This is a genomic window from Enterococcus sp. DIV0187 (assembly GCF_051713785.1).
Lineage (GTDB): Bacteria > Bacillota > Bacilli > Lactobacillales > Enterococcaceae > Enterococcus_A > Enterococcus_A avium.
In genome coordinates, this window is sequence record NZ_JBIOQO010000001.1 from 1,970,686 (window position 1) to 2,086,028 (window position 115,343).

General features: G+C 40.1%; 117 protein-coding genes and 2 tRNA genes (2 of these 119 only partly in view). 20 read left to right on the forward strand and 99 right to left on the reverse strand.

Going from position 1 to position 115,343, the window contains the following annotated elements:
- The 8 genes in view from hisIE to hisG are tightly spaced (at most 11 nt apart) and all read right to left on the reverse strand, a layout consistent with a single transcriptional unit that may run on beyond the window.
- Positions 1-388, reverse strand: the 5' portion of a protein-coding gene (gene hisIE, locus IGI52_RS09640) for a bifunctional phosphoribosyl-AMP cyclohydrolase/phosphoribosyl-ATP diphosphatase HisIE (protein WP_438781173.1). 245 nt of this gene lie to the left of the window's left edge; 388 of the gene's 633 nt are visible here — the first part of the coding sequence; its start codon is at positions 386-388; its stop codon lies beyond the left edge, outside the window.
- 10 nt (positions 389-398) lie between these two features.
- Positions 399-1,157, reverse strand: coding sequence for an imidazole glycerol phosphate synthase subunit HisF (hisF, locus tag IGI52_RS09645; protein ID WP_438781174.1), 759 nt, complete (start codon positions 1,155-1,157; stop codon positions 399-401).
- The gene (gene hisA / locus IGI52_RS09650; RefSeq protein ID WP_048718209.1) at positions 1,154-1,876 is read right to left on the reverse strand and encodes a 1-(5-phosphoribosyl)-5-[(5-phosphoribosylamino)methylideneamino]imidazole-4-carboxamide isomerase; all 723 of its coding nucleotides are present in this window, start codon (positions 1,874-1,876) and stop codon (positions 1,154-1,156) included. Before hisA ends, hisF begins: the two co-directional genes overlap by 4 nt.
- Positions 1,873-2,499 carry an imidazole glycerol phosphate synthase subunit HisH gene (hisH, locus tag IGI52_RS09655; protein ID WP_172702072.1) on the reverse strand — a complete coding sequence of 209 codons (627 nt, stop codon included), beginning with the start codon at positions 2,497-2,499 and terminating at the stop codon, positions 1,873-1,875. The genes hisA and hisH overlap by 4 nt, the downstream gene beginning before the upstream one ends.
- A gap of 11 nt (positions 2,500-2,510) precedes the next feature.
- Positions 2,511-3,104 (reverse strand): imidazoleglycerol-phosphate dehydratase HisB, encoded by a 594-nt coding sequence (gene hisB / locus IGI52_RS09660; protein ID WP_172702071.1) that lies wholly within the window; start codon positions 3,102-3,104, stop codon positions 2,511-2,513.
- Positions 3,101-4,159 carry a histidinol-phosphate transaminase gene (hisC, locus tag IGI52_RS09665; RefSeq protein ID WP_127979555.1) on the reverse strand — a complete coding sequence of 353 codons (1,059 nt, stop codon included), beginning with the start codon at positions 4,157-4,159 and terminating at the stop codon, positions 3,101-3,103. The genes hisB and hisC overlap by 4 nt, the downstream gene beginning before the upstream one ends.
- Positions 4,156-5,436 (reverse strand): histidinol dehydrogenase, encoded by a 1,281-nt coding sequence (hisD, locus tag IGI52_RS09670; protein WP_438781175.1) that lies wholly within the window; start codon positions 5,434-5,436, stop codon positions 4,156-4,158. Before hisD ends, hisC begins: the two co-directional genes overlap by 4 nt.
- Entirely contained in the window at positions 5,433-6,992 is a 1,560-nt protein-coding gene (hisG, locus tag IGI52_RS09675; protein ID WP_438781176.1) for an ATP phosphoribosyltransferase, read from the reverse strand. Before hisG ends, hisD begins: the two co-directional genes overlap by 4 nt.
- Before the next feature lie 894 nt (positions 6,993-7,886).
- Between hisG and IGI52_RS09680 the strand changes: the two genes are divergently transcribed.
- Complete coding sequence (locus tag IGI52_RS09680; protein ID WP_438781177.1) at positions 7,887-8,312, forward strand: hypothetical protein; 426 nt, start codon at positions 7,887-7,889, stop codon at positions 8,310-8,312.
- Positions 8,313-8,700: 388 nt separating this feature from the next.
- Here the strand turns inward: IGI52_RS09680 and recO are convergent, their stop codons facing one another.
- From recO to IGI52_RS09725, 9 genes are all read right to left on the reverse strand, one after another.
- Positions 8,701-9,480 (reverse strand): DNA repair protein RecO, encoded by a 780-nt coding sequence (gene recO / locus IGI52_RS09685; RefSeq protein WP_438781178.1) that lies wholly within the window; start codon positions 9,478-9,480, stop codon positions 8,701-8,703.
- 115 nt (positions 9,481-9,595) lie between these two features.
- The gene (era, locus tag IGI52_RS09690; protein ID WP_181236300.1) at positions 9,596-10,495 is read right to left on the reverse strand and encodes a GTPase Era; all 900 of its coding nucleotides are present in this window, start codon (positions 10,493-10,495) and stop codon (positions 9,596-9,598) included.
- 29 nt (positions 10,496-10,524) lie between these two features.
- The gene (locus IGI52_RS09695; RefSeq protein WP_016181321.1) at positions 10,525-10,929 is read right to left on the reverse strand and encodes a diacylglycerol kinase family protein; all 405 of its coding nucleotides are present in this window, start codon (positions 10,927-10,929) and stop codon (positions 10,525-10,527) included.
- Positions 10,907-11,380 (reverse strand): rRNA maturation RNase YbeY, encoded by a 474-nt coding sequence (ybeY, locus tag IGI52_RS09700; RefSeq protein ID WP_048718173.1) that lies wholly within the window; start codon positions 11,378-11,380, stop codon positions 10,907-10,909. Before ybeY ends, IGI52_RS09695 begins: the two co-directional genes overlap by 23 nt.
- Positions 11,380-13,584, reverse strand: coding sequence for an HD family phosphohydrolase (locus IGI52_RS09705; protein ID WP_102866024.1), 2,205 nt, complete (start codon positions 13,582-13,584; stop codon positions 11,380-11,382). Before IGI52_RS09705 ends, ybeY begins: the two co-directional genes overlap by 1 nt.
- Before the next feature lie 15 nt (positions 13,585-13,599).
- Positions 13,600-14,520, reverse strand: coding sequence for a PhoH family protein (locus IGI52_RS09710; protein ID WP_048718175.1), 921 nt, complete (start codon positions 14,518-14,520; stop codon positions 13,600-13,602).
- A 616-nt stretch (positions 14,521-15,136) separates the two neighbouring features.
- Positions 15,137-15,583 (reverse strand): GatB/YqeY domain-containing protein, encoded by a 447-nt coding sequence (locus IGI52_RS09715; protein WP_048721501.1) that lies wholly within the window; start codon positions 15,581-15,583, stop codon positions 15,137-15,139.
- A gap of 21 nt (positions 15,584-15,604) precedes the next feature.
- Positions 15,605-15,781, reverse strand: a complete 177-nt coding sequence (rpsU, locus tag IGI52_RS09720; protein ID WP_002356740.1) for a 30S ribosomal protein S21 — start codon at positions 15,779-15,781, stop codon at positions 15,605-15,607.
- 138 nt (positions 15,782-15,919) lie between these two features.
- Complete coding sequence (locus IGI52_RS09725; protein ID WP_016181316.1) at positions 15,920-16,357, reverse strand: Fur family transcriptional regulator; 438 nt, start codon at positions 16,355-16,357, stop codon at positions 15,920-15,922.
- A gap of 85 nt (positions 16,358-16,442) precedes the next feature.
- Here IGI52_RS09725 and IGI52_RS09730 point away from each other — a divergent pair, with 85 nt between their 5' ends.
- Complete coding sequence (locus IGI52_RS09730) at positions 16,443-17,297, forward strand: pyruvate, water dikinase regulatory protein (RefSeq protein ID WP_016181315.1); 855 nt, start codon at positions 16,443-16,445, stop codon at positions 17,295-17,297.
- Positions 17,298-17,299: 2 nt separating this feature from the next.
- Here IGI52_RS09730 and IGI52_RS09735 read toward each other — a convergent pair whose 3' ends face one another.
- From IGI52_RS09735 to IGI52_RS09780, 10 genes are all read right to left on the reverse strand, one after another.
- A complete protein-coding gene (locus tag IGI52_RS09735; protein WP_396002649.1) occupies positions 17,300-18,229 on the reverse strand; it encodes a homoserine O-succinyltransferase in 930 nt (309 codons plus the stop codon).
- Between the two features lie 3 nt (positions 18,230-18,232).
- Positions 18,233-19,504, reverse strand: coding sequence for an O-acetylhomoserine aminocarboxypropyltransferase/cysteine synthase family protein (locus IGI52_RS09740; RefSeq protein ID WP_181236298.1), 1,272 nt, complete (start codon positions 19,502-19,504; stop codon positions 18,233-18,235).
- A 326-nt stretch (positions 19,505-19,830) separates the two neighbouring features.
- Positions 19,831-20,694: a homoserine kinase gene (gene thrB / locus IGI52_RS09745; protein ID WP_311857690.1), complete on the reverse strand. Its 864-nt coding sequence runs from the start codon at positions 20,692-20,694 to the stop codon at positions 19,831-19,833.
- A complete protein-coding gene (thrC, locus tag IGI52_RS09750) occupies positions 20,691-21,749 on the reverse strand; it encodes a threonine synthase (protein ID WP_438781179.1) in 1,059 nt (352 codons plus the stop codon). Before thrC ends, thrB begins: the two co-directional genes overlap by 4 nt.
- A gap of 2 nt (positions 21,750-21,751) precedes the next feature.
- A complete protein-coding gene (locus IGI52_RS09755; protein WP_016181310.1) occupies positions 21,752-23,041 on the reverse strand; it encodes a homoserine dehydrogenase in 1,290 nt (429 codons plus the stop codon).
- Between the two features lie 127 nt (positions 23,042-23,168).
- A complete protein-coding gene (locus IGI52_RS09760; RefSeq protein WP_102871676.1) occupies positions 23,169-23,456 on the reverse strand; it encodes an ArsR/SmtB family transcription factor in 288 nt (95 codons plus the stop codon).
- A gap of 18 nt (positions 23,457-23,474) precedes the next feature.
- Positions 23,475-25,199 (reverse strand): phospho-sugar mutase, encoded by a 1,725-nt coding sequence (locus tag IGI52_RS09765; protein WP_102871677.1) that lies wholly within the window; start codon positions 25,197-25,199, stop codon positions 23,475-23,477.
- Between the two features lie 178 nt (positions 25,200-25,377).
- Positions 25,378-27,765: a DEAD/DEAH box helicase family protein gene (locus tag IGI52_RS09770; RefSeq protein WP_438781180.1), complete on the reverse strand. Its 2,388-nt coding sequence runs from the start codon at positions 27,763-27,765 to the stop codon at positions 25,378-25,380.
- Between the two features lie 166 nt (positions 27,766-27,931).
- Positions 27,932-28,846, reverse strand: a complete 915-nt coding sequence (gene trxB, locus IGI52_RS09775) for a thioredoxin-disulfide reductase (RefSeq protein WP_438781181.1) — start codon at positions 28,844-28,846, stop codon at positions 27,932-27,934.
- A 290-nt stretch (positions 28,847-29,136) separates the two neighbouring features.
- Positions 29,137-29,355 (reverse strand): YneF family protein, encoded by a 219-nt coding sequence (locus IGI52_RS09780; protein ID WP_010740033.1) that lies wholly within the window; start codon positions 29,353-29,355, stop codon positions 29,137-29,139.
- Positions 29,356-29,667: 312 nt separating this feature from the next.
- Between IGI52_RS09780 and proB the strand changes: the two genes are divergently transcribed.
- Together proB and IGI52_RS09790 are read left to right on the forward strand one after the other, a co-directional pair.
- Positions 29,668-30,477, forward strand: coding sequence for a glutamate 5-kinase (gene proB, locus IGI52_RS09785; RefSeq protein WP_016181305.1), 810 nt, complete (start codon positions 29,668-29,670; stop codon positions 30,475-30,477).
- Complete coding sequence (locus tag IGI52_RS09790; RefSeq protein WP_438781182.1) at positions 30,470-31,717, forward strand: glutamate-5-semialdehyde dehydrogenase; 1,248 nt, start codon at positions 30,470-30,472, stop codon at positions 31,715-31,717. Before proB ends, IGI52_RS09790 begins: the two co-directional genes overlap by 8 nt.
- Positions 31,718-32,002: 285 nt before the next feature.
- Here the strand turns inward: IGI52_RS09790 and IGI52_RS09795 are convergent, their stop codons facing one another.
- The 4 genes from IGI52_RS09795 to tyrS form a co-directional block, all read right to left on the reverse strand.
- The gene (locus IGI52_RS09795) at positions 32,003-33,220 is read right to left on the reverse strand and encodes an IS110 family transposase (protein ID WP_102865985.1); all 1,218 of its coding nucleotides are present in this window, start codon (positions 33,218-33,220) and stop codon (positions 32,003-32,005) included.
- A 257-nt stretch (positions 33,221-33,477) separates the two neighbouring features.
- Positions 33,478-34,368 (reverse strand): deoxyribonuclease IV, encoded by an 891-nt coding sequence (locus IGI52_RS09800; RefSeq protein ID WP_048720764.1) that lies wholly within the window; start codon positions 34,366-34,368, stop codon positions 33,478-33,480.
- 21 nt (positions 34,369-34,389) lie between these two features.
- A complete protein-coding gene (locus tag IGI52_RS09805) occupies positions 34,390-35,295 on the reverse strand; it encodes an AEC family transporter (protein WP_438781183.1) in 906 nt (301 codons plus the stop codon).
- A gap of 93 nt (positions 35,296-35,388) precedes the next feature.
- A complete protein-coding gene (gene tyrS / locus IGI52_RS09810) occupies positions 35,389-36,651 on the reverse strand; it encodes a tyrosine--tRNA ligase (protein ID WP_048720760.1) in 1,263 nt (420 codons plus the stop codon).
- A 331-nt stretch (positions 36,652-36,982) separates the two neighbouring features.
- Here tyrS and IGI52_RS09815 point away from each other — a divergent pair, with 331 nt between their 5' ends.
- From IGI52_RS09815 to IGI52_RS09830, 4 genes are all read left to right on the forward strand, one after another.
- A complete protein-coding gene (locus tag IGI52_RS09815; RefSeq protein ID WP_438781184.1) occupies positions 36,983-39,355 on the forward strand; it encodes a transglycosylase domain-containing protein in 2,373 nt (790 codons plus the stop codon).
- Positions 39,356-39,476: 121 nt separating this feature from the next.
- Positions 39,477-39,698, forward strand: a complete 222-nt coding sequence (locus IGI52_RS09820) for a DUF2829 domain-containing protein (protein WP_016181299.1) — start codon at positions 39,477-39,479, stop codon at positions 39,696-39,698.
- Entirely contained in the window at positions 39,695-40,447 is a 753-nt protein-coding gene (locus IGI52_RS09825; protein ID WP_438781185.1) for a 3-oxoacyl-ACP reductase, read from the forward strand. The genes IGI52_RS09820 and IGI52_RS09825 overlap by 4 nt, the downstream gene beginning before the upstream one ends.
- Before the next feature lie 119 nt (positions 40,448-40,566).
- Positions 40,567-41,073, forward strand: a complete 507-nt coding sequence (locus IGI52_RS09830; RefSeq protein WP_438781187.1) for a QueT transporter family protein — start codon at positions 40,567-40,569, stop codon at positions 41,071-41,073.
- Between the two features lie 31 nt (positions 41,074-41,104).
- On the opposite strand, the gene treC is transcribed toward IGI52_RS09830, so the two are convergent.
- A complete protein-coding gene (gene treC / locus IGI52_RS09835) occupies positions 41,105-42,727 on the reverse strand; it encodes an alpha,alpha-phosphotrehalase (RefSeq protein WP_438781188.1) in 1,623 nt (540 codons plus the stop codon).
- Positions 42,728-42,743: 16 nt separating this feature from the next.
- Positions 42,744-44,690: a PTS system trehalose-specific EIIBC component gene (gene treP / locus IGI52_RS09840; protein WP_034876808.1), complete on the reverse strand. Its 1,947-nt coding sequence runs from the start codon at positions 44,688-44,690 to the stop codon at positions 42,744-42,746.
- A gap of 372 nt (positions 44,691-45,062) precedes the next feature.
- On the opposite strand from treP, the gene treR reads away from it, so the two are divergent.
- Entirely contained in the window at positions 45,063-45,785 is a 723-nt protein-coding gene (treR, locus tag IGI52_RS09845; protein ID WP_016181294.1) for a trehalose operon repressor, read from the forward strand.
- Between the two features lie 49 nt (positions 45,786-45,834).
- On the opposite strand, the gene ccpA is transcribed toward treR, so the two are convergent.
- Complete coding sequence (gene ccpA, locus IGI52_RS09850; protein WP_016181293.1) at positions 45,835-46,839, reverse strand: catabolite control protein A; 1,005 nt, start codon at positions 46,837-46,839, stop codon at positions 45,835-45,837.
- Between the two features lie 195 nt (positions 46,840-47,034).
- Here ccpA and IGI52_RS09855 point away from each other — a divergent pair, with 195 nt between their 5' ends.
- Positions 47,035-48,135, forward strand: coding sequence for a M24 family metallopeptidase (locus IGI52_RS09855; RefSeq protein WP_438781189.1), 1,101 nt, complete (start codon positions 47,035-47,037; stop codon positions 48,133-48,135).
- A 50-nt stretch (positions 48,136-48,185) separates the two neighbouring features.
- On the opposite strand, the gene IGI52_RS09860 is transcribed toward IGI52_RS09855, so the two are convergent.
- The 31 genes from IGI52_RS09860 to IGI52_RS10010 all read right to left on the reverse strand — a co-directional run bounded on the left by IGI52_RS09860 (position 48,186) and on the right by IGI52_RS10010 (position 76,519).
- Positions 48,186-48,668 carry a helix-turn-helix domain-containing protein gene (locus IGI52_RS09860; RefSeq protein WP_016181291.1) on the reverse strand — a complete coding sequence of 161 codons (483 nt, stop codon included), beginning with the start codon at positions 48,666-48,668 and terminating at the stop codon, positions 48,186-48,188.
- A 506-nt stretch (positions 48,669-49,174) separates the two neighbouring features.
- Positions 49,175-49,741 (reverse strand): YtxH domain-containing protein, encoded by a 567-nt coding sequence (locus IGI52_RS09865; RefSeq protein WP_016181290.1) that lies wholly within the window; start codon positions 49,739-49,741, stop codon positions 49,175-49,177.
- Between the two features lie 4 nt (positions 49,742-49,745).
- Entirely contained in the window at positions 49,746-50,183 is a 438-nt protein-coding gene (locus IGI52_RS09870) for a DUF948 domain-containing protein (protein WP_438781190.1), read from the reverse strand.
- Positions 50,184-50,301: 118 nt separating this feature from the next.
- Positions 50,302-50,862 (reverse strand): TetR/AcrR family transcriptional regulator, encoded by a 561-nt coding sequence (locus IGI52_RS09875; RefSeq protein ID WP_176674766.1) that lies wholly within the window; start codon positions 50,860-50,862, stop codon positions 50,302-50,304.
- 167 nt (positions 50,863-51,029) lie between these two features.
- Positions 51,030-51,923 carry a UTP--glucose-1-phosphate uridylyltransferase GalU gene (gene galU / locus IGI52_RS09880; RefSeq protein ID WP_207487164.1) on the reverse strand — a complete coding sequence of 298 codons (894 nt, stop codon included), beginning with the start codon at positions 51,921-51,923 and terminating at the stop codon, positions 51,030-51,032.
- 19 nt (positions 51,924-51,942) lie between these two features.
- Positions 51,943-52,962, reverse strand: coding sequence for an NAD(P)H-dependent glycerol-3-phosphate dehydrogenase (locus IGI52_RS09885; RefSeq protein WP_048720626.1), 1,020 nt, complete (start codon positions 52,960-52,962; stop codon positions 51,943-51,945).
- 162 nt (positions 52,963-53,124) lie between these two features.
- Entirely contained in the window at positions 53,125-53,955 is an 831-nt protein-coding gene (gene lgt, locus IGI52_RS09890; protein ID WP_438781192.1) for a prolipoprotein diacylglyceryl transferase, read from the reverse strand.
- Position 53,956: 1 nt separating this feature from the next.
- Positions 53,957-54,892 (reverse strand): HPr(Ser) kinase/phosphatase, encoded by a 936-nt coding sequence (hprK, locus tag IGI52_RS09895; RefSeq protein WP_016181284.1) that lies wholly within the window; start codon positions 54,890-54,892, stop codon positions 53,957-53,959.
- 243 nt (positions 54,893-55,135) lie between these two features.
- On the reverse strand, positions 55,136-55,498 hold the full coding sequence (locus IGI52_RS09900) for a phage holin family protein (protein WP_016181283.1): 363 nt from the start codon (positions 55,496-55,498) through the stop codon (positions 55,136-55,138).
- Complete coding sequence (locus IGI52_RS09905; protein ID WP_016181282.1) at positions 55,498-55,818, reverse strand: PspC domain-containing protein; 321 nt, start codon at positions 55,816-55,818, stop codon at positions 55,498-55,500. Before IGI52_RS09905 ends, IGI52_RS09900 begins: the two co-directional genes overlap by 1 nt.
- Positions 55,819-55,843: 25 nt before the next feature.
- On the reverse strand, positions 55,844-57,394 hold the full coding sequence (gene liaX / locus IGI52_RS09910) for a daptomycin-sensing surface protein LiaX (RefSeq protein ID WP_438781193.1): 1,551 nt from the start codon (positions 57,392-57,394) through the stop codon (positions 55,844-55,846).
- 181 nt (positions 57,395-57,575) lie between these two features.
- The gene (phoU, locus tag IGI52_RS09915; protein ID WP_016181280.1) at positions 57,576-58,253 is read right to left on the reverse strand and encodes a phosphate signaling complex protein PhoU; all 678 of its coding nucleotides are present in this window, start codon (positions 58,251-58,253) and stop codon (positions 57,576-57,578) included.
- A gap of 19 nt (positions 58,254-58,272) precedes the next feature.
- On the reverse strand, positions 58,273-59,028 hold the full coding sequence (pstB, locus tag IGI52_RS09920; protein WP_016181279.1) for a phosphate ABC transporter ATP-binding protein PstB: 756 nt from the start codon (positions 59,026-59,028) through the stop codon (positions 58,273-58,275).
- Between the two features lie 315 nt (positions 59,029-59,343).
- The gene (pstB, locus tag IGI52_RS09925; protein ID WP_016181278.1) at positions 59,344-60,144 is read right to left on the reverse strand and encodes a phosphate ABC transporter ATP-binding protein PstB; all 801 of its coding nucleotides are present in this window, start codon (positions 60,142-60,144) and stop codon (positions 59,344-59,346) included.
- A gap of 72 nt (positions 60,145-60,216) precedes the next feature.
- The gene (gene pstA / locus IGI52_RS09930; RefSeq protein WP_016181277.1) at positions 60,217-61,104 is read right to left on the reverse strand and encodes a phosphate ABC transporter permease PstA; all 888 of its coding nucleotides are present in this window, start codon (positions 61,102-61,104) and stop codon (positions 60,217-60,219) included.
- The gene (gene pstC, locus IGI52_RS09935; protein WP_016181276.1) at positions 61,097-62,029 is read right to left on the reverse strand and encodes a phosphate ABC transporter permease subunit PstC; all 933 of its coding nucleotides are present in this window, start codon (positions 62,027-62,029) and stop codon (positions 61,097-61,099) included. Before pstC ends, pstA begins: the two co-directional genes overlap by 8 nt.
- 249 nt (positions 62,030-62,278) lie before the next feature.
- On the reverse strand, positions 62,279-62,533 hold the full coding sequence (locus IGI52_RS09940; protein WP_438781194.1) for a helix-hairpin-helix domain-containing protein: 255 nt from the start codon (positions 62,531-62,533) through the stop codon (positions 62,279-62,281).
- A gap of 6 nt (positions 62,534-62,539) precedes the next feature.
- On the reverse strand, positions 62,540-62,932 hold the full coding sequence (locus tag IGI52_RS09945) for a VOC family protein (RefSeq protein WP_438781196.1): 393 nt from the start codon (positions 62,930-62,932) through the stop codon (positions 62,540-62,542).
- 68 nt (positions 62,933-63,000) lie between these two features.
- Positions 63,001-63,777 carry a helix-turn-helix domain-containing protein gene (locus IGI52_RS09950; RefSeq protein ID WP_438781198.1) on the reverse strand — a complete coding sequence of 259 codons (777 nt, stop codon included), beginning with the start codon at positions 63,775-63,777 and terminating at the stop codon, positions 63,001-63,003.
- 70 nt (positions 63,778-63,847) lie between these two features.
- Positions 63,848-64,696, reverse strand: a complete 849-nt coding sequence (locus IGI52_RS09955; RefSeq protein WP_016181272.1) for a phosphate ABC transporter substrate-binding protein PstS — start codon at positions 64,694-64,696, stop codon at positions 63,848-63,850.
- 359 nt (positions 64,697-65,055) lie between these two features.
- Positions 65,056-66,504, reverse strand: a complete 1,449-nt coding sequence (cls, locus tag IGI52_RS09960; protein WP_438781200.1) for a cardiolipin synthase — start codon at positions 66,502-66,504, stop codon at positions 65,056-65,058.
- Positions 66,505-66,564: 60 nt separating this feature from the next.
- Positions 66,565-67,002, reverse strand: coding sequence for a GNAT family N-acetyltransferase (locus IGI52_RS09965; protein WP_016181270.1), 438 nt, complete (start codon positions 67,000-67,002; stop codon positions 66,565-66,567).
- A gap of 47 nt (positions 67,003-67,049) precedes the next feature.
- Positions 67,050-67,370, reverse strand: a complete 321-nt coding sequence (locus tag IGI52_RS09970; RefSeq protein ID WP_016181269.1) for a DMT family transporter — start codon at positions 67,368-67,370, stop codon at positions 67,050-67,052.
- A gap of 318 nt (positions 67,371-67,688) precedes the next feature.
- Positions 67,689-68,573, reverse strand: coding sequence for a permease-like cell division protein FtsX (gene ftsX / locus IGI52_RS09975; RefSeq protein ID WP_048718705.1), 885 nt, complete (start codon positions 68,571-68,573; stop codon positions 67,689-67,691).
- On the reverse strand, positions 68,566-69,255 hold the full coding sequence (gene ftsE / locus IGI52_RS09980; RefSeq protein WP_016181267.1) for a cell division ATP-binding protein FtsE: 690 nt from the start codon (positions 69,253-69,255) through the stop codon (positions 68,566-68,568). The genes ftsX and ftsE overlap by 8 nt, the downstream gene beginning before the upstream one ends.
- 97 nt (positions 69,256-69,352) lie before the next feature.
- Positions 69,353-70,463, reverse strand: a protein-coding gene (gene prfB, locus IGI52_RS09985; RefSeq protein WP_176746215.1) for a peptide chain release factor 2 whose coding sequence is annotated in 2 segments (ribosomal slippage) — positions 69,353-70,390 and positions 70,392-70,463 — 1,110 coding nt in all. Because the reading frame shifts where the segments join, the coding sequence is not laid out codon by codon here.
- A gap of 185 nt (positions 70,464-70,648) precedes the next feature.
- The gene (gene secA / locus IGI52_RS09990; protein WP_048718702.1) at positions 70,649-73,180 is read right to left on the reverse strand and encodes a preprotein translocase subunit SecA; all 2,532 of its coding nucleotides are present in this window, start codon (positions 73,178-73,180) and stop codon (positions 70,649-70,651) included.
- A 267-nt stretch (positions 73,181-73,447) separates the two neighbouring features.
- Positions 73,448-73,993, reverse strand: coding sequence for a ribosome hibernation-promoting factor, HPF/YfiA family (gene hpf, locus IGI52_RS09995; protein ID WP_034876815.1), 546 nt, complete (start codon positions 73,991-73,993; stop codon positions 73,448-73,450).
- A 138-nt stretch (positions 73,994-74,131) separates the two neighbouring features.
- Entirely contained in the window at positions 74,132-74,593 is a 462-nt protein-coding gene (locus tag IGI52_RS10000) for a ComF family protein (RefSeq protein ID WP_227150956.1), read from the reverse strand.
- A gap of 193 nt (positions 74,594-74,786) precedes the next feature.
- A complete protein-coding gene (locus tag IGI52_RS10005) occupies positions 74,787-76,091 on the reverse strand; it encodes a DEAD/DEAH box helicase family protein (RefSeq protein ID WP_438781202.1) in 1,305 nt (434 codons plus the stop codon).
- A 140-nt stretch (positions 76,092-76,231) separates the two neighbouring features.
- Positions 76,232-76,519, reverse strand: a complete 288-nt coding sequence (locus tag IGI52_RS10010) for a DUF7662 domain-containing protein (protein WP_102871691.1) — start codon at positions 76,517-76,519, stop codon at positions 76,232-76,234.
- A gap of 106 nt (positions 76,520-76,625) precedes the next feature.
- Between IGI52_RS10010 and IGI52_RS10015 the strand changes: the two genes are divergently transcribed.
- Positions 76,626-77,267 carry a YigZ family protein gene (locus IGI52_RS10015; protein WP_049220748.1) on the forward strand — a complete coding sequence of 214 codons (642 nt, stop codon included), beginning with the start codon at positions 76,626-76,628 and terminating at the stop codon, positions 77,265-77,267.
- Positions 77,268-77,276: 9 nt separating this feature from the next.
- Here the strand turns inward: IGI52_RS10015 and IGI52_RS10020 are convergent, their stop codons facing one another.
- A complete protein-coding gene (locus IGI52_RS10020) occupies positions 77,277-77,981 on the reverse strand; it encodes a GntR family transcriptional regulator (protein WP_034876820.1) in 705 nt (234 codons plus the stop codon).
- 355 nt (positions 77,982-78,336) lie between these two features.
- Complete coding sequence (locus tag IGI52_RS10025) at positions 78,337-82,578, reverse strand: acyl-CoA dehydratase activase-related protein (protein ID WP_438781204.1); 4,242 nt, start codon at positions 82,576-82,578, stop codon at positions 78,337-78,339.
- A 177-nt stretch (positions 82,579-82,755) separates the two neighbouring features.
- Here IGI52_RS10025 and IGI52_RS10030 point away from each other — a divergent pair, with 177 nt between their 5' ends.
- Positions 82,756-83,364: a TetR/AcrR family transcriptional regulator gene (locus IGI52_RS10030; protein ID WP_016181255.1), complete on the forward strand. Its 609-nt coding sequence runs from the start codon at positions 82,756-82,758 to the stop codon at positions 83,362-83,364.
- A gap of 90 nt (positions 83,365-83,454) precedes the next feature.
- Here the strand turns inward: IGI52_RS10030 and IGI52_RS10035 are convergent, their stop codons facing one another.
- Positions 83,455-83,625: a hypothetical protein gene (locus IGI52_RS10035; protein ID WP_016181254.1), complete on the reverse strand. Its 171-nt coding sequence runs from the start codon at positions 83,623-83,625 to the stop codon at positions 83,455-83,457.
- Between the two features lie 239 nt (positions 83,626-83,864).
- Between IGI52_RS10035 and IGI52_RS10040 the strand changes: the two genes are divergently transcribed.
- Positions 83,865-84,740 carry a helix-turn-helix domain-containing protein gene (locus IGI52_RS10040; protein ID WP_438781206.1) on the forward strand — a complete coding sequence of 292 codons (876 nt, stop codon included), beginning with the start codon at positions 83,865-83,867 and terminating at the stop codon, positions 84,738-84,740.
- A gap of 93 nt (positions 84,741-84,833) precedes the next feature.
- Here IGI52_RS10040 and IGI52_RS10045 read toward each other — a convergent pair.
- The 13 genes from IGI52_RS10045 to IGI52_RS10105 form a co-directional block, all read right to left on the reverse strand.
- Positions 84,834-84,905: transfer RNA gene (locus IGI52_RS10045), tRNA-Gln, on the reverse strand.
- Between the two features lies 1 nt (position 84,906).
- A tRNA-Tyr gene (locus tag IGI52_RS10050) sits at positions 84,907-84,990 on the reverse strand.
- Between the two features lie 82 nt (positions 84,991-85,072).
- Positions 85,073-85,303: a DUF2969 domain-containing protein gene (locus IGI52_RS10055; protein ID WP_127979583.1), complete on the reverse strand. Its 231-nt coding sequence runs from the start codon at positions 85,301-85,303 to the stop codon at positions 85,073-85,075.
- Positions 85,304-85,378: 75 nt separating this feature from the next.
- A complete protein-coding gene (locus tag IGI52_RS10060) occupies positions 85,379-86,023 on the reverse strand; it encodes a CBS and ACT domain-containing protein (RefSeq protein ID WP_016181251.1) in 645 nt (214 codons plus the stop codon).
- A gap of 3 nt (positions 86,024-86,026) precedes the next feature.
- Positions 86,027-86,728, reverse strand: a complete 702-nt coding sequence (locus IGI52_RS10065; protein ID WP_016181250.1) for an ABC transporter ATP-binding protein — start codon at positions 86,726-86,728, stop codon at positions 86,027-86,029.
- Positions 86,728-87,504: an ABC transporter ATP-binding protein gene (locus tag IGI52_RS10070; RefSeq protein ID WP_438781208.1), complete on the reverse strand. Its 777-nt coding sequence runs from the start codon at positions 87,502-87,504 to the stop codon at positions 86,728-86,730. Before IGI52_RS10070 ends, IGI52_RS10065 begins: the two co-directional genes overlap by 1 nt.
- On the reverse strand, positions 87,485-88,459 hold the full coding sequence (locus tag IGI52_RS10075; RefSeq protein WP_016181248.1) for a branched-chain amino acid ABC transporter permease: 975 nt from the start codon (positions 88,457-88,459) through the stop codon (positions 87,485-87,487). Before IGI52_RS10075 ends, IGI52_RS10070 begins: the two co-directional genes overlap by 20 nt.
- 9 nt (positions 88,460-88,468) lie before the next feature.
- Positions 88,469-89,347 carry a branched-chain amino acid ABC transporter permease gene (locus IGI52_RS10080; protein ID WP_438781209.1) on the reverse strand — a complete coding sequence of 293 codons (879 nt, stop codon included), beginning with the start codon at positions 89,345-89,347 and terminating at the stop codon, positions 88,469-88,471.
- A 111-nt stretch (positions 89,348-89,458) separates the two neighbouring features.
- Positions 89,459-90,622 (reverse strand): ABC transporter substrate-binding protein, encoded by a 1,164-nt coding sequence (locus IGI52_RS10085; protein ID WP_016181246.1) that lies wholly within the window; start codon positions 90,620-90,622, stop codon positions 89,459-89,461.
- Between the two features lie 436 nt (positions 90,623-91,058).
- Complete coding sequence (gene yidD, locus IGI52_RS10090; RefSeq protein ID WP_016181245.1) at positions 91,059-91,349, reverse strand: membrane protein insertion efficiency factor YidD; 291 nt, start codon at positions 91,347-91,349, stop codon at positions 91,059-91,061.
- A 228-nt stretch (positions 91,350-91,577) separates the two neighbouring features.
- A complete protein-coding gene (locus IGI52_RS10095; RefSeq protein WP_016181244.1) occupies positions 91,578-91,754 on the reverse strand; it encodes a DNA-directed RNA polymerase subunit beta in 177 nt (58 codons plus the stop codon).
- Between the two features lie 79 nt (positions 91,755-91,833).
- Positions 91,834-93,135 (reverse strand): UDP-N-acetylglucosamine 1-carboxyvinyltransferase, encoded by a 1,302-nt coding sequence (murA, locus tag IGI52_RS10100; protein ID WP_016181243.1) that lies wholly within the window; start codon positions 93,133-93,135, stop codon positions 91,834-91,836.
- A gap of 50 nt (positions 93,136-93,185) precedes the next feature.
- On the reverse strand, positions 93,186-93,419 hold the full coding sequence (locus tag IGI52_RS10105) for a DUF1146 family protein (protein ID WP_016181242.1): 234 nt from the start codon (positions 93,417-93,419) through the stop codon (positions 93,186-93,188).
- 742 nt (positions 93,420-94,161) lie between these two features.
- Here IGI52_RS10105 and IGI52_RS10110 point away from each other — a divergent pair.
- The 4 genes from IGI52_RS10110 (at position 94,162) to IGI52_RS10125 (ending at position 95,725) form a co-directional block, all read left to right on the forward strand.
- Positions 94,162-94,365 carry a hypothetical protein gene (locus IGI52_RS10110; RefSeq protein ID WP_016181241.1) on the forward strand — a complete coding sequence of 68 codons (204 nt, stop codon included), beginning with the start codon at positions 94,162-94,164 and terminating at the stop codon, positions 94,363-94,365.
- Positions 94,366-94,387: 22 nt separating this feature from the next.
- A complete protein-coding gene (locus IGI52_RS10115) occupies positions 94,388-94,600 on the forward strand; it encodes a DUF2922 domain-containing protein (RefSeq protein WP_016181240.1) in 213 nt (70 codons plus the stop codon).
- A gap of 75 nt (positions 94,601-94,675) precedes the next feature.
- Positions 94,676-95,062, forward strand: coding sequence for a hypothetical protein (locus tag IGI52_RS10120; protein ID WP_016181239.1), 387 nt, complete (start codon positions 94,676-94,678; stop codon positions 95,060-95,062).
- 51 nt (positions 95,063-95,113) lie between these two features.
- A complete protein-coding gene (locus IGI52_RS10125) occupies positions 95,114-95,725 on the forward strand; it encodes a hypothetical protein (RefSeq protein WP_016181238.1) in 612 nt (203 codons plus the stop codon).
- Between the two features lie 215 nt (positions 95,726-95,940).
- On the opposite strand, the gene IGI52_RS10130 is transcribed toward IGI52_RS10125, so the two are convergent.
- The 18 genes from IGI52_RS10130 to IGI52_RS10215 all read right to left on the reverse strand — a co-directional run bounded on the left by IGI52_RS10130 (position 95,941) and on the right by IGI52_RS10215 (position 112,558).
- Positions 95,941-96,375, reverse strand: a complete 435-nt coding sequence (locus tag IGI52_RS10130; protein WP_010746747.1) for a F0F1 ATP synthase subunit epsilon — start codon at positions 96,373-96,375, stop codon at positions 95,941-95,943.
- A 13-nt stretch (positions 96,376-96,388) separates the two neighbouring features.
- Positions 96,389-97,789 (reverse strand): F0F1 ATP synthase subunit beta, encoded by a 1,401-nt coding sequence (gene atpD / locus IGI52_RS10135; RefSeq protein WP_016181237.1) that lies wholly within the window; start codon positions 97,787-97,789, stop codon positions 96,389-96,391.
- 22 nt (positions 97,790-97,811) lie between these two features.
- Positions 97,812-98,717 (reverse strand): F0F1 ATP synthase subunit gamma, encoded by a 906-nt coding sequence (locus IGI52_RS10140; protein WP_034876827.1) that lies wholly within the window; start codon positions 98,715-98,717, stop codon positions 97,812-97,814.
- A 15-nt stretch (positions 98,718-98,732) separates the two neighbouring features.
- The gene (gene atpA / locus IGI52_RS10145) at positions 98,733-100,259 is read right to left on the reverse strand and encodes a F0F1 ATP synthase subunit alpha (protein ID WP_016181235.1); all 1,527 of its coding nucleotides are present in this window, start codon (positions 100,257-100,259) and stop codon (positions 98,733-98,735) included.
- A gap of 19 nt (positions 100,260-100,278) precedes the next feature.
- On the reverse strand, positions 100,279-100,824 hold the full coding sequence (gene atpH / locus IGI52_RS10150) for an ATP synthase F1 subunit delta (RefSeq protein WP_016181234.1): 546 nt from the start codon (positions 100,822-100,824) through the stop codon (positions 100,279-100,281).
- Entirely contained in the window at positions 100,814-101,335 is a 522-nt protein-coding gene (atpF, locus tag IGI52_RS10155) for a F0F1 ATP synthase subunit B (protein ID WP_016181233.1), read from the reverse strand. Before atpF ends, atpH begins: the two co-directional genes overlap by 11 nt.
- Positions 101,336-101,430: 95 nt before the next feature.
- A complete protein-coding gene (gene atpE, locus IGI52_RS10160) occupies positions 101,431-101,646 on the reverse strand; it encodes an ATP synthase F0 subunit C (protein WP_010746753.1) in 216 nt (71 codons plus the stop codon).
- Positions 101,647-101,683: 37 nt separating this feature from the next.
- A complete protein-coding gene (atpB, locus tag IGI52_RS10165) occupies positions 101,684-102,397 on the reverse strand; it encodes a F0F1 ATP synthase subunit A (protein WP_016181232.1) in 714 nt (237 codons plus the stop codon).
- A 288-nt stretch (positions 102,398-102,685) separates the two neighbouring features.
- On the reverse strand, positions 102,686-103,150 hold the full coding sequence (smpB, locus tag IGI52_RS10170; RefSeq protein ID WP_010746755.1) for an SsrA-binding protein SmpB: 465 nt from the start codon (positions 103,148-103,150) through the stop codon (positions 102,686-102,688).
- 1 nt (position 103,151) lies between these two features.
- On the reverse strand, positions 103,152-105,536 hold the full coding sequence (rnr, locus tag IGI52_RS10175; protein ID WP_016181231.1) for a ribonuclease R: 2,385 nt from the start codon (positions 105,534-105,536) through the stop codon (positions 103,152-103,154).
- Positions 105,517-106,281: an alpha/beta hydrolase gene (locus tag IGI52_RS10180; protein WP_016181230.1), complete on the reverse strand. Its 765-nt coding sequence runs from the start codon at positions 106,279-106,281 to the stop codon at positions 105,517-105,519. The genes rnr and IGI52_RS10180 overlap by 20 nt, the downstream gene beginning before the upstream one ends.
- 213 nt (positions 106,282-106,494) lie before the next feature.
- A complete protein-coding gene (secG, locus tag IGI52_RS10185) occupies positions 106,495-106,731 on the reverse strand; it encodes a preprotein translocase subunit SecG (protein ID WP_010746758.1) in 237 nt (78 codons plus the stop codon).
- 81 nt (positions 106,732-106,812) lie between these two features.
- Positions 106,813-107,088: a GNAT family N-acetyltransferase gene (locus IGI52_RS10190; RefSeq protein ID WP_016181229.1), complete on the reverse strand. Its 276-nt coding sequence runs from the start codon at positions 107,086-107,088 to the stop codon at positions 106,813-106,815.
- A 576-nt stretch (positions 107,089-107,664) separates the two neighbouring features.
- Positions 107,665-107,931: a (4Fe-4S)-binding protein gene (locus IGI52_RS10195; RefSeq protein WP_016181228.1), complete on the reverse strand. Its 267-nt coding sequence runs from the start codon at positions 107,929-107,931 to the stop codon at positions 107,665-107,667.
- Between the two features lie 62 nt (positions 107,932-107,993).
- Positions 107,994-108,329, reverse strand: a complete 336-nt coding sequence (locus IGI52_RS10200) for a hypothetical protein (RefSeq protein WP_016181227.1) — start codon at positions 108,327-108,329, stop codon at positions 107,994-107,996.
- Entirely contained in the window at positions 108,316-108,822 is a 507-nt protein-coding gene (locus tag IGI52_RS10205; protein ID WP_070503217.1) for a gamma carbonic anhydrase family protein, read from the reverse strand. Before IGI52_RS10205 ends, IGI52_RS10200 begins: the two co-directional genes overlap by 14 nt.
- Positions 108,823-109,070: 248 nt before the next feature.
- Entirely contained in the window at positions 109,071-110,831 is a 1,761-nt protein-coding gene (locus tag IGI52_RS10210; protein WP_438781211.1) for an ABC transporter ATP-binding protein, read from the reverse strand.
- Positions 110,828-112,558, reverse strand: a complete 1,731-nt coding sequence (locus tag IGI52_RS10215) for an ABC transporter ATP-binding protein (protein WP_016181224.1) — start codon at positions 112,556-112,558, stop codon at positions 110,828-110,830. Before IGI52_RS10215 ends, IGI52_RS10210 begins: the two co-directional genes overlap by 4 nt.
- 359 nt (positions 112,559-112,917) lie before the next feature.
- On the opposite strand from IGI52_RS10215, the gene IGI52_RS10220 reads away from it, so the two are divergent.
- The 3 genes from IGI52_RS10220 to IGI52_RS10230 all read left to right on the forward strand — a co-directional run.
- Positions 112,918-113,130 carry a DNA-directed RNA polymerase subunit epsilon gene (locus IGI52_RS10220; protein ID WP_016181223.1) on the forward strand — a complete coding sequence of 71 codons (213 nt, stop codon included), beginning with the start codon at positions 112,918-112,920 and terminating at the stop codon, positions 113,128-113,130.
- Between the two features lies 1 nt (position 113,131).
- The gene (rnjA, locus tag IGI52_RS10225) at positions 113,132-114,808 is read left to right on the forward strand and encodes a ribonuclease J1 (RefSeq protein ID WP_016181222.1); all 1,677 of its coding nucleotides are present in this window, start codon (positions 113,132-113,134) and stop codon (positions 114,806-114,808) included.
- A gap of 244 nt (positions 114,809-115,052) precedes the next feature.
- Positions 115,053-115,343, forward strand: partial view of a TetR/AcrR family transcriptional regulator gene (locus IGI52_RS10230; RefSeq protein ID WP_016181221.1) — the 5' portion only. 213 nt of this gene lie beyond the right edge of the window; only the first 291 of its 504 coding nucleotides appear in the window; the start codon lies at positions 115,053-115,055; its stop codon lies beyond the right edge, outside the window.

Consider the following 115,343-nt stretch of genomic DNA (forward strand, 5'->3'; position numbering starts at 1 on the left):
AACTGCCTTCCTGTGGTATCTCTTTACGTCCTTTAATCAATTCGTACAACGTATATATCGTTGCCTGCGTATCTTCACCGTATAATACTTCATTGAAGCAGCTTTCTGCACCAGTGTGACAAGCCGGACCATCTTTTTTGACCTTCGCAACCAGCGCATCCTGATCGCAATCCAGCTTCAATGAAACCAAATGCTGATAATTGCCGCTGGTCTCGCCTTTACGCCATAATTCTTTACGACTGCGAGAATAAAAGGTCATAAGCTGATCCTTTAATGTTAATTCATAGCTTTCTTGATTCATATACGCCAAAGTCAATACCTCATTGGTTTCAGCATCTTGCACGATTACAGGGATTAACCCTTTTTCGTCAAATTTTAGTTCAGTCATCATATGCCCCCTAAACGATCCGGACAGGAATATCTTCCGCCATCAATTGTTTTTTCAAATCTGGAATTTTTACTTCGCCATAATGGAAAATCGATGCAGCAAGCCCCGCCTCAATTTTTGGCAACTGAAATAACTCAATAAAATCTTCACTTTTTCCGGCACCACCAGAAGCCACGATTGGTAATGCTGTGATTTCACTAACGGCTTGCAACAACTCCAAATCAAATCCCTGCTTCACACCATCGGTATCCATACTGTTGATGACTAATTCCCCCGCGCCTAACTGCTCACCCTGACGAATCCAGTCTAAGGCCTCTAATCCCGTATCTTCACGACCGCCCTTAGCAAAAACGTGCCATTGATCGCCAACGCGTCGAATATCCACAGATAAGACGACGCACTGACTGCCGTAGCGTTTTGCACCTTCTTCAATCAGCTGCGGACGACGAATCGCGCCTGAATTAACGCTGACCTTATCCGCGCCGCAATTCAAGACCCGTTCAAAGTCAGATACCTCATTAATTCCACCGCCAACAGTTAGAGGGATAAAAACTTCTGAAGCGACACCTTTTAAAATATCAGTGAACAAGCCGCGTTCCTCTGCTGAAGCTGTAATATCATAAAAAACCAGCTCATCTGCTCCTTGTTCATTGTAAAAACGAGCTAAAGTCACGGGATCATTGACATCCTGCAAACCAGCAAAATTCACACCTTTAACCACACGCCCATCTCGAACATCTAAACATGGTACGATTCTCTTTGCGATCATTGGTCATCCTCCTCACCGACTGCTAAAACATCCTCTAGCTTTAAGCTACCATTGTATAGTGATTTTCCTACAATCGCACTGGAAATTCCCAACTGCTTCAAGCCTTCAATATCCTTTAGTGATGCGACACCGCCAGAAGCCACAATTTCAATATTCAACTGATTGAGCTTTTCATATAATGGCAGATTGATTCCCTCACCAGTACCATCACGAGAGATTTCAGTAAAGATAATCGTTTCAGCGCCCCATTCAACAAGTTGCTGACAAAATTCAAACGCATCTGTCTCCGTTTTTTCCAGCCAGCCTTCGACTGCGACCTTCTCATCTTTCGCATCGACACCGATCGCGATTTTACTTCCGTACTTTTTCAGCATCGCTTGAGTAAACTCAGGATCTTTTTGAGCGATCGTCCCAAGAATCACACGGTCGACACCTGCGGACAAACAATGCTCAATAGTTTCCTCGTCACGGATTCCTCCACCAACTTCTACAAATAAATTTGTGTTTTCAACGATTTTTTTAGCGATCCCAAAATAGTGCAGCTTTCCGGCCTTAGCGCCGTCCAAATCAACAAGATGCAGATACTTAGCACCCGCTTTTTCAAAAGATTGAGCAAAAGCCACTGGATCATCGCCAAATACCTCTTTTTGCTGATAATCACCTTGATATAAGCGCACAACTTTCTCATCTAAAAGATCAATTGCTGGGAAAATTTTCATACCGGTACCTCCGTAAATGCTTTTAGAATATTCAAGCCGACTTCTCCACTTTTTTCTGGGTGGAATTGTGTACCGAAGACATTTTTATTTTGTACGATCCCTGGGATAGAGAGTCCGTATTCGCTGTCGGCGACCAGATGCTCTTGACAATCCGTTGCAAAGTAGCTATGAACATAATAGACAAAATCATTAGGACCCAATGATTTAACCAACGGACACTCTGTATTTCGTATATCTAGCTTGTTCCAACCAATCTGTGGAACCTTTAGATCGATATCCACTTGATCAAATGCTTCACGCATTGAGACAATTCGCCCTGGAATCAAGCCTAAACCAGGATGCTCTCCAAACTCTTCACTTTTATCAAATAAGAGCTGCATCCCTAAGCAAATCCCAAGAAATGGCTTGCCGGAAGCTGCCAGCTCCTGAATCGGCTCAACTAAAGACAATTCTTCTAGTTTTTTTCGTGCATCGCCAAATGCTCCAACCCCCGGTAAAATGATTCGATCGGCCGCTTTCAATTCATTTAACGAACGTGTAATCTGACATTCTACTCCCAAATACTCCAATGAGCGCGACAAACTAAAGAGATTGCCGACACCATAATCAATAATTGCTAGCATAGGCTTCCCCCTTAATTGATCGTTCCTTTTGTTGATGGAATCTCATCTGGTGCTAATTGATTGATTGCTACCGCTTCACCTAACGCTCTTCCAAAACCTTTGAAACAGGCTTCCACGATGTGGTGGCTATTCTTACCAGCAATTTGGTGCAGATGAATCGTCGCACCTAGTTCTCGGGCAAAAGCGATAAAGAATTCCTCAACTAACTCAGTATCAAATTGCGAACCGATTTTTTCGCTGGGAATATCCAGCTCGACCACAGCCATCCCACGTCCGCTGATATCAATCGCTGACATCACTAAAGCTTCATCCATCGGTAATAGCATACTGCCATAACGTTTGATGCCTCGACGTTCGTCAAGACTTTCAGAAAAAGCTCGACCTATCGCGATCGCCACATCCTCAGTCGTGTGGTGAGCATCAACCTCAATATCACCATCACATACCAGTTCCAGATCAAAGCGTCCATGGCGAACAAATAATTCCAACATATGATCTAAAAAGCCCACACCTGTTTTGATCGTTTGTTGTCCTGTACCATCAACCGTCAGAGCCAGTTGAATCTTTGTTTCAGATGTATTACGTGTCACTTCTGCTTTTCTCATGCTTCCACCTCTTCTAGTATTGTTGATAATACTTTAACTAGCTGCTCCATTTGCTCCTGGGTTCCCACAGTGATCCGTAAATAATCCTTTGTACGCGGCTGATTAAACCAGCGCACTAAAATTTTCTTTTCTCGCAAAGCCTCGAATAATTTTTCTCCAGTAATTTGCGGATGTTTTGCAAACAAGAAGTTTCCCTGACTATCTGTTTGTTCAAAACCAAGCTTTGTCAGCGCCTGCTTGCTCCATTCTCGAACCTGAATTGTTTCTTGAATTTTTTGATCTACGTATTCCTGCTCCTGTAAAACTGCGCCGCCAGCTGCTTGAGTTAAGCTATTGATATTGTAAGGATTTAAACTGAAACGTAAGCGATTCATATCTGCTATCAAATCCGTATTCCCAACACCAAAGCCTAAACGTGCTCCCGCCAATTGACGGGATTTTGAGAAGGTTCCTACCACAAATAAATTCTGATATTTTTCAATCAAAGTCACCATTGAAGCTCCGCTAAAATCAATATACGCCTCATCCACAACAACTAAGCGATCTGGATGACGCTCTAAAAAGGCGCAGATTTCTGCTTGTGACAAATAGATGCCTGTTGGCGCATTGGGATTGGCAAAAATCACTGTGCCGGCCAACGCATCGTATTCCTTGAGCTCTAGCGTGAAATCATTATTCAACGGAACAACGGTTGAATCAACTTTATAAAGAGCGCTATATACCTGATAAAAACCATAGGTCACATCTGGAAAAGCGATGCCTTCTTCAGTGAAGCCTTGAAAAATATACGAGAGCACCTCATCACTACCATTACCAAGGAAAAGCTGCTCCTGCTTCACACCTAGATGCTGTGCTAACGGTTTTGCTACAGCTTCGACGGTAATATCTGAGTAACGGTTTAAGCTTTGCGACACCTCAGCAACTGCTGATTCCACGCTGGGGGCCGGCGGATAAGGACTTTCATTTGTGTTTAATTTAATGAATTCTCCCTCGTTTACTTGTTCTCCTGGTGTATATGGAGTGAGATCCTGATATTTTTGATTTAAAAATGTCATGCCTCTTCACCTCTTCTCACTTTCATGGATCGCGCATGGCCGATTAAATCTTCAGTCTCCGCGAATAGTTCAACTGCAGAGGCTGCTTCTTTCATAGCCTCTTCGGTATAATACAGGTAGCTGCTCTTCTTTATAAAATCATCCACCGATAATGGCGAATAAAACCGAGCTGTTCCTTCTGTAGGCAAGGTATGGTTCGGTCCCGCAAAGTAATCCCCTAAAACCTCTGGAGTGTGATGACCTAAAAAGACGCTTCCGGCATTTTCAACCCTTCCTAACAAAGCAAACGGCTCTGATACAGATAGTTCCAAATGCTCCGGCGCGATTTGGTTAGCGATAGCGATCGCTTCTTCCAAATCTTTTACTAAAATAATTTTCCCTGTATTCTCGATAGCTGCTCCAGCGATTTCTTTACGCGGCAATACCGCTAATTGCTGCTCTAATTCTGATTGAACTTTTTCAATCAGTGTCTCTTCTGTCGTTACCAGAATTGCTTGTGCTAGTGTATCATGCTCCGCCTGCGCTAAAAGATCGGCTGCAATCCAGCGAGGATTTGCGCTATGATCAGCAACGATCAACACGTCACTCGGTCCGGCGATCATATCAATATCAACTTCGCCATAAACCATGCGCTTGGCCGTGGCAACATAAATATTTCCCGGTCCCACAATCTTATCTACCTTCGGAATCGTCTCTGTGCCATACGCAAGTGCCGCTACACCATGTGCTCCACCTACTTTGTAAATTTCATCTACTCCAGCAATAGAAGCAGCCGCTAAGATAGCTGCTGGAACATTTCCTTCACTATCTGTTGGGGTCATCATGACAATTTTCTTCACACCAGCGATCTTAGCCGGTAGGACATCCATCAAGACGGTACTGGGATAAGCCGCCGTTCCACCAGGTACATAGACTCCGACACGTGCTAAAGGAATGATCCGCTGCCCCATCACAACACCATTTGGTTCTGTTGAAACAAATCCTTGTCGTACTTGTTTTTGATGGAAGGATAGAATATTTTCTTTCGCCTGCTCCATCACCTTTAATAATTCTGGCGATACTCCCTTTAAGGCTGCTTCGATCTCGCTTTCACTGACTGCTAATGTATCCAAAGTGACATGATCGATTTCTTTGATTAATTGATAAAGGGCTTGATCTCCATCTTGTTGTACGCGTTCTATAATTTTTTTGACCACCTCAGATACATCCGCAGTCTCAGAATACTTTCGTGCTAAGATATCGGCTAATTGATCCGTTTGAGTTGAATACACTCTCATAGTTGCTTCCTCACCTTCTCGATCACTTTTTGGATTCGTTCTTGCTTAAAGCGCCATGTCGCGTTGTTAATGATCAACCGAGCAGAAGATGGCGCAATGTCTTGAATCACCTTCAAATCATTTTCTTTTAAGGTCGTGCCTGTTTCGACAATATCGACAATCACGTCGGATAACCCTAATAATGGAGCTAATTCGATCGAACCGTGTAAATGAATCAATTCTACAGACCGCCCAATCCCTTCATAATACTCACGAGTGATGGTCGGATATTTTGTTGATACACGTAACGGACGTGAAAAATCTTCTTCGAAATCATTATGCGCAGCAACCGCTAATCGGCAGACACCCATATGTAAATCCAAAAATTCAATAACGTCTGCTTTGTTTTCTAATAGAATATCTTTTCCTACCACGCCGATGTCCGCTGCTCCGTGCTCCACATAGATTGCTACGTCACTGGGCTTCACTAAAAAGAAGCGTAATTTATTAACCTCATCACAAAAAATTAGTTTGCGATTGTCTTCAAAGACACCTTCAGCTGCCACTCCGGCCTTGGTGAACAGATCATACACCGCATCTCCCATTCGCCCCTTAGGCAGAGCTACATTCAAGTACTCTGAACTTTGATTATCCGATGGTAGTTTTTGCCCGACATGATTCAGCTTTAATCCAAAGCCAATCGCACCTTGACGCTTTCCTTGACGACTCATTAAACGGTCGTAACGTCCGCCATATAAAATTGTTTCCCGCGCTTCTTTAATGAAGCCTTGGAACAACAATCCACTATAATAATCCGCATCATTCATGATCGAAAAATCTAATCGCAGACGAATTTTCTCTGATAAGTCTTCTTTCTGCAATGCTTTGTATAATTGTTTCAATTCTTCTAATCCAGCCTGCGCTTCAGGATAAGACGCCAACAAAACTTTGGCACGCTGATATTTTGTTTCAAAATCTCCTGATAAACGAACTAATTTGGCTAAGTTGTCCGCTTCTTCTTTTGATAATCCTGCTTTGGTTGTCAATTCATCCATGCCATGAGAACTTTTATCTCGCAGGCAATCCAAGACCTTTTGGCGATCCTCAATTGAAAAACGATCACAAATCCCATTGATGATTCCCATATGTGAAAGATCTAGTGTTCCTTCACCAACTTGTGCCAAACTTTTCCAAGCAAGCTTTAACATTTCCAGCTGATCATCCCAAGTAATTTCATCAATGATTTCTAGACCGATCTGATAAATTTTCTGGTACTCGCCTGCCTGACGATCATGGCGATAGACATCTTCTACATAATAAACCTTTCGTGCTTCGCCATCTGGTGTATTTTTAGCAATTGACAACGTCACATCCGGCTTCAATGCCATTGTCCGACCATCGTTTCCAGTAAAAGTAATGATGGAGGAATTTCGCAAAAAATTGTAATTTTGCTGATAGTCACCATATTCTTCAAAGTTGTTTAAGTGATAAGGATGAAAATGATGCTGAGTATATAACTTTCTTAATTTCAATTCGATCTGCTCTTCGGGTCTTAATACTTCCCATAATTCTTCCACACTTATCACTCCTAAGTCATTTTTATGTATTTAATTTTCTTTACAGAAAATTAAGTCTGATTTTCCTACCGTATACCATTCAGCTAAACAGTTCGAGCTTTATTTTGCCCTACTTTGTTGTATTCAGGTCGGATGCCGCACACTGCGAAAAGCTGAACTGGCATCCTAAGTCATTTTTTTGTATTTAATTTTCTTTGCAGAAAATTAAGTCTGATTTTCCTACCATGTACCATTCAGCTAGACAGCTTGAGCTTTATTTCGCCCTACTTTGTTGTATTCAGGTCGGATGCCGCACACTGCGAAAAGCTGAACTGGCATCCTAAGTCATTTTTTTGTATTTAATTTTCTTTGCAGAAAATTAAGTCTGATTTTCCTACCGTATACCATTCAGCTAAACAGTTCGAGCTTTGTTTTGCCCTACTTTGTTGTATTCAGGTCGGATGCCGCACACTGCGAAAAGCTGAACTGGCATCCTAAGTCATTTTTTTGTATTTAATTTTCTTTACAGAAAATTAAGTCTGATTTTCCTACCGTATACCATTCAGCTAAACAGTTCGAGTTTTATTTTGCCCTACTTTGTTGTATTCAGACCAGATGCCACACTCTGCGAAAAGCTGAACTGGCATCCTAAGTCAATTTATGTAAACATTTTTTCAAGTTCATAAAAAATGAAGTTGATTTTCATTTCGCATACCAGCTCGACACGTATTCTTAGTTTATCTGATATATCCTTAGTGTTTTCTAACAATATTAATCGTTTTGCCATAAATTAGCAATGGTAATCTGTGAATGAGCGAACATTTTGCAGAATAAGAAATTAAACAATTGATTTTTCAGCAAATTTTTCTGATATACTTTTCTTAACAAGAAAATTCGAAGGCGAGGGAAAAGAAAATGGTGGAGAAGCTTAAAAGAAATTATCGGAAATTCGATGCGTTATTGCGAAGAAAGCCTGGATATTCAGTGTTGTTTACAGTCACTATCCTAATTATTACCCAAATGATTATCAATCTGCTCAGGCATGCCCCATTATTTTCTAATTCTTTCTATGCGCTATACATTTTAGAAGTATATTTCATTGGTTATCTTGCTTCTGTGATTACTAGCAGAAAAAGGTTCCAATTCTTGGTTTGTTTTATTTTGGTCTTCCTATCTTTCTTGATTGCGAGCATAATTGAGAAAAGTATCGTTGATTACACAACGATCATCCTGTTTGGTTTGTTCTCTCTTCTTGGTGGATTAGGCTCATTCCTGATAGCTATTGATACGACCAAACAAAAAAAAGATTTAGAGGTTTCTGATGGTTCAAAGAAATCCTAAAACAAAAAAATTTAACTCTCTATTGTTTGATCTCTGCATATTCGTAGGTGCTCTTCTAGCTCTATGGACATATGATCTGTATAAGTATGGCTGGTCTATTGAGCCTCTGTTTAAGATTATCATCGTTACCTTATTCTTATTCTTGATAGCATCCTATTTGCTTGAGGCTAAAACAGCCTTCAATCCTAAGCTGAAACTTCTATTGTATTTCCTTTACTTTATGATCGTCGGCACCTTTGCTTCAGCTGTGATCTCTCAGAATCAATTAAATGGACAAATGATCTTTATTTATTTTTCTCTATCTCTTTTTAGCAGTCTTATCTGGCAATTCATTTGTCAAAAATTAAAAACAAAAAAATAATCTGCAGCGCCTAATAGGTTCTGCAGATTATTTTTCGTCGCTCGGTTTTAATACATCTTGCCATTCGCCCATTTGATCAATAAACTTTTTACTCTTCAAATGTAGGCCAATATATTCTTCGTATAATTGATCCAGTGTTTGGCGGATCGCTTTTTTTGTCTCCGGCTTTAGATTGATCGTATTGATATTTTCATAGGTTACACTGTTAAACAAGCGGATAAAATAGATTGCTCGTGGGTCAGCATGATAACGATGCTGATCTAAATGCCAGTGATCTTGGCAAAGAATCCCATTGTACTTCGAGGAGAAATCGAAGGCGCCGGTTTTCTTTCCGCACACTCCACAAGCCTGCCAATTAAGCGAAACTCCGAAGCGCTGCATGATTTGAACTTCAAAAATATTCATGATCGTCTCACCATCTGCACCTTCATCCATTCGCTGCAATGCTTCTCGAGTGAACCCGTACAAAGCCGGATCATACACATGATCTTCAATCGCTGCATCCGTTAAACCTAAGATATAGGAACCATAAGCATTCAAAAAAATATCCTCTTGAAGCTTTCGCATAGGATGGATATCTTTGGCACTATTTAAGAAAGAAAGGCCATCCGTTTTCAAATTCCCGATAAATACCGCTTCAGTAAAAGGCTGAACCGCTGTTTGCAAGGGGTTGTTCGCACGATGAATTCCCTTTGCAAAAAACATGACCTTCCCAGCCGATTCCGTGAAGATCTTGATTAGCTTGTCTTTTTCTTTATAATCCCGACTAAATAAAATGATGCCTTTGGTTTCACCAACCTGCGCCATCCATACGCACCTCTCTTCGATAACATCTAACTCAGTTTAACAAAAGTCTATCTAAACATCCTGCGAAAAGCAGAGCTAACAAAAGCTCCACGAAGAAATCGTGAAGCTTTGTTTATTAATAGTCGTCTTTACGGTAACCGTAGTCTTGGAGATAAGTTTGTTTATCGCGCCAATCCTTTTGGACTTTAACCCAAAGCTCTAAGTATACCTTGTCAGCTAAAAGCGTCTCAATATCCTTGCGGGCTTGTGTACCGATATTTTTCAGCATCTTCCCGCCTTTTCCGATAATGATACCCTTTTGGCTTGTCCGTTCGACAATGATCGTCGCTTGGATATGAACCTTGTCATTCTCATCCCGTTTCATTGATTCCGTCACGACAGCCACTGAATGCGGAACTTCATCACGCGTTAAGCTCAATACTTTTTCACGAATCAGTTCAGAAACGATAAAATATTCTGGGTGATCGGTAATTTGATCGTCTGGGAAATATTGTGGACCTTCATCCATTTGATCGACTAAAACATCTAGCAAATGCTCGACATTGTTGCCTTCTGTCGCCGAAATAGGGATGATTTCTTTAAATTCCATGATTGTCCGATAGTCATCAATGATCGCCAATAACTCGTCTGGATGGATCGTATCAATTTTATTGATGACCAAGTAAACAGGCACTTCTTGTTTGCTTAATCGTTCCAAAATGAAGTCATCACCGCGTCCACGTTTTTGATCTGCACTAACCATGAAAATGATGGCATCCACTTCACGCAAAGCGCTATAGGCCATCTCTACCATGTAATCGCCTAAGCGATGCTTCGGTTTATGAATACCTGGCGTATCGATAAAAACTATTTGTGCTTCCGGTGTTGTATAAACACCTTGAATTTTATTTCTAGTGGTTTGTGCCTTATCGCTCATAATCGCGATTTTTTGACCTACGATGCGATTTAGTAATGTTGATTTACCAACATTTGGTCGACCAACAATCGCCACAAACCCTGATTTATGTTCTGACATGTAAAAGTTCCTTTCTGAACCTTAAATACTCAATTTCCCGAAAGAAAAAGCTCAATAATTTTTGGTAAAAAGATAATCACACCAACGATTATGGCAAACACTGACGTCACTAAAACAGCTCCGGCAGCCATATCTTTGATTTTCTTGCCGATTGGATGAAAATGGCAATCGGTTACCATGTCTACCACATTCTCAAAAACCGTGTTGATAATCTCCACAATCCAAACGAGAAAGACGGCTAAAAAAATCCAAAGCCATTCTAACACAGAGACTCCTAATAAAAATGCTACCAGAATCGCCATCAGGCCAAAAACCACGTGAGCACGCATATTGCGTTCCTCTTGAAAGACTGTCTTGATCCCTTGAATCGCAAATTCTAACGAGGTGATAAAATGTTTGTTTTTCTCTGTTTTATCTTTTAAGTCCATAGGCATCTAATATCTCTTTCTGCAGACCAAACATCTCTTTTTCGTCCTCAGGAGTCATATGGTCGTACCCATTGATATGCAAAAAACCATGTACAGCTAGAAATCCCAGTTCGCGATCAAAGCTATGCCCATACTCCTCTGCCTGTTCTGCGGCACGTTCCGTAGAAATCATGATGTCGCCTAAATTCCGCGGCATTGGATCTTCCTCGTCCATGATGATCGGAATCTCATCTTCACCTTCTTCTTCCAGCGCAAAGCTGATGACGTCAGTCGGTGCGTCCTTGCCGCGATAATCACGATTGATGACTTGGATCGCTGCATTATCCATAAAAGTAACAGACATTTCCGTATCCTTCGGCAATTTTAAATAATCTGCCGCAAACTGTAATACGCCATCGATTTCTTGAATTTTTTCTTCAGAGACCTGCTCTGTTTCGTCAATAAACGTAATATCCATTACTCTTCCCCTTTTTTCTCTTGCTCTTCTTTCATTTTCTCCGCCTCTGATTGCATTCTCGGATATTTGATGCGTGAATGGAAGGTTGAGCTTAAACCGCTAATCAATGATTTTTCAACGATGCGAATCTCTTTCAACGTCAATCCAGAATCGTCTAGCTGACCATCATTGATTCGTTCCTCAATCAGATTATGCACAAACTCCGTAATCTTATCAATCGAAGGATGATCCATCGCTCTGACCGCCGCCTCACAGCTATCCGCGATGTTTACAACCCCAGCTTCGCGAGTCTGTGGCCTAGGTCCTGGATAACGGAAGTCTGCTTCTGTTACTTCAGGGTTGCGCTCCTTGGCTTTAAAATAGAAGAATTTCATCAAGGTTGTTCCATGATGCTGATTACAAATATCAATCACCATTTGCGGCATCTTATATTCCTTCAGAATTTTCGCCCCTTCAATCACATGACCGAAAATAATTTGTTTGCTATCTTCCGGCAGCAGGAAATTATGCGGATTCTCTGCCCCAGTCGGTAAATTTTCTACAAAGAAATTTGCATGACGAATTTTACCAATATCGTGATAGTAGCAGGCTACTCGCGTCAACAACGACCGACCGCCGATTTCTGCCACAGCATTAGCGCTCAGGTTTGCCACCATCATTGAGTGATGATAGGTTCCGGGAGCCTTCTCCAGCAGTTCTTTTAACAACGGATGGTTCGGATTACTTAATTCATTTAAGGTAATTACACCGCTATCTGTCACTAAGATTTCGATATACGGTTGAAGTCCCATTCCCATAATAAAGGATAAGATGCTGGCAGCAAAAGCACCTAGCAGCAGTCCCCAAGTTTGCGAATCAGTAAAGGACATTCCTTGATAGATACTTAAAATGATCGACCAGGCAACTGGAAAGGCCACGATCCAAAGCATTGCTTGCTTCACTTGATCAGATAAGCGTCTTTGTTTTACCATAACAGCTAATGTACCTGAGAAAAGGTACGTCATTAAAATGACAGGCAACATATTCGTACCGATGGCATTGTAGTAAATAAACAGTGCAAAAACGGTCTGAAAAACTGCGGACAAAGCCCCTGCTCGTCGATTAACAAAGACCGTCAGGATCAGTGGAATGAAGGCTGCTGGGAAGAACAACGCTAGATTATTCGAAGTGCCTCCTTGAAAAGATTGCAGTATCTTCATGATAAAAACGCCAATCGTCATCGTCGCGCTATAGAATAAAATGAAGCGGACACGTTGAAACTCAACTTCAAACTGACGGCTATAAAACCATAACAAAACACCTTGTAATATTGCGGATAAAACCATTGCAATCAATGGGAAAATCGATGTACTGGAGCTAGTCAAGCCTAATAGTTTCAACTTATTAATCGCATTTGCATCAATTTGACTGCCTTCACGAACAATGACTTCACCTTGGTAAATCATTACAGGTTGAACTGAATCACTGGCTTGCTCTTTCAATTCATCCGTCCGCTTTTGATTTAAGGAATCATTGATAACAATCCCTGCTTCTAATAAGTAACGCATTGCTTGATTAGATTCTTCTGACAATCCTAAACTTTGGATCTTATCAATGGCCTGCTGTTTGTATTCAGCAAGATCGCTTTGACGAATGCGTTTTGTCATTTGTTCATCTAACAGTTTCAGACTTTCTGTTCCAACCTTCGTCAAATCAGCAGCACTTAGTTGGACAACGACTTGATAAAATTCTTCTGGCAGCTGTTGATAGAAAGTAACTGTATCCTGATCTAAACCTTCAAAATTCTTTTTTACCGCTGCTACACGCTCATCCACTGTCGGTTGGGGAACTTTTTCTCCATCTTTAGCTTGTGAAACCTTCGTCTGATAATTTTTATCTAATTCAGTATTCGCCTTTTGAATCAATGAGATTAATTGATTGATACGATCATGCTGTGTTTGCGCCAAGTCAGCTTGATATGTATATTCTGGCGTGACTGCTTCAGCGGCCAATTGACGCTTTTGGTCCGTTTCAGCTTTATTTTCAATGGTTTTATTGGCTCGAATACTTTCTGTAGCCACTTGACCTTCTTTATAATCTACACTTTTTTGAATGACGCTCGTAAGCATCGTTAATACTAATATAGTCGAAAAAGCGCCTAAAATGATTGGTATAAAATTTGAACCTAACTTTTTCAGCAAGTTATTGATGGGTCGATTTAACATCCAATTCCCTCCTGACTACTTTTCTTGGTGTCGTAGGTTCTCTTGTTCATAAGCTTCGATAATTTCTGCAACTACAGGATGCCTTACAACATCGCCAGCTTCAAAGTTCACAAAGCGGATTTTTTTGATTCCCTTCAAGGTTCTTTCGGCATGAATCAAACCGCTGACCTGCCCTTTCGGCAGATCCACCTGAGAAGTGTCGCCATTGACGATCATTTTAGAATTAAACCCAAGGCGCGTTAAAAACATCTTCATTTGCGAAATCGTCGTGTTCTGAGCTTCATCTAAAATGACAAAGGCATCATCTAACGTCCGACCACGCATATAAGCAAGCGGGGCGATCTCAATCACTCCGCGTTCCAATAAGCGGTTCGTATGTTCCATACCAAAAATTTGATGCAAGGCATCATACATCGGACGTAAGTAAGGGTCAACCTTTTCCTTCAAATCACCTGGCAAAAATCCTAGACTTTCGCCGGCTTCTACTGCCGGGCGGGTCAAAATAATTCGTTGTACTTCCCCTTTTTTCAGTGCAGCAATTGCCATAACGATTGCTAAATAAGTTTTACCAGTCCCTGCTGGTCCCACACCAAAAACAACATCCGATTTACGTATTGCTGCTATATAACGGCTCTGTCCAATATTTTTAGGACGAATGGGTTTCCCATTACGGTCCTTCAATAATTCCTCTTCGTACATCATAACGAACTCATCCAGATGATTCTCACGTCCTAAACGCAATGCGGTCATGACATCTGGTGTCGCGACTTTAATCCCGCGATCAATCAAAATCTGCAAGGTGCGAATGATATCTCCTACTAATTTTGCCTCTTCCTTTGGTCCAATGATCTGAATCATTTCGCCGCGAGTATTGATGGTCGTCTCTGTATTTTCTTCTAAAAATTTAACATGTTTATCGTGGGTACCTAAAAGCATACTGATGTCATCTTTTCCATCAAGCTTTATTTCTAACGACTCAAAATCGTTGCTATTCAACAAGCGCTCATCCCTTCATAAATCATTCCTTCTTATAATACCACACTCTAAATAAAAGAAAAATTGTCTAAGCTTTCGCTTAAATATTAGCTATACCTGAGTTTGATTAAGATGAAATCACGAGTCTATTTTATAGATTATCTTGTGCATACAATACTACTTTGCCTATCTTATTATTTAATCTCACAAATTTTAACAGCAGCTCGGACTAGAGCATAACTCATAGCTAACTGTCTATCTATGAAGTCATTTTTCCAAAAACCGGGAAAAATGAGCTTGTTTTCGTACGCATATCATCACGCTAAACAGCTTGATCAATATACTTCTGTAAATTTGTAACTACAACTCCGGCCCCTACTTTTATAAACTGCGAAAAGCGTGACTGACAGCTAGCTCAGTTAATGGAAGTTTATTTTTGCCACGCATACGATTCAACTATACCTCACGTAATATTAATTAGCCGAGACCATATCATTCATCTCGTACTTTAACAAACTGCGAAAAGTTGAACTCGCAAAAAAAGCCGAGAGAAAAATCTCTCGGCTTTCATTATTGCTTATTTATTCAGAAGCTCCTTGACGATTGCGTTGACTTGATTGCCATCGGCTTTGCCTTTGACTTTCGGCATCACTGCACCCATTACTTTCCCAAATTCCTTTGGTGAAGTCGCTCCTGTTGTTGCAATTGCTTCTGTAACAATCGCACGGATCTCATCTTCAGAAAGTTGAGCCGGCAAATATTTTTCAACAATTACGATTTCCTTTTTGACCTTATCAGCCAAATCGGTGCGATCAGCTTTTTCAAACTCCGTTAGAGAATCTCGACGCTGTTTCATCTCGCGAGATAAGACAGTCAATTCTTCTTCGTCATTTAAGTCCTGACCTTTTTTAATCTGTTCATTTTGAATCGAAGCTTTAAGCATCCGGATCACTTGCAAAGTCTCTTTATCTTTTGCTCGCATCGCTTGCTTCATGTCTTCATTCAAGGTAGTAAGTAGTGACAATAGAATCACTCCGTTGACAGACTAGAATTTCTTACGTTTTCTAGCTGCTTCTGATTTTTTCTTACGTTTCACGCTTGGCTTTTCATAAAATTCACGTTTGCGAGATTCTTGCAGAGTCCCTGCTTTTGAAACGGAACGTTTGAAGCGACGAAGAGCATCGTCAAGAGATTCATTTTTACGAACCACTGTTTTTGACATATAAATTCCCTCCCTCCGGGCTTGAAATGTAACCGTTTTTGTTATTGAAATATGCTTTCAATAAACAAGACCGTCCATAAGTCATTATATCCAATGGGCTATTTTGAGTCAAGGTACTGAAGAATTTTAATTCTTAATTTATCCATTAACTTTTTGACATTTTGCACAGCGTCCAAAGAGCTCAAAGCGATGACCTTCGATTTCGCAGCCATCTAGCTGTTCTTTAAAGAAGTTCATGGGACACATATGAATCTCCTTCGTTTCTCCGCAAACTGTACAAATAAAATGGTGATGGTGTTCAAAATTTTCACTGCAGCTAAAGCGGAATTTCATCTCTCCCTGCAATTCGGTATCTTCAATCAATCCAATCTCACAAAATTCTCTTAGGTTGCGATACACAGTATCATAGCTCAATCCTGGAAATTGACCATTCATATGATTGTAAACCTCACGGGCGGAAACATAGCGGTTGGATTTGATCAGGTAGTCTAAGAGAGTTTCACGTTTTTTAGTATACTTGAAGCCATTTTCTTTGACCTTCGTCAGAGCTTTTTCTAATAACGTCGTTTGTGTCATGTTATCCCTCATTTCAAAGTGTAATGATTCCGAATAAAGTGTATGGTATAATAAATTATTACTGATTGCAAGGGAGATTTTCTTTATGGATAGCGAAAAACAAAACGAGTTAGTCACTATTTTCATCATCTCCGATTCTGCGGGAGAAACTGCATCGAAACTAGCACAAGCTTCAATGGCGCAGTATCCTACCGTAGAATTCTGTCTCTTCCGCCGGACCTTTGTACACACGGAAGAATTATTGATGAAAGCTTTAAACGATGCTAAAGCCGAAAACGGCATGATCATCTATACATTGATTGATCCAAAATTATCTAAAATTGCTAAAGAATTCTGTGACAACGAAGACGTCTTTACGATGGACTTGTTGAATCCGGTTGTGAGCGAAATTGGACGACGCGCTCATTTAGAGCCTACTGGCGAACGTGGTGCACTTCATCACTTGAACGAAAATTATTTCAAACGAATTAAGGCCATGGAGTTTGCGGTTAAATATGACGACGGAAAAGATCCCCGCGGCTTCTTAGAGGCTGATGTTGTGTTACTTGGCGTTTCAAGAACTTCAAAAACACCGCTAAGTCTTTATTTGGCTAATAAAAATTTAAAAGTTGCTAACCTACCGTTAATTCCACAAGCACATATTCCTAAACAGCTATTTGAGATCGATCCGAAAAAAATCGTTGGACTGACCAACGATCCTGAAGTATTGATTGGTATCCGTAAAGAACGGATGCGAGCTTACGGATTGAATCCTGAAACGGCCTATTCCGATCGCGAAAAGATTCAAGCAGAGCTGAAATTCGCCAATGAGCTTTATCACAAGTTAGGCTGCGAGATTATTAACGTTGCCACACTTTCGATCGAGGAAACGGCAGCGATGATCATGAGCGCTTTGGATTTAGAAGACCATAGCTATTACTTTATGGAAGAAGAAAACTGAGATCAAATCGATCTCAGTTTTCTTTCTTTTTGTAATTCACGAATCTCTTCTAAGCGATAAGGTGTTATTTGATAAACATCATTCAACCAATTGTGATAAAACAAATGTGCCTGAGCACGCCAATAATTGTAAATTTTCCCCTCTTCATAATAATTCGCTGGCTTCGCCGTATTGATTCCCCGTTCATGATCACGCAAATATTCTTTTTCTAAAGTATCTGTCGCATATTCAAAGTGTCCCATCAAAAAGACATCGTGCTCATCTTCTGAGATTAAGATCGCGGACCGTTCTTCCTCATCCTTAGCAATCACTTTGATTTTTGCTTGACGCACTTGCTCTTCATTGATTCCCGTATATCGTGACTGTGGCATCCAAAAACGATCATCAAAGCCTCTAAACAATCGGAATTGATGCTCTATATCTTGTTTATAGATACCAAATAATTTTTTTTCAAAAGGAACCTTATCAACTCCAAAATGATAATACAGGCCTGCTTGTGCTCCCCAGCAAATGTGAACAACAGAAGTAACTGACGTTTGGCTCCACTCCATGATTTCTACTAACTCCGGCCAATAATCGACTTCCTCAAAGGCCAACTGCTCCACTGGTGCTCCAGTAATGATCAAGCCGTCATAACAAGTCTCTTTTACCTGTGAAAAATCCAAATAAAACTTATCTAAATGATTCTTACTTGTATGCTTATGCTCATGGCTAGCTACTTTTAAGAAATCTACATCAATCTGCAAAGGACTTTGGCTAATCAAACGCAGCAGATGAATTTCTGTGTCGATTTTATTCGGCATCAAATTTAAAATCAATAGTTTTAGCGGTCGAATATCCTGTTGCTCCGCACGTGAATTATCAATCGCAAAAATATCTTCAGATTCTAAAACAGACTTTGCCGGAAAATCAGTCTCTAAGCGAATCGGCATGAGTTATCCCTCCAATTTATCAAAGGCCTGTTGCAAATCAGCAAGGAGATCGTTCACATTTTCAATTCCGCAAGATAAACGAACTAGCCCTGGTGAAATTCCTGCCTGCTGCAGCTCTTCATCAGTCAGTTGGCGGTGCGTCGAGGTTGCAGGATGCAACGCACACGTACGAATATCCGCCACGTGAACTTCTAATGAAACAAGTTCCAATGCGTCTAACCACTTGGCCGCCTGTTCTTTTCCTTCTGCGAATTCAACAGAAATGACACCGCAAAGGCCATTTGGCACATATTTTTGCGCTAAATTGTAGTTTTCATCACTTTCTAAGCCAGGATAATACACGTGTTTGATCGCTTTTTGCTCAGTTAAGTATTTCGCTATTGTCACTGCATTTTCAAAATGGCGATCCATCCGAACCGGTAATGTCTCCATCCCCAAATTAAGCAAGAATGAATTTTGCGGGGAAGGTGTAGCCCCTAAATCTCGCATTAATTGCACACGTGCTTTGGTGATATACGCCGCTTGGCCAAATTTCTCTGTATAAACGATGCCATGATACGTTTCGTCAGGCTCTGACAGCTGAGGAAATTTGCCATTATTCCAATTAAATTTCCCGCCATCAACGATGACACCACCTGTCTGCACTGCATGACCATCTAAATACTTGGTCGTACTATGAATCACGATATCTGCGCCAAACTCGAATGGCCGACAAAAGTATGGAGTCGCAAACGTATTATCGATAAGAAAAGGAATATCCAACTCTTTTGCTACAGATGCAAATTTTTCCTGATCTAACACTTTCACCGCGGGATTAGCGATTGTTTCGCCAAAAATAGCTTTCGTATTTGGTTTCGCCGCGTTCAACAATTCCTCTTTTGAGGCATCTTGATCAACAAATGTCACTTCAATTCCCATTTTTCTAAGGGTATGAGCAAACAGATTGTAGGTCCCGCCATAAATATAGCTAGAAGAAATCATGTGATCTCCAGCCTCTAAAATATTCAGCACTGCATAAAAGGTGGCTGCTTGCCCGGATGATGTACACAATGCTCCTACACCGCCTTCTAGTGCCGCGATTTTCTCTTCTACTGCACCAGTCGTTGGATTTGCCAGACGTGTATAAAAATACCCCGCTGCTTCCAAATCAAATAGTTTTCCAATCTCATCCGTCGAGTCATAAGCATAGGTCGTACTTTGAACGATCGGTAATACTCGTGGTTCTCCATTTTCCGGCTGATACCCCGCATGTAAACATTTTGTTTCAAATTCCATGATTGTTCCTCCTACTATCATTTTTTTTAACACGATTGTTGCTCATAATTTTTCTCATACCTGTCATTTTCAATTGTTTTCGTAATATAAAAACACTCCCATCTTTTCATAGTTGAAAGGACGGGAGTGCCGTGGTACCACCTTAATTTATCAGTCTCTCACAAGACTGATCTTTAGTCGCATTGCTGCGAACTGCTGTAACGGGCATTCCCGTGTCTCACTGACAATTGCTCCGAGGCCATCTTCTAACAAATCGCTGCTGCTTCTTCTCAATTACCGAAGCTCTCTGTCAAGTCCGATTCGTTGTACTCTTCTCTTCTACGCAATTAAAATATTTGGACGCCCTCTTTTTCAACAGAAAGCACATCAATCAACGCTTCATGATCGAAGGCTTTCAAGGCCGTGACTAATTTTTCAGTATTTTCAGGCGGGGTCAATACTAAAACAGTTGGACCTGCGCCACTTAAAAAGCTGCCATAACCGCCATAAGCTTTGCAAAATTCTCGAATTTTTTTCAAATGCGGAACAAGGTGCTGGCGATGACTTTCGTGTAAGATATCTTTTTCCATCATTTTCCCAGCTAGCGGCAAATTACCATTCAAAACTGCCGCAATCATTACGTTGCCAATCGAGCTGGCTTTGACCGCATCCTGATAGGATAACTCTTTTGGTAAAACCGAACGACTTTCTGAAGTCAGCAACTCATGATCAGGAATAAAAGCAATCACATCGCAATCAGGAAACGTGTGCTTCACAAAATTCACTTCATTGTTATTATAGCTCGCTACCACAAAATCTCCACAGATTGCTGGGGCCACGTTATCAGGATGGCCTTCGATCTTGGTTGCGTAGGTCACTTTCTGCTGTGGCGTCATTCCTAGATTTCCTAAACGATTGGCCAATTCAATTCCCGCTACGACAACAGAAGAGCTGCTGCCTAATCCACGAGCGATTGGAATGTCTGAAGTCATCGTGAGTTCATGCGGTTTCAAATTAGGTGCCAAATCTAATGCCGTTTGAATCAATAGATTTTTTTCATCCGAAGGGATGCTGCTGCCCAACTGATGCTTGATCTGCCATCTTTTAGTTTCCGGACCGATATCGATCGTCAAATATTGAGACAACGCGATCCCACACGAATCAAAGCCGGGCCCTAAATTGGCGCTGGTTGCTGGGACGCGGATTTTCATAGAGCAGCCACTCCTTCACGTAAGTGTCGGCGCATATCCTCCAAATCACTCATCTTATTGATTTTGATGTCTGTTTCGTTGATCGCTGTATCAGGATCTTTTAACCCATTTCCAGTAAAGACCGTTACGACGGTTTCACCTGGCTTGATCCGACCATTTTCCACATGCTGAATTACACCAGCCAATGATGCTGCTGAACCTGGTTCAACAAAAACACCTTCTTGAGAAGCCACTTTGCGATATGCATTTAAGATTTCTTCATCTGTTACAGAATCAATGTAGCCACTTGATTCATCGCGAGCCGCTTCGGCTAATTTCCAGCTAGCAGGATTACCGATCCGAATCGCTGTTGCTACTGTTTCTGGTTGTTCAATGATTTTTCCTTGAACGATTGCCGCCGCACCCTCTGCTTCGAAACCGTGCATCCGTGGCAATTCTGTGCCTTTTTTCTCATGCCATTCTTTGAAGCCTTTCCAATAGGCAGAAATATTTCCGGCGTTCCCAACAGGAATTGCCAATACATCTGGCGCTTTTTCCAATTGTTCGCAAATTTCAAACGCCGCTGTTTTTTGTCCTTCTAAACGATAAGGATTAACTGAATTCACTAAAGCAACCGCTTCTGTTTCCGCAATATCACGAACTGCTTTAAGGGCTTCATCAAAGTTTCCGGGGATCGAAATAATATCTGCTCCATAAGCAATCGCTTGAGCCAATTTACCCATTGCGATCTTCCCATCTGGAATCACAACATACGCCTTGATGCCTGCACGTGTTGCATAGGCAGCGGCGGCGGCACTCGTATTACCAGTTGAGGCACAAATGATTGCTTTTGCACCATCTTCCACGGCTTTAGCCACAGCCATCACCATTCCTCGATCCTTAAAAGAACCTGTCGGATTTAAGCCTTCATATTTCCCATAAAGCGTGATCCCTAATTCTTTTGATAGATTTTTCAAAGGAATCAGTGGTGTATTTCCTTCAGCCAATGCGATCTGAGGCGTCTTATCAGTGATTGGCAAATACTCTTTATATTGTTTCAATAAACCTTCGTACATGTTTATTCCCCCATAACTTTCATCAATGACAGTAATTTGTAACTCGTTTTTTCTTTGATTTCCTGTTGAATTGTTCCCATCTTCGTTTCTGATGTCTCGTGTGTAATCAAGACTACACGAGCATTTTCACCATCGCCTTTTTCTTGGACAACTTGTTCGAACCCTACTTTTGTTTCAGTCATGATCTCAGCCAGCTTCAAAAATTGACCAGGCTCGTCAGGCATTTCTAATGATAAGAAGTACTTGCTGATGTTTTCATCTGGTGAAGTAATTTTAGTTGGTTGAGTATAGCCAGTAAAGCGATGACCAACGGTATTTTTCTTCATCTTATTCACGATCGTCATTAGATCCGCCACAATGCTTGTAGCCGTTGGTCGTGCACCAGCTCCAGGACCGTAATACATTGATTCGCCAATTCCTGAACTTTTAACAAAAACAGCGTTCATTTCATTATGGATTGAAGCCAGCGGGTGTTCATGCGGCACTAAGACCGGACCAACCTCCACCGAAATCGTATCGTCATTTTTGATGGTCGAGCCGATTAATTTCACGGTGTAGCCTAGCTGATCGGCAATCGACACATCCTCTGCTGCCAATCCCCGAATACCTTTGATCTTGACTTGATCCATTGTGATCGACATTCCAAAAGCAAACTTGCTTAGAATAACCATTTTATATGCGGCATCGATCCCGTCCACATCATTGGTTGGATCACTTTCCGCAAAGCCTAGTTCTTGGGCTTCTTTTAAGGTCTCATCATATGTTCGATGCTCTTGAACCATCTTAGTCAGCATATAATTGGTTGTTCCATTGACGATTCCGAGAACTTCGGTAATATCATCTGCTGCTAAGCTGTTAGCGATCGTTCGTAAGATCGGAATACCACCAGCAACGCTAGCTTCATAATACAAATTTCGCTGCTGCTCACGCGCCAGATTAACTAACTCAGTCCCGTGCTGTGCTAATAAATCCTTATTCGCTGTGACAACATTTTTACCAGCCATAAGTGCTTTTTTGATAAAAGTCTTGGCTGGTTCGATCCGTCCCATCACTTCTACTACAATAGCAATCTCTGGATCATTTAAAATTGCGTCCAATTCAGTAACCAATTCCAATTGATATTTTTCTGCTAAAGCAGATTTATCTTCTTCTGGACGGATCAAGGCTTTTGTTACAACCAAGGGGCCGCCAATACTTTTTTCGATTTTATCTTTGTGATCTGCCAAAATTTCTAGGACACCGGTACCAACTACACCTAAACCTAATAGACCTACCTTGACTGCTTTTTCCATAATCCGCCTCCGTTAAATTACATTCATATTAAAAGTAATTTCATCGTATTCTAATAGTTAGCTATCAGTATAACAAAATTTCTGTAAAAAAAAAGAGCTTTTCCAAAAAATTTGGAAAAGCTCTTTTTTATTGATGCGTAACGTGGCGAAAGGTCTGCTCTAAAACATCCAGGACATGCTGATCATCTAAACTATAAAGCATGGCCTTTCCATCACGACGCGCTTTGACTAAACGGTTATCACGTAATAATTTTAATTGATGAGAAACCGCTGATTGCTCCATCCCCAATGTATCACTGATCGACGAAACATTGCGCTCTCCATCCTTTAAAAACATTAATATTTTCAACCGTGTAGGATCACTCAAAATTTTAAAAAATTGACTGACCGCTTGAACTTCTTCGTGTTCCTTCATTTATAGCCCTCATTTACTCTATTCGGCGATTTTACGGATGGCTGCTTCGTACGTAGCAATTTTCTCTGCAGCAGCTTCATGAGAATTTCCTTTTACGCCGATGTAGAATTTGATTTTTGGTTCTGTTCCAGAAGGACGAACGGCAATCCACGTTTCATCCGCTAAGGTGTATTTTAATACATCTGAAGCAGGCATGTCGATCGCTGTTTCATCCCCATTGGCATCAATTGATTTCGAAGTTTTGAAATCTTCTGTCATTGTTACTGCAACATCCGCAAAAGCTTTTGGTGCTTCGTTACGCAGATTGCCCATGATCGTTTTGATCTGTTCGGCCCCTTCAGCACCGCTCAAGGTCACTGAGATAGTTTTTTCAGCATAGTAGCCATACTCTTCAAAAATATCTTGCAAGCCATCGTATAGCGTCTTGCCTTGTTTTTTGTAGTAAGCGGCCACTTCTGCTAACAAGACTAACGCTTGGATCGCATCTTTGTCACGTACAAAGGATTTAATCAAATAGCCATAGCTTTCTTCAAAACCAAACATAAAGGTTTGTGAATGGTCATCTTCATATTGTTGGATTTTTTCAGCAATAAATTTAAAGCCGGTTAAAACATCAACCATTTTTACATTGTAGGCATCTGCGATCGTTGTTGCTAATTCACTTGATACGATTGATTTAAGTACGACTGCATTGTCTGGTAAAGTTCCTGCTTGCTTATGAGCTTCCAAGATGTAACGAATCATGATAGCCCCGATTTGATTTCCAGTCAACACTTCATATCGTCCATCTGGCAAACGAACAGCCGCGCCAAGACGATCAGCATCAGGGTCCGTCGCAATTAATAGGTCTGCTCCTTCTTGCTCACCTAGCTTGATCGCATATTCAAAGGCAGAGTGTTCTTCAGGATTTGGTGATTTAACTGTTGAGAAATTTGGATCAGCGATTGCTTGTTCAGGAACTAAAACAAATTTTTCGAAACCAGCTTGTTTTAGAGCCTTTTCACCTAGCATTTTCCCTGTTCCATGTAATGGTGTGTAAACCAATTTTAACTCTTTACCCATTTCATTGATCAGTTCTTGATTGATGGTCACCGATTTGATTTCTCTCAAATACTCTGAATCGACTTCATCACCAATAATATTGATTAAACCGCTGTGTTCAACTTCATCATCAGATAGCACTTCAACTTCTAATGGATTTTCTACGTCACGAACAAATTTTGTCAATGCATCTGCATCTTCTGGCGGCATTTGTCCACCATCTTCGCCGTAAACTTTGTAGCCATTATATTCAGCTGGATTGTGGGATGCCGTGATCATAATGCCGGTGAAGGCATTTTCAAAACGAACGGCAAACGATAATTCTGGTGTGGGGCGTAAGCTCTCAAATACAAAGGAAGGAATATCATGCTTTGCTAATGTTTTAGCGGCTTCCATTGCAAATTCTGGTGACATGTGGCGTGAATCATAAGCAATCGCCACACCGCGACGTTTCGTTTCGGGATCTTGCGTATCCATGAAACGAGCCAAGCCTTCAGTTGCTTGACGAATAGTGAAAATATTCATTCGATTGACACCAGGACCTAAGACACCTCGCATGCCTGCTGTTCCAAATTCTAGTTGTTTATAAAACGCATCTTTTTTCAACTCTGGGTCTTTGCCTAAGTCTTGTAATTCTTTACGCATTTTTTCATCTAATTTATCTGAATCAATCCATTGTTCATAAACTTGTTCCCAAGACATGAAACGCACCTCTTTCAAAATTTTTCTTACCATTTAAGTATACCATTACTGTTATATTCAGCAAAGCAAACTTGTATCTTATTCAACATGCAATAAAAAGTCGCGCTATTTTTTACATAAATGAAGATCCGACCTGATTTAATACAGTGATCCTGACTGCCATAGTAATTTCAAGTTATTATTGCCAAATTTTTCGTTCGTTAATATCCAGCGTATCGGAAGCTTGTAGTGAATTCAATCGTGCCTTAATCAGCTGTTTACGTCCAGAAATATTCTTCGTATAAAAAAAGTCGGCCGTTAATCCTTGTTGTTTAATTGCGGTCAAAAAAATTAGCACCGCTTTTTTATTTTTGCTATAACGACCAGGTATCACAAAATAATCCTGTTTAATTTTTAGCAGATATCGTGGTGAATGAATCTCTCCTAATAACTCACAAATCAGCTCATTGAAAAGTTTTTCCTGATGATAACTCGCGACAATTTCACAAGAAAAAGAATGATTATTCCAATCAATGACTAATGGGATGCTTTCTGAGAGTACACCCTCATTTAGCAGTAACTGATAGAGCGTTTGAACTAGTTTCTGACGAACCTGACAAGCCTTATGCCAATGCTTTTTCCTTTTTCTTTCCTTAAAGTAGATATTTAACGCTCCTTGCAGGAATGCTTGAATAAGATTGAGCTGATCCACATTATCAAGTTTAAAGGCATTCGACTCTAAATGTACTTCTGTTTCTTTAGGCCGGCTTCGAATGAACAGAGGCATTGCCAAATGGGTCCCCTGCTTTAAAGCCGTCTCCCAAAGCATAAAATGCTGCTTCCGTTCTTTCGCGCGATAAAGATTATTTTGAGTATAGCCGGCGATTGTCCTCAGATCTAGGATATCAGGTAATTCAAACCGTTCTCTGCCAGTTGAGATCACAGGTTCATCCATCAGATTCAAGCCTTCGATAAATGATAAACGCTTCAAAATAGCAGCAAAAAGCGGCTGCTCTGTCACTGGAATATTCGGATAAATCGAAGCAATATGCCAGATATTGGTCAGCTTCTCATCCCCGGAACACCGCAATCCTCTACCGCGAATCTGTTGAGTTTGAACATACGAGCCGGCCGCATTTCCCATAATAATCGTGTTAACGGCGGGACAATTCCAGCCCTCGCCTAACAAGCTGACCGTCCCGATCAATAGATTGATCTCGCTTGAATCCAAAAGCTGCGTAGTCAACGCTAACAGCTCACTGCGATTTTTATCCGTCATCGCTAAGTAGATATAACCAGCCAGCTTTTTCTCTCTGCGAAATTCTGCGTAAGTTTGAAAATGAGTTTGAAATATTTTTTGACTGACAATCAGAAATTCGCCGCAAACGACAGCCAGAGATGTTTCAGGCCGAATCAGTTCCTTCAATGATAAGAAGGCAGGCGCAACACCATACTCTAAATAGTCCTCTTTTCCGGCTAAAACCTCCTGCTTGATATAATCAAACAGCAGTACACACCGCAGTTCATTCCCTAGATAGCTTTCCTCCTTTACCACAATATGCTCGATGGCCTCTTTCATTAACGGTATATTTGCTTGATTGTTTATTTCGAAATCTGGAAAAAGTCGGAGCTTGTCCTCATATAACCAGCCCTTCTTTGAAAGATAGCGAAATATTTCCAATTGTGGAACAACTTGAAAAAGATACTGATACAAATCAATAATACTTTTTCTTGTTTGCTGCGGAATTTTTATTTTATTTCGTTTTATACCCAGAACCTGCCAATGATCGTCGCTGAACTGATACTGCTGTTCATTCAAATAAAGTAAACAGCTTAAATAGCTGTCAAAATTCTGATAGATAAATTCTGTTTGATTTAACGGCTGCTGAATGAATTCTTGAGCCAAGAGGTAATCCGTCACTTCTGGTTGACTGCAAAGATGCGATACGATTTGATTTTGCTCATTTAAGAATTCGGTAAATTGTTTCTGTGATTCCTTCGTGACTGGTGCTAAGTAAACATAGTCTTGATATGGAGCAAGAACCGCCTCGTTAATCAATTCGGAGACAGTAATTTCTTCATCGATAGCACCGGTCAGCCGAATATAGTTGCCCCATTCTTTTTGATTCGCGTCAAAAGGAGGTGTTGCCGTTAAGGCTAACGTTTGCAGCTCAGTAGCTTTTTCTTTTAAGTCCAGCAGCAAATCTGACCAGTTTTTCTTTAAGTGGTGGGATTCGTCCAGCACTAGAAAACCAATCCCATGTTCAGTAAAGTGATTGTCTAATTCTTTCCTCTTACTGTACAAGTATTGATACGTAGTAACTGTTATATTTGCAGGTTGAAGCAGTTCCTCGGAAATTTCCCATTGCGGATAGTAATGCTGAATCACTTCAATCCACTGCTTTTTCAACAGGATTGAAGGAACAAGGATCAATGTTTTTCGCTGAATCTTCTCAACAAGCGTCATTCCTAAAATCGTCTTCCCTGATCCCGGCGGAGCAACAATATGGATACTGTCATTATCCAAATAACTAGCTAATTGATCGATGACTCGCTGCTGGTACGCTCGTAGTTTGATAGCTGACAATTGGTTCCCTCCTTATTGTTTTGGTTAATTACATGAGGCTTAATACCTTGCAGAAAAGCAGCAAAATCGTCTCAATCAATTGTAGCATTTTTTCAAATCCAATGTTTTTTATAAAAAAAAGGCAAGAAAATCTAACCAATGATCAGATTCTCTTACCTTTTACTTATTAATTTTGTGCTTCGATATACTTATAGACTTGTTGGCCTGCGATCCCGCCTTCACCGACAGCGGTCGTTATTTGACGTAGATCTTTTTCACGGGCATCTCCAATTGCAAAAACACCTGGAATTTTAGTTTTCATTTCTTGATCTGTCTCAATCCAGCCTGCAGCATTCGTGATACCACTATTTTTAAATGGCTCAGTCAATGGTTCTAAACCAACATAAATAAAAGCACCATCTACTGGTTCTAAATGAACGTCATCAGTTTTTACATTGCGTATTTGTGCGCCTGTTACGACCATTTCGTTACCGACGATTTCATCCACAACACTGTCCCAAATAAATGAAATTTTTTCATTTGCAAAGGCACGATCTTGAATAATTTTTTGTGCGCGTAATTCATCACGACGATGAACGATCACGACTTCAGAAGCAAAACGTGTTAAATAAATCGCTTCTTCTACCGCTGAATCTCCTCCGCCAACAACAATCAAGCGTTTATTACGGAAAAAAGCACCATCACATACAGCACAATAAGAGACTCCGCGTCCTGCAAAAGATTCTTCACCTGGCACGCCTAATTTACGATGGACACACCCTGTAGCAATAATGATCGTTTTGGTTTGATAGCTTTTATCTTCAGTGATAACTTCCTTGTAGTCACCGTGATCAACGATATCTTGAACGATTCCATAGGCATTTTCCGTGCCAAATTTTGTGACTCCATCATACATTTTCATCGCAAGCTCTGGACCCATGATTGACTCGAAGCCTGGATAATTTTCTACTTCAGCGGTATTGTTCATTTGTCCGCCTGGCGCCCCCCGTTCAATCAAAAGCACCTTTAGATTCGAGCGTGAAGCATATAAGGCAGCGGTCATCCCAGCTGGGCCCGCACCGATAACTATTACATCATACATTCAGACATTCCTCCCATACGCCTTTACTTTACAACCCCAAATTTATTATGTCGACAAATCTGCTTACTAATTGTCAGTTTTACAAATTCGCAGCTAAGTCAGTAATAAGGATTATTTTTTTTAAGAGACGAGAAAATTAGTTTGGTTCTCATCACACTTACGATCTAACTAAACTTCGTGTAATTTTATCTGCTTTAACAAATTGATTTCATCTCAAACGCTATCATACTCGAAAAGTGCAACTACCAAAAAAGAAGGGCAACCATCCTGAGACGATTGTCCTTTCATCATTATTGTTGATTTTTCATTTGCTGCATCATTTGACGAACTTTCTTTTCTGAAGGCTTTTGTCCCATTGACATCATCATTTGACGTAACATATCCTCGTTGATCGGAGGATTCTTTTTAAAATAGTCTTGCATATATTTACGGGCTAAGAAGAAACCGCCGACAGCACCTAATAGTGCAGCGATTACTGCGATCAATACTACAATTCCAGTTGATACCATTTTCACCGCTCCTTTCCTGACACATTCTCGTATATTTTACTAAAAGATACCCTAAAAGAAAAGCCGTTTTAAGAAACTTAAAATCAATACACAAGATTTTTAGTCTAATCTTACTAATTAGCCTTGAAAAAGAAAGTTTTTCCCTTTTAACAATATCTTAGCAGATAGTTTTGCAGCTAGTAACTGAAATAAATTTTCATAATCCAAAAAAATTTCCAGTAAATTTTAAACATTTAATGAAATATTGATTAGAATATGCTAAAATGCAAAACAATATCTTCCTCGCTGGTGGCTAAGTGAAGAGGTGGAAGCATGAGAGATTTTTTAAGATCCGTCAATCGGATCGTGGTGAAGATCGGGACAAGCTCCTTGATCCATCCAAATGGCAAGATCAATTTCGCTGGAATTGATCAATTAGCATTCGTATTAACTGACCTTCGAAATCAAGGCAAAGAAATAATACTGGTCTCTTCTGGCGCGATTGGCGTTGGAATGGACAAACTTGGAATCCCCGAACGGCCGCAGGAGATCCCTGTTCAGCAAGCGGTTGCAGCCGTTGGTCAATCAGAATTAATGCATATCTACAACCAACGTTTCTTAGTGTATAGTCAACAAACCGCTCAAGTTCTCCTAACACGAGATGTAGTAGATTTTCCTGAAAGTCGTAAAAATGTAATCAATACACTAGAACAGCTCATTTCAATGGGAATCGTTCCGATTATTAACGAGAATGATACCGTCGCGGTAGACGAAATGGATCATACAAGAAAGTTCGGAGACAATGATGAGCTTTCCGCAATCGTTGCACAGTTAATGGAAGCAGATGTGCTTATTATGTTAAGTGACATTGACGGGTTTTATTCAGACAATCCCGCAACAAATAAACAAGCGATTTTATACTCGACTATTTCGACCATCAATCAAACATTGATGAATCAGGCAGGCGGTGAAGGCAGCCGCTTTGGCACTGGCGGTATGGTCAGCAAATTGAAAGCAGCTCAACGAATTCTAGAAGCAAAAAGTGCCATGGTTTTAGCCAATGGGAAACCTCCCAGAATAATTTTTGATATTTTAGCTGGAGTAGATGTCGGAACATTATTTAAGGAGGAAAAACATGGATAACTTGATAAATACCTTAGGGCAGCAGAGCCGCTCCGCTGCGCAACAATTGGGGCAGCTGGAAACTACTCAAAAAGATGACTGCTTGCTGCAGATGGCTGAAGATTTGGAAAACAATACCGCGGTTATTTTGACTGCAAATCAACAAGATCTGTGCCGAGCAAAGGATAACGGGATTTCTGATCCAATGATTGATCGTTTACGTTTAACCGATGAAAGAATCAAGGAAATGGCTGAAGGTATCCGCCAGGTAGCAGCCTTGCCTGATCCAATTGGTGTCGTAGAGAAAATGTGGCGGACAGAGGATCAATTGATGATTGGTCAACAACGCGTCCCTTTAGGTGTGATCGGAATCATCTTTGAGTCTCGGCCAAACGTGACGACCGATGCGGCTAGTTTATGTTTCAAATCAGGAAATGCGGTCATCTTACGTGGCGGCAAAGAAGCCTTCCATTCAAATCAAGCCTTGGTGGAGCTTCTGCAAAAGACATTATGCAACTGTCAGTTGAATCCCGCTATGATTCAGTTTGTCAGCGACATTTCACATGATGTCGCAAATGAGATGATGCGCCTAAACGACTATTTAGATGTGTTAATTCCCCGTGGTGGTGCAGGTTTAATCCAACGCGTGAAAAGCAACGCGACGGTGCCAGTGATCGAAACGGGAACTGGTAACAATCACGTTTATGTTGATTCTGCCGCACAATTGGACATGGCACTAAACATTGTAAAAAACGCTAAAGTTCAACGTCCCTCTGTTTGTAATGCGATCGAAACGTTACTCGTTCACGAGGAAATCGCGGCAGAGTTCTTACCTCTGATAGAAAAAGAACTAACATCACTGGTTACTCTACGCGGAAATGCGCAGGCGCTAAAGCATTTGAAACAAGCGGATCTAGCAACCGAAGCAGATTGGTCAACAGAATTTTTGGATTATATTTTGGCAATCAAAGTTGTTGCTTCTATCGAAGAAGCCATTGAGCACATCAATCATTATAATTCCAAGCATTCCGAGGCAATCGTGACGGATAATTATCAGAACGGACAAAAATTTTTGAAAGAAGTTGATGCGGCAGCCGTCTACATCAATGCCTCGACTCGTTTCACAGATGGTTTCAAATTTGGTTTTGGTGCGGAGATTGGCATTTCTACTCAAAAATTGCATGCTCGCGGGCCTATGGGATTGGAGCAATTAACTTCCAGTAAATACATTATTTATGGCGATGGACAAGTTAGAGAATAAGCTTAAAGGAGCTGTGACAAAAGACTTGTCATAGCTTCTTTTTCCGAATAAACGGTGTTCCAGAAGTAACTTCTACGGAAATAAGCCGAAATTTCACAAAAATTTGAGAAACAATTTTCGGAAATTCCTTCTTATTTCTTGAAGCTGACCACTTCTGTCACAACCTCTTTCCTACGATTAGTCAAGAGAAACGAAGAAGAGCCTCTATTTATTTTTACCCACATCAAATAGCCCTCACTTTGCTTTTTTTTAAAGGAGGGAAAATCGTGGTATAATTACCCTATATTAATGGTCCGTTGAGACCGTGTACGAGTAATCGTACTTTGTCCCATTCCTAATCATGGCATGGAGACACTTTAGCAGCTTGTTCATACAAGCTACGATGGCAACCTTTTCTTTTTTCGGGAGGGGTTGCTTTTTTAATTTGTAATAGTAATCGACAATGTGATTTGGAGCAGCGTGTTGTGCTTTTATCATATTCTTGACAATAAAAAAGAGAATTTTTCGACCCTTTGGATTTCCACGTTTATTGATGTGGTCTTGTGCTAAATAGTTTCCAGATTGATAGCGCCTTATGTCAATACCAATATAAGCGTTGGCCTTTCTGGGATCAGAAAACCGTCGAAGGTCTCCTAGCTCACCAATGAACTGGGCAGCACTGAGTTCACCAATGCCAGGAAAACTAGCGATCACTGAAAATTCTTCCAACTGTTTGGCTGTTTCAATCATTTGGTTCGCTAAGCGTTCTTTCTGATTTAAAAGAGCTTGGAGCTGCTCCGCATAATAGCGTGTTTTTGCGACGGGTATCGCCGTTTCAGAAACAGCTGGATAGGAATCTTTGGCATAAGCAATCAGTTCATCTGCTTTGTTTCTTGCACGATTCTCTGAGATTTTCTTTGCGGTAGAGGCCATTAGACGATTTTTAATGATTGTCCTAGATTGTTTCAGTACGAATGATGGATGAGGGTATTGAGCGATCATCGTCAACCCATATGGCGTAAGCCTGTTAGACAAGACTTGTTCCAGTTCAGGAAAGGTTAGTTGGATGGCGTTGTGCAAATGCATGCGCATACGTCCGATTTCATCCATGATTTCTTGATAGAATCTTGAAAGGTCTCTAAGTTCTTTATAGAGAGGTTCAGCTGAAACAGACTTCGTCCTTGAATTATTCCAATGAGTTTGTGCTAATCGATGCGCATCCCGTTTATCGGTCTTCCATTTTCTCAAAGATTCCTTTTCCATCTGTTGTTTGGCTTGAAGTGGATTTAAAACATAATAAATCAACTGATTCTTTTGACAAAAAGTTTCTACTGGTCGAGAGTAAATACCTGTCGATTCAAAGACAATTTCCGGCACTTCAGGTAAATTCTTAATAAGAGCATGTAATTCTTGAAAACCGCTTTTGGTATGCGTGATTTCACCTTCATAAAGACACGTCATTTCTTGATACATCACATAAAAACTTTTTCCTTTTGAAACATCTAGTGCGACAATCGTTGCCATACAAATCCTTCTTTCTGTTTTAGAAAGTTCTTCACTACTCATTCCGATTCCAATTTCCTATACACGGGCTCGAAGCCCCAACATACTTAAACCTGATTCAAGAATGTAAGTGAAGAAGCTCGTTTTTAAATGCGGGCTTATACGCCGCCCATGAGGTTATGTCCGAGCTTTCTCTCACTTCTCACTATAATCCAAAAAGAAAAGATAGAGGGACGAATCAGCCGTCACTGATTCGTCCCTCTAATCTTAGTATGTTTTTATTGCGCTTGAATTTTTGCTAATAAATCTGGATCGAACTGTTGCGATTTCAACATAGCGATCTCGAAACCATACGGTGGTTTTTGGTTCTTTTTGTCTTCTCCCACATAAGGTGTTTCCAAGATTTTTGGTAAGTCTTTCAACTTTTCATGATGAACAATGGTATTCAAGGTGTCAAAGCCAATTGTACCAAAACCAATATTTGCATGACGATCCTTATGAGAGCCCATTGGATTTTTCGAATCATTCACATGAACGACTTTTAAACGTTCCAAACCGATCACACGATCAAATTCCTCTAATACGCCATCAAAATCTTCTTTGACATTGTATCCTGCATCATTTGTATGACAGGTATCAAAAGTCACTGAAAGCTTTTCATTTAATGAGACCCCATCAATGATATAAGCCAACTCTTCAAAAGTTTTACCTAACTCCGTTCCTTTGCCAGCCATTGTCTCTAAAGCAATTTGAGCTCGCTGATTTTTAGTCAGTACTTCATTTAGTCCTTTAATGATTTGATCTAAGCCAGCTTTTTCTCCTGCACCAACGTGAGCTCCTGGATGTAACGTAATCTGCATCGCTCCCAGTGCTTCTGCTCGCATAATTTCATCGCGTAAAAATTGTACTGCAAAAGGAAACATCTCAGGCTTTTTGGTATTTCCAAGGTTAATGATATACGGCGCATGCATGACAATGTTCGACAAGCCATGCTCCTTCATAAATTCTTCTCCAGCTGGAATATTCATCTCATCAACTGGCTTGCGGCGAGTATTTTGCGGTGCACCGCTATAAATCATAAATGTTGATGCTTCATAGCTAGCTGCCTCTTGTGCCGCCCCTAGTAGCATTTCTTTTCCCTTCATACTTACATGAGAACCAATTAACATAAAAACCTCCAAATTTTCTATTTATAGGAATATCAACAAACTCGTCATTAACGGCAAACTGATCAAGAAACTAAGCGAAGAAGTGAACCCCACCACTTCTGCACGCATTCCTGCAGCTACACTGTTGATCACGCCAAATGTCGGAATCGGTCCGACTGAAACAAGACATAAAACAATTTTGATCATTGCCGGAAACGGTAACAGCATAAAAAAAGCCACCAGCAATAGGCCCGCACCATATTTGATTGCTAACACACGTCCAACTAATGCTAAATCCTTTTTCGGCAAACGAAGTTCCAAAAACAAGCCTATCATAAACATCGACAAAAATGTATTGGCATCAGCAATTGGCTGCGCAATTTGAAAAAATGCTTCTGGTAAATCAAGCTCTAGAATTCGCAAGGACAGCATGATCAAGTAACAAAGAAACGGCACCGATCGAAACAATCTTCCGAGAACTTTTTTTACGCTCGGACGTTCTTCATCGCTGCCACTGATGCCTTCGATTACTACATTCGAGCCGCCAGCCAGCATAACACTATTGCCAATATCAAAAAAGGATAGAATCGGAATCGCCTGCGGTATAAAGCTCTGGACAAAGGGGATCGCGAAATTTCCAATATTGTAGCCAGAAACACCGTACATCAAAAATTCTCGCTCTACCTGTTCTTGTTTTCTCGATAAGAAGTGACCGATTAGAATCATAACCAGATTTAATACTAAACCAGCAACAATTAGCAATAGTAACTGGTTTTTTACTGCCAAATATTGCAGATTCACAATGATCGCAGCCGGCAGTGTGACGTTGACGACAATCTTTGAGATCATCGAGCCATCTGCCTTCATTAATAGGTTCAAGCGTTTCGTTAGATAGCCTATCAAGATAATAACAAATAATCCTAACGAGTTTAATAAAATTGCTCCCACATGCTCACCTTTCCTAACCTCTAAAACGTTTACCCATCACTACATAGAAAAAGGATTGCTCCAAAATTGGTACAATCCCTTTCCTAATCACAACTAAAATTGCAAAACAAAATATTTTTTCTTCCCGCGACGTACAACAATGTACTCATCAGCTAATTTATCTTGATCACTTAATGTGTAGGCTACATCTTGTACGCGATCGCCATTGATATAAATCGCACCATTGTTAATATCTTCGCGAGCTTGGCGTTTAGACGCTTCGATGCCTGCTGTTATAAGAATCTCAACTAAGTTCAAGTCATCGCCTGCTTGAACTTGATAATTGGGTACATTTTTGAAGCCTTGTTTGATTTCTGCTGCATTTAAGTTTTTCACATCACCGCTGAATAACGCTTCAGAAATGTGCACCGCTTGATTGTATGCTTCTTCTCCGTGAACTAAAACAGTCACTTCTTTGGCTAGGGCCTTTTGAGCTGCTCGTTGTTCTGGAGCTGCAGTAAATTCCTTTTCGATCGCGTCAATTTCTTCTAAACTCAAGAAGGTAAAGTATTTCAAAAATTTTACGGCATCACGGTCATCTGTATTTATCCAGAATTGGTAGAACTCATATGGAGAGGTCTTCTCTGCGTCTAACCAAACCGCATTTCCTTCTGTTTTACCAAATTTTGTGCCATCTGCTTTTGTAATCAAAGGCATCGTCATACCAAATGCTTGCTTGCCTTCTTCTCGACGGATCAATTCGATCCCAGAAGTAATGTTGCCCCATTGATCACTACCACCTAATTGTAGCAGGCAACCGTAACGTTTATTCAATTCATAGAAGTCGTAGGCCTGTAGTAGCTGGTAAGCGAACTCTGTGTATGAAATTCCAGATTCGATCCGGCGTTTGACACTTTCTTTGCTCATCATGTAATTGATCGTAAAGTTCTTACCAACATCACGTAAAAAGTCGATCAGCTTCAACTCGCCTAACCATTCATAGTTATTAGCAACGATTGCTGGATTCTCTTTATTCTCGAAGTCAATGATCCCCGAAAGCTGATTTTTAATACTTTGCGACCAGCTTTGAACGGTATCTAAGGTGTTTAATTGGCGCTCTGCATCTTTAAATGAAGGGTCTCCGATCATTCCGGTACCGCCGCCAACTAGAGCAATGGGTACGTGTCCGTTTTGTTGGAAACGTCGCAACGTTAAAATCGGTAATAAATGACCAATATGCAGACTGTCTGCTGTTGGATCAAAGCCAATATATAGTTTAACAGACTCTTCGTTTAATTGTTTTTCTAGGGCTGCTTCATCTGTTACTTGAAAAATTAAGCCACGGGCTTTTAGTTCTTGAAAAAAGTCTGAATGCATGTTTTTTCCTCCTAATTATTTTTGATGCGCTAACTAACCGTTAGGCATATACTCATTACGCATATCATTTCTAAATGACTTATACTTTCCCATATTAACCGAAATAACAGGGAAATAAAAGCCATTCGTCAGATTTCTTCGAAGTTCTAGATCAAGAAAAAAGAGTCCTTAGTAAAAAGAAAGCCGGACAATATAATCATGTTTGTTTTGTTTTACTTAACAATTAGTTGAAGTTTTGATTACAAACATTGCATCCGCTTGTTAATAGAAGTAAAACTTTGCTATAATTCAACAGATAATTAAAATGATAGAATCTAATGAGGTGGACTTTTTGGCTCACAAGAAAAAAGTAAATAAGCAACCGAAGAAGAGCAGCAAAAGCAAATCAAGAACAAGTCTTGGAGGGCCTTTTGCATTAAATGTCTCTTTGCGAGTAGTCAAGTCATTGCTGCTTGGCTTAGTTGTTGTGCTCTTTTTAGGCGGCATGCTCGTCGTCGGAATCGGTGCTGGGTATTTTGCCCATCTTGTAGAAGGAACACCGACACCTACAAAATCGGAAATGAAGCAAAAAGTCGGCGATATCGCAGAGTCATCAAAATTGCTTTATGCAGATGATCGCGAATTAGCAACGATCCAAGCTGATCCAATTCGTGAAAAAATCAATTCTGACGAGATTTCTCCATGGGTGAAAAAAGCTCTGGTCGCAACTGAAGATGAAAACTTCTATGAACATCGTGGTGTCGTCCCAAAAGCTGTGGTACGTGCTCTTTTGGGAGAAGTTGTAGGCTTTGGTGCTGGATCAGGTGGTTCTACTCTGACACAGCAATTGATCAAACAACAGGTTTTAACTAATGAGACTTCTTTTAAACGGAAAGCAAATGAGATCGTCTTAGCGTTAGATTTGGAAAAATATTTAAGTAAAGATGAAATTTTGACAGCCTACTTGAATGTCTCACCTTTTGGTCGTAATAACAAGGGACAAAATATTGCCGGCGTTGAAGAAGCCGCGATTGGAATCTTTGGGGTTCATGCAAAAGACTTGAATCTGCCGCAATCTGCTTTTATTGCAGGTCTGCCGCAAAGTCCGATTGTATACAGTCCTTACACGAATACTGGCGATCTGAAGCAAGATTATTCCCTTGGGATGAATCGAAAAGATGATGTATTGTTCAATATGTACCGTGAACAGATGATCTCTAAAAAGGAATATGAAGATGCAAAAAAATATGACCTTTCAAAAGACTTCCAAGGACGTCAAGATGTAGAGGTTCAACAACACGGATTCTTATATTACACCGTCTATAACGAAGCCATCAGCATTGTGGCAAAACAGCAGGCCAAAGAAGATGGGGTCAGCGATGCTGATTATAATAAAGACGATGTTCGCAATCGTTATGTCGAGCAAGCCAAAGTTAAAATGCAAAATCAAGGACTGGTTGTAAAATCAACGATTGATAAAAATATTTATGACGCAATGCAATTAGGAGTCGCTGAATACGGCCAATACTTAGACGATGGTTCAGGGGCTACTGTTGAACCGGGAACGGTTATGATGGATAACAGCACAGGTAGAATATATGGTTTTGTCGGCAGTCGTGATTACAATACAAACCAAAATAATCACGCTTTTGACACTGCACGACAAGCAGGCTCTTCAATCAAGCCCGTATTGGTTTACGGTCCTGCGATCGACCAAGGATTACTAGGAAGCGCGTCACGTATTGCCGATTACCCAATGAAATATCAGCATGGCGACGATGCTGGTAAGGAATTGAAGAATGCCGAAAACAAAGGTTCTAAGACCTTCCAGACTACGCGAGAAGCACTTGTCGAATCAACTAATATTACTGCCTATCATGTATATCAAGACTTATTAACGAATAAAGGCTCTGACCAGTTTGCTTATGACAATTATCTGAAAAAAATGAACTATCCAACTTCTAATGACTGGGGTGTTGAAGCCGCACCATTAGGAACAACAAACGTTTCAACTTTAACAGAAGTCAACGGCTTCCAAACCTTGGCGAATAATGGCGTTTATCAGCAAGGCTACTTGATTGACTCTATTACTGACAGCACCGGCAAGGAAATCTATAAGCACAAGGACAATCCCGTTCAAGTCTATTCAAAAGCAACCGCATCGATTATGAATGATATGATGCGCAGTGTAATCAATGAACAACACACCACTCCTTTCAAATCCATCTTAAGTGGAGTAAACTATCCATTAAGTACTGCAGATTGGGTTGGTAAAACTGGTACCACAGATAATTATGCCGATAACTGGCTGATTGTCTCCACACCGACTATTACGTTAGGAACATGGACCGGTCGTGATGACAACAAACCAATGAATGATGGCGCGGGAAATCGGACAGCGACCTATATGGCCTATCTTGCCGCGAGAATTTATCAAGTCAACCCGACGATTTTCGGTGAAGACGAGAAATTTGAATTGTCTGATGATGTGAAGCAAATTAAAGTTTCTGACTTCACTGGTCTAAAGCCTGGAAAAGTCAGTCATAATGGAACAAATTACCAAGTTCCTAGTGGCGAAACTACTTCCCTTTGGGCAAAAGATGGTCCAGCAGATAATGCCTATGAATTTGGGATTGGCGGAAATGACGAAGATTACAAGGCCTATTGGAATACTCGTAACAAAGTCAACGCCAAGAACAAGGATGATACAGAAACAGATGATTAATATTTCTAAGACCTCTCTTTTTTCGGAGAGGTCTTTTTCTCTCCTCTTAAACTTCTTGTGACGTTACTGGCTTTTTGGTATTCTACCAAAAGAAAGAACTTTTTGAATGGAGGAACAACAATTGACGTTTGAAGAAATATTACCTGAATTGAAAAAAGGCGCAAAAATTATTCGTGAAGGCTGGGGCGGTTTCGAGTTATATGTCACATTAGTTGAAGGTGAAGTGTTTGATGGTGCACCAGTGACGCCTTACTTTTTGATTAAAACGGCTGATGAAGGCTTTTCAAGCTTTGCTCCGACAGTATGTGATATTCTTGCAGAAGACTGGAAAATCGTCGAATGATGACCTTTAATTTTACTGATAAAACTGTTTTCGTCACTGGCGCAGCCTCAGGCATCGGTACTACTCAAGCGCAAGCTTTTTTAAAGGCTGGTGCTCGCGTCTTTGCTTTTGATCAGCAAGAATTGAATTTATCAGCAATTCAAAAATGTTATCCCAATCATTTTGCCTATTGCCTCGGGGATGTTCGAGATAAAGATAGCTTGAAAGCAGCCATCGAAACATGTCACGGAATTTTTGGCAAGGTCGATATCTTGTTGAATACTGCTGGAGTATTGGATGATTATTTGCCCTTGGCTAATACGGAGGATGACCTTTGGGAAAAGATTTTAGATACCAATCTAAAAAGCATGTTTATATTGACCAAGCTATTATTACCTGAGCTACTGGAAAATCGAGGAACGGTGATTAACATGGCTTCGATTGCCGGATTGGTAGCTGGCGGAGGTGGTATTGCTTACACCACTAGCAAGCATGCCATTGTCGGCTTCACTAAACAGCTTGCATTAGATTACGCTGCTGAAGGACTCCATGTCAACGCCCTTGCACCTGGTGCGATTCAGACACCCATGAATCAAGCAGACTTTGCTGGCGATGGACAAATGGCTAAGTGGGTAGCTGAAGAAACACCTGTTAAACGTTGGGCCAAGCCTGAGGAAGTAGCCTATGCCACCTTGTTCCTAGCTAGTGAAGAAACACGCTACATGCAAGGAAATATTTTACCAATTGACGGCGGCTGGCTATTAAAATAGCTTGCATTTTTTATAAAATCCTCTAAGATAAGTGATAGCGAGAAATTCGCACTGCGGCACTTCAATCCTTTGGTCGCAGTTATTAACGAGACAATGTCTTGTAAAGGAGAATGATAAAAATGCATCTTGAAAAAAGTGCCGCACAACGCTGGACGACTGCGGATACGGCTAAAATGGCCGTTGTGACAGGATTGTATGTCGCTGTCACGATTGTTTTATCTGTCATAAGCTTTGGCGCAATCCAATTTCGTTTGGCAGAAATGTTCAATTTTTTACCCCTCTTCAACAAACGCTATACGATCGCAGTAACTTTAGGCGTAGCGATCGCCAACCTGGCTTCCCCGCTTGGGATTGTCGATGTGCTCTTCGGCAGTATCTCTACATTGATCGTTTTACTGATCTGTCGAGCTGTCACCAAAAGAATCACCAGCCTTAAGAAAAAAATGATCGTTACCACGTTGATTTTTGCCTTTTCCATGTTTACGGTCGCAGGTCAATTGACCTTCTTTTATCAAGCACCGTTTTTCTTCAATTGGTTAATTATCGGGTTAGGCGAATTGCTTTCAATGTCTTTATGCGGTATATTGATTTACTTAGTGAATAAACGAATTGATTTGACGAAATAAAACGCGTGAGCAGATTTGCTCACGCGTTTTTTTAATGATAGATGGCGATTGTTTGATACGGTTTCAGTGTGATTACTTCTTCAACAGCTTCCGTCTCATAATTATCAATCAATATGTTTCCAGTCAAAAATTCTTCTGGTATATTGATCGTAGTTTCCGTTGGGAAAAAGTTATTAAGCACCAGCAGTGAATGTTCTTCTAGGCGGCGTACAAAACCGTAAATTTGCGGATGCTCAGGTAAAAAAGCCTCGTAGCTGCCTTTTGCAATCACTGGATAGTCTTTTCTCAACTTGATCAATTGTTGATAGTAGGTAAAAATCGAACCTTCTTGCAGTTCTTTTGCTACATTAATTTCATCAGCAGATTTCCCTAATCCTAACCACGGATCAGTCTTTGAAAAACCACCGTATTCACTGCTATCCCACTGCATCGGTGTACGAGAATTATCACGAGACTTAGCTTTGACGATCTCGAAGGCTTCTTGTTCGGACTTGCCAGCAATCAACAGCTCTTGATAAGCATTCAAACTTTCTACATCAACATATTGTTCCATCATATCAAAATCTGGATCAAGCATCCCGATTTCTTCTCCCATGTAAATATAAGGCGTTCCTCGATTTAAATGAATCGAACTAGCGAGCATTTTAGCTCCTGCTACTCGATAGTTATCCACATCGATGAAACGATTTAGCGCACGAGGCTGATCGTGATTATTCCAAAAAAGTGCGTTCCAGCCATTCCCCTCACTCATTTGCGTTCCCCATGTATGAAACAATTCTTTCAGTTGCGCAAAATCAAACGGCATTTGCGTCCATTTTTTTCCATCTTTATAATCCACTTTTAAATGGTGGAAATTGAAAGTCATATTTAATTCTTCACGCTCAGGATTTGTATATAAGATACAATCTTCCACTGTAGTAAAACTCATTTCACCAACTGTGACAATCTCGGCATCCTCACCATAGGTCGCTTGATTCATCATACGAATGAATTCATGGGCAATTGGACGATCAGTATAAGCTGGTTTGCCGTCATTTTCTGGACAATCAATCAACACTTCGTCTTTACCAATAACATTGATTACATCAAAGCGGAAGCCTTTAATGCCTTTATCCATCCAAAAACGCAGAACTTCAAACAGCTCTTCACGAACTTCTGGGTTTCGCCAATTCAAATCAGCTTGGGTAACATCATATAAATGCAGATAATACTTCCCCGTATCACCAAAGGGCGCCCAAGCATTTCCGCCGAATTTAGAAACCCAATCAGTTGGTTTGTCTCTTAAGATAAAGTAATCTTGGTATTTCTGATCACCGGCTAATGCTTTTTGAAACCATTCATGCTCAATAGAAACATGATTGAAGACCATATCCAGCATGATTTCGATACCATTATCTTTGGCGGTTGCCATCAGGCTTTCAAAATCATCCATTGTTCCAAACATTGGATTGATCGCTGTATAATCAGCGACATCATAGCCATTGTCATTTTGCGGGCTCGGATAGATTGGACTTAGCCAAACCATATCAACACCCAGACGCTTTAAGTATGGCAATTTTTTTTCAATTCCCGGCAGATCCCCTACTCCATCTTGATTGGTATCCAAAAATGATTTGGGATAAATCTGGTAAATTACCTTCTCTTTAAAACTCATGTCGCCCTCCAGCTTTCTATAATTCTGTTGCGGTTAAGATTTTTTCATTACTTGTGACTGCTGCTTCTTCCAACAAAGGATCCACTTGAAAATCGGTCGAATTTGTCACAATGATTGGTGTTTGCACTTCATACCCTTCCTCTTTGATCGCCTCCACATCAAATTCCATCAAGAGCTGACCCTTTTTGACGCTGTCACCCTGCTTCACATGACTGGTAAAGTATTTTCCATCCAGCTGTACTGTATCGATTCCGATGTGGATCAACACTTCAGTACCTTCTGTACTGACTAATCCGATTGCATGCTTCGTTGGGAATAGTAAGCTGATTTGACCATCAAATGGCGCATATAGTTTGCCTTCGCTAGGATCAATCACAACGCCTTGTCCCATCATCCCCTCAGCAAAAACAGGATCTTTGGCACTGCTTAATGGGTGCAGCATACCAGCAATTGGAGCAAATAATTCAACGACAGCCCCAGCTTTTTTAGTTGTCTCGCTGCCTAAAGTCGGTACATTGCCTTCTTCCACACGATCGATTTTATTAAATAGACCGATGCGTCGGAAAGTCAAGGTCAGCAAGAATGGAACGGCGATCGCAATCACCATACCGATGGCAAAGATTGGATAATCCTGTGGACGAATTGCTAGAATCCCTGGCAATCCGCCGACTCCGATCGATAGCGCTCGTACTTTGAAAAGTGTAACGAACAATCCAGCGATTCCACTGCCGATCATAGCTGCAATAAATGGATAAGTATATTTCAGATTGATCCCGAACATTGCTGGTTCAGTTACACCTAACCAAGCTGAAATAACCGATGGAATCGATACTTGTTCTTCTTTTTTGTTGCCGCGATGAGCAAATACTATTGCTAAAACAGCGGCTCCTTGAGCAATATTTGATAAACAAATCATTGGCCAAAGATTCGTTGAACCAAAGTCGGCAATCAGCTGTGAATCAATCGCCAAAGTGGTATGATGCAAACCTGTGATGACCAGAGGCGAATAAAGTGCTCCAAAAATACCACCGAATAACCAGCTGAAGCTAGAAGTCAATCCTGCATTCACGACAGCGGAAATAGCCGTCCCGATTTTCCAACCGATTGGACCTAAAATAATATGTGCAGCTAAAATCGTTGGAATCAATGAGAAAAATGGCACAAAAATCATCGAGACTGCTTCTGGTATATGCTTGCGGAAGAAGCGCTCCAGATAAACTAATAAGAAACCTGCCAGCATCGCTGGAATAACCTGCGCCTGGTAACCAATTTTATCGACTGTAAAAAAGCCGAAATCCCATGTCCAGTTCTTAGCAATTTCTGCAGCAGTCGTTCCGTTCACTGCATATGCGTTTAACAATTGTGGAGAAACCAGTGTAATCCCAAGCACAATTCCAAGGATTTCCGTAGCCCCCATCTTACGAGCGATACTCCAGGTAATACCAACTGGTAAGAAATGGAAGATTGCTTCACCAGGGAGCCATAAGAAACCATTAACACCACTCCAAAAAGTTGAAGCTTCAACAATCGTTTGACCATCTAGCCAACCCATCGGTACAGCTTCTAGAATATTACGAAATCCTAAAATCAAACCGCCGACAATAATTGCTGGTAATAACGGTGTAAAAATTTCTGCTAAAACAGTAATGGCGCGTTGAACTGGATTCTGATTTTGTTTTGCTGCTGATTTGGCTGCTTCTTTCGATACTCCTTCAATTCCAGATATTTTAACGAACTCGTTATAAAATACGGCGACATCATTTCCGATAATCACTTGAAATTGACCGGCATTGGTAAACATTCCTTTAACACTAGGTATTTCTTCAATTTTAGCTTCATCGGCCTTTTTTGGATCATTTAAGACAAACCGCATTCGTGTAGCACAGTGGGTGACCGCGGAAATATTCTTTTTTCCGCCAATTGCTGCCAGCAGGTCCTTTGAATCCTTTTCATATTTTCCCATCATTTTTCCCTCCGAATAATTTTAACTTGTATGGATAAGTTCAGCTGATAAGTTAACTATAAAAGGTTTTTGCTTTTTTGTAAATCGCTTACATCTTAATGGAATTTTGCTTTATGAGAAAATACTCATTAAAAAAAGAGTTAGCTAAGTTTAAACATAGAATATCGGTATTGCAACTACAAACAGGTTTGGATGTTACCAAACAAGTTAGCTATAAAATAAAAATTTACTCATTTTAATTTTGTTAAAGCAGCAGAAAGCGTTTTACATTCTAAATCTTTATTCGTATAATAAAAATACCTATACGGACAAGTTAACAAATGATCGTTCATCAAAATACAAAATTAGTTTCTTATATAGAAGGAGGACACGATGAAAAACTATGAAGTAATTTATCAGGCGATTGAGCGAGGAATTCTAAAGGGTGTGTATGAAGCAGGAGATTTCCTACCCAGCGAGAACAAACTACGGCAAAGCTATCATGTCTCTCGTGACACGATACGCAAAGCCTTATCTCTTTTAATGGCTAACGGTTATATTCAGAAAATCCAAGGCAAGGGGTCACTTGTCTTGAAACGGGAGCAATTGCGATTTCCTGTATCAGGTCTGACCAGCTACAAAGAATTGCAGAATTCTTATGGCTATGAAAGTAGTACCGAAGTTGTTAGTCTTAAAAAAATTGTGATTGATGATAAAACAGCCCATGTGACAGGCTTTGAAGCAGGCGCCGTTTGTTGGAAATTGATCCGTACGCGTGCCATTGATCAAAAGAAAGTAATCCTCGACAAGGACATACTTCTGACGACTATCGTACCAGAATTAGATACTGAAATTGCAAAAGATTCAATTTATCGCTATTTTGAAAACCAACTTGGATTGACTATTTCTTTCGCTGAAAAAGAAATTACGATTGATGCATTGACTGATGAAGATCGTGAACTGCTTGATCTCAATCAGCATGACATCAATATCGTTTCAGTAAAGAGCCGCGTTTTTACCAGCGATGCCCGCCAGTTCCAATATACTGAAAGTCGTCATCAAGTGGATAAATTTCGTTTCTTTGATTTTGCTCGACGTCATCCTTCGACGATGTAGAATACTTACAAAAAAAGCTGCGCCTAAATCGGCACAGCTTTTTTTAAAATTATTCTTTTGTTGAACCCTTTTCGAAGATACCATGTGGCAATTCGATCGTTTTTTGTTCAATCTCTTCTTTGTTCATCATTTTTGTTAATAGACGCATTGCGACAGCACCGATATCATACAACGGTTGTGTTACACTGCTTAGGCGTGGACGAGCTACTTCTGTCAGTAATGAGTCATTGCTTGTAATGATTTCAAAGTCTTCAGGAACTTTCACGCCTTTGTCGATTAAACCATCCAATAAACCAATCGCTAATTCATCATCGGTTACATAAGCGGCTGTTGCTCCACTATTTAAGATGCGTTCAGTCAATGCTAAACCTTCTTTAAAGTTGTAAGGTGCTTCAAAGATTAAGCCTTCGTTATAGTCTAAACCATTTTCAGCTAATGCTTCTTTGTAGCCGCCCATACGAGCTTGTCCATTGATGGCATCAATTAAGGCGCCACTAATGAAGGCAATCTTCTTATTGCCATGTTTTGCTAATAAGTCGATTGATTCTTTCGTTGCTGCTTTGTAGTCGATGTTTACACTGCCGACTTGTTCATCTGGATCGATTGAACCAGCTAAAACGATCGGTGTTTTTGAACGTGAGAATTCCGCACGGATTTCATCAGTGATTCGATGACCCATGAAAATCACTCCGTCAACTTGTTTTGCTAATAAGTTGTTCAGCACATTTACTTCTTTTTGAGCTTCGCCGTCTGAGTTAGCTAAAATAATATTGTACTTGTACATTGTTGCAATATCGTCGATTCCCCGTGCTAATGACGCGAAAAACATATTGCTGACATCCGGAATGATTACACCGACTGTCGTTGTTTTCTTACTTGCTAGTCCTCGTGCGACAGCGTTTGGACGATAATCGAGACGCTCAATAACTTCTAACACCTTTTTACGTGTTGTTGGTTTCACATTGGGGTTGCCGTTGACCACACGAGAAACGGTCGCCATTGAAACATTAGCTTCGCGGGCAACATCATAAATCGTAATTGTTTGCTTTTCCATGGATATGCTCCTTTAAAATTGTTTTCAGAAAATATCATTTACATTTCTAAAAGATAATAGCACGTTGTTTCATTGATTGCAACCGTTTTACACATTTTTTCTCAAAATTTTGTAAGCGTTTTATAAGAATCGTTTTCCAATAAAATTTATCAGTGTTACAATAATAATAATGCTGAAAGAAAGAAGGAAGTTTTAATGAACCAAGAAAAAGTTTCAGAATTACGAAATTGGATGCAAAAAAACAATGTCGATCTAGCCTATATTTCTGACGCCAGCCATATCGGCTACTTCTCAGGCTTTGACAGCAATCCGATGGAACGTGTATTAGCGTTATTCATTCCACTTGAAAAAGACCCTTTTCTATTTGCACCCGGTCTTGAAGTAGAAGATGCTAAAGCCAGCAGCTTCGAATATGATGTTGTGGGCTACTTAGACAACCAAGACCCGTTCTCTATCATCGTGGATGAAATCAAAAAACGTTACGGTTCTCCTAAAAAAATTGCGTTAGAAAAAAATCAATTAGTTCTAGACCGCTACCTGCGATTAAGCGAAGCGTTCCCAGCTGCTGATTTTTCAGCTGACTTGACTCCGCTAGTTCAAGAATTGCAATTATATAAGACCGAAGAGGAATGCCAACAGTTGATTGAAGCTGGCTCAACTGCGGATCTTGCTTTTGAAATTGGCTTCAGACACGTAAAACCAGGTATTACTGAAGAAGAGATCGTGGCAGAAATCGAATATGAATTGAAGAAAAAAGGCATCAAACAAATGTCCTTCCCAACCGAAGTACTCGCTGGACCAAACGCTGCTAGTCCTCATGGCACACCAGGGAAAAATACGTGTAAAGAAAACGAATTGGTCTTGTTTGATTTAGGGACGATCGTTAACGGTTACTGCAGTGATGCGACAAGAACTGTTGCCTGCGGAAAACCAACCGATCATCAAAAGGATATTTATAATATTGTCCTAGAGGCTCAACTAAGTGCACAAGAAGCGGTAAAACCGGGTATTACTTGTGGCGAACTTGATAAAATCGCACGTGATGTCATTGAAAGCCATGGTTATGGAGAATACTTCAATCATCGCCTAGGTCATGGAATCGGAACAACGATCCATGAATTTCCACAAATTGTAGGCGGTAATGATTTAGTGGTTAAAGAGGGTATGTGCTTCTCAATTGAACCAGGCATCTATTTACCAGATGATGTAGGCGTTCGAATCGAAGACTGCATCTATGTGACAAAAGACGGATGCATTCCATTTACTAAGACATCAAAAGAGTTGATTATCTTATAGAAAAAAGCGAGTGATCCTTATCTATCTTAATTGATAAGGATCACTTTTTTTTAATTATCCCTTACTCCTTCACGATCGCCAAAAAAGTAATAACTGGTAATCAAGTATGCCGCTACAATCATTGCTAAAAACAAATAGAAGACATTGTCCTTAAGCGAATGCAAATACCATAGTATAAAGGATAACAGCACTGGCATCACAGCAAAACGAATCCAAGGCTGCCTCCAGTATCGACGTATCGTAACCCATAAAAAGCGCAATGGTAAAAAAGCAATACCAAATAAAAATAACCCCACAAACCACTGAATTTTCTTCATAACATGTTCCTCCTCATTTTCTTTTGAAGAAGACTCCTGCACTAATTGAACGGCCAAAATTTTTTCCAAACTTTTTTTTGAAAGCGCATCTGGTTCACTTTTTCCTAGCTCCCATTTTGAAATCGTTTGTCTTGTAACATAAAGTTGATCCGCCAATTGCTGTTGGGTCATCTTCAATTCTTCTCTTTTTGAACGAATAATTTTTCCTATTTCCAATTTTCGTTACTCCTCTATTATTCTTTGATGTAACTTGAGATTACAGCAACAACAGGCGTTGCGCACGCAACACTTTTAAAATGAGTCTATTTCTTGAAAGATTTTCTTAAGCAAACCGATTTTTCTGCATAAAAAAGGCTTCACGAACTCGCTCAGCTTTTGAGCACCAGGTAGGTACTGTTCCACATCAGCTCTGCAAGTAGTCGCTGTGTGTCTCAGCAATAAGACCAAAATATTTCTAAATTGCCAAGAAACACAGTGATCGAAGAGAACTGATGTTGATTGGTACCTACCTGGTGCTTCTCAAATTTAGAAATATTTTTGCTTATTGCCGAAATGTTAGTTCTGCTTAACGGAGTTTAGCAGTAACTGTATGCGTAGCTTGCGTAGAAAAGCTAGTTCGTGAAGTCGGACATGAATACACCTGCTGTAAAGCGATTTATTCATGAGAAACTTTTATACTTTCCGCATAAAAAAATAGCCCTCAAAGCTGAGGACTAGATTTTTTATTCTGGATTATTTTTTTCGACTTCTTCTTTTAATTCTTCTTTGACTTCCTCGAAAGCCGGTTTTTCTTCATTTACTTCTTTGGCTTTATCTGCTAACTCATCGGCGCCTTCAGTAACGGTTTCCTTCGCCTCTTCTTTTGTCTCCTTAACATCGATCACGATATCCTCTGAAGCATCTTCTGCAACATCTTTGGCATCGCCGGCTGCTTTACGGAAACGATCAGATAAATCAGAGCTTTGGCGTTTCAAATCTTCTAACGTATCAGAAGTAATATCATCCATGTCATCCATCGAATCACTTACTTTACTCTTCACGTTTGAAGCTAAGTCATTGGCTTGATCGCCCAAATCAGAAGCACGTTCTTTTACAATAGATCCCACTTCACTGGTTTTTGATACAAAATCATCGGTATAATCTGAAGCTAAGTCTAACCACTCATCTGTCTTCTTCGCTAAATCTTCACGCATCTCTTTGCCCGATTTTGGTGCTAATAGCAATGCTACTACAGCTGCTGCTGTTCCACCAATTAAGGCTCCTGCAAAAAATCTTCCACGTTTAGTCATGTTGTTATCCCTCCGTTTTCGTTGTTGTCTTACGATCTCTAAAGAATCTCATCGTTGTCGCGCCAACTTTTCCTGCGACACCCGCCTTTGCCGCATTCTTTCCGACACCGCCAACTTTTCCAGCAAGATTTCGACTCGTCGTATTTAAATCAGAAACACTCTGACTCAAATCAGCCACCGCCGTAAACAATGGATCAATCGTTTCTACTTTCCCATTAATATCATTCAGCAAGTGATTTCCTTTAACTAGTAATCCTTCCACCTGCTGCATGAGTAAATCAACATCTTTTGTAAGAACATCGATTGTTGTATTCGCCTCAGTTACTGTTGTCTCAACCTTTTCAACTGTTTTTGAAACCTGACTCAAGACACGCACTAAAAAGATGACCAACACAACAAATGCGAGTGCCGCAATAATTGCCGCAATACCGCCTAAACTCATTCAATCGCTCCTCTCATTTTTCACTCATTATGCTAACTTAAATTATACCATTCCCAAAGAAATTAATGAAAGAGAAAGAATTGTAATAAACTCTAATAAAAAAAATATCTCAACGAATTCATTGAGATACCTTCATAAAATTTTGCAGGATACCACTGTAAATAATCTCTAAATCACTAATCAAATCCGACTCATCAAAACTGCTGTCAGCGAAGCTATCTGCGTGGCCGCGGAAATAATTCGTTAAAACACGTTCAACTTGAAGAACCTCTTGATCAGTCAGGTCGCATTCTAGAAAAATTCGTTCAAATGCCGCTCTTAGGAAAAAAGAAATGTTTTCTTCATAAAAGTCTATGTAATCTTTTTCATAAAAAACAATATAAAAAGCATTGTTTTTTTTCGCATAAGCAGCCCAAGTTTTACCTAATTCGATAAATGCATAAAGATTTGCTCTGCCAAGTAAGGAATCCACTAACTCCTCACGAAATTCCTCCATTGCTCTTTTGACCACCGCTTGACGCAATTCAGTAATACTCCCAGTATGCGTATACAGTGAAGGGGACTTGACCTCTAGACGTTCAGCAATTTTATTTAGTCTCAAGCCGTGAAGGCCAGATTCATGAACCAAGCTCATTGCGCAATCAATCACGATTTCTCTCGTTAAGCGGGAATTTTTCATTCATTTTCCTCTTTGTATTTAGTTATTTTCAAGAGATATTATATAACAAAAAGACTAATTTTTTCTATTAGTAATAGTGATGATTGGCATTTAAAAAACTAATAATTTATTTTTTTAAAATAACTATCAATATAAAAAGCGCAGTTTCAAAACTGCGCTTTAGGAAATTATTTTTTCACTTTGTTTTGTCCGCTTAATTCTTTGCCTAGGGCGATGATGTAATCATGTAATTTGTCCTTGATTTCAGGATGCTTCAAGCCATATTCAATACTCGTTGTCATGAAGCCAAATTTATCACCAACATCGAATCGTTTTCCGTTGAACTCATGAGCAAATACGCGTTGTGTGCGATTCAACGTATCAATTGCATCTGTTAATTGTATCTCATTACCCGCGCCTGGCTTTTGCGATGCCAACACTTCAAAAATTTCCGGTGTCAGCAAGTAACGGCCAATGATTGCCAGATTACTTGGTGCTTCTTCTGGTTTTGGTTTTTCTACAAAGTTTTTTACATTGAATAATCCTTTAGAAACTTCTTCGCCTGGATTAATAATTCCATATTTTGACGTTTCTTTTTCAGGTACGCGCATCACTGCGATTGTTGATGCGTGCGTTTGCTCGTAATCGTTCATCAATTGTTTCGTCAACGGCACACGATCTTCCATTAAATCATCACCTAACATGACAACAAATGGTTCATTGCCGACAAATGCCCGCGCCTGTAAAACTGCATGACCTAGTCCTTTAGGGTGTGACTGACGGATAAAGTGCAGATTCACATCAGTTGTTTCTTCAACCAACTTCAACAAATCGGTTTTACCTTTTTCCTGTAAATTCATTTCTAATTCAATATTTGCATCAAAATGATCCTCAATTGGTCGTTTTGCTTTGCCAGTTACGATCAAAATATCTTCAATCCCAGATTTCAGCGCTTCTTCAACGATGAATTGAATTGTTGGTTTATCGACGATAGGCAACATTTCTTTAGCCATTGCTTTTGTAGCTGGCAAAAATCTTGTTCCCAACCCTGCGGCTGGAATAACTGCTTTTTTTACTCGCATAAATCTTATCCCACTCTTTCTATTCTAAAGTAAATTCATTTTCAAACGTACCTTCACGCATCATCAAGTCTCGACAAGCCTGACGTACGTCTTTGTCATTGTATAAAACATCATAAATCGTTTCTGTAATCGGCATGCTGACATCCATACTATCAGCTAGCTCTTTAGCAGCTTTCGTCGTTGAAACACCTTCGACGATCATGCCCATATTATCTAGAACTTCATCTAGCTTATGGCCTTTTCCTAATAGATTCCCAGCGCGCCAGTTACGTGAGTGAACGGAAGTACAGGTTACGATCAAATCACCAACACCGCTCAAACCGATGAACGTTAATGGATTCGCACCCATTTTAACGCCTAAACGACTGATTTCCGCTAATCCCCGAGTCATAATCGCTGCTTTAGCATCATCCCCATAAGAAAGCCCCGCCAAAGCTCCGGCTCCCAAAGCAATGATATTCTTTAATGCCGCGCCCATTTCAACACCAATCACATCTGGATTCGTATAAATCCTAAGATATTCGTTCATGAACAGCTTTTGTACATACCCTGCTAATTTTTCGTCTTTACAGGCAGCAGTGATGGTAGTGATATCGTGAACCGCTACTTCTTCTGCATGGCTTGGTCCAGATAAAACGACGACTCCTTGGCGATGCGCTTCTGGGATCTCCTCGATTAAAACTTCAGAGATTCGTTTATGCGTGTCTTGTTCAAGCCCTTTACTAGCATGAATAATCACAGGTTTGTTCTCTGCCACTTGAGCAAATTCCTGAGCGACTGAACGGATCGCTTTTGTTGGAACTACGAAAAGAACAGCATCCGCGTCCTTCACAGCATCCTTAAGATTTTTCTCACCTTTGATGCTTTCAGGAATTTTTAAATCCGGTAAATAATGGCGGTTCGTATGGTAAGTATTGATTTCATCAATCTGTGCCGCATGGTTCCCCCAAAGTCTTACTTCGTGTCCATTTTCGGCTAATACTTGTGCCAACGCCGTTCCCCAAGATCCTGGGCCTAAAACTGCAACTTTTTGTTTCAAAGAAATTTCCTCCTAGTTCATAATAGCGCATTCGATTGTAAATAGAAGATAGCTAACAAGATAACAATTTTCTAAATACTTCATCGAATTGATAACATAGTAAATAATTTATTTCGTAAGAAAGTTCTTTTTACTATCATAGCATAAACTGATAATAGGTTCTCATATCAAGGCTTGATTAGTTCCTTGATCACGTTCATATAACTTGATGTCTGTTCGTTTTTTTCGTCGATAATATAATAGAGCGATTCCTCCAACAAAAAGAACCAGTGATAATACTTGAGAGACGCGAAGTCCCCCAAAGAAATAGAGACTGTCTGTTCGCATTCCTTCGACAAAGAAACGACCAAAGCTGTACCATGTCACATAGCCTAAGAACAATTCTCCACGTTTAACCGCGACTTTTTTCCTAATAATCAAAATTAGGATAAGTCCTAATAGGCTCCACATTGATTCATAGAAAAAGGTAGGTTGACGAAAAGCGCCGTCAATATACATATTGTTAATAATAAACTGCGGCAAATATAGACTCTCTAAAAATTGACGCGTTGTTTCTCCGCCATAAGCCTCATGATTCGTGAAATTCCCCCAACGACCCATCGCTTGCCCCAGCATTACACCTGGCGCAACTACATCTAAAAACAGCCATGGATCAATAAAATTATGGCGAGTATATACAATCAATACGATGACTGCTGCAATCAATCCACCATAGATAGCTAGACCACCGCTTCGTGTATTGAAGATTTGGATTGGATCAGCAAGATAGGGTTCTAAATCAAACAAGATGTAATACAAGCGAGCACCGATAATCGCGATCGGCAGTGCCCATAAAATAAAATTCGTCATATCATCTTCCTTTAGCCCGACTCTTACTGCTTCACGATTAGACATCCATAGAGCAAGTGCAATTCCAGAGACGATGATGATCGCGTACCAATAAATTTGAAGACCAAACAATTCAAAGGCCACACGATTTATTTGAGCAACCATCTTACTGCCCAGAATTTTCTTCGATTAATTGGGTCAAACGATCTTCAAAGGTCTTCGTTGCATCGTAGCCCATAGTACGCGCACGGAAATTCATTGCCGCAACTTCAATAATAATCGCGACATTTCGGCCCGTCTTCACAGGAATCTTCACTTGCGGAATTTTTACTTCTGCGATTTCTACTTCTGTATTTCCGCTGCCTAAGCGGTCATATTTTTTATCTTTGGACCAGCTTTCTAGGTAAACGGCTAATTGAACAGGCATTGATCCCCGAACAGCACTAGCCCCAAATAGATTCATCACGTCGATGATTCCGATTCCACGAATTTCGATTAAATGCTGTAAAATTCTTGGTGGTTCACCAACTAATGTCAGTTCATCCTGCTGGTAGACATCGACACGATCATCTGCGATCAGACGATGGCCGCGTTTAACTAATTCCAATGCGGTTTCACTTTTACCGATACCGCTATCCCCTTGGATCAGCACACCTAATCCATAAACGTCGACTAATACCCCATGAACACTCGTCCGAGGCGCTAAGCCGCCGTTTAAAAAGCTTGAAATCTCCCCTAACAAACGTGAGGTTGAGATTGGTGAACTCAATACTGGAATATTTCGTTCGCTAGCCGCTTCAATCATTTCCTTTGGCGGAGTCAATCCACGAGAAACGATGAAAGCAGGGGTATCATCGCTACACATCCGACGCAACACCATCAAACGTTCTTCTGGCATCATCCGTTCTGCGAAGGTAATTTCTTTATTTCCAAAAAGTTGTAAACGATCATGCGAATAATAATTAAAATAGCCGGTCAATTCTAACCCGGGACGTGAAATATCGCCAGTGGTGATGACCCGTTCAAGACTTTCTTCATCTCCAGTTACTACTTCCAACGAAAGCTTATCAACTAGTTCTTTTACTTTTACTGTTTCAGCCATATAATCCCTCTTTTCTACACTTCCGCTCTATTTTATCATTTTATCCATGGAGTGACTAGGTAGAGACAACTTTCCAAGAAAGAATAAAAAAAGGCCTTACAAATATTTTGTAAAGCCACGATTTAGGTGCTGTTCTCCTAAAAGAATCAGATTTTTTATAGTATACTTATCTGCAAAATAGCATATTGGTTAACAGCTAGCTCACTTTTAAGGAATTATTTTTCCAAAAAAAGGATAGGTAAATTACCTATCCGTGTACTTATCGATATTATGATCTGAAACGATCGCATTGACAATCGCCATGACGACAGCCACCAGAATTGAGATGGCAAAGCTGGAAAAGCCAAAACGATAATTTCCTAATAAGTTGGAAGTCAATTGCAGCATACCAGCGCTAATTACAAAACTAAACAGTCCCAAAGTCATAATATTCAACGGTAGTGAAAGTAAAATCAGAATCGGTTTCACTAAGGTATTTAAAATGGATAGGACAAAGCTTGCAGTAATAGCCATCATCAGACTTTCCACATATACATGATCAGGAAAGAGCACTGACAGTGAAATAAAGATCAGTGCATTAGCTATTAAGCGCTGTAGGTAAGTCATTAAAAGTCGCTCCAGTCATCATCGTCGATTTTGTCCGCTTTCTTACGTTGGCGTGACGCTTTTTTCTCATAATTGTTGTAGTCGTTGTTTCCATAGTATGGATTATTGTGTCCATATGAATCCCGTCCCCCTCTTGGAGCTGCGGGAATCACCAATGCTAACAAGACATATAATACAACCGGTGCGCCGATTAAGCCGAAACTTAAGAAAACATAAATCACACGCACGATTGTTGGATCGATCCCGAAGTATTCGGCGATCCCGGCTAAGGTACCTGTAAGTACCACATTTGTTCGTGACTTTTGTAATCTCTTTTGCATATGAATCTTCCTTCCTTATTATTTCCTAATTGTCGAAATCTTTCAAGAAAATACTACCAGTCGTTGTCGAAACATCGATCTTCGCCATGTCATCGGCAACTCGACGGAATTGTAATAAACGATTGGTCTTTTCTTTTTTCTCTCTGATCACTTCATAGTTTGATAAGCGATCATTGATACTGCCTAAACTTGTCTTGGCCAAGCCTTCCAAGCCGATTGTTTTTCCTAAAGAAACTTTAACATTACCATTCACTGAGCTGGCTTTGATTTTTTGTAGGCTATCATGACCAGCCGTCAATTTCACATCGCCATTGACTAACGAAATGCCATAATTTTGAATCGCTGCTTTCGTAACGATATTTCCATTAACGGTTTCGATAATCGAATCTAGGATCGCGCCTTCACGAATCTCAATGTTGCCGTTGACCCCTTGGATCTCAAGCATTGTCGCATCAATATGTTTGAAGGTGATATTGCCGTTAGTTGATTTGGCATATACATCCTTGGCATCCATCTCTTCAACGTTCAAATCACCATTTAGTAATTTTACTGCAACGTGATCGTATGTCCGTCTTGGCAAGTAGAAGACTAATTCTGCTTGAACACGTTTATTCGGGATTTGGAATGAGATATGTTCATCATTCACTTCGATCTGGCTGCGTTCCATTAATGATTGTAATGGCGTTGCTTCATTCATTTTACCATAAAGTTTGATTTTGGCATCTACTTTAATAGCCGCATCATCCCAAGCTTTTAAGGTAACTTTACCATTTGCTAATTTGATATCGATCAAGGTTGGTTCAACATCAGTATATAAAAATTGATGTTCAAACTTAGACGTTACTAAACCAGGAACTTTGACGTTGAAGTCTTTCCAATCAACATTTTCTTCTACCGTATCAGAAACGGTTTTCCAGGTCTTTTTCATCAAGCGGCTTAATTGAACGCCGGCTTCTCCCAATTTTTCACCAACTTGCGAGAAAGTTTCGCTTGCTTGATCCTTCAAATCGTCTGGAATATCAAAACATGTACGATTACGTTCTTTGCGATTTTCACTTTGGTTGTCTTGAACATTTTTCAGTTCTTCTTCTTCTTCAGCAACTTTTTCTTCTAACTTAGCGATTTTTTCTTTCAAGTCATCGATTTCATCTTCTACTGCTTCACGAATGTCATCATCTTCTTCTGATAATGTATCTAATTCTTCTTTCGTGTCCAACTCCATCAAAACTTCTTGTTTTTCATGAAGCGCGGCTTTCAATTCATTTTTCTTTTGATTGATTTCATCAATTCGAGCAGAAATCTGATTCGCTTCTGTCGCTAAATCATCGAAGTAAGCCTCAAGGTCTTCCAAGTCCTGTTTTTCAGAGCCTTTAGCTTCTTCTGTATCTTGTCCTGTTTCCCACTCATCAACTAAATTGGTTGCTTGGTCGCGGTGATAAGAATCCACTTTATCCGCAGCTTGTTTAATCTGCGCTTCATCCTTCGCCTTCGCCATGCTTTCTAATAAATCTAAACCTTCTTCAGTTGATAAAATACCTTTTTTAACTAATTCTAAAATTCGTTGTCTTTCATTCATAGAAATTGCCTCCTTCAAAAAGCAAATACATTACTTTTGGTTACATTCATATTATGCAATGTTTTTGGGTATTTGTCATAGGACTAAAGACCCATCTTTTTATCCGACTTTTTGAAGATTGTGTTTCTTCCTATTTAAAATGAAAAAAACCAGCTAGAAAATTCTCTAACTGGCACTTACTTTAAAATGTTTCGTTACGATTACTGTTCAGTTCAGTAATTTTTCCTGTCGCTAAGTAAACGATCCACTCACAAATGTTTGTCACGTAATCTCCCACACGTTCTAAGTAGCCGGCAACATGCAGATAATCCGTTCCACTGATAATGGTATCAGATTCTTTTTCCATCGTATTGGTCGTCATATCATAGATTTTTTGGAAATAATCATTGACCCGCTCATCCATTTTTGCGATCATACGAGCATCTTTTTCATCTGTCTTCACGTACGCAATTAAAACATTGTCTACCATTTTTTTTACGTAATTAGACATTTCATTAATTTCTTTTTCAACTTCTAATATTCGCGGCAAGCCTTTTAGGCGAATTGTTGATTTTGCTACTGACACCGCATGGTCTCCCATACGTTCCAAGTCAGAGCTGGCTTTCATGATCGTAATGATCGTACGCAGGTCAGTCGTAACTGGTTGCTGCAGGGCGATCATTTCGAAACTTTTTTTCTCCAAACGGACTTCCATGTCATTGATTTCAATGTCATGGTCAATAACCTCTTGTGCTAATTTCTTATCATGATCGATATATGAACGGACTGATTTGTGCACAGCACTTGAGACCATCATGCCCATTTCATAAAACTGATTGTGAAGATTCAACAACTCTTCTTCAAATTGTGTACGTAACATCGTTGCCCTCCTTCTATCTCTAACCAAATTTTCCTGAAATATAGTCTTCGGTTTCTTGTTTTGCTGGGTCTAAAAATATCTTCTTGGTCTTGTCAAATTCAATCAGCTCACCCTGCAAGAAGAAAGCAGTGCGGTCTGAGATCCGTGATGCCTGTGACATATTGTGGGTAACAATAATGATAGTGTAATTTTCTTTTAATTCCAATAGCATGTTTTCGATTTTTCCTGTTGAAACTGGGTCCAATGCGCTTGTCGGTTCATCCATCAGAATCACTTCCGGATTGACCGCTAATACTCGTGCGATACAAACTCGTTGCTGCTGTCCGCCTGATAAGGATAACGCACTCTCATGGAGCTTATCTTTGACATCGTTCCAAACTGAAGCAGCTTTCAAGCTTTCTTCCACGACTTGATCGAGCTTGCTTTTATCCTTCTCACCCTTTAATTTTAACCCATAGATCACATTCTCGTAAATCGAAAATGGAAAAGGATTCGGTTGTTGGAACACCATGCCGATTTCTTTACGCAACTTTACAGTATCTGTCTTCGGACTATAAATATCTTTGTCTTTATACATCACACTGCCTGTGATCGTCACACCTGGAATTAAGTCATTCATGCGATTTAGTGACCGCAAATAGGTTGATTTGCCGCAACCCGATGGTCCGATCATCGCTGTAATCTCGCCTTTTTCTATTTCCATGTTGATGCCCTTCAAGGCTTCTTTTTTACCATAATACAAATGAAGGTCTTTGGAAGTAATAATCTTCGACATTCGTTCGCTCCTTTTTCATATTTAGGAATTAATTTTTCTTGTCAGAAAAATTAGTCTGATCTTCAAGCCGTATATCATTCCTCTAGATTGGTTTTTGTATGGTTTGGCTGCTCATTATATACCTCTTTCAATTATTACAAACTGCGAAAAGAGGAACTGACATCCTTTTTCATATTTAGGAATTAATTTTTCTTGTCAGAAAAATTAGTCTGATCTTCAAGCCGTATATCATTCCTCTACGTTGCTTTTTGTATGGTTCGGCTACTTATAAAGTAATTTACTCAATTATTACCAACTGCAAAAGAGGAACTGATATTAACCAAAGTGACCTGATACATAATCTTCTGTAGCTTGGATTTTCGGTCGCGTAAAGATTTTGGCTGTTTCGTCGTACTCAATAACATGACCTAAATAGAAAAAGGCAGTATAGTCACTGATCCGAGCAGCTTGCTGCATATTATGGGTCACAATGATGATGGTATAGTTTTCTTTTAATTGAACCAGGGTTTCTTCAACGGTACCTGTTGAGATTGGGTCCAGCGCACTAGCGGGTTCATCTAATAGTAAAATATCCGGCTTCATCGCAATTGCTCGTGCAATACATAGACGTTGTTGTTGTCCCCCAGATAGAGCCAAAGCACTTTTATCTAAATTATCCTTTACTTGATCCCATAAAGCCGCTTGCTTCAGACTTGTTTCAACCACTTCTTCTAATTGCTGTTTATCACGCATTCCGTGCTGCTTTAACGCAAAAGTGATGTTGTCGCGAATCGATTTACTAAAAGGATTCGGACGCTGGAACACCATGCCGATACGTTTGCGCATTTCATAAACATCGATATTTGAGGCGTTGACATCAACATCCTTATATACGATTTTTCCAGTCACGCTGGCACTAGCAATTCCATCATTCATCCGATTTAACGAACGTAGATAAGTTGATTTTCCACAACCAGAAGGTCCAATCAAAGCGGTGATTCTATTTTTTTCAAATTCAAGATCAACACCCTTAATGGCTTCATTATCTCCATAATAAACATGTAAATCTTCCGTATGCAAGGCGATTTCACCAGGCATTCTGATGATGTTACGCTCTTCCCAATTGTATTCTTTCATTGAATTTCTCCTAGTTCGATATTTTCTGCGAAAAGCAGAACTGACATCCTAGTTCACACTAATGTAACTATTTTAAGCTGAAGTCATTTTTCGATGCAGTCGTTTACCGATTGCCCGTGCTCCAAAATTAAACAATAAAACTGCTAAGATTAAGACCGCTGAAGCCCCTGCTGAAACAGAAGTTCCGTCAGGCATCGTGCCTTCAGTGTTAATCTTCCAAATGTGCACTGCTAAGGTCTCTGCTTGCCGGAAAATGCTTAACGGGCTCGAAACGCTTAATGGATTGAAGTTGGTAAAATCCAAAGCTGGTGCGCTTTGTCCTGCTGTATAGATTAAGGCTGCCGCTTCGCCAAAGATTCGGCCAGAGCTTAGAATAACCCCTGTTAAAATTCCTGGTAAAGCATCCGGTACGACGATTTTTGTAACAGTTTCCCAACGTGACAAGCCTAAAGCCAAGCCTGCCTCCCGTTGAGTATAATGAATCGCTCTTAGTGATTCCTCGATATTTCTTGTTAATAATGGTAGGTTAAACAATGTTAGAGCCAACGCACCTGAAAGGATTGAAAAGCCGTAACCAAACTGAATAACAAAAATCAAGAAGCCAAACAAACCGACAACCACTGAAGGTAGCGAGCTCAGAATTTCGATTGAGGTACGAATAAGATTAGTAACCCAATTTTTCTTCGCATATTCAGATAAGTAAATACCTGCACCTAATGAGATAGGTAGACTAATAATCATCGTTATCAGCAATAAGTAGATCGAGTTAAATAATTGAATACCAATCCCGCCGCCTTTTTGATAAGCTTTCGAAGGCGAGGTCAAGAACTCCCACGAAACATGCGGCAAGCCGCGAATTAAAATATAAAGTAATAGAAAAGCTAAGATTGCGACAATTAGGCCAGAGACGGCATATAGAATACCCGTTGCGATTTTATCTGCACGTTTTGCTTTATCCATTGCTGATCTCCCCCTTCTTTCCAATGTAGCGAATCAAGATATTGAAAACTAAAGACATGAATAATAGGATCAGTGCCAATGACCACAGAACATTGTTCTCTACTGTGCCCATGATCGTATTTCCGATGCCCATTGTCAAAATCGAAGTCAACGTAGATGCTGGAGTGGTCAGGCTTGTCGGCATCAATGCCGCATTCCCGATCACCATTTGAATGGCCAAGGCTTCACCAAAGGCACGAGCCATACCAAAAACGACCGCCGTCAAAATTCCTGGTATTGCCGCACGCAAGACAACCTTATATATCGTTTGCCAGCGTGTGCCACCAAGAGCCAGTGAAGCTTCCCGATAATGACGTGGTACAGATTTCAATGTATCCACTGTCATCGTAGTTACAGTTGGTAAAATCATAACGAACAAAACAAATGTTCCAGACAGGATCCCGAATCCCGTACCGCCAAAAATTGAACGAATAAATGGTACGATTACTGTCAAACCAATAAACCCATATACAACCGAAGGAATCCCTACAAGTAATTCAATGACCGGCTGTAAAAACCGCTGTCCTTTAGTTGGGGAAATTTCAGTCATGAAAACCGCCGCCCCGATTGCAAAAGGCGTTGCTACAATAGCCGATAAAAAGGTAACCATAAACGATCCTAAGATCATCGGTAAAGCACCAACTAGCGGCTTGCCATCTGGTCCTGTTGCACTAGGATTCCAGACTGTACCAAATAAAAAGTCAAAAACATTAATCTTATCTACAAAAAAGGTTGATAACCCTTTGCTTGCTACAAAATAGAAAATTGCTCCAACCACAAACACGATCAACGCGATACAAATAAAACTAACAAAACGTCCTCGTTGTTCGATTCTCGCGCGCTTTGATTTTGTCGTCAGCGCTTTTTTTACATCTTCATTTTCCAAGGCCTACTCCTCCTGATTCCTACAAACTAATCCATTCGGTTTTTTACAAACCAACAAAATCATTTTACCTGTTGAAAATCAATTTCTTTTTAACCTCCTGTAACGCTTCCATGACATTTGTAAAGAAAGTGTAAACCAGATGAGAGCATCACCGCAACTGAACTGCTTGAAAACAAAAAAACACGATCAAGCTAAGCCAAAGACTGGCAAAGTTTGATCGTGATGTCTCACGAGATTTTTTCTTTTTGTTTAGTTATCCTTCCAATCCCACCAATTCTGCTTATCCTGTGGCAGTACGCCCTCATGATTGGCATAATGTACGGCTAAACGATAAACATACAAGGCGCAACGATCGACTTTCTCCCCCTTATTCACACAATCCTTTAAGTAGATTTCCTCCGGGTCTTGCTTTTTCAATGACTCAACAGTCGGATAACCCGCGTTTATTAAATGTTGAGTCATATTTTTACCAATCCCCGGAATCACTTGTAGATCACTTTTCATCTTCGATCATCCTTCTTTATATTCAGTAAAGGTCAACACGTACCCATCCGGATCTGTAATAGCAAATTCATTGGCTCCATAAAAGGTTTTATGAGGTTCAGTGTAAATTGGATAATTACTTTTAATAGTCGTATAGAACTCCTCAAAATTTTCAACTGTAATATATAATGTGATGGATGGTTGGATTTTTTTCGCGGCTAATATCGGATACTCTTCACTCAAATTCTCTTTTTCCTGCAGCATCAATGTCATGGCTTCTTTAGCGAGAATTGCAAATTGCAATGTCTGATTCTTTGCTGGGACAGAAGCCACCACTTCTAGTCCTAAAATCTCTTGATAGAACTTCACCGATGTATCCACACTTGTCACCATTAAATTCGTTGTAATATTTTTGTACATTCTAAACGCCTCCTCAATTTATAGCCTAATTTTATCAAGGGCAAGTCGAAACGTATTGTAAAAATGCGTCAATTTTTATATTGATCCACCAATTCCAGCGGTGTGATTCCTAAATGATGCTTAAAATCCTTGTTAAAATGCGGTTGGTCATAATAATTGGTGACGGTTAAAATATCCGCCGGCTTTGCTTGCTCCGAGGTCAATATCTCCAAACATTTTTGAAACCGCAGAATACTTAAAACCATTTTAGGTGTCAATCCAAAATTTTTCATAAAGACACGTTGACATTGACGCGGACTAAAATAAAGCAGCTCATACAAATTTTTTGTGGTTTGTGGGATTGCTTGAGACAATCGCGGAAAAAGCTGAGTAAACTCATTTGGCTGTAGCTCTTTAAATTTTTTCATCAAATAGCTTTGAAAAATTTCTTGCGCTTTCTCAAACATATTTGTAAAAAACTGTTTCTGATCAAAATCATCAAAAATATCCTGTAGTAAAATGAAGGTATCCATTGCCGCTTCTGCTGATAAACCAGTTAATTGATGAAAAGCCCCTGGCATCATGCGTGCGCCAAAAAAGCGTGCCGGTACCTCAATTTCATAATCAAAATCTGTTTGTTGATTTCCTGTGAAAAAAATCAGCTTTTGGTCGAAGTCCACAATCAGATCAATACAGCCATCTGCGATGATGACGTTCTTCACACGAACTTGATCCTGTGTTTTCGACCACATCGACCAAAAACACAAGACAAACTCCTTGCATTCAGGCACTACTTTTTCATGATAACTCATGACGCGCGTAAACTCTTCATTTAACAAAAAAGGCAGTTGAATTGGATAGTACATCTTTCATCCCTCCTATTCCATCTATTATAAAAAAACACCGCCTCGAAAACTTTCGAAACGGTATTTCAACTTATTTTATTACATTACCTTGCCAATCACGTTCAACTTTCATTTCAGAGATCGGAATATACCCAAGCTGTGAAACGACTTTTCCTTGAACTTCATCTGAAAGCATATAATCAAGAAAATCGGCAACTAGTTCTGTTGGCTTTCCTTTGGTATACATGTGCTCATAAGCCCAAATTTTCCAATGATTAGTCGTCACATTCTCATCTGTCGGTTCAACATTGTCAATATTCAGTGTTTGAACCTCTTTTGTAACATATGAAAAAGCTGTATAACTGATAGCACCAGGTGTGTCAGCAACAATTTGGCGAACCATTCCGCTTGAGTCTTGTTCCTGCGCACGTATCGCTGTTTTTCCATCTAAGACCCATTGTTCGAAAGTAGAGCGCGTCCCACTTCCGCTTGCTCGGTTTAGAATAACGATTTCCTGATCTTTTCCGCCAAGCTCTTTCCAGTTTGTGATTTCACCGAGAAAAATTTTACGCAGATTCTCTAACGAAATATTGGTTACGCCAACACCTTTGTTAACAATAGGCGTGATCCCAACAACTGCTACTTTATGATCAACTAACTTATCTGCATCGATGCCACTTTTTTCCTCCGCAAATAAATCAGAATTTCCGATCTCAACTGCCCCTGATTGAACCTGACTCAATCCAGTACCGCTTCCTCCGCCTTGGACATTGATAAATCTGCCGGGATTTTTACTTTGATATTCTTCAGCTACCGTTTCAACCAAAGGCTGCAAGGCCGATGATCCGACAGCAGTAATTGATTCGCCGCGGTCGATCCATTTCGAACAACCGGACAAAAGTAAAAGCGTACCTAAAAGAGGAATTAACCATTTCTTCATGAAAAATCTCCTTATTCATTTTAACGTAATCATTTTTCAAAAAACGAAAAATGATACTTATTTTCATGCCGTATACCATTCAACTAGCGACTATTTTTTGAGTTCACTTGTTCATTTTAATTAGCTTATACTTCTGAGTATACTGCGAAAAGTTGAGCCAACTCTAATTAGGATGTGGAAATTTGTAACAAATTTTCTTATTGTCGTTGGCATACGATTCCACTAACGAATTAGAAATACGTAGTGGAACTCGCAACTGGCATCCTTATTCATTTTAACGTAATCATTTTCTAAACGATAGTCTTACTAAACAAGCTAGTTCATTTTATACTATCAACCCATGAAAGCGCAAATGATTTTTACAGAAGTGGTGAAATCAGACGTGCAATTCCTTCTTTGAACTTAATAACGATTCCGCGCTGATCATATTTTTCCTGGGTAAGAAGTTCAGATTTCATCGAATCTTTATAAAAAGCGTCTCGTAATTCCTCAGCAAATTCTGCATCATAAACAATCGTATTTACTTCAAAATCCAACTTGAATGAACGAACATCAATATTTGCTGACCCTACCGAAGCAATTCCACCATCGATGATCATTGTCTTCGCATGAATAAAACCATTTTCATAGGTTTCGATAATTGCGCCATATTCCAGTAACTCAGCCGCAAAGGAGTAAGTTGCCCAATAAACTAAAATATGATCCGGCTTATTCGGAATTTGCATCCGTACCTTTACACCTGATAATAATGCCAGCTTTAGAGCCTCATGAATTGGTGCGTCCGGGATATAATAGGGTGTCTGAATCAAAATTTCTTTTTTTGCTAAATTGATCATTTTTAAATAAGTCAATTTAATCTGTTGATGCTCACTGTCTGGCCCGCTACTCACCATTTGCAACGCTAATTTTCCTTCTGATTCAATCTCAGGAAAATAATCAGGCTGATAGACCAGCTCGTGTTTCTGCTGAGAATTCCAATCCATTAAAAATCGGTTCTGCAATGTGTACACAGCATGACCGTGAATCCGTAAATGATTATCCCGCCAATACCCGAATTTTTCGACTAAGCCAAGATACTCATCGCCAACGTTAAAGCCGCCCGTATACCCAATCTCTCCATCAATTACGACGATTTTTCGATGGTTGCGATAATTCATTCGTGGGTTCAAATACGGTAAAAATAGCGGAAAGAAAAAATCGACCTCTCCACCGGCTTCGATCAGCGGAGAGAGAAACCGGCGATTTACTTGTGTTGAGCCCCAAGCATCTAAGAGCAAACGGACCTTTACACCACGTAAAGCAGCTGCTACTAATGCCTCTCGAACTTCAAGACCCAAGTCGTCTGCGCGATAAATATAGTATTCCATATGAATATGGTACTTTGCCCGATTAATATCCTTAATTAAAGCATCGAACTTCTCACGTCCATCGGTATATAGAATGACTTCATTATTGGTGGTATACAACGAACTCTCAAACATCGTCAGCATATAAATCAACTGTTTCGGATCGACTTGGTTTGTTGTCGGTTTTGGAAAAAGTCCTCGTGCTAGTGCTCTTTGTTGCTGCTGGACCTCTACGTTCATCCCGATTTTGGTCTGCATCTTTAAATCAAAGATCCGTTCCTTGGAGATTCCCTTTCCAAAAAAAACGTATAAAATAAAGCCGAGAATGGGGATAAAAGTCAAAACTAATAGCCATGCCCACGTATTAACCGTATCCTTACGTTCTCGAAAAACAATGATAAATGATAAAATAGTATTGATAATTAGGAAAAGTAATCCCAAGTGCCCTGTCACAAATGACATTCTCCCACACTCCTTCTACTAAAGGATAGCCGAGATAATGTTGATTGTAAACAATGGACCTTAGTGATTTTTTTCATTTCTCAAAATCATCTCAATGTGAGGGATTTCATCCTCTAAATAGATTCCAGAGTTTTTTTCAAACCCAAATGAGTGATAAAAATCAACTAAGTGGGCCTGTGCCGAAATGACCACCGGACGCTTTGGATAGCGAGTCTCAATTTCTTTTAGCGTTTTCGATACGATTGTTCGTCCTAATTGCTGTCCACGATATTCTTTAACGACTAATACACGCCCAAAATGGATCGTTTCTTCTTCGGCTAGAATTCGCGCATAGGCCTGCAATCTGCCATTTTCTTCGATCCACACATGCAACGCCGACCGATCAGCTTCATCGACTTCTTGATAAGGACACTCCTGCTCTACAACAAATACCGCCGTACGAGCCTGCAATATTGTCAATAATTCTTGTGGTGTTAGTTCATCCGTTCTTTTAATCATAAGATCCTCCTGAGCTTTTGCTAAAAATAGTTTAACCTAATTTTGGCTTAATGTCCGCTAGTAATCTTGATTCCAATAATTCCTGCTACCAAAAGTACAACAAAGAAACTAGTTAAAAGCGACAAATGATCTTTAAATAAAAGAACCCCAATTAAAATAGAGCCGACAGCGCCAATTCCTGTCCAAATAGGATAAGCTAAACTCATCGGTAACGAATGTAACGACTTCGACAAAAAATAAAAACTGGCTATCATGCCAATTATCGTCAAAAGCGAATAATTCATTTTACTAAAACCTTCACTCAATTTCATCATCGTCGCCCAAAACATTTCAAAAACTCCTGCCACAATCAATGATACCCATGCCATAATCAATACTCCTCCTCGATTAATAATCTAAATTGGCGCTACGCATACAGTTCAACGAAACCGTTTAAACATTTAATATTAATAATTGGGTTTAATCTTCAATTCATACATGATTAAACTGGAAGAAGTTGAACACGCAAAACAAGGAAGTCCAATTTCTTCAATGACCTAACGAAATTGGCTCCCTTGCTCGGTAGCGTTTTATTTAATTGATATTTATTCTAGGAGCTTTTACTAAAAAAATCAAGGGATAGAATTCTTTACTAATTCAGACAAAAAATAAGCTCCTTCGAAATTTTTCGAAGAAGCTTTGATTTGTTAGATTTTTAAGAAACGACGCATTGAAATAACCGAACCCAACGAACCAATCAAGTAGCCACCAACGGCCATCGTGATATCTAAAATCCATATGATTTGGTTTGGACGCAGTAACTCTAGGTTTGACTGTAGCAAATAAGGTGCTGCTAAGCCGTATACCTGTGAATAGCCATAGGTTAAGATTAAAATTGGTACAATTGAACCAATCAAACCGATCCAACCACCTTCAAGAAAGAATGGCCAGCGAATATAACCGTTTTTCGCCCCTACCAGACGCATGATTTGAATCTCCGTTTTACGTGAAATGATCGTGATCCGAATCGTATTCGAAATCAAGAAAATTGCTACGAAAACTAATAAGGCAGCGGCTGCTAAGCCCCAAGTCCGGACAACTTTTGCCATCTGGATGATTCGGTCAGCTGAATTTCCGCCGTAATTTGCACGAAAGACATTACTTAATTGACTGGCTTCTCGAGTCACCGGACGAATATATTGTGCATCGGTCGCCTTTACTACGTATACATCATAGAGTGGATTACTGTCGCCTTCGAAAAGGTCCCATGCATCGCCCATTTGTTTTTGCAACTTCTTCAATTGATCTTGTTTGCTAGAAAAAGTCACTTTGTCCACATGATTGATATCCTGTAATTCAGACTTCAATTCTTTTAATTCTTTATCTTTTGTACCGATATCAACAAAGACTGTCACTTCAACGTTGCCCTCAACATCTTGAGCTAACTTGGTTGCATTCATAATCACAGCCAGGAAAATTCCCGCCATTGTTAACGTGATCGTTACCGCACTGACTGATGCCAGAGTCATCCAGCCATTACGCTTCACACTCTTGATACTTTCCAACAGGTGTCGGAAGAAATTTCTAATCATCAAACTCGTATTCTCCTTCCGCTTCATCTCGAACGATCAAGCCATTTTCAATCGCGATTAAACGATGGCGCATGGTGTCTACGATCGTTTTGTTATGAGTCGCCATAACGATCGTTGTACCTTGATTATTGATTCGTTCTAATAAATGCATGATTTCCCAAGAAGTATCTGGGTCCAAATTACCAGTTGGTTCATCAGCAATCAGGACTTTTGGTGTATTTACAATCGCACGTGCAATCGAGACCCGTTGCTGTTCTCCTCCAGATAATTCACTTGGGAATACGCGGACTTTGTGTTTCAAACCAACAAGGTCTAAAACCTCCATAACACGTTTTTTGATATCCCGTGGTTTACGACCGATTACTTGCATAGCGTAAGCAACATTTTCATAAACAGTTTTTCGGGGCAATAATTTGAAGTCCTGGAACACAACGCCGACATCACGACGTAAATAAGGCACTTCTTTATTCTTGATCTTTAGTAAATCATGACGGGCAACATCTAATACTTTCCCGGATGTGGCTTTTTCTTCACGATACATCAACTTAATAAAGGTAGATTTTCCGCTACCAGAGGGACCAACGACATAGACGAACTCACCTTGATCGATACGGACCGAAATCCCACGCACAGCTGTTGTCTTATTAGGATATTTTTTTGTTACATCCTGCATTTCAATCATGCTTTATCTCTCCAAATCCTCTTAAATTCTTTGCTATTATAGCATGCCAACATTGCAACAGGCTTTCATTACTTTACAATTTGATTTCATTTTAAACTTAGGACTCTTGTGCCAGACGCCATTTCAGATAAGCATCGATGAAAGGATCCAAGTCGCCATCCATTACTGCTTGGACATTTCCCGTCTCATATTCGGTACGGTGATCCTTTACCATAGAGTATGGATGAAAAACGTAAGAGCGAATTTGTGAGCCCCAACCGATTTCCTTTTGTTCCCCTCGCAAGGCAGCAGCTTCTTGCTCTTTCTTCTCAATTTCTAACTGATAGAGTTTCGCCTTTAACATTTGCATGGCTGTCTCGCGATTATGAAATTGCGAACGCTGTGCTTGACTAGCAACAACCGTTCCCGTAGGCAAATGCGTGATCCGTACAGCTGATGAGGTTTTATTGATATGCTGACCACCTGCTCCGCTTGCCCGATAAACGTCGACCTTCAAATCATCTGGGTTAATCTCAACTTCAATATTTTCATCTAATTCAGGCATGACCTCAACGGAACAAAATGAAGTATGACGGCGACTCGCAGAATCAAACGGCGAGATTCGCACTAATCGGTGGACACCTTTTTCTGATTTTAAATAACCATACGCATTCGTTCCTTTAATCATCAGTGTAACACTCTTGATTCCTGCTTCATCACCTGATTGATAATCAATCGTCTCAACTGAAAACCCATGCTGTTCTGACCAGCGTGTATACATTCGTAAAAGCATTGATCCCCAATCCTGTGATTCTGTACCACCAGCACCTGGATGCAATTCAACAATTGCATTGTTTTTATCATAGGGAGCATCAAGTAACAGCGATAACTCAAAGCCAGAAATCTTTTCCTGCAATTGTACTAAGCGTTCTTCCAGCTCTTTTTGCAAATCGCTATCAAACTCTTCTTGTTGCATTTCCCACATCAGATTTAACTCATCTGTTTCGTTAGCAATCGCTTGAAATTGATCATATGTTTCTTTCGCTGCGTTGTTGCGATTAATTAAAGCTTGAGCTTTTTCCGAGTCATCCCAAAATCCTGGTGCAGACATTTGATTTTCTGCTTCGGCGATATCCTCTTCTAACTGCTCTAGGTCAAAGAGACCCCCTGAAGCTTGCGACTTGCTCTTGCATCGTATCTAAAAAATTACGTATTTCTGCATTTTCCAAATCTATTCCTTCTTTCTTGCGGATAAAACAATCCGTAAAACCAAACATTTAAAACTAACTCTTATTATATACATTTTTAAAGCTTCTGTGACAACTTGTAGAAATAGAACAGCGTCACGAACTCGCAAAGAACGAGACATAGCGGCTATGTCCCGTTCAAAAGGTTCCTTACTTATCGTAGAAAATTATTGTCCCTTACCGTGGCAATTTTTATATTTTTTACCACTGCCGCATGGACATGGATCGTTCCGTCCAACCTTTTCCACATGAACCGGTTTTTGCTTAGTATGGGTCAAATTCTTCGGATCTCCATCTGCTTCTACAGGATGTTCTTGTTGATTTTGAGCAACTTGCTCTCGTTGAACATTTTGACGAATCTCCGCTTTCATGAATAGACGTGTTACTTCAAACTCGATGGCTCCAACCATATCCTCAAACATCTTGTAGCCTTCTGTTTGGTATTCTACCAATGGATTATTTTGTCCATAAGCCCGTAAGCCGACTGATTGACGCAATTGATCCATCGCATCAATATGATCTGTCCATTTCGTATCCACCACACGCAAGATGACCACTTTTTCAAATTCCAACAATTGTTCTGGACTTTGCAATTGTGACACTTTTGTATCAAATACTTCTTTGGCGCGACCATATAGATAATCTTTCATTTCTTCTGGTGTTTTGCCTTCAAAATCAGCCTTTGAAACAGAATCCTCATGAACCAATGTTGCTCCAGCAAAATCCGCTAAAGCTTCAAGATTCCAATTATCTTTATCTAATTGAGTATGGCTGTCAACCACACGAGAAATTGTCCGACGCACCATGTTCAACAATTGCGGAGACAAATCCTTTTCGCCCATAATAACATCTTGACGTTGTTTGTAAATGACTTCCCGCTGCTCCCGCATCACATCATCGTATTGCAAGACATTTTTACGCGTATCATAGTTATTTCCTTCTACTCGTTTTTGAGCAGATTCTACTTGGCGAGTCAGCATTTTACTTTGAATCACGGCATCTTCGTCTTCTACCTTCATACGATCCAAGAAGGCTTTGATCCGTTCAGAACCAAAACGTTTCATCAAATCATCTTCCAATGAAAGGTAGAATTGTGAAACCCCTGGATCTCCTTGACGACCTGAACGTCCACGAAGCTGATTATCGATACGACGAGATTCATGACGTTCAGTACCAATTACAGCTAGGCCGCCTAATTCAACGACCCCTAGGCCTAACTTGATATCAGTTCCTCGACCGGCCATATTGGTAGCGATCGTTACCGAGCCTTTTTGTCCGGCGTTCATGATAATTTCTGCTTCTTTAAAGTGGTTTTTCGCATTCAAGACTTCATGAGGCACCTTTTCACGATCCAGCATATTCGAAAGCAGCTCAGACGTTTCAACAGCAACTGTACCAACTAAGATCGGCTGGCCTTTGCGATGACGTTCTTTAATATCCTGTACCACTGCATGGAACTTGCTTTCCAAAGTTGGATACAACAAATCTGCATGGTCTTCCCGGATAACCGGACGGTTTGTTGGAATTTGAATAACTTCAATATTATAAATTTCGCGGAATTCTTCTTCTTCCGTCTTAGCAGTACCAGTCATTCCGGCTAATTTTTTATACATACGGAAATAGTTCTGGAAGGTGATAGTCGCCATCGTTTTCGTTTCATCTTCGATCTCAACCGCTTCTTTTGCTTCAATTGCCTGATGCAGACCGTCAGAATAACGACGTCCATCCATGATACGCCCAGTAAATTGGTCAACAATTAAAACCTTGCCTTCTTGCACAACGTAATCAATATCGCGAATCATAATGAAGTTTGCGCGCAATGCTTGATCTAAGTGATGGGTCAACGCAGTATTGTCTAAATCGTATAAGTTTTCTAAACCAAAGTTTTCTTCTGCTTTTTCAATACCTTGTTCAGTCAGCCCAATCGTTTTCGATTGGATATCGATTTTGAAATCTTCATCCTCTTTCAAACGCTTCACAAAATTATCAGTTCGTGTATAAAGAGCTGTCGATTTTTCAGCCGCACCAGAGATAATCAACGGTGTCCGCGCTTCATCAATCAGGATTGAGTCTACTTCATCGACAATTGCATAATTTAATGGACGTTGAACCATTTGGCTTTGGTAAACCACCATGTTGTCACGTAGATAGTCAAATCCTAGTTCATTATTTGTACTGTAGGTGATATCGCAATTGTACGCTTCGCGTTTTTCTTCAGAAGTTTTTGAATTGATATTTAAACCAACGCTTAAACCTAAGAAGTTATACAATTCACCCATTTCTGTGGAGTCACGTGTAGCTAGATATTCATTAACAGTTACGACGTGGACTCCTTCTCCAGTCAAGGCATTCAAATAAACCGGCATCGTTGCTGTCAACGTTTTCCCTTCACCGGTTTTCATTTCAGGAATATTCCCATCATGTAAAACGATCCCGCCCATTAACTGAACGTGGTATGGATATAAGCCTAGAACACGCTTAGCTGCTTCACGGACCACCGCAAAAGCTTCTGGCAATAAGTCATCTAGCGTTTCCCCCGCTTGATAGCGTCCTCTAAATTCTTCGGTTTTGCCACGTAATTGTCCATCAGACAATTTTTCCATGTCGCTAGAATATTCTTCGACCTTGTCAGCAATCCCGCTCAATCGTTTTAATTCTTTTTTATCATTTTCAATCATTCGTCTCAGAAAGTTTGCCATTCGTTTACCTTACTCCTTTATTTCTTTTCATTTTCTATTTTTTGATAGAAACCCGCTAGTATATTTTATCATTAGTCCTTGAGAAAAGAAACTTCTCGCGGCGAATAAAGCGCGACTTATATAATGATTAATCTTTTTTTGTGATTTTCTTTAAGACCAAGTCGAATAAGGAACAATTCTTACAATAAACGGTTCTATCTCCCAAAACTTTATTTTTATTGAAAATAAAAAACCTTCCAGCATCAGCTGGAAGGCGATAAACGCTTATTAATCTGTTTCAATTAAACCGTATTTGCCATCTTTACGACGGTAAACAATGCTTGTACCATTTGTTTCAGCATCTTCAAAAATAAAGAAGTTGTGTCCAAGCATGTTCATTTGTAAAACAGCTTCTTCGCTACCCATTGGTTTCAATGATAAGCGTTTTGTACGAACGATTTCTAATTCAGATTCTTCTGAATCTTCTGCGTTCACTAACACTTCTACTTCACGCTCAGGCATGCCCGTTTCACGAGCTTTGCGATTAATTTTTGTTTTAAATTTGCGGATCTGACGTTCTAATTTATCCACAACCAAATCAATACTTGCATATAAATCTGGTGAAGTTTCTTCCGCCCGAAGAACTAAGTAAGGTAATGGAATCGTTACTTCAACTTTTGCCGTTTTTTCTGTGTATACTTTCAAATTGACATAAGCAGTTGCGTCCGGAACATCAGTGAAGTAGCGTTCTAACTTTCCTACTTTCTTTTCAACGTAATTGCGGATAGCCTCAGTAACTTCGATGTTTTCCCCACGAACATTATATTTGAACATACGTATTGCCCCTTTCGTCTTGCCAACTGAAGATAAGGAAGGACCACTCTTACCTCTTCTTCTTAACTCTATTATATCGAAATCTAATCCTTTTGCAAAGTAAATCGCTATCAATTTCATAATCCTAAATGATGCATTTTAACGAGCAAAAGTCAAGCTTTCTACCGCTTCCGCACCATTTTTATAAAGCAGTTCGGCTCCATGAAAAAGGGTTCTCCCCGTTGTATAAACATCATCAACTAATAAAACTTTTTGATTTCTAATTTTTCCATTTGCTACCCTTAACTCAAATGGCTGCTCCATTTCCAAGCGAGCTTTACGTGATTTTTCTGACTGTGGAGTTAATTCCTTGCGTCGCAGCAAATCTTTCAAGGGTATTTTCGTCAATTCTAAACAGCCGCGAACTTGATTAAACCCTCTTTGTTCAAATCGTTCCTTCGAAAGAGGCAGCGGACAGATTAAATAGTCACGATAGTTTTGTAAAATTTGTGCAAGCTCATTGACAAACGCCCCTCGCAATCGGTAATCTCCAGTAAATTTATAGGCTTCGATCCATTTGCGAAATCCCTCATCATAATGAAAGAGACTCCTATTATTCATGACAAATCCAAGCTCTTGATGCCATAATCGACAATCCGAACAGAGTTTTGATGAATCTGCTCTTCCACAACCAGGGCAAGAAGTGGCTTGATCGATTTTTGTAAATAATTTCTCACAATGATAACATCTCAAATTTGCAGAGTGGAACAATTCTCGTAGGGTGAGATTTCTCACTAACTCTTTTTGACAACAGCTACAGCGCATTGATCAATCCTTCTTTCAACGCTTGCTGATTGTTCTTTTTAATTTCCCTAATTGCTGATTTAATTGCTGTGGTTCGTTCACTGGTAACAAAAATCACCTCTGCCTGAGAATACTCTCCTTTACGATCTGCTCGACCAGCAATCTGCACCAATGCAGATTTTTTAAAGACCCGATGAGAAGCCTGCAATACGATGACCGATACCCTTTCAAAGGTTACTCCACGTTCTAGAATGGTCGTTGTTAAAAGAAATTGATACCTTCCTGCACGCATATTTTCGACTTTAATTAGACGCTCCTGATCCTGTGAAAAAACCGTTGTCAATCGAATATCTGAGTATACACCTTGGATAAACGCTGCTATTTTTGCTAATAAGGAGATGTTGGGACAAAAAAATAAAACATTATTTTTCTCTAGTAAATACGTTATTTTAGCTAAAACCTTCTTTGGCAACTGTCCTGCAAGTAAATGTTTTTCTAAACGCCAAGAAAACAATACTTGCGGAACGGGCAGCTTGCGTCGATGATAACGTGCTGGCAAATAATAAACCCGATCAACTGTCTTTTTTAACGCCTTATCCGGTGTCGCACTTAAATACACACGTTTCCCTTCTCTTTTCTGCGCGGTGTCCACTGCTCGATGCAGCAAAGGGTCCTCAGCGTAAGGAAAGGCATCGACTTCATCAACAATCACTAAATCAAAAAAATCGTGGTAACGTAAAAGCTGGTGAACGGTGCACACGACAAACTGATCACCTGCATCTTTTCGTTCCTGTCCGTGAAAAAGACTGATTTTTTCATCAGGAAAGGCTTGGTGAAAACGAAGAAAGACCTCATTGCAAACATCTACCCGCGGAGAAGTCACAGCAATTTTCTTGCCTTTCTCCAAAAGACTCTTTAAAAGCGGAAAAAGAATCTCTGTTTTCCCCGCACCAGTGACTGCCCAAAGTAGAAAGGAACGCTTTTTAAGCTGATCCTCAAGTAAGCCATCAGCAATTTTCTGCTGCGCAGTTGAAAGTTTTCCCGACCACGTGAGAACCACTTTTTTCGGAACGGCCTTTTTAATAGGAAAGAAATACAGTGAACTATTACTATCCACACGTCCCAAGGCCAAGCAAGACGGACAATAAAAAAATCCTGCGGGTACCTTTTCTTGAGAGACTTCACCACATCGCTGACACACCCAGTCCTTATCAATCTGCACCATTGCAGGAATTTTTTCAGCTTGAGTCAGATCAATCTTAGGGTAAAATGTACGCCACTCCTCTAATAATAAACGCTGACCTGTTATTTCCATTCGTCTCCCCCTCTTTTTCAGAAAGATACGCAAACGACTCTAAGTTTTTTTGATTTTGAAACATCTTTTGGTCTTAGAAAAACAAAAAAAGCGCAGCAATGACTTGCCGCACTTTTTCTCTGGCTGTTTTTCATAAAAAGCTAAATTAACCAACTTGATTTTACTAATTTATTAAAAACCACGTATTCCTTGCCGAGATTTACCTGTACTACTTCATAATTCGCATTCAACCAACCATATGCACCTTTTTCCGGATGACGATAATCATTCGCCCACCAATCTGGGTCTTGGCGCGCGGTATGAGGTAATCCGCTGCGAGGAAACAACAGCTCGTCAAATTGTGTAAAGGTCAACGTGACTTGTGAGCCATTATTATTTTTTAAATAATGCGTAATGCTGTCATATTTTTTTGCACGTGTCATGCTCATCCCTCACCTTCAAACAAAAAATCATACAGACAAAACAGCCTTTAGTTGAAACCTCTCCCGCTTTTCTTCTATACTAGAATAGAGAAAACTAAAGTGAGGCAAAAACATGCTGCAAAAATATCGAACCATAAAAGAAGACAACCAACACGAAGTCGAGATTAAAAAATCGAGATTTATTTGCTTCTTAAAACGCATTGAAACTGAAGAAGAAGCAAAAGCGTTCATTCAACAAATAAAAAAAGAACATTGGAAGGCAAATCATAATTGCAGCGCTTTTGTCCTAGGAGATCATCATGAGATTCAGCGCTCTTCAGACGATGGAGAACCCAGCGGAACTGCAGGTGTTCCAATGCTAGAGGTATTGAAAAAAAATGATCTAATCAATGTCTGCGCTGTTGTCACTCGTTATTTTGGCGGAACAAAGCTTGGCGCTGGCGGATTGATCCGTGCTTATTCTGGCTCGGTTGCTCAAGCAATTGTCCATACAGGGATTGTTGAGGGCAGACTGCAGCAAGAAGTCTTCGTCCAGCTTGACTACTCGAATTGGGGAAAGATGGAGAATTTTATTGCCAGCGAGAATCTTGCTGTCAAAGATACTCAATTCACCGATCGAGTTGTTGTCACCTGTATGGTAGATGAGAATCAAGTTGATGATTTCGAAGCTCAGGTTACTGATTTGCTGAATGGTCAAGTGAGCTTTACTACTGGCGAAGTCACTTATCATGAGCAAATAATCCAAGAGGCATAGCCGCTTGGATTATTTTTCTAAATAAAACTCAAAGCGACTGCCAACATATTGCGTGCGGACATATTCAAATGGTTCCCCATCCGCTAGATATGAAATTTGACGTAAACGCAAGATCGCGTCACCACGTTTTACTGCCAAATATTCAGCTATTTGTTCTGAAGCTAATGTTGCTGATACCGTCTGATTGGCACGACCGATTTCAAAACCTTTTTCTTGCAAACTATGATAGAACGATTCCGTGATTTCTTCTTTGCTAAAACCTTCAATTAATTTAGCGGGGATACTCGCCACTTCAAAACAGATTGGCAGGTCATCCGCGTAACGAATCCGTTCCATTCGTAACACTTGTTCGCCTTTTTCTAAACCTAATTTTTCCGCTTCGCTAGAGCTTGCCCGTGAGTGAAAAAAGGAGATCGTTTTGCTAGAGGGAATTTTTCCCTGCGATTCCATAATATCGGTAAAACTTGTCGTTCCAGTCATCTTTTCCTGAACTTTACGACTGGCTACATAAGTTCCTGAACCAATTTTCCGTTCCAGTATTCCTTCATCAGAAAGTGTTTGGATTGCCTGACGTAGAGTCATTCGACTTACGCCAAACCTCAAAGACAATTCCCGTTCAGAAGGTAGACGTGCACCGACCTTCCATACACCGTTTTCAATTTCATGCTTTAGCTGATCATGTATTTGAATATAAACTGGCACTTGATTTGCCATGGCCATCACCCCGTTCAAATTATCTATTCTTATTATAACTGGTATATACCTAATGTACAACAATAATCCTTTTTTATCTCATGTTTGATTTCTGCTTTTTTACGGATCATTTTAAAGTATTTTTTTGAATCTCCAGTAGTTAAAATAACCTTCATTAAATGTCTGCCAGTTTGAATCAATCTGTTCTTACCAATAGAACTAACGACTAGCAGCTAGTTCATTGGTTAGGATTCATTTCTTTCCTGACCGCAAAAAATTGTCTTTATTTCGTGCGTATACGATTTTTTATTCGTGCTAACGTACGAATAAAAATTACAAAAAGAGTAGACCTTTTTTAATTGGTCTACTCTTTCAATCAACTTTTAACTTCTTCCTTTAATTGTTTATTGGCCGTTGCCATCATCAAACGAATCCGATTTAATTGGTTTACAATCGAAACACCAGGATCATAATCGATCGCAGCAATATTTGATTTAGGGTATTGGTGGCGCAATTCTTTAATGACACCTTTACCAACTACGTGATTGGGTAAACAACCAAATGGCTGCATACAGACAATATTGTTTACGCCGGTTTTCAACAGATCAATCATTTCACCAGTCAAGAACCAGCCTTCACCTGTGTGATTACCGATTGAAAGAATTTTGCTGGCATCTTCAGCCAATTGGTAGATAGAATGAATCCCGGTAAAGCGCTCAGAGGCACGTAAGGCTTTATCCATTGGTTTTTCTACAACTTCAATCAATTTGATCGCCATTTCGGCCAGATTTTTATTTTTCTTCGGCATCCCCATATTGTCGTATTTCCAAATCTGATTATATAAAGAATAGTTCATAAAGCCGATCAAATCCGGAACAACCGCTTCAGCGCCTTCTGCTTCTAACAAGCGAACAATGTCATTATTGGCTGTTGGTGAGTATTTCACCAATATTTCACCGACGACACCGACCTTCGGCTTAACTTCATTTGAAATTGGAACTGTATCAAAATCCTTGATGATTTTTTTCATGTTGCGATTGAACTGCGTCAATGAGCCATTTCGAACATTTCCTTCGACTTTCTTCAACCATTCTTTATGCAAAGCATCAATCTGCCCTTTTTCTAATTCATATGGACGTGTGCGATAAACCACGCGTTCAAACAAATCGCCATAAAGAATCGCTACGACGATACGCTTCAGCATCGGCAATGTATATTTAAAGCCAGGGTTGCTTTCTACCCCTTTATTTCCAAGTGAGACGGAAACAACTGGAACCTGCGGGAAGCCAGCATCGTTCAAGGCTTTACGCAATAATGGAATGTAGTTCGTCGCCCGACAGCCGCCTCCGGTTTGACTCATCATCACACTTGTATTATTTAAATCATATTTGCCGCTTTGTAAGGCTTCAACTAATTGACCAATCGAGATGATTGCTGGGTAGCAAGAATCATTGTTAACAAATTTCAGGCCCACATTGATGGCCTCACGATCCATTGCTGGTAAGCACACTACATTGTATCCTGATGCTTCTAAAGCAATATCAAACAAGCCTGATTGATGGATTGGGCTAAGCATCGGTAATAATAGTGTATGTTTCTTACGCATTTCTTTCGTGAAGACAATTTTTTCTGGTTCTTCAAAGCGTTTCGTTGGTTCGAAATTCGATTTATCTCGTTCATTGACTGCTGCCTTTAATGAACGCAAACGAATTCTGATAGCTCCTAAGTTCGAACCTTCGTCAATTTTCAGGACGGTATAAATCTTGCCATACTGATCCATGATTTCTTCGACTTGATCCGTGGTTACTGCGTCAAGACCGCAACCAAATGAATTCAATTGTACCAGCTCTAGATTTTTCGATTTTGCTACCACACGTGCGGCTGCATATAAACGAGAATGATACACCCACTGATTAACAACACGAAGGTTGCCGACATCACTCAAGTGGGACACACTATCTTCCGTCAACACATGGAAGCCTTCTTGGGTGATCACTTCTGCAATCCCATGATTGATCTCAGGGTCCAAATGATACGGACGTCCAGAAAGAACTACGCCCCGTTCCCCTTTTTGATTGAGCATCAGCAAAGTCTCTTCGCCTTTTTGACGAATGTCTTCTTTGAATACTTCTAATTCTTTATAAGCATGATGCAAAGCGCTATTGATTTCATCTTGTGTAATACCTAGATCTTTGAAGCAACGTCCTAAAACTTTAGCGACAGAGGCTTCATTGGCTAAGTTCAAGTACGGGTTGCGATAATCCACTTTCCCTTCACGAATATCATCGACATTGTTGCGGATAACATCAGGATAGCTTTGGACGATCGGACAATTAAAATGATTATCCGCTTCCTTTGATTCTTCTCGCTCAAATACCACACCTGGGTAGAAAATCATCGGCACACCACTATCAATCAAAGCTTGAATGTGTCCGTGAGCAATTTTCGCTGGGTAGCAGGCCGTATCACTTGGAATAGTTTCCATTCCTTGTTCATATAATTCTTTGTTTGAACGCGGCGATAATTTCACTCGGAAGCCTAAATCACTGAAGAAAGTATGCCACAAGGGATAATTTTCGTACATGTTCAAGACGCGGGGAATACCGATTTCACCGCGAATGGCTTCTTTTTTCCGGAGCGGACGATATTTGAATAAACGGCGATATTTGTAATCGACAAGATTGACTTTCTTATCTTCTCGCTTAATCTTGATTCGTGCTCCACGTTCACAACGATTTCCAGTAATAAACTGACGTCCGTCTGAGAACAACGTGACTGTCAGCATGCAATTATTTTCACATAAACCACAGTGAGTAAATTCTTTTTCAGCGGTGAAGGTGTCGATTTCTGCTAAAGAGAGAGTTTCAGTTTTTTCTCCGACTTCGTAATTTTCTAAAGCGATTAAAGCCGCACCAAATGCTCCCATTAAGCCAGCGATCGACGGACGAACAACCTCACGCCCCGTGACCATTTCAAAAGCACGCAAGACTGCTTCGTTGTAGAAGGTTCCACCCTGACAGACAATTTTTTCGCCAAGCTCTTCTGGACGACGAACCTTGATTACTTTGTAAATCGCATTTTTAATAACGGAATAAGACAAGCCCGCAGAAATATCACCGACAGAGGCGCCTTCTTTTTGGACCTGCTTTACTTTAGAGTTCATAAATACGGTACAACGTGATCCTAGATCAACAGGAGCCTTTGATTTCAATGCTGCCTTCGCAAAATCTTCGACATTGTAATTCAATGATTTGGCAAATGTCTCAATAAATGAGCCGCAGCCAGATGAACAAGCTTCATTTAATTGAATAGAGGACAACGCGCCATCCTTGATCGTCATCGCCTTCATGTCCTGTCCGCCAATGTCCAAGATGAAATCAACACCTGGTTGAAAATGATTGGCAGCCTTGTAATGGGCCATAGTTTCCACTTCACCGATATCGACCTTCAACGCATTTTTGATCAATTGCTCGCCGTAGCCGGTTACTGCCGCTTTCCCGATAAAGACATTCTCAGGCAATTTTCTATACAAGTCCTTCAGCACGGTCATCGTTGTTTCCAATGGTTGCCCTTGGTTATTCCCGTAAAATGAATACATCAAATTGCCGCTGTCATCAATCAAAGCCACTTTTGTCGTTGTTGATCCAGCATCAATCCCTAAAAAGGCCACCCCTTCATGATCAGACAAGCTCTTTTCTTGTGCTTGTGCTTGTCCGTGACGCATTCGAAAGTCGGCTAATTCTGCTTCTCCCTCAAATAATGGCTCTAATGTGTCTGACGGAGACAGATGTCCCTCTTCGGCTGTTGTTAGACGATGCAGCAAGTCTTTCAATGTGGTTACTTCTGCTTCCTCTGAATAAAAAGCCGCCCCCATCGCTACAAAGAGTTGAGGATTTTCTGGAAAGATGACATTTTCCGGCGCGATATTTAACGTTTCGATAAATCGTTGACGCAATTCAGACATGAAGAATAGCGGTCCACCTAGAAAAGCGATGTTTCCTTTTATTTTACGACCAGCTGCTAAACCAGCAATCGTTTGATTCACGACCGCTTGGAAAATACTCGCTGCAATATCTTCTTTTGCTGCTCCTTCATTAATAAGCGGCTGTACATCCGTTTTAGCAAAAACCCCACAGCGTGAAGCAATCGGATAAATTGTTTTATAATTTTTAGCCAGTTCATTGACTCCATTCGCATCTGTCTTCAATAAAACAGCCATTTGGTCAATGAATGCTCCCGTACCACCAGCGCAACTCCCATTCATGCGTTGTTCCAGTGCGCCTTCAAAAAACGTGATTTTAGCGTCTTCTCCACCTAACTCAATGGCGACGTCTGTTTCAGGAATAACTTCCTCAACAGTACGAGTACACGCGATTACCTCTTGGACAAATGGAATCTCTAAAACATCTGCTAGACCCATCCCGCCGGACCCTGTAATGCTCATCGTCATTCCTTGAGTGTCAATCATTGATTCAGCTTCCCGCAACACACGTTCTGTGGCAGTTTTCACATCGGAAAAGTGACGTTCATACTTCGAAAATATGCTTTCGTTTTGTTCATTTAAAATGACCAACTTGACGGTTGTAGAGCCAACATCAATCCCCGCTCGTAATGTCATGATTATTCCTACCTTCCATTTTTAACAACACATGTTGATTAACTTACAAAGTGTTTGTTATACTACTCACGTATATTCTAAAAACATTTCGAACGTTATGCAATACTCAAAACCGTTTCATCCGTGCGATAAGCAACAATATCTCTAGATATGTTGTAAAAATGAAAGGATTTTACTATGGCAAAAAAAATCGACCTTCGGGTTAAACGAACCAATAAAATGATTATGGAGGCTTTTATTCATTTAGTAGAAGCAAAAGGCTATGATAATATCACCATTCAAGAGATCGCGGACGAAGCGATGATCAATCGTGCAACCTTTTATTCCCACTTTAAGGACAAGCAAGACCTCTATGATCAAATCTTTAAACAAGCAATCGATGCTTTTGCGGCTGTTCTTGACCCAGATCAGATTGTTCAAGGCAATCGTTTGAAGGTTCGGAAAATTGAAATGGTATTAAAAAATATCTATGAACAAATTCAAGCAAACCGGAAATTCTTCTTAACAATTATGGATGCCTCAGGGAATGAAATTCTGCGAAAAAAAGTCGCAGAGATTCTCAATGAAAAATACTCACATGTCTTCAAACGCCTAAAAATTACGGAGAATGACATTGAAGTTCCTTTAGATTTTATCATTGAATACATGACCTCGATTTTCGTTGGTACCCTGCACTGGTGGATTACTAGCGATACGACCATGAGCGCTGACAGCCTTTCGAAGCTGGTAATCAAATTAGTCGGCAATGGACACCTGACTATTTTAGGCATTGAAATAGACCATTAAAAAAAGAGTACGACTCATAAGTGGTCAAGAAATAAGAAGGAGCTGATCCGAAAGTCTAAAAGACTTTTTGGTCAGCTCCTTCTCTGATTATTAATGATTTTTGGCTTTCCATTTAATCGTGTGGCGAGTCGGACGAATCGTGCGCACGCGTGGAACTTGTCCTTTTTCCTTTGTTACTTCTATTGAACTCTCTTTGATTGTACTGTAAATTTTTGTTACCGTATCTGTCAGCATTTCTTTCATTTCTTCAACTTTATTCATAAGTACAGACTCCCTTCAAATTCAAAATATAAATCACTACTGCTCTCTTTCTACTATAAATGGTAGCCTATATCGTAATTCCCATCAAGTGAGAGCTCTTTGCAAAATTAACAAGCTGATTTAGAAAGCTTGATTTATCAAGACTCTACGCAAAGTAGAATCACTTTTTCAGCAGATTTTATACCTTTTTCTCTGTCAATCCGCTATGCTTAACTTATCAATCAGAAAGAGGAAATCAAATGGGAAATTTTTTAGGGAAACAATTAAGAAACTATCGACAACGAAATGAGCTTACGCAAAAACAATTAGCGAATATTTTATATGTATCTGATCGAACGGTTTCCAAATGGGAACGCGGGGCTGGGTACCCTGATATCGATACTTTAAAACGTATTGCACAATTATTAGATCTCTCGTTAGACAATTTATTAAACGAGCGAGAGCCAGAACTATATTTTGAATATCGATCAACGACTCTTTTGTTTACACTGCCTTTACTGCACATCGTCATTCCAAATCTTTCAGAGCTGCTATGGCACAATCGCCAATTTGCGATTAGTACGCTACGGCATAAAAAGCAATTGATTCCGACTGCACATGGAATTATCAGTATTGGCTTTTTCTCTTCTGGCTTTTTGTCATTAGGATTTTTTTCAAAGGGAATCATTTCAATCGGTCTATTATCACTAGGATGTTTTTCAGCCGGTATCTTAACATTAGGATTATTCTCTGCCGGAAACCTTGCTTTAGGAGTCATCGCGTTGGGGAATCTTGCCATCGGATTACTTACCTTTGGAAACTTAGTTGTCGGTGGATTCAGTTTAGGAAATATTGCGATAGGCTACCTTGCCATCGGCAATAAGGCACTCGGTACCTATACAAGCAGCCTACCTGCACATAGCGATCTGGCAGAAATATCTCAGGCACTCACAGATATGCAGCCACATGTTCCTGAAGCGATTCGACAAATACTTATTAATCCATTTTTATCAATTGCTAATTCTTCGCTATTTCCTTATGCCACATTGTCCTTTGCACTCTTTTTAATCTTTCTGCTCAGTCTAGTGTGCTTTTGGGGACTTCAAAAAATCCGTCGAAATACCATCAAACATTGACACTAAAAGAACCAGTGTTCATTCCACTGGTTCATTTGATATTTTGTTATATAAAATAAAAAAAGTGAGCTGCACCTGCAACTCACTTGACTACTGGGGTAGCTGGATTCGAACCAACGCATGAGGGAGTCAAAGTCCCTTGCCTTACCGCTTGGCTATACCCCAATGGTGGAGGAGAGTGGATTCGAACCACTGAACCCTAAGGAACGGATTTACAGTCCGTCGCGTTTAGCCACTTCGCTACTCCTCCAGCTAGGTTTTTTTATTATTTAAAAACCCGACTCAGTTATAATACCTAATCTTCAAAAAAAAAGCAAGTACTTTTTCAAAAATTATTCATGTAAATTCCAGTTGCGTATCAGGGCTTCAATTCCATCATCTAATGTCTTGAAGCTTCCCAGTAAATGCCCGTCGTTATAGGCTTGGAAACTTTTATTTTCAGGAACAATTTCGCCGATCGTTTTCTTTCCGATCACTAATTGTGTCACGGTTTGCTTTTCTCCATCAATTAGACGTTCTTCTTCTTTAACCTGAACTTGGATATCTTTGTTCTTTTTAGACATATCTTTCCCTCCGTCTTAAATAGTTTATCATACTACGAAAGAAAAGGACAACTGAGTGGTCAGTTGTCCTTAAAGTTATGGTTGAGTGATCGCTGCCCGCAATACTTCGTAACCATTATCAGTGAGAAGTTGTTTGATTTTTTCTGTCTCTTTGCTGGCTAATTGAATTTCGACAATTGTTGCGGTTGCTTGATGATCTACAATGACTGTTAGAATACTGAAGTCATTGTCCGCTAAAATTTTCGCGACTCTAGCTAATACCCCTTTTTTATCCTCAAGGATTTTCAGTTGAACATGTGTACCGCCTTCGTGATAACCGGTAAGCTTTAGGAAGGCATCAAAAATATCATTATTGGTGATGATCCCGACCAACTTCTCATCGTCTAATACTGGCAATACGTTGATTCTATTTTGACGCATCAAATAGATACCATCTTCTAATTCCGCGTCAGGAGCGACGGTTTTAACATCCTTGATCATTACATCCGCCACAACCGTTTTATTCAATAGATAATTTACTTCATGAACGCTCAAGCTCGTTGCCTTTGAAGGTAAGGCTTCTTGAATTGTTCCTTCTGTAATCAATCCGACCAATTTATCGTTATCAATAACCGGTAAGCGATGGATATCATATTTTTTCATCAAATCAACGGCATCAAAAATTTTGGTTTTCGGTGTAACCGTCACTAAGTCTTTTGTCATAAAATCTTTTACACTCATGTTTTACCCTCCTAGATAAGCTTTCTTCACTTCTTCACTTTCTAGCAATTCTTGACCAGTTCCTGACAAGACCACTTTTCCAGTCTCCAGCACGTAACCGCGGTCGGCAATGGATAGAGCCATTTTTGCATTTTGTTCAATCAATAAAACGGTCGTTCCTTGTTTTTGAATCTCTTGAATGATATTAAAAATTTCTTGAATAAAAATTGGTGCTAACCCCATTGAAGGCTCATCTAAAAGCAATAGACGTGGTTTAGACATTAACGCTCGGCCCATCGCTAACATTTGTTGTTCCCCGCCGGATAATGTTGAAGCGTCTTGATTTAATCGTTCCTTCAAAATCGGGAATTTTTCATAGACGTGTTCATAATCCTGTGGAATTTCGCCATCCTTGCGCAAATAAGCACCCATTTCTAAGTTTTCCAAGACCGTCAATCCTGGGAAAACATGCCGTCCTTCAGGCACTTGCGATATCCCTTGAGCCACAATTTTTCTAGGCGCTTTCTTTTGAATCGGTGCGCCTTCAAACGTAATCGTCCCTTTAGATGGCTGATTCAATCCAGAAATCGTCCGTAAAATCGTTGTCTTTCCTGCTCCATTTGCCCCGATCAACGAAACAATTTCACCTTGATTGACTTCAAAACTAACATCACGTACCGCTTGGATCATGCCGTAATGCACCGAAAGATTTTCAATTTTCAGCATTATAGCTCACCTCCAAGATAGGCTTTGATAACTTCTGGATTATTTTTGATTTCTTCTGGTTTACCTTCAGCTAAAATACGACCGTATTCTAACACATAGATTCGCTCACAAACATCCATGACTAAACTCATATCATGTTCGATTAACAGGATCGTGATTTGAAAATCCTTTTGGATCTTGCGAATCAATAGGGTAAGTGCTGCAGTTTCTTGCGGATTCATTCCGGCTGCCGGCTCATCTAAGAAAAGAATTTTTGGTTTAGTCGCAAGCGCTCGGACAATCTCTAAACGACGCTGCTCACCATATGGCAAGTTACGTGCTAGATTCTCTGCTTTATCCTGCAAATCAAAAATCGTTAATAATTTCAACGCTTCTTCTTTTAATTTTTCTTCTTTATTATAGAAGGTCGGTAAGCGTAGCACACTAGAGAAAAAGCCTTCTTTATTTTTGCTGTTCATAGCAATCAAGACATTATCCAAAACAGTCAGATCTTTAAACAAACGAATATTTTGAAAGGTCCGACTCAGACCTAAATCAGCAATCGCATAAGATTTTTGTCCATTCAATCGATGACTCTTCCCATCGACCTCCAGTAACACGTCCCCTTCGCTTGGATCATAAACACCAGTGATTAGATTAAATAACGTTGTTTTCCCTGCACCATTCGGACCAATCAAGCCCACCAGTTGATTCTCTTCTAATGCGATATTGACATTGGAGACCGCCGCCAAACCGCCAAAGTTTTTGGTTAAATCTTTAATTTCCAACAGAGGCATTTTGGTCATCTCCTTTTTTAAACTTAGTTAGAATTTTCTTCACAGATAGCTCTTTTGTGCCTAGTAACCCGCCTGGTTTAAAGATCATCAAGATAATCAATGCCAACGCGTAAATGATCATCCGCAATGTTCCAAAATCCTGAAGATACATATTGATAATCCCTAAAAGAATTGCCGCAATAAAGGTTCCCGTCACACTGCCGATTCCGCCCAATACGACCAGAATCAAAATATCGACTGATTTAGTAAAAGCAAAATCTTTCGGAGCAATTGATTGTAAATATCCTGCATACAGTGAACCAGCAATACTAGCGGTCATGGCACCAAAGGTAAAGGCCATTACTTTATACTTTGTTGTATTAACGCCCATCGCCTCAGCAGCGATCTCATCTTCACGAATCGCCATCGTCGCACGACCAGCACCTGAACGAATATAGTTAACGATAAATAATGTAGTAATCGCCATAAATCCATAAACCATTTGCCAATCGACAAAAGGCTCAATTCCAAACAAACCAGAAGGCCCGTTGGTGATTTCCTTAAAGTTGATTAAGAGAATACGAATGATCTCTGCTACACCCAGCGTGGCAATAGCTAAATAGTCGCCACTTAAACGCAGGGTTGGAATACCCACTCCTACAGCGACGATTCCTGCTATAAGAACACCGACTGCCATCCCTAAGAAAAACCCACCATAAGTTGGGGTATTCATCGAAATAAGAGCCGCCGCATAAGCACCGATCGCCATAAAACCAGCATGTCCTAGTGAAAACTGACCGGAAAATCCAATAATCAAATTCAGACCTACCGCCAAAATTACATTAATCCCTATTTGTACCAAAATATTATCTAAAAACAGATTGACCATCCCAGCTGAATAAGCAATGTACAATACTGCATATCCAAGCACGATCAAGGCTAGCCAAATCAAATTATATTTCAAATTCTTTTTCATTTGACTCACCTACACTTTCTCTTTCACATGTTTGCCTAAAATACCGGCAGGACGAACCAATAAAATCAAAATCAATACGGCATAAACCACCGCATCTTTGAAATCAGAAAAACCTAATGCTGTCGTAATCGTTTCGATCAAACCAATGACAAATCCGCCGATAGCCGCTCCGGGAATAATTCCGATTCCGCCTAAAACTGCGGCGATAAAGGATTTAAGACCAGGTATGTAGCCCATCATCGGATCAATCGAGTTGTAATACAGACCGATCATCATTCCGCCTGCTGCAGCTAGCGCTGATCCCAAAGCAAAGGTAAATGAGATGGTCCGATTCACATCAATCCCCATCAACTGCGCCGCATCCGTATCGACACTTACAGCACGCATTGCTTTACCCATCTTAGTTTTCTGAACAATCAGGTTTAACGCGATCATCAAGAATAATGACAATCCTAATATCAATAACTGAATATTTGTAACCCTCAAGAAGCCAATATTAAAGGCCTGCATTTTAATTACCTGCGGAAACGGTCTTGTCGTTGAACTGAAAAAATAAATCATTGTGTTCTGTAATAGATACGAAACACCGATCGCTGTAATCAAAGCCGCGATTCGTGTTGAATTTCTTAACGGTCGGTATGCTAAGAATTCAATCAGGACACCTAAAATTGCACTCCCTGCCATTGATAAAACCAAAGCTGGGAAAAAGCCCATATTAAATTGATTGATCAGAAAGTAGCCAATAAATGAGCCGATCATGTAAATCTCTCCATGGGCAAAGTTGATCAATTTAATAATTCCATAAACCATAGTGTAGCCCAATGCCATTAATGCATAAACACTACCCAGAAAAAGCCCATTGACGATTTGCTGAATAAATACTTCCATCTTTATCACATCACTTTTCAAAAATAGTTTGGACGATTCATAGCCCTAATTCTTAAAAGGGAGTGTGCCAAATACCATTGGCACACCCCCTTGCCTGCTTTTTCCGAGTAATTAAGGATTTACGGTTTCAGCAGAAGTTTCTTTTCCATCTGTTAGACCAAGAACAACCGCTGATTTTACTGGATTGTGTTCTTTGTCCATTGTGATTTTTCCTGTAACACCCTCGAAATCTTTCAAGTTCGCTAAGCCTTTGTTGATTGCCTCTGGTGTAGCTTTTCCTTCGTCTTCAATTGCTTGTTTAATCATATAAACAGAATCATAAGCCAAAGCGTTAAATGAAGATGGCTGCTTGCCATATTTCTTCTCAAAAGCTGCTACAAATGGCTCAACCTTATCCGTTGCTGGAGCTTTGGTTGAGAAGTGACCTGTATAGTATACGTTTTTCACATTGCTGGCACCGGCTGTTTCAATCAGTTTTTCATCTCCAAAGCCGTCAGCCCCGATGATAGGCTGTTCAATTCCCATTTCACGTGCTTGCTTGATAATTAAACCAGCTTCTGTGTAATAGCCTGGAATGTAGATAACGTTAAAATCTTTGTCTTTGATTTTAGTCAACATTGCTTGGAAATCTTTATCTCCTGCAGTAAAGTTTTCTTCTGCAACAATTTCACCTTTATAGGTTTCTTTAAAAGCCTTCTTCAAGCCACTTGCATAGTCACTTGAATTATCGCCTAAAATAACGGCTTTATCGGCCTTTAGATTTTCATCTGCATATTTGGCTAAAACAATTCCTTGGAAACTATCTTGGAAACAAGATCGGAAAATATAATCTTGTACTTTTCCTTTTTGAACAGTAATCGCATCATCTGTTCCTGATGGTGTTACTGCTGGAGTCTTTGCTTTGGTTAAATTTGGCAATGTCGCTTTTGTCGCACCAGAGGTAGCCGGTCCAACGATTGCAACTACTTCATCTTTAGTCGTCAAATTTGCTGCAACAGAAGCTGCTTCATTATTATCAGACTTATTGTCTTTTGAAACGTATTCGATTTTCTTGCCGTCAATCCCGCCATCTTTATTAATCTCTTCGACTGCTAATTTGACACCTTCGTTTTCCGCTTCGCCGTAAGCCGCTACAGCTCCAGATAACTCGAAGTTTCCGCCAATTTTAATCGTCTTAGCATCGTCACTGCCGCCACTATCGCTCGCTTTAGGCGATCCACATGCACCTAGTAAAAACAATCCTGCTGCCATTACAGCTACTGTTCTTTTTTTCATCCCGTTACCCCCTGATAAAATAATGATAATTCGTTAAGATAATAAAGAATATATAGGAAAAATCTCTCACTGTCAATTAAATTTTCTGAATATTTTAATAATTCAGCAATACTCAAACAATTTATAGCGCTTACAACTGCTTGCTGAATCTTTCAAATAACGAAAAAAGAAATCACATTAACTGATAAATAGTCAATGAGATTTCTTTAAAATAACTATGATTATTTGTTTTCTGCATCTGCCACCAATTGATAAAGCAACAGATTTATGGAGAAAAGGATTTTGATTTTTCTATTATTAACGTCGATTTATCGACAAAAGGAGAAAAATGAGGAAGCTTTCTCTAATCTATAGAATAACTCCGCAAAAAGTTTTGCTCTTCTTTCTCTTAGTTAAATATTGACGATTTAAAAATCCTTTTTGCTTCTAAGCCTGTTTAAGCCTGTTTATGTAGTTTTTCATAATCTGGTTCCTCTTGATCAATCAGGTTTTTACGTAAGGAAAATTTGGTGGGCACATAATCAAAACCAGCTTTCGCAAATGGATGACAACGTAAAATCCGTGAAATCCCCATTAGAAAACCCTTGAAGGCACCGTGAACCTGTATTGCCTTAATCATATAGCTAGAGCATGTCGGATAATAACGACAGGACGGCTGCGTCAGCGGTGAAATAAACCGTTGATAACCACGAACCAAACCAATTAAACCTTTGCTAATAATATTCATTCCTACACCTCAAAACAATTCTTGGTAATCAATCAGCTCCATACCATTTTACTGTTCTTACAAAATAAAGCAAGATACGTATTTCGTTGGTCATCAAAATTTAAACTTCATGATGAACAGTAATTCTGTAATCCCAATCACGTGATAATTTCAATAAAAAAGAGACTGCACCAAGAACTTGGCTACAATCCCTTCTGAATAATCAAAATCAGATTTTTATCACGAATACTAATGAACAAACTCTAAAATATGACGCCAAACATCTGGCATAAGCACTTTAAATGGATTTCCGCCGCCCATTGCACCATAACCAATCATACTGCCGACGATAAATAATAAAACACCTGCAAGTAGGATTGCTACAATACGAATTAAGCTACGTAAGATATGTTCTCCAGAACTCATAGATCCACTCCTTATTCATACGTAATGGATTAATTTTACTGACTCAGCTAATATCCTGCAAAAAGAGGAACTGAAATCCTTAAACTAAGACAGTTGCAGCATCCGTTGCTTTTCTGCTTTCAGTATCCACACGTTCGACATCCGCACCTAATTGCTGCAGCTTTTTATGGAATTGATAGTATCCACGGTCTAAATATTTCAAGTTACGTACACGTGTTATACCATTTGCACGTAATCCAGCTAAAACTAATGCAGCAGCTGCGCGTAAATCAGTTGCATACACTTCTGCCCCTTGCAGCTGTGAAGCACCTTTAATCAATGCAACGTTGTTGTCGATTTTGACTTGTGCATTCATTCTACGCATTTCTTCTAGATGTTGGAAACGATTTTCAAACACTGTTTCAGTCGTTGTACTGACCCCATCAGCAACTAATTGAATAGCTGTCATTTGAGCTTGCATATCTGTTGGGAACCCAGGATGAGGCATCGTTTTAATATCTGTCGCCTTCAATGCTTTAGGACCGATTACACGCAAACCATCATTTTCTTCGGTAATCTTAACACCCATTTCGATCAGTTTAGAAATCAAAGGACGGTTGTGTTCAGGGATTGCCCCATCAATCAACACATTTCCTTCAGTCATCGCTGCGGCAACCATGAAGGTTCCAGCTTCAATCCGATCTTGCACAATTGGATGAGATACAGCATGTAAATGGTCAACACCTTCAATACGCATTGTTTCAGTACCAGCACCATGAATGCTAGCGCCCATTTTATTTAAGAAATTTGCTAAATCAACAATTTCAGGTTCACGCGCAACGTTTTCGATCACGGTTGTACCTTTTGCTTTAACAGCCGCCATCATAATATTTTGTGTTGCGCCAACACTTGGGAAATCCAAATAAATTGTATCCCCAACTAATTCATCCGCAATAGCTTCAATATAGCCATTTTTTTGAATGATTTTGGCACCCAACGCTTGGAAACCTTTTAAATGTAGATCAATTGGACGTTTGCCAATTGCACAGCCGCCGGGCATTGCAACTTTAGCATGACCATTGCGAGCCAATAGCGGACCCATTACGACAATTGATGCGCGCATCTTACTTACGTATTCATAGGGAGCTTCCACGTTTAATTGACGTGTTGCATTCACCTTAATTTCTTTAGCCTCTTCATTAAATTCAACATCTGTATTCAAATAACGAATCACTTGATTCATGGTAAAGACATCAGATAAAATCGGAACATTACTCAAAGTGGATGTTCCTTCTTCAGCTAATAATGTCGCAGCTAAAATTGGTAGCACAGCATTTTTTGCACCTTCGATATGTACTGTTCCTTCTAATTGTTTACCACCACGAACGATGATCTCTTCCATTGTATTCCCTCCAAAAAATGCTAGTCGATTATTTCGTATATGTACCTTACTTAATTAAATGTCAAAAAGATATTTTTGCACAAAAGAATGATTTCTAAGAAAAATGTACTGCAAGTAAAGCCGATTGCGATCGCCAGCATCAAAATTGCCAGACGAACTTGCGTTTCTTTAAATGCTTTAAAGAGATTCTCTATTCGTAACGATCTTAAAGCCCAGAAAGCCAGGTAGATAAAGGAAAAATGCGAGACAATTCTAACGATTGCATCAATTCCATATACTTGCATAACTTCGTTCCTTTCAAAAAAATCAACAGTTGGATTATATCACAGATTCAGGTAAAGAAGAATACTTTGAATGCTCAAAGAACTATACAGAAACTTTTAAAAAACTTAATGTTTATTTTTCTCTTTCGATCCGATCAAAAATAAATCTTTTTCCCCTTAGAAAGTCTTTTTAAAAATCATTTACACATTTTTCCGCAATCTTCTAATAATCGACCTATTTTTGATAATAGTTTTTATTCCGTTTTTCGATTGAAGATTAAAATGACAGATTTTTTAAAACTTCTTCTCGCCTATATCTGTCCGCAAAATTTATTCAAGGGGACAATTCTATTACTCTTTGCCATCTCTTATTTACTGTCTTGATTATGCTATTGACCTTTTGTCTTCGCTTGCGTCCTAGTTACCATTTTATCGCAACAAATTTCTCTACTATTTCTTTTCACTTTATTACTGACTTCAGCTTTTAATTCATTTCGATGGGCGTCGAGCTTTCTCTTAAAACAATTAGTTAATGAAGTGTTTTATTAAATCTTTTATTATACTACATTTCGCTCCTGCTTGTAAAATCGCAAATTGACCATTATACCTCCAATTTGACCGCTTTTTCATCAAAAACAGCACTTTTTACCCAAAAACAGGTCAAATTGACCCCCTTTTGGTCAATTTGCGATTCGCACTTTTTTTAGAAATCATTTATCTTTTAGTCACCGGCCGGAACCAAAAAAATTAGGAGGAAACAACCATGATTCAAACGATCGGCAATAAACTACAAGTAGAAATCGATGCAGGCGGAGAAAAAACTAAGAAGATCACCTTTACAAATGTGATGGATGAGCCTAGCGAAGAGAAGGTCCTTGAACTGGGTGAAATTATGAAATCACTATCAGTTGAAGGCAGCCAGCTAGACGGCGTGATTCTAACCAGTCAATCACGCTACACCAAATAAATCATAGAAAGGAAGGAAAAAAATGCTAAAACTCGTCGCAACCTTTAAAAACAGCTTAGGGAAGAACCACACCTGGAGCTTCAATGATCCCGATACTCAAAAGACCGATACAGAGATCAAAGGATTACTGCAACGCATGACAGAGGTAAAACTTTGCCATAAAGATGGCGCAGACCTCTTCAACACTGTCGAAAGTGCGAAGTACGTCGAAACGATTGAAACGATTATTTTTTAATCAAACACTTTGAGGGGTAGCGGCAGTCTTGCCGCCCTCCTCTACTACTAATTGAGAATGAAAGGATGAGCATCAATGAATGTTATACAAACACTGTCGTTTCGGCAGTTATTCAACTTAAAAGCCAAAACACTCGAACAACGAATCACCAATTTCTACCATGAAACACAAAACAGCAGTGTCACGATTAAATATATTTTAGCCTTAAAAGTACGCTGCCAATTGGGAGCGGCGGAGTTTGATCACTTTCTAAAGGATCTTGTCCGCGAGGTGTTCATGCACACCAAAGCTACCCGCACCATGAAGCGTCTCTTTTATTATTTCGAAGACTACTTTATGGCACCCGAATGGAAGACTTTGAAACTGAGAGTCTTTCCAGTAAAAAAATTCGGTGAAAAAGTCGTCTCTGTCGCTCGCTCACTTATGTCAATCGTCCGACCTGAAGAAACCAGCGAACCTTGATGAAACCATGATCCAACCTACGCAGAAAAAATCAAAGAAAGGAACAGAACAATGACCAAGGATTTAATTGCCACCTTTGGAAAAAGCGATGGCGGCACCCACAATTGGAAATATAAAGACCTCGATCCCAATTTGACGGCGCCACAGATCAAAGAAGCTTGCGAACTATTGACGAACCTAGACATTTGTACACAAAACGGCGTAAAACTATTTGATTCTGTGGTCACCGCTAAGGTCTTGACCCATAAAGAAACTCTGATATTTGATCCAGAACAGGAGACAAAAGGCGTTCGTTACGATGGAAAGCCTGTTGAGGAAGCGGCCTGTGAAAAAGTCGGTTGCTTTGAAGTTGCGGAAAAACAGGAAGAAGGAGTCGCTTTACCGATTCCGAAATCTTCCCTATTACCAGAAACACCACATGGTCGCTATTTTAAACAATTAACGACTATCGCTCCAGCGGAAAAAGCAACGATCAAAGTAGAAAAAAAGTCGCTTCCACAATCAAGCAATAACCAGCTTAACGAACAGCAGCCAGTAGCTATGCCTTTAATGGAAGACGAGTCATCAAACCAAGACACGAAAGAACAAAACAGACTGCTTCAATGGCTTCACAGAATCAGAAAGAAAAACAAAGATGGACCGCCTGATACACCGCGGGAATAAGCCTTTTCCCAATTAAATCCGTTCATTGACAATCACATACTGCGTAGAAAACGATAAAAAGTCGATCTGGAAAATACTCGCTATAACAGATCTTGTTTACCTGTATTTTGACAAAATAAAAAAATGCTGCAAAAGCCATATCAATAGCTTTTGCAGCACTAAAAAATTGTATTCACAAGTTCCAAAAATTATTTCTGGCTCAACCTGTAAAAGAATTAACGATGTTTCGAAACCTTGATTCGATTCATTGCACGGTGCAAAGCAACCTCGGCACGACTTAATTGGTCGGTATCTTGCTTTTCACGCGCTTCTTGAATTCTCGCTTCTGCACGTTGTTTTGCTCGTTCAGCACGAGACACATCAATATCACGTTCACGTTCAGCTGTATCAGCGATGATTGTCAACACGTTGTCACGAACTTCCATGATTCCACCGTTAACTGCAATCCAGTCCACGTGTGTATCAGAATCTGTTCGACGAACCCGAACTTCATCAATCGCAAGAGGTGCAATGATCGGTGCATGGTTTGGTAGAATACCGATTTCACCAGCAACCGTTTTAGCAACGACGATGGTGGCATTATGATCATAGACGTTGCCGTCTGGAGTAACAACGTTCACTTGCAGAACTTTGTTTTTTTCTTGTTCCATCGTGCACCTCTTTCTAGTAGCCTAAAGTTTTCGCTTTTTCGATAACGTCTTCGATGGTGCCGACACTACGGAAGGCATCTTCTGGAAGATCGTCGTATTTTCCTTCAAGGATTTCTTTAAAGCCTTCAACTGTTTTTTCAACTGGTACATAAGAACCAGGTTGACCAGTGAATTGCTCTGCTACGTTGAAGTTTTGTGACAAGAAGAATTGAATTCGACGAGCACGAGATACGATGACTTTTTCTTGGTCAGACAATTCGTCCATCCCTAAAATAGCAATAATATCTTGTAATTCACGGTAACGTTGTAAGACACGTTGAACTTCTGTTGCTACACGATAATGTTCTTCCCCAACGATTTCAGGAGCCAAAGCACTTGAAGATGAAGCCAATGGGTCAACGGCTGGATAAATCCCTTGTTCCGTTAATTTACGTTCCAAGTTTGTCGTTGCATCTAAATGGGCAAAAGCTGTCGCTGGTGCCGGGTCAGAATAGTCATCGGCTGGTACGTAAATGGCTTGGATTGAAGTGATCGAACCTTTTTTGGTTGAAGTGATTCGTTCTTGTAATTGCCCCATTTCAGTTGCCAAAGTTGGTTGATACCCAACGGCTGATGGCATACGTCCTAATAAGGCAGAAACTTCTGATCCGGCTTGAGTAAAGCGGAAGATGTTGTCAATAAATAGCAACACATCTTGTCCTTCTTCATCACGGAAATATTCAGCTAATGTCAAACCAGTCAAGGCAACACGCATACGTGCACCAGGCGGCTCGTTCATTTGTCCGAACACCATGGCTGTTTTCTCAATAACGCCAGAGTCTTTCATTTCATAATAAAGGTCGTTCCCTTCACGAGTACGTTCCCCAACACCGGTAAACACTGAAATACCACCGTGTTCTTGGGCGATATTATGAATTAATTCTTGGATCAAAACGGTTTTACCAACACCGGCACCACCGAATAGTCCGACTTTCCCACCTTTTAAATAAGGGGCTAATAAGTCGATAACCTTGATCCCTGTTTCCAAAATCTCGTTACTTGTACTAAGGTCTTCAAAAGCAGGCGCCTTTTTATGAATGCCGCTTCTTTCTGCATCTTCTGGAAAAGGTGCTTCTTTATCAATCGTTTCACCTAATACGTTAAACACACGACCTAGAGTATCTTTACCTACAGGAACGGAGATTGATTTGCCAGTATCGACAACTTCCATTCCACGTTGCAATCCATCAGTAGCCTCCATAGCGATTGTGCGGATAACACCATCACCAAGTTCCAAAGCAACTTCAAGAACAACTTTTGTTTTATCTTTTTTGTAAACAATCAACGCATTGTTGATGTCTGGTAAGGATTGATCTAAAGAAAATTCCACGTCGACAACGGGACCAATAACTTGAACAATCTTGCCTGAACTCATGTTTTTTCCTCCAATCTTGAAATTATTCTAATGCGGAAGCCCCGCCGACAATTTCAGTAATCTCTTGGGTGATCGCCGCTTGACGTGCCCGGTTGTATGAAATAGTTAGATCATCAATGATCGCACCTGCATTATCTGTCGCTGTCTTCATCGCTGTCATCCCGGCTGCATGTTCTGCTGTCTTAGCATCAACGATCGCGCCATAAATCAAACTTTCAGCATATTGCGGAAGTAGTTGATCAAGGATGGCTTCTTTTGAAGGTTCAAACAAATATTCTTCACGATACGTTTGTGCTTCACTTGGGTCCAAGTCAGAGATCGGCAGCATTTTTTCTACTCGGAACTGACTGGATAGTGAATTAACGTGATGGTTATAACAAACATACAGTTCATCAAAGACCTGATTTTCATACATACTGGTCGTCATCGAAACGATTTTTCGTACTTCATCAAAGCTTGGTTGATCCGATAAATTGCGTAATTCATAAGCTAATTTAACGCCGCGAGCTTTAAAAAAGTCCGCTCCGGTTCCACCAATGGCTAACAAAACATACTCATCAGCAGAATCATGATCATCTTCGAGCATTGACATGGTTTGTTTTAAAATCGAGCTGTTATAGCCTCCCACCAAACCGCCATCAGAAGTAATCACGATATAACCAGTTTTTTTGACTGGACGATTCAATAACATGCTGTGATAATTGATGCCGCCTAATTCACGACCAGAGTTTGCTAACTCAGTTAATTCGCTCGCTGTTAAGTGCGTCAATACCTCACGTACTTTTGAAGCATAAAGTTGGAATTTCGCTGAGTAGGCTTCTGACTTCGTTAATTTAGATGCTGAGACCATTTGCATAGCGTTGGTGATTTGACTTGTTTTCTTCGTCGATGCAATCCGTGTTTTGATTTCATTTAAGGATGCCATGATCTTTTTTCACCTCGATTATGCTTTTTCTTGGTTAGCGGAAGAAGCGTCAAAAATATCTTTGAATTCTTGGATTGCTTCATCTAATTTATCTGTATCTGGCAATTCTTTCGTATCACGAATCGTTGCAAATAAATCTGAGTGATTGGTTTCCAGATATTCGAATAATTGCGCTTCAAAATCTAAAATACTATTGACTGGGATACTATCAAGTACGCCATGAGTCAAGGCATAAAGAATCACGACTTGTTTTTCAACAGGCAGTGGCGCATGTAATTTTTGTTTTAATACTTCAACCGTTCGACGTCCACGATTCAATTTAGCTTGTGTTGCTGCATCCAAATCTGAACCGAATTGAGTGAAAGCTTCTAATTCACGGTAGCTGGCCAAATCTAAACGAAGTGTTCCGGCAACCTTTTTCATTGCTTTAATTTGTGCTGAACCACCAACACGGGATACGGATAGACCGGCATCAACGGCTGGACGAATACCCGCATAAAACAAATCATTTTCTAAAAAGATTTGTCCATCAGTGATTGAGATTACATTAGTAGGAATATAGGCTGAAATATCTCCTGCTTGTGTTTCTACGAATGGCAAGGCAGTCAATGAACCGCCGCCTAATTCATCTGAAAGTTTTGCCGCACGTTCCAATAGACGTGAGTGCAAATAAAAGACATCCCCTGGGTACGCTTCACGACCTGGCGGACGACGTAGTAATAATGACAGTTCACGGTAAGCAACGGCTTGTTTTGATAAATCATCAAAGACAACTAAAACGTGCTTGCCGTTGTACATGAATTCTTCACCCATCGCTGTTCCAGCGTAAGGCGCGATAAATAATAGCGGTGCAGGTTGAGATGCCCCCGCTGTTACGACGATGGTATAATCCATTGCGCCAAATTTACGAAGTGTTTCTACTTGTGAACGAACCGTTGATTCCTTTTGTCCAATTGCAACATAGATACAGATCATATCTTGACCTTTTTGGTTAATGATCGTATCAATCGCGATGGACGTCTTACCCGTTTTACGGTCACCAATGATTAATTCACGTTGCCCACGTCCGATTGGTACTAGGGCGTCGATGGCCTTTAAGCCTGTTTGCATTGGTTCTGATACTGATTTACGTTGCATAACGCCGGGAGCCATTGCTTCGACTGGACGTGTGTTTGTTGTTTCAATTGGACCCATTCCATCAACTGGTTGACCAAGCGGGTTCACAACACGACCGATCATGTTTTCGCCAACTGGCACTTCCATGATCTTACCGGTACGTTTTACTTTGTCTCCTTCACGAATGGACTCAAATTCACCTAGCACGATGATACCGACATCATTGCTTTCTAAGTTTTGTGCCATTCCATAAGAGCCGTTAGAAAACTCTAAAAGTTCTCCACTCATTGCATTTTCTAAACCGTGGGCACGGGCGATCCCATCCCCAACGTAAGTGACTGTTCCAATTTCTTCCACAGACAACTTATTGTCATAATTTTGAATCTGTTCTTTGATTAAAGCACTGATTTCTTCTGCTTTGATGGCCATTCATTTCACCTCTTCTTCTCTACTTTTTACTAAGTGCTGCTCGTAGACCATTTAATTGGCTGGCGAGGCTGCCGTCGATCACTTGATGATCGGCTTCAACAATGACACCGCCGAGAATTGATTCATCAACTATCGGGGTTAACGTGGCCTTCTGGTAGCCAAAAACATCAGCGACTTTTGCTTCAAGTTCATGTTTCTTTTCTTCAGAGAGTGGAACAGCCGTAGTGACTGTTCCGTGTGCGATTTTATTGCGTTCATCATAGCGACGTTCAAACTCGTCAATCATAAATGGCAGATCGTCACTACGATTATATTCAAATACTACTAATAGAAAATTTTTGACGATGCCGTCAAAACCGCCGGTGAAAGCATCCATAATGGCTTTCTTTTCAGCGCCTTCTAAACGAACATCCGTTAAAATATTTCCAAGATCGGGAATTTCTTTGCAGATTTCTCGAACAGTCAACAGCTCTTGATAAACGGTGTCGGCGGCTTTATTTTCGATCGCCAATTCAAACAAAGCTTTTCCATAGCGTTTACCAACAGTGTATTTATCAAGCTTCATGTTTCGTATTACCTAACTTATTCATATAGTCGTTGATCAAATCTTGATGAGCGTCTTGCGAAAGCTCTTTGCTCAAGATTTTTTCTGCGATTTGTAGAGAAAGTGTTGCCACATCATCCTTAACAGAAGTCAACGCGTTTTCACGTTCATCCTTAATTTCCGCTTGTGCGCGATCTTTCAGACGAGTCACTTCTTCTTTAGTATCTTTAATGATGTTTTGACGGCTTAGTTCGCCACTTTCTTTCGCATTTTTGATGATATCTGCCGCATCACTACGGGAACTTGCTAACTGAGTTTCGCGTTCTTTTTCTAACTCAGCAGCTTTGATCCGAGATTGTTCGGCAGAATCTAGATCATTGGCGATCTTATCTTCACGTTTTTTCAGAATGTCTTGAACGGCACCCCACGCGAATTTCTTTAATAGCGCCATTAGAATCACGAATGATAACGTAACGACGATTAAATTACCGAGTGTTGTATTGACAGCCTCAGCAATAACTAGATTCAGCATACTCGGTCTTCCTTTCTGTTCTTTCTCATGACAAAATCGTTATACGATTCTGTTGCTCATCTTTGGGATGAGTCTCAACAAAAAAGCGTCGATTATTAACCTTGGAAAACCATCAACATACCTAATACGACACCTAGAATTGGCACAGCTTCGATCAAACCAACACCGATAAACATGGTTGAACGAATTTGACCTGACATTTCTGGTTGGCGTGCCATTGATTCAATTGCTTTTGAGATTACTTGTCCGTTACCATAGCCAGCCCCAATTGCGGCTCCCATGATTGCGATTCCTGCACCGATAAAGTTCATAATAATTTTCCTCCTAAAAGTGTGTTAAATTTTTTTATTATTCTACCTCGATTTTATGACTGATATAAACCATAGATAGAGTAGTGAAAACAAACGCTTGGATACTACCGATAAATAGTGAGAATGCGATCCAAATCATTTCAAGCGGGATAGCAAATGGCAATGTCCACCATCCTGTGCTTGTCACCATGCTTGCGATCAATGAAAGCAATACTTCACCAGCGAAAATGTTACCGTATAGACGTAAGCCCAACGTAATAACATTTGTAAATTCTTCCATCAACTTAATAGGAAATAATCCTGCAGGTGTGAAAAAAGAATTTTTAATGTAGCTGCCTAGACCTAATTTTTCTGTACCTAGGTAATTGGCTAATACTAATACGAGTAAGGCCAATCCCATGGTTACAAAGGGGTTAGCAGTCGGGCTTTTCCAATAAGTCACTTCGTCACCTGTGACAATTTTTGTGACTAACCCGATTTGGTTTGCTACAAAAATAAATAAGAACAACGTAAATGAGAACAAACTAAAATTTCTGACTTCTTTACGAGGCATGTTGTCGCCAACAATATTCGTAGTAAAATCAATGACCCACTCAATTGCGTTTTGCTTTCCTTTGGGCTTCAATGATAGGTTGCGGGTAAATGTAAAAACCAGCAAGAAGACAATCACACATGTCAAAATGATCATTGTCGTAACCGTACCATCGAACCATACGGGACCAATATGGAAAACCCAAGATTTTTCATCCAATTCAGTTCACCTCTCTTCCCAGCGACTCGCGTCAGCTCGTGGCTGCTTAGCGCTGCTCCTCAAAATACTATCGTATGTTACCACCAGAGAAAGAAAATTTCAAAGAATTTTCTTGAAATTTTTCGAATAACTCGCATTCTTTTTTTAAATAGTTATTTTATTTTGAGTTAAACGGCTCCAATCGTTAATTTAGCCCACAAAATGGCTAGTATAGATTGTAACTAATCCTATCAAAATCCATTGTGAAGTAAAGAAATTCTCACCAAATATGCGAAAAAGAATATTTTACTAGCGAGAATAATTTTTTAACGTTCGACTGATCTGACGATCGACATCTTTGCGCTTCAAACTTTCCCGTTTATCATACTGATGTTTCCCTTTAGCGACACCTATCAAAACCTTCGCATACCCATCTTTTAGATAGACCTTTAATGGAACCAGCGTTATTCCCGTATTTTTAACTTCACCAGCTAATCGAGCAATTTGTTTTTTATGCATGAGCAGTTTCCGTGTGCGTACCGGATCATGATTAAAAATATTTCCTTGCTCGTATGGACTGATGTGAACATTGTATAAAAAGGCTTCGCCATTTCTAATTCGTGCAAAACCATCCTTCAAGTTGATTCGGCTATTGCGAATCGATTTGATTTCTGTTCCTTGCAAAACAATCCCTGCTTCGATCGTATCAATGATCGTATAATCATGGCGTGCCTTTTTATTTTGTGCCACTAATTTGCCTTCACCCTTTGGCATATTATCCCTTCTTTCTACCTGTTTTTTTCTTTTTAGCTACTGATTTATAAAAAGGCTTCTTGCCTTTTTTCTTTTTCTTGTCTTTACCTGTTGTTTTTTGGCGATCTGAATTTTTGCCTTTACCATAATTCTTTTCAGATTTTTTATTATTTTTGCGTCCGCCAGTTGGTTTACGGCGCTGGTCGCGACGATTATTTCCTGGCACCTCTAATGCAGGGATTTCTTCTGCTTCTAGTAGCTCAAAATCAATCTCTCTAGTCCGAGGATCGGATTTTGTGACTTTCACTCGGACCTTTTGACCAATCTTAAAGGTCTGTCGAGTACGTTCCCCAACTAATGCTAATTGGTTTTCAATAAAGTGGAAATAGTCTTGTTTTAGCTCATTTAAATGGATCATTCCTTCGACCGTATTCGGTAGCTCAATGAAAATACCAAATTTTGTGACCGAGCTGATGATACCGTCAAACTCTTCACCGACTTTATCCGCCATGTATTCTGCTTTCTTCATGCTGTCAACTTCACGCTCTGCTTCTACCGCACGGCGTTCCATTTTCGAACTATGGTCCGCAATTTCCGGTAAAGCTTCCGCCCATTTCTCTTTTGTCGCTTCACTTTGATCATTACTATAAGAGCGAATCAATCGGTGAACGATCAAGTCAGGATAACGACGAATTGGTGAGGTAAAGTGAGTGTAATATTCCGCAGCTAATCCATAATGCCCATAATTATCCTCTGAATAGCGCGCCTGCTGCATACTGCGCAGCAACATGGTATTGATGACAGCTGCTTCTGGCTTCTCTTCTACATCATGAATCACTTGCTGCAGATCCTTCGGTGTGATCGTATTCTTTGTTCCTTTGACTAAAATACCTAACGCCGCGGCGAAATCAAAGAAACGCTGCATTTTTTCTTCTTTAGGTTGTTCGTGAATCCGATAGATAAAGGGCAGCTTCAAACGATTGAAGTGTTCAGCCACCGTTTCGTTGGCAGCTAACATGAAGGACTCAATCAATCGTTCCCCCACACCACGTTCACGGAGTTCAATATCTGTCGGGCGTCCTTCAGAATCCACAAGAATTTTCGCTTCACGGTCCTCAAAGTTGATAGCGCCACGGCGATTCCGACGTGATTCAAGAATTTGATGGAGCTCCTTCATCAAACGGAACATCGGAACTAATTCTTGATAACGTTTGATTGTTTCTGGATTCTCTTCTTCCAAAATATCATTTACCGCTGAGTACGTCATACGTTCACTGGTTTGAATGACACTTTGGAAAATCTCATGCTGAACAATCGTTCCACCTGGATCAATTTCCATCTCACAACTCATCGTCAAACGCGGCACCTGTGGATTTAAGGAACAGATCCCATTAGATAAACGTTGCGGAATCATTGGAATCACACGATCGGTCAAATAGACACTCGTTCCTCGTTCAAAGGCTTCTTTATCCAATAGGCTTTCTTCCGTTACATAATAAGAAACATCAGCGATATGGACGCCTAAAAAGTAGTTCCCATTAGCCAATTTTCGAACGGTTACCGCATCATCTAAATCCTTTGCATCGGCACCATCGATGGTTACGATTTGCTGATCCCGTAAATCCCGGCGCCCAACCAAATCAGATTCCGCGATTGTATCAGGTACTTGCTCTGAGGCTGTCTGGACCTCATCTGGAAACTGCGTTGGAATCCCCTGCGCAATTACAATTGACAAAATATCCATTCCTGGATCATTTTTATGCCCGACTACTTTCGTAACGATACCTTCCAAGCTAGTAGCATAGCCCTTTTCCGGATAGTGAGTGATCTCAACAATAACGATACTGCCATCAACTGGCTGAATCCCTTCAGCGGCAATAAAAACCTTAAATTGCGCGCTTTTTTTGTCTTTTGGCGTTACATAGCCAAACAGATCAGATTCCGCGATTTCATCGACATCAAAGGCGGTAAATTCTCCAACAATTTGTTGGATTTTTCGTTCCTTGATGGACACCACTCGGCCTTCTGCTCCGCGATCGGAAAAAAGGTCCGCCGTTTTTTGGATATCAATCATGACGATGTCACCATCCATCGCAAAATTCGTCGCTTCTTTGGGAATAAAGATATCCGGCTCTTCTGGATCAATCGTGACAAAACCAAATCCTCGCTCATTCCGACGAAAGATGCCTTCTACTTCGATGGGTTGAAAAGGCAGTTTAATCCGACCTTTTTTATTAAACTCTACGGCCTTTTCCCGTTCTAATTGCGCAACTGTTTGGACTAAAAGTTTATATTCCTCACTTTTACGCATGTTTAAAATTTCTGCTAATTCTTCCATTGAAAGACTTTTTTTGTTGGCTGCTTTCAATCCAGCCAATATTTCTGCTTTAATTGTTTTTCTCTCCATTATTTTCTCTCCAACCAAGAGCGGCTAAAAAATCTGCCACATCTTGTTCTAATTGTCTTCTTTCAGGTCCCACAGTAATTACATGACCACTTTTGGGATACCAATTCAAGGAAAAAGCTGTCTGCTGCAGCCGCTCTGCTGTCCGAAAAACACCATCGGCTTCAATCATTTCATCTTTTCCCGCCTGTGCCATAAAAAATGGGCTTTTGATTTGTGTCAGATTTTCATAAGCAATCTGAGCTTGTTTCTCAATCGTCGCCAGTTGTTGTTCTACTAACGGACGATAACTTTCGATTTTTTCTTCTGTCGTTTCTTTACCATTTCGTTCTAGCACTTGTTGCGCATATAATAGGAAGTTTTTCGTCACGTTGGTTTTTACTGGAGCGATCGGCGAACAGAAAAAACCACCACCGATAAAACTGTCAGGCTGCTCACATAATAAGCGAGTGGCCAAAGTACCGCCCATTGAAAGACCAAATACCGCAATTTCTTGAAATCCTTTTGATTGTAGAAATTCTACTGCTTCCTGACTGTCTTGCCACCATTGTTCAGAATGCTCGTGTAAGATATCCAGCGGATCAGACGTGCCGTGTCCGGTAAAGAGCGGCGCATAAATCGTGTAATCTAATTTTTCTAAAAAGCGAGCAAGCATTCGCACATCATTGGGACTACCTGAATAGGCATGTAATAATAAGACCGCTCGCTTTCCGTGAGGCAAAAACAGCGATTCAGGGACTTGTACCATGAGTAATCACTCCTATCTTGTAATTAGGTAAATGAAAAAACGAAAAACGATCGTTCCTTCTCGATTTGCATATTTTCTATCTAAGCAGCACATTAAGCCTTTACGTAAACGAGACAGACGTACTGAAGCAACTGTTTTTCTTGCTTATCTTCAAGTGTACTTGATTTAGTGTAAATACAAAATAAAAAAGACCTCTCAAGTGAGAGGCCGGTTTTATTTGCTTGATAAAAACATTAATACGAAGAGCAAAATCATCCAAATCGCACCTAAAACTGCGGTTGATCGTTGCATCACAGCCTCAAAGCCGCGTGCTTTTTGCTTTCCGAATAATTGATCCGCGCCACCAGTAAAAGCACTCGCAGCACTATTTTGTTTGCTAGGTTGCATCATGATCGTGATAACGATGATCACTGACAAAACTAAGATAACACCCAAAATAAAATTATACAAAAGATGATCCTCCTTATTTCCAAACTACCTCATTTTTTACTTTAGCACAATTGACGTCGTTTGACTAGAGAAGTCCCAAACTTATTTTCTTAAAACATCTGCATATTCTGATTTTTCTTCAAATTCTTTTTTAGCAAATGGGCAAAGCGGAATAATTTTTTTTCCTTCCTTGCGCGCTTTTTCGACTCCCGCTGCCACGAGTTTTTCTGCTAAGCCTTGTCCACGATAGGTTGGGTCAACAAAGGTGTGATCAATAATCATGATTTCTGGACCCGCATTCGACCAAGTCATTTCTCCTGCTTCTTCTTGTTCATCATTCAATAAGACAAAACGCTCTTTTTCTTCTTTGATTTCCATAATACCGCTCCTTACTCATAATAAATGGATTAATTTTTCCTACAGAAAAATTGGTCTGATTTTCGTGCCGTATGTCATTCCTCTATACTTCATTGGACTCTGACTGGCTGTTTTGGATCCTACTTGATTCAGCTGTAATCCTGCGAAAAGAGGAACTGAAATCCTTACTCATAATAAAATGGATTAATTTTTCCTACAGAAAAATTAGTCTGATTTTCGTGCCGTATGTCATTCCTCTATACTTCATTGGACTCTGACTGGCTGTTTTGGATCTTTCTTGATTCAGCTGTAATCCTGCGAAAAGAGGAACTGAAATCCTTACTCATAATAAATGGATTAATTTTTCCTACAGAAAAATTGGTCTGATTTTCGTGCCGTATGTCATTCCTCTATACTTCATTGGACTCTGACTGGCTGTTTTGGATCTTTCTTGATTCAGCTGTAATCCTGCGAAAAGAGGAACTGAAATCCTTACTCATAATAAATGGATTAATTTTTCCTATAGAAAAATTGGTCTGATCTTCGTAATATAGTTATTTCTCTAAACTCGTCCATGAACTGACAACTTGGCAGTTTTTAATTTTTACTGACGTATTTCAGCGCACCGCTTGGACAGGTATCTACGACATAGCTGGCATTTTCTACGCTGCCGTTATCGGGAATAATCCACGGTCTACGGCCCACCTCAAAAATTTCCGGATTTCCCCGTACACAATTTCCAATGTGTGCGCAAATATCCTTATTGTAGTAAATGTCGATACCGTCACCGTGATATTTGCGATACCCTTGGGACAATAATTCTTCTTCATTCACCGGCTCTTGATCAAATTTACTTCCGTCCATTTCATCACTTCCTTTTAGTAAGATTATACTGGGATACAGGAAAAAATTACACTAATTCGTCTTTAAGCCAGCAGTTCAATGAGCGTCTGCATGGCTTGATGAGCATCTGCTTGATCTGGAAAGGCCAAGACAAAGGATCTACCGCCCACAGTTTCTATGATCAATTCAAAGATTCCAGCCTGTTGACGAATTGCAAATGGTTTTAAACTATCTACGGGATAATAAACATTTCGCGGTTCCTTGGTTAATTGATCTTCTTCCAACACATGTAGTCCCCGACTAGAAAAAATCAAAAAATGTTCCGCTTGATCTTCATAGATAGCCAATTGATTTAAGCCATCATCTGGAAACAATGCTCGTAATTGCGCTTGAAGTAATAAGAAACTAGTTTCCTTCATGAGTGACTCCCTGAATTCGAGAGATTGTATTCTTTGAATAAGCCTGTCCCAATTCAAAATAGTGTTGCGCATTCCTTCGATTTTTTTCAATTTCTTCCGGCGTCAATTGACGAATCACCCGTGCTGGCGATCCGAAAGCCAACGAGTTGGCTGGAATAACGGTTCCTTCTGTTACTAAGGACCCCGCCCCAATCAAACTATTTTCGCCGATTTCTGCATGATTCAACACAGTTGCCCCCATGCCGATCAGCGCCCCTGAGTGAATCGTACAGCCATGAATAATGCAGGCATGACCAATCGTTACATAATCCTCAATCACTGTTGGTGCATCATGATCCACATGAACAACCGTCCCATCTTGGACATTCGTCATTTTGCCAATCGAAATCGTATTGCTGTCACCTCTCAAAACACTTTGAAACCAAATTGTGGACCCCTCGCCTAATGTTACATCACCGTAAACATCTGCACTGTCTGCAATAAAATTTTCCATAGTTTTTCCCTCGCTCAACTCTGTTTTTTATTATTTCGATACAAGTCGTTCGCCAAATAAGTATAGCATTTATTGTGAAATTCTTCCTTTCTAGTTTACGTTTGAGAACCTAGAAAATCCTTTTGCAGCAAAAATTTAATTAGGAAAAAAAGCTGAGCCAAAAGTCTTTTAAACTTTCAGCTCAGCTCCTTTTTACGAATAAACGACACTCATAATGCTGAACGCTTATGAATCGACCTCTAAACGTTCTATTCTGCTTCCTCCATAAACTGGCTGTTATACAGCTGCTCGTAGAATCCGCCTTGTGCTAATAATTCGGTATGCGTGCCATGTTCGATAATCTGTCCATTTTTCATGACTAGAATATGATCCGCATCGCGAATCGTCGATAACCGGTGGGCAATCACAAAACTTGTCCGCCCCTCCATGACACGGTCCATTGCTTTTTGAATCAGACCTTCTAACCGAGTATCGACAGAACTAGTCGCCTCATCCAAAATCAAGATTTTAGGATCAGAAATAATCGCTCGCGCAATCGTCAGTAATTGCTTCTGCCCAAGAGAAACATTGTCTCCCTCAGAATTGATCTCCATTTCATACCCACTAGGCATCGTCCGAATAAAATGATCTACATTGGCAGTCTTCGCGGCATCAACGACCTCATAATCCGTCGCCTCTAAACGTCCAAAACGAATATTATCTCCAATCGTTCCTTCGTACAGCCAAGCATCCTGAAGCACCATTCCGAATAAGGAGCGAACATCCGAGCGATTCATTTCTTGAGTGTTTACCCCATCAATGAGAATTCTTCCACTATTGATGTCATAAAAACGCATCAACAGGTTAATCAAGGTTGTTTTACCAGCACCGGTTGGACCTACAATCGCTACCGTTTCTCCAGCTTTTACTTCAAAGCTCAAATCCTCGATCAATGGTTTCTTCGGATCATAACTGAATTGAACATGATCAAAGACCACATTTCCTTGTACTGGTTCTGGCAACGGCAGATCGTGGTCATTCAATTCTTCTTCTGGTTCATCCAAAATTTCAAAAACCCGTTTAGCTGAAGCCGAAGCACTTTGGATCATTGAAGACAGCTGAGTGATTTCTCCCATCGGCTGGCTGACTTGCCATATATATTGAATAAAGGCTTGCAGCTGACCAACTAAGATTACCCCATGAATAACGTTCCAGCTTCCTAGTATCGCCATCGCAATATATGTCGCATACGCCGTCAATTGCACCAGTGGCTGCATCAAGCTGGAAACAAAGGAAGCTCGGAAACCAAAGCGACGAAGCTCATGATTGACTTTACTAAACCCTGCCAAGGTTTCTTTTTCCCGTCCATATAGTTTTAAGACACTGAAACCGGTCATATTTTCTTGGACGTAACCATTCATTTCTCCCAAAGAATTCTGCATTCCTTGAAAATCCTTTTGCGAAACCTGAACGATTTTTCGAGTGATGACGAGGGATAATGGAATCATAATCATCGAAATCAAAGCCATCATCGGATTGATATAAAACATCATAGCAACTGCTAATAAGATACCCAACACCGCATTAATTGATTTAATGATCGCCTGCTGCATGGCGTTGCTGACAGCATCCACGTCATTAGTTACTCGCGACAAAATATTTCCTTGCTGATTGCGGTCAAAATAAGAAACCGGCAAACGATTGATCTTAGCCTCAATATCCTCCCGCAAATCGCGCATCGCTGACTGTACGACATTGGCCATCAGCCAACCCGTTCCTAGCTGTGTTCCGCAATAAACGATACCGACAATCACGATCACGATCAGCCACTTAAAGACATAATCAAAATTAATAGATTCACCCTGTGCGATATTTTTGCTGACCTCCGTTGTCGGCAGTCCAGTTAGATACGGCATCCACGTCCCCAAAATTAAGGCCGCTACCGCAAGGATCAGCACAATAATGAAAGACTTTTTGTATGGATTGATATAATGCATCAACCGTTTTAAAGAAGAAATGCTGTTTCTCATGCTAATTCCTCCTTTGATAATTGTGATGCGGCGATGTCATAATAGATCGGACATTTCTCTAACAATTCCCGATGTGTTCCGATCCCCACAACATCTCCTTCGTTCAACACGACAATTTTGTCCGCATGCATGATCGTTCCCACTCGCTGAGCAACGATCAAGACCACAGATTCAGTTGTCTCCTTTTTCAATCGAGCACGAAGTTTTGCATCTGTCTGATAATCTAATGCAGAAAAGCTGTCATCAAAGATATAAATTTCAGGGCGGCGAATCACCGCTCGCGCGATCGCCAAGCGTTGCTTTTGTCCGCCAGAGAAATTACTCCCGCCTTCTGCTAATTCTTCTTGATAGCCCTTTGGTTTCTGCGAGATAAATTCCGCAGCTTGTGCAATTTCAGCTGCCTGCTCCATCTCAGCCTGCGTGGCATTCTTTTTTCCGTAACGCAAATTATCTTCAATCGTTCCAGTAAATAATTGGGCCTTTTGTGGGATATAACCGATTTTTTCCCGTAAATCTTTCAATTGATAATCACGTACATCTTGTCCGTTGACTAATACCTGACCCTCCGTCACATCGTAAAAACGCGGAATCAATTGAATCAATGTCGATTTTCCTGAACCGGTACTGCCGATAAAAGCCACCGTTTCACCTGCTTTTGCCGTAAAGCTGACATTGCGTATCACCGGACTTTCTGAGTGACCTGGATAAGCAAATGTTACATTACGAAATTCCAATGAACCTCTTTCTGTTGGTTCTGCTGTTTTTTCAGGATTGTCTTTGATAATTGGTTCCATATCAAAAACCTCTTGAATCCGTTCTGCTGAAACATTCGCTCGCGGATACATCATGAACACTGTAGCAAACAGCATGAAGGAGAATAACGCGTGAAAAATATATTCGATAAAAGCGATTAACGTTCCAACTGCCAAGGCACCATCGCTGATTTGCACAGTCCCGTTCCAGATGATCAAGACCATCACGATATTAAATAGGAAGAAAAATCCTGGCTGTGCTACTGCCATTAAATGAAACAGGCTTTTTGAACTATTCGTATAGGCATCATTCACTAAGCGAAAACGCGTTTCTTCGAATTTTTCATTGACAAACGCCCGAATCACACGTAAGCCTGAAAGGTTTTCCCGTAGAATGCCGTTAATATTATCTAGGTTCTTTTGCTGCTTCGTTGACAATGGTTCCGAATATTTTGCGATCAGGATGACTGCCAATAATAGTATCGGCAACGCCAACAACACGTATATCCCTAAACCTGGACTCGTTCGTATAATCAAATACAAGCTCATGCCAAACATCATGGGTGTCATAAAACCTGTAGTCAAAATATTCTGCATGAACAGCATAATTTGATAGGCATCATTGGTTGTGCGTGTAATCAATGAGGGTACACCAATCTGTTCATATTCTGAATGGGAAAAGCTTTGGATCTTTTCGAACAGATCATCGCGAATCGCAGCGACCATTCTAGAGGTGATCTGAGAACTGAAGTAACGCAGCGAAATACTCATGACAATTCCAACTACAGTGATCGCAATCATTAGGATCCCCATCTTCTGTACGTAGTTAAAATCGTTATTTCCAATTCCCTTATCAATCATCATTGCCAAAATCGTCGGCAGTCCTAACTCGATCAGGATAAACCCAAAAACACTGATAAAATCAAATAATAATAGCTTTTTGTAACGCAAGGTATAGCGCAACATTAACTTCATTTTTCTCGCCTCTTTCTATACCGTAATGTCTCCAATATAGCATAAAAAAAATACTTCTGCCTGCATGAAAAATTGTTTTTCTACTTTTACTTTTTTAGACTTTCTGAAAATTTCTAAGGAATCCTCATTTCCCTTCCTAGTTTCTATACTTCTTATTTATTCTGTGATAAACTACAGGTAATTGTTGTAAGAACAACCCAAAGAACGGTGAAATTGTTTTTTCAAGCAAGAAGCAAAGACGAGGCTTCTTCTCAGCGCTTTAAATAAGCTAAAGCGTCGAGCATAAAAAAATAGGTGGCAGCCGCCCCTCATTTTGTCGTGGAAAAAATTGCTATAAAGCAAATAAAGGAGATAGATTCATGATTTACAAAGTTTATTATCAAGAAACCAAAGAACGGAACCCAAAACGCGAACAAACTCACTCATTGTATGTAGAAGCAGACAACGAAGAAATCGTTCACAATTTATTACGCGAAAATACCCCATATAACGTGGAATACATTCAACTTTTAGAAGGCAATCATTTAGAATATGAAAAAGAGAATGCTGACTTCAAGTTAATGGAGTTCTAATATGAAACTTTCGCTAAAAAACAATGAAACTGGTGTCTTTGCCATTGGTGGATTGGGCGAAATCGGAAAAAATATGTATGGGGTTCAATTCCAAGATGAAATCATCATTATTGATGCTGGAATAAAATTTCCTGAAGATGATTTACTAGGAATTGATTATGTCATTCCCGATTTTAGTTATGTAATCCAAAACCTCAATAAGGTTAAAGCATTAGTAATTACACACGGACACGAAGATCATATCGGCGGCGTACCGTATTTATTGAAACAAGCAAACATTCCTATTTACGCAGGGGCGTTAGCTTTGGCTTTAATCAAGAATAAATTGGACGAGCATGGTTTATTGCGTGATGCAGAATTACATGAGATCGACGAGGATTCTGTGATTCGTTTCCGCAAAACGTCTGTGAGCTTTTTCCGTACGACTCATAGTATCCCTGATCCATTAGGTGTTGTAGTTAAAACACCGTCAGGAAATATCGTAGAAACAGGAGATTTTAAATTCGACTTTACACCAGTCGGTCAACCTGCGAACCTGCATCGAATGGCTAAGCTTGGAGAAGAAGGCGTATTGTGCTTGCTTTCTGACAGCACCAATGCCGAAGTGCCAACATTTACGAAATCTGAGCAGACAATTGGACAGTCCATTTTGCGCATTATGGAAAAAATTGAAGGACGAATTATTTTCGCTACCTTCGCTTCCAATATTTCCCGTTTGCAGCAAGCTGCTTCAGCCGCTGTGGCAACAGGGCGTAAAATAGCCGTCTTCGGACGCAGTATGGAAAACGCGATCGTCAACGGACAAAAATTAGGCTACATCACAGTTCCTGATGGTACATTCGTGGATGCACATGAAATAAACAATTTGCCAGCAAACGAATTGATGATTTTATGTACTGGATCGCAAGGTGAACCAATGGCGGCTCTTTCACGAATCGCTAATGGTACGCACCGTCAAATCCAAATTCAACCGGATGATACAGTGATCTTCTCAAGCTCGCCTATTCCTGGAAACACAACCAGCGTCAACCATTTGATCAATCTGCTTTCAGAAGCAGGCGCTGAAGTCATTCATGGAAAAGTCAATAACATTCATACTTCAGGTCACGGTAGTCAGCAGGAACAAAAACTGATGCTGCGCCTGATGAAGCCAAAATATTTTGTTCCCATCCACGGTGAATTCCGAATGTTGAAAATCCATACAGGATTAGCACAAGATACTGGCGTTCCTGAAGAAAATTGCTTTATCATGGAAAATGGCGATATGCTTGCATTGACTGCAGACAGCGCACGGCGAGCTGGTCATTTCAATGCTAGTGATGTCTATGTAGACGGCAGCGGTATCGGCGACATCGGCAACGTGGTCTTACGCGATCGTCGCATTCTTTCAGAAGAAGGCTTAGTTCTTTCTGTCGCAACTGTTGATATTGAGAAAAAAGAAATCCTAGCTGGTCCAGATATTTTGTCTCGCGGATTTGTATACATGCGTGAATCTGGCGAAATGATTAATGAAGGACAACGGATTTTGTTCCATGCATTACGAGAGGCCTTAAATGAGGCTGGCTGTACTGAAGCTAAATTGAAAAATGCGATGGTAGCTGCCTTGCAACCGTTCCTATTTGATCAAACAGAGCGCCATCCAATGATTCTACCGATGATCATGACCCCTGATAATTAAACAAAAACATCCATCTGATTTCCTAGATGGATGTTTTTTTATTCTTGAGCTTACTATCATTTTCTAACCGATAAAAAATAATTTTCAGTTTTTATGCAAAAAAAAGTATTATTTTCTTGAAATTATCAAAAATCAATTGACAATCAGCTGCTTTATTTGCACAATGAAAGTTAGTTAGAAAAAGCTATAAATTAACACGTGTTATTTTATAGCTTCTTCAATCCAAAATAAAGGAAGATTAATTATGGTAAGAACTCAACGCGTGCAACGAAGCCAGATTATAGATGGTGCTTATCAATTGATTATCAATGAAGGCTTCAAAAAATTTCATGCTCGTAATATCGCACAACATATCGCTTGTTCAACCCAGCCAATCTATCGTGAGTTTGCGAATCTGGCGGAGCTAAAGTCGGTTTTAACTACCCGCGTTTTATTGAAATATGCCGATTTTCTGGAAGATCAGGAACCAAAGACACTACAAGCTCTCTCAAAAGCGATAACCAATTATGCCACCGATTACCCAGATGAATTCTAT

Excerpts from the sequence above, each read along its gene's own strand:
- murA (WP_016181243.1), bottom strand. The coding sequence starts at position 93,135 with ATGGAAGAGATCATCGTTCGTGGTGGTAAACAATTAGAAGGAACAGTA.
- hisB (WP_172702071.1), bottom strand. The coding sequence starts at position 3,104 with ATGAGAAAAGCAGAAGTGACACGTAATACATCTGAAACAAAGATTCAA.
- atpH (WP_016181234.1), bottom strand. The coding sequence starts at position 100,824 with ATGAAGCTTGATAAATACACTGTTGGTAAACGCTATGGAAAAGCTTTG.
- IGI52_RS10110 (WP_016181241.1), top strand. The coding sequence starts at position 94,162 with ATGATTCAAACGATCGGCAATAAACTACAAGTAGAAATCGATGCAGGC.
- IGI52_RS10055 (WP_127979583.1), bottom strand. The coding sequence starts at position 85,303 with ATGTCTAAAAAGAACAAAGATATCCAAGTTCAGGTTAAAGAAGAAGAA.
- IGI52_RS09855 (WP_438781189.1), top strand. The coding sequence starts at position 47,035 with ATGAACCAAGAAAAAGTTTCAGAATTACGAAATTGGATGCAAAAAAAC.
- IGI52_RS10000 (WP_227150956.1), bottom strand. The coding sequence starts at position 74,593 with ATGAATAATAGGAGTCTCTTTCATTATGATGAGGGATTTCGCAAATGG.
- atpD (WP_016181237.1), bottom strand. The coding sequence starts at position 97,789 with ATGAGTTCAGGCAAGATTGTTCAAGTTATTGGTCCCGTTGTCGACGTG.
- IGI52_RS09710 (WP_048718175.1), bottom strand. The coding sequence starts at position 14,520 with ATGCTTTTAGGTACCCACGATAAACATGTTAAATTTTTAGAAGAAAAT.
- recO (WP_438781178.1), bottom strand. The coding sequence starts at position 9,480 with ATGGCGCAGGTTGGTGAAACCAAAGGCATCATTTTATTTAGTCGGGAT.
- lgt (WP_438781192.1), bottom strand. The coding sequence starts at position 53,955 with ATGGTTGCTCAAATAAATCGTGTGGCCTTTGAATTGTTTGGTCTTCAA.
- IGI52_RS10195 (WP_016181228.1), bottom strand. The coding sequence starts at position 107,931 with ATGGACGGAAGTAAATTTGATCAAGAGCCGGTGAATGAAGAAGAATTA.
- hisA (WP_048718209.1), bottom strand. The coding sequence starts at position 1,876 with ATGAAAATTTTCCCAGCAATTGATCTTTTAGATGAGAAAGTTGTGCGC.
- IGI52_RS10035 (WP_016181254.1), bottom strand. The coding sequence starts at position 83,625 with ATGAATAAAGTTGAAGAAATGAAAGAAATGCTGACAGATACGGTAACA.
- pstB (WP_016181279.1), bottom strand. The coding sequence starts at position 59,028 with ATGTCGAAGATTATTACTTCCAAAGACCTTCATTTGTATTATGGTAAA.
- IGI52_RS10065 (WP_016181250.1), bottom strand. The coding sequence starts at position 86,728 with ATGCTGAAAATTGAAAATCTTTCGGTGCATTACGGCATGATCCAAGCG.
- IGI52_RS09945 (WP_438781196.1), bottom strand. The coding sequence starts at position 62,932 with ATGTACAAAAATATTACAACGAATTTAATGGTGACAAGTGTGGATACA.
- hpf (WP_034876815.1), bottom strand. The coding sequence starts at position 73,993 with ATGTTCAAATATAATGTTCGTGGGGAAAACATCGAAGTTACTGAGGCT.
- galU (WP_207487164.1), bottom strand. The coding sequence starts at position 51,923 with ATGCGAGTAAAAAAAGCAGTTATTCCAGCCGCAGGGTTGGGAACAAGA.
- IGI52_RS10010 (WP_102871691.1), bottom strand. The coding sequence starts at position 76,519 with ATGAGCATGACACGTGCAAAAAAATATGACAGCATTACGCATTATTTA.
- secA (WP_048718702.1), bottom strand. The coding sequence starts at position 73,180 with ATGGCAAACTTTCTGAGACGAATGATTGAAAATGATAAAAAAGAATTA.
- IGI52_RS10095 (WP_016181244.1), bottom strand. The coding sequence starts at position 91,754 with ATGAGTTCTGGAGAACATATCTTACGTAGCTTAATTCGTATTGTAGCA.
- era (WP_181236300.1), bottom strand. The coding sequence starts at position 10,495 with ATGTCAGAACATAAATCAGGGTTTGTGGCGATTGTTGGTCGACCAAAT.
- treP (WP_034876808.1), bottom strand. The coding sequence starts at position 44,690 with ATGGGAAAATATGAAAAGGATTCAAAGGACCTGCTGGCAGCAATTGGC.
- IGI52_RS10180 (WP_016181230.1), bottom strand. The coding sequence starts at position 106,281 with ATGGTACAAGTCCCTGAATCGCTGTTTTTGCCTCACGGAAAGCGAGCG.
- IGI52_RS10120 (WP_016181239.1), top strand. The coding sequence starts at position 94,676 with ATGAATGTTATACAAACACTGTCGTTTCGGCAGTTATTCAACTTAAAA.
- ccpA (WP_016181293.1), bottom strand. The coding sequence starts at position 46,839 with ATGGAAAAGCAAACAATTACGATTTATGATGTTGCCCGCGAAGCTAAT.
- IGI52_RS10075 (WP_016181248.1), bottom strand. The coding sequence starts at position 88,459 with ATGAAAAAGAATTTGAAATATAATTTGATTTGGCTAGCCTTGATCGTG.
- IGI52_RS09955 (WP_016181272.1), bottom strand. The coding sequence starts at position 64,696 with ATGAAGAAATGGTTAATTCCTCTTTTAGGTACGCTTTTACTTTTGTCC.
- smpB (WP_010746755.1), bottom strand. The coding sequence starts at position 103,150 with ATGCCAAAGGGTGAAGGCAAATTAGTGGCACAAAATAAAAAGGCACGC.
- ftsE (WP_016181267.1), bottom strand. The coding sequence starts at position 69,255 with ATGATTGAAATGCAGGATGTAACAAAAAAATATCCTAATAAGACAACA.
- IGI52_RS10025 (WP_438781204.1), bottom strand. The coding sequence starts at position 82,578 with ATGACATTACGAGCGGGGATTGATGTTGGCTCTACAACCGTCAAGTTG.
- pstB (WP_016181278.1), bottom strand. The coding sequence starts at position 60,144 with ATGAAAGAATACAATTGGGAAGAGCGTAACATCATCAGAATGCCTGGT.
- IGI52_RS10220 (WP_016181223.1), top strand. The coding sequence starts at position 112,918 with ATGATTTACAAAGTTTATTATCAAGAAACCAAAGAACGGAACCCAAAA.
- IGI52_RS09900 (WP_016181283.1), bottom strand. The coding sequence starts at position 55,498 with ATGACTTACCTACAGCGCTTAATAGCTAATGCACTGATCTTTATTTCA.
- IGI52_RS10060 (WP_016181251.1), bottom strand. The coding sequence starts at position 86,023 with ATGAGTGTAAAAGATTTTATGACAAAAGACTTAGTGACGGTTACACCG.
- rnjA (WP_016181222.1), top strand. The coding sequence starts at position 113,132 with ATGAAACTTTCGCTAAAAAACAATGAAACTGGTGTCTTTGCCATTGGT.
- IGI52_RS09705 (WP_102866024.1), bottom strand. The coding sequence starts at position 13,584 with ATGTTAAATCGACCCATCAATAACTTGCTGAAAAAGTTAGGTTCAAAT.
- IGI52_RS10115 (WP_016181240.1), top strand. The coding sequence starts at position 94,388 with ATGCTAAAACTCGTCGCAACCTTTAAAAACAGCTTAGGGAAGAACCAC.
- IGI52_RS09765 (WP_102871677.1), bottom strand. The coding sequence starts at position 25,199 with ATGTCTTGGGAACAAGTTTATGAACAATGGATTGATTCAGATAAATTA.
- IGI52_RS10070 (WP_438781208.1), bottom strand. The coding sequence starts at position 87,504 with ATGCCTCTGTTGGAAATTAAAGATTTAACCAAAAACTTTGGCGGTTTG.
- pstA (WP_016181277.1), bottom strand. The coding sequence starts at position 61,104 with ATGGATAAAGCAAAACGTGCAGATAAAATCGCAACGGGTATTCTATAT.
- IGI52_RS09950 (WP_438781198.1), bottom strand. The coding sequence starts at position 63,777 with ATGTACTATCCAATTCAACTGCCTTTTTTGTTAAATGAAGAGTTTACG.
- hisC (WP_127979555.1), bottom strand. The coding sequence starts at position 4,159 with ATGACATTTTTAAATCAAAAATATCAGGATCTCACTCCATATACACCA.
- IGI52_RS10030 (WP_016181255.1), top strand. The coding sequence starts at position 82,756 with ATGGCAAAAAAAATCGACCTTCGGGTTAAACGAACCAATAAAATGATT.
- thrB (WP_311857690.1), bottom strand. The coding sequence starts at position 20,694 with ATGAAAATCCGCGTCCCAGCAACCAGCGCCAATTTAGGGCCCGGCTTT.
- IGI52_RS09730 (WP_016181315.1), top strand. The coding sequence starts at position 16,443 with ATGGATAGCGAAAAACAAAACGAGTTAGTCACTATTTTCATCATCTCC.
- ftsX (WP_048718705.1), bottom strand. The coding sequence starts at position 68,573 with ATGATTAGAAATTTCTTCCGACACCTGTTGGAAAGTATCAAGAGTGTG.
- liaX (WP_438781193.1), bottom strand. The coding sequence starts at position 57,394 with ATGAATGAAAGACAACGAATTTTAGAATTAGTTAAAAAAGGTATTTTA.
- IGI52_RS10130 (WP_010746747.1), bottom strand. The coding sequence starts at position 96,375 with ATGGAACAAGAAAAAAACAAAGTTCTGCAAGTGAACGTTGTTACTCCA.
- rpsU (WP_002356740.1), bottom strand. The coding sequence starts at position 15,781 with ATGTCAAAAACAGTGGTTCGTAAAAATGAATCTCTTGACGATGCTCTT.
- IGI52_RS09790 (WP_438781182.1), top strand. The coding sequence starts at position 30,470 with ATGGATAACTTGATAAATACCTTAGGGCAGCAGAGCCGCTCCGCTGCG.
- hisH (WP_172702072.1), bottom strand. The coding sequence starts at position 2,499 with ATGCTAGCAATTATTGATTATGGTGTCGGCAATCTCTTTAGTTTGTCG.
- IGI52_RS09680 (WP_438781177.1), top strand. The coding sequence starts at position 7,887 with ATGGTGGAGAAGCTTAAAAGAAATTATCGGAAATTCGATGCGTTATTG.
- IGI52_RS10040 (WP_438781206.1), top strand. The coding sequence starts at position 83,865 with ATGGGAAATTTTTTAGGGAAACAATTAAGAAACTATCGACAACGAAAT.
- thrC (WP_438781179.1), bottom strand. The coding sequence starts at position 21,749 with ATGTACGAAGGTTTATTGAAACAATATAAAGAGTATTTGCCAATCACT.
- tyrS (WP_048720760.1), bottom strand. The coding sequence starts at position 36,651 with ATGCATTCAGACTTTTTTCAAGAACTAAAAGCCCGTGGCTTAATTTTT.
- IGI52_RS09830 (WP_438781187.1), top strand. The coding sequence starts at position 40,567 with ATGCATCTTGAAAAAAGTGCCGCACAACGCTGGACGACTGCGGATACG.
- treC (WP_438781188.1), bottom strand. The coding sequence starts at position 42,727 with ATGAGTTTTAAAGAGAAGGTAATTTACCAGATTTATCCCAAATCATTT.
- IGI52_RS09870 (WP_438781190.1), bottom strand. The coding sequence starts at position 50,183 with ATGAGTTTAGGCGGTATTGCGGCAATTATTGCGGCACTCGCATTTGTT.
- IGI52_RS09795 (WP_102865985.1), bottom strand. The coding sequence starts at position 33,220 with ATGGCAACGATTGTCGCACTAGATGTTTCAAAAGGAAAAAGTTTTTAT.
- IGI52_RS09800 (WP_048720764.1), bottom strand. The coding sequence starts at position 34,368 with ATGTTAATTGGTTCTCATGTAAGTATGAAGGGAAAAGAAATGCTACTA.
- IGI52_RS09760 (WP_102871676.1), bottom strand. The coding sequence starts at position 23,456 with ATGAAGGAACACGAAGAAGTTCAAGCGGTCAGTCAATTTTTTAAAATT.
- rnr (WP_016181231.1), bottom strand. The coding sequence starts at position 105,536 with ATGGAGAGAAAAACAATTAAAGCAGAAATATTGGCTGGATTGAAAGCA.
- IGI52_RS10210 (WP_438781211.1), bottom strand. The coding sequence starts at position 110,831 with ATGAGAAACAGCATTTCTTCTTTAAAACGGTTGATGCATTATATCAAT.
- IGI52_RS09965 (WP_016181270.1), bottom strand. The coding sequence starts at position 67,002 with ATGATTAAAAGAACGGATGAACTAACACCACAAGAATTATTGACAATA.
- IGI52_RS09740 (WP_181236298.1), bottom strand. The coding sequence starts at position 19,504 with ATGGAATTTGAAACAAAATGTTTACATGCGGGGTATCAGCCGGAAAAT.
- atpF (WP_016181233.1), bottom strand. The coding sequence starts at position 101,335 with ATGCTGAATCTAGTTATTGCTGAGGCTGTCAATACAACACTCGGTAAT.
- hisF (WP_438781174.1), bottom strand. The coding sequence starts at position 1,157 with ATGATCGCAAAGAGAATCGTACCATGTTTAGATGTTCGAGATGGGCGT.
- IGI52_RS10005 (WP_438781202.1), bottom strand. The coding sequence starts at position 76,091 with ATGGAAATAACAGGTCAGCGTTTATTATTAGAGGAGTGGCGTACATTT.
- trxB (WP_438781181.1), bottom strand. The coding sequence starts at position 28,846 with ATGTATGATGTAATAGTTATCGGTGCGGGCCCAGCTGGGATGACCGCT.
- IGI52_RS09825 (WP_438781185.1), top strand. The coding sequence starts at position 39,695 with ATGATGACCTTTAATTTTACTGATAAAACTGTTTTCGTCACTGGCGCA.
- IGI52_RS09970 (WP_016181269.1), bottom strand. The coding sequence starts at position 67,370 with ATGGCATGGGTATCATTGATTGTGGCAGGAGTTTTTGAAATGTTTTGG.
- yidD (WP_016181245.1), bottom strand. The coding sequence starts at position 91,349 with ATGAATATTATTAGCAAAGGTTTAATTGGTTTGGTTCGTGGTTATCAA.
- IGI52_RS09865 (WP_016181290.1), bottom strand. The coding sequence starts at position 49,741 with ATGACTAAACGTGGAAGATTTTTTGCAGGAGCCTTAATTGGTGGAACA.
- proB (WP_016181305.1), top strand. The coding sequence starts at position 29,668 with ATGAGAGATTTTTTAAGATCCGTCAATCGGATCGTGGTGAAGATCGGG.
- atpA (WP_016181235.1), bottom strand. The coding sequence starts at position 100,259 with ATGGCCATCAAAGCAGAAGAAATCAGTGCTTTAATCAAAGAACAGATT.
- IGI52_RS09780 (WP_010740033.1), bottom strand. The coding sequence starts at position 29,355 with ATGGTATCAACTGGAATTGTAGTATTGATCGCAGTAATCGCTGCACTA.
- IGI52_RS10020 (WP_034876820.1), bottom strand. The coding sequence starts at position 77,981 with ATGGCAAATCAAGTGCCAGTTTATATTCAAATACATGATCAGCTAAAG.
- IGI52_RS10200 (WP_016181227.1), bottom strand. The coding sequence starts at position 108,329 with ATGAAGGAAACTAGTTTCTTATTACTTCAAGCGCAATTACGAGCATTG.
- IGI52_RS10125 (WP_016181238.1), top strand. The coding sequence starts at position 95,114 with ATGACCAAGGATTTAATTGCCACCTTTGGAAAAAGCGATGGCGGCACC.
- IGI52_RS09755 (WP_016181310.1), bottom strand. The coding sequence starts at position 23,041 with ATGGAAAAAGCAGTCAAGGTAGGTCTATTAGGTTTAGGTGTAGTTGGT.
- IGI52_RS10085 (WP_016181246.1), bottom strand. The coding sequence starts at position 90,622 with ATGAAAAAAAGAACAGTAGCTGTAATGGCAGCAGGATTGTTTTTACTA.
- ybeY (WP_048718173.1), bottom strand. The coding sequence starts at position 11,380 with ATGGATATTACGTTTATTGACGAAACAGAGCAGGTCTCTGAAGAAAAA.
- IGI52_RS10205 (WP_070503217.1), bottom strand. The coding sequence starts at position 108,822 with ATGGAAAATTTTATTGCAGACAGTGCAGATGTTTACGGTGATGTAACA.
- IGI52_RS09695 (WP_016181321.1), bottom strand. The coding sequence starts at position 10,929 with ATGCCTATGGACTTAAAAGATAAAACAGAGAAAAACAAACATTTTATC.
- IGI52_RS09875 (WP_176674766.1), bottom strand. The coding sequence starts at position 50,862 with ATGAAAAATTCCCGCTTAACGAGAGAAATCGTGATTGATTGCGCAATG.
- IGI52_RS10105 (WP_016181242.1), bottom strand. The coding sequence starts at position 93,419 with ATGCAAGTATATGGAATTGATGCAATCGTTAGAATTGTCTCGCATTTT.
- IGI52_RS10080 (WP_438781209.1), bottom strand. The coding sequence starts at position 89,347 with ATGGAAGTATTTATTCAGCAAATCGTCAATGGGCTTTTTCTGGGTAGT.
- treR (WP_016181294.1), top strand. The coding sequence starts at position 45,063 with ATGAAAAACTATGAAGTAATTTATCAGGCGATTGAGCGAGGAATTCTA.
- phoU (WP_016181280.1), bottom strand. The coding sequence starts at position 58,253 with ATGTTACGTACACAATTTGAAGAAGAGTTGTTGAATCTTCACAATCAG.
- hisD (WP_438781175.1), bottom strand. The coding sequence starts at position 5,436 with ATGAGAGTGTATTCAACTCAAACGGATCAATTAGCCGATATCTTAGCA.
- IGI52_RS09735 (WP_396002649.1), bottom strand. The coding sequence starts at position 18,229 with ATGCCGATTCGCTTAGAGACTGATTTTCCGGCAAAGTCTGTTTTAGAA.
- IGI52_RS09940 (WP_438781194.1), bottom strand. The coding sequence starts at position 62,533 with ATGAAAAGTGATCTACAAGTGATTCCGGGGATTGGTAAAAATATGACT.
- cls (WP_438781200.1), bottom strand. The coding sequence starts at position 66,504 with ATGTCATTTGTGACAGGGCACTTGGGATTACTTTTCCTAATTATCAAT.
- IGI52_RS09905 (WP_016181282.1), bottom strand. The coding sequence starts at position 55,818 with ATGCAAAAGAGATTACAAAAGTCACGAACAAATGTGGTACTTACAGGT.
- IGI52_RS10015 (WP_049220748.1), top strand. The coding sequence starts at position 76,626 with ATGCTGCAAAAATATCGAACCATAAAAGAAGACAACCAACACGAAGTC.
- IGI52_RS09725 (WP_016181316.1), bottom strand. The coding sequence starts at position 16,357 with ATGACACAAACGACGTTATTAGAAAAAGCTCTGACGAAGGTCAAAGAA.
- hprK (WP_016181284.1), bottom strand. The coding sequence starts at position 54,892 with ATGGCTGAAACAGTAAAAGTAAAAGAACTAGTTGATAAGCTTTCGTTG.
- atpE (WP_010746753.1), bottom strand. The coding sequence starts at position 101,646 with ATGAACTTTATCGGTGCAGGAATCGCAATCATGGGAGCCGCAATTGGG.
- IGI52_RS10190 (WP_016181229.1), bottom strand. The coding sequence starts at position 107,088 with ATGGAAATCAAAGAAGAAAAAGAGCGTTTTGTCTTATTGAATGATGAA.
- IGI52_RS10215 (WP_016181224.1), bottom strand. The coding sequence starts at position 112,558 with ATGAAGTTAATGTTGCGCTATACCTTGCGTTACAAAAAGCTATTATTA.